Here is a 115,343-nt window from a genome sequence, read left to right on the forward strand (position 1 = left end):
TTTCATATTCGACTGGCGACAAGTCATTGCTGAAGCTGTGCCGGCGCTTTGGATTGTAAAACATCTCGATGTAATCGAAGACATCCTGCTTTGCTTCATCCCTGGTGCCGTATGTCTTTCGCCTGATTCGCTCTCGTTTCAAGAGCTGAAAGAAGCTTTCGGCTACGGCGTTGTCATGACAATTCCCGCGTCGGCTCATGCTCTGCTGCAGGTTGTGCTCGTCCAGGAAGTCGCGCCAGTCGTAGCTGCTGAACTGGCTGCCCTGATCGGAATGGACCATCACCGTATTCTTGGGCTGCCGGCGCCAGACGGCCATCAAAAGCGCGTTCATCGCCACCTCGCGATCGATGCGCGAACTCATCGACCATCCAACTACCTGCCGCGAAAACAGGTCCAGCACCACTGCCAGATAAAGCCAGCCTTCGTAGGTACGGATATACGTGATATCGGTTACCCAAACGCGATTCGGTTCTTCGACGTCGAACTGGCGCTGTAGATGATTAGGGGCCACCAGCGAAGGCGCGCCGCCGCGTTTGTATTTGCGCTTGGCATAACCAGTTTGCGAACGAATTCCGGCCGACCTCATGAGGCGGTGAACGCGATTGATGCCGCATTGCTCACCGAGTTCTCGCAGGTCATCGCTCACTTTGCGGTAGCCGTACACGCTGCCGCTTTCCAACCATGACTCCTTGATTGACGCGAGCAAACGCTTGTCTTCTTTTGCGCGGCGGCTTTCAGGATTCAGGCGCCAGGCATAGAAGCCGCTGGGATGCACCTCGAGCACCTTGCACAGCCGGCGCACCGGGAATTGGCCCTGTAACTCAGCAATTAAGGTGTACCTTACCCGGACGTCTTGGCAAAGTACACCGCGGCCTTTTTCAATATGTCACGCTCCTCCGTGACGCGCTTGAGCTCAGCCTTCAGACGCCGCATCTCGTCAGACTGGGCCTCGATAGCCTTGCGCTCTGCCTCAGGCACGCCATAGCGCTTCGTCCAGGCGTACAGGCTGTGAATGCTTACCCCGAGCCGCTCTGCCACTTCGCTAACAGGATGCCCACGCTGGGCTACCTGCTTGACTGCTGCTATCTTGAATTCTTCTGTGTACCGCTTGCCACTCATACATTCTCCTTGGGTCCGATATTATGGCTCAGGAGTGTCTACAATTGTCGTGGCGATTCANCTGCTATCTTGAATTCTTCTGTGTACCGCTTGCCACTCATACATTCTCCTTGGGTCCGATATTATGGCTCAGGAGTGTCTACAATTGTCGTGGCGATTCACCGTCTGATATAGCGGCGTCAACAGCAGCTTGAACATTAATTCTGCATTCATCAGCCACATTATTTTCGTACAGAATCCTCCGCATAAATTCCGTGGGCGCCTCGTTTGTGGGCGATGTACCCCTCGGCCGGCTCGCCGACTTAACAATCCTTTGCACTAAATCCTCAACAGAGATAGCTTGCTCATTTGGTTCCAGCTGAATATTAAACACTTACATCCCTGCGCTATACGTTAAAAAGATTCTGGACGGGCGGCGCGGAGGTACGCTACCGAATTCCCGGTAGGCGCGCGCTTTGCATTGGTTGCCATGCCGTCAAGCTGCGACCACTACGCGCAGAACCGGCGAAGCACGCACGAAGTCGATTCGCGCCTGCTCCAACATCCAAGTCTCAATCTTAACGTGCCACATTCGCAGCAGGTCGAGCGGACGGCGGCGATAGTGCTTCTCGGCTATAGCGCTTGGCTTGTGCCCCATAATTTGCGCTACCACGCCCGCCGGAGTCTCGGTCCATTCTGCGAGCGAACCAAAAGAACGACGCAGGCCATGCAATGTGAGGTCGGGCAGCCCAGCAGCGGTCAACGCACGTTTGTGCCCTGGCGTCGGCTCTGCAAGCTGGCCGTTTGCAGACGTGGGACTGGAGAACACCCATTCATTACGGCGTGGCAGCGCGGCCAGCAGCTGTGCGACATAGGGGCACAGCGGAACTGTACGCTCCCCTTCAACTTTGTCGCGAATCGTCATGCTTAGCCATTCAAAATCTACATCAAGCCATCGCAGCGCAGCAAGTTCTCGGCGGCGTGCGCCAGTGAGTAAAAGAGCTTGCAAGTAAGCTGATTGCACTGCGTTCGTCATCTGGCGCACAGCCTGAAACCACGGTGCAAGCTGTTCGCGTTGCAGACTGTCGCCCTCCTTTGCGTTTTTGCTCGGCATTTCGTCACGTACCTGTTGCGCCTTGCAAGCGCCAGCGGGAACCAGCCCGGCATACTCCGATTGTGAGTCGCACCAGTTGATGAACACGGATAGCAGACGGAACGACAACGCGGCCTGCGTCGGCCGGGTTTTAGCTTCCTTAGAAAGCCACGCGCCGATATGCTTGCCGGTCAGGTCAGACAGGCGCACGTCAAGCAATGACGCTAACGGGCCTGGCTCCGTCACCCCTTTTCCGCGGACCTTCTGAACACCGCCGACACGCACGACATTTTCGTGGTCGCGAATGTGCCATTCGCTCCAACGTTTGCGACGTGATTCGACATATAACGGCCAAACCGTGCCCAGTGTCACCGTTTCGCGCTTGTCCTGAAGCTCCTTAGCGTCAGCTTCGGCTCGCCTGTCGTCTCGCTCCTTTTCCTCGGCTGCGAGGCCAGCGGCCTTTACCTGGCGCGGGTCTTTCCCGTGGTCGATAAGGACTTTCAAACGGCGCGCTTCAGCTTGCGCTTCTGGAATGGTCCACGTGCCGGGGGCTCCGATAGTGATGCGCATAGCCGCACCGTTGAGCTTCGCTTGGAACATATACGACTTGGCCCCGTTCGCTGTTACCCGAAGCCCAAGACCGGGGGCCTCGCTGTCCCACAGGAAGGATTGGCTCTTGCCTTCCTCGCACTGGAAGCCGCTCACCCGCCCCGCCGTGAATTTTACTTTTGCCATCGCTGAGCACTCCCCCATGCAACCTATGTAACCGATATGTAACCCGGCAGGGAGTATATCAATCAGCGAAAGGTAACGCAAATCAACACTGAAAAAATCGTAAGCCTATGATTAATATAGGAATACAACAAAATACATACGTGAATCAACAGAGATAAATGCGCTTTTATCAGGATTGTGATTCCTGTTGTCGTGGGTTCGAGCCCCATCAGCCACCCCACAGAATGTTAAAGAAAGCCCGGTTGCGCATAACGCCAACCGGGCTTTTTTGTTTGCAGCGTCAACTCTGCGTCAGCGTGAAAAAAATCCCGGTCAGCTGCTGACCGGGATGTTGTGATGGTGACTGCATCGGCGCTTAAAACTGTTCCCACTCCTCCGCCTGCACCACCTGCGCCGGGCGGGACGCTGCAGGCTTCGGTGCTGCGGGTTTGGCCAGTGCGACACGGGGCGTGGCCGGCTGCACCAAGGCCGGACGCGGTGCCAGCTCGCTGGCCTGCTGCCCCACCTTGAACACGCTGACGACGTCGGACAGGATCGCGGCCTGCTCCTGCATCGAATTGGCGGCGGCGGCCGCTTCTTCGACCAACGCCGCGTTCTGCTGCGTCACTTCGTCCATTTGCGCGATGGCCGAATTGACTTGCTCGATGCCCATGGTCTGTTCCGCGCTGGCCGAGGCGATTTCGCTCATGATGTCGGTCACGCGCGTGATCGACTGCACGATCTCGGTCATGGTGGTGCCGGCATCGTCAACCAGCTTGCCGCCGGTCGCCACCTGGCTCACCGAGTCTTCGATCAGCACCTTGATCTCCTTGGCGGCAGAGGCGGAGCGGTGGGCCAGGTTGCGCACCTCGCTGGCCACGACCGCGAAGCCGCGGCCCTGTTCGCCGGCACGGGCAGCTTCCACGGCAGCGTTCAGCGCCAGGATATTGGTCTGGAATGCAATACCGTCGATGACGCCGATGATGTCGGCGATTTTCTGCGACGACTGGTTGATCGACGCCATCGTTTCCACGACCCGGCCGACCACCGCACCGCCCTTGACCGCCACTTCCGACGCCGAGACGGCCAGCTGGTTGGCCTGGCGCGCGTTGTCGGCGTTCTGCTTGACCGTGCTGGTCAGCTCTTCCATCGAGGAGGCCGTCTCCTCGAGCGAGCTGGCCTGCTCTTCGGTGCGCGACGACAGGTCGAGGTTGCCGGCCGCAATCTGCGACGAGGCGGTGGCGATGGTGTCGGTACCGGTCCTGACGCGTCCCACGATGTCAGCGAGCTGGTCGCGCATCTGTTTCATCGAGAACATCAGGCTGCTGCGGTCACCGGACTGCACCAGGATATCGGCATTCAGATCGCCCGAGGCGATATGCTGAGCCACGTCCATCGCATAGATGGGCTCGCCGCCCAGCTGGCGCAGGATGCTGCGCGTGATCGCGAAGCCGGCGACGACCGACACCAGGATGCCGACCAGCGAGATGGCGATGATCAATGTCCTGCTGTGCTGATAGCCGGCATGGGCCTCGCGCGCCGTGTCGTCGTTGATCTTCGTTTCGTAATCGCGGAAGTCGATCAGCGCGTTGATCCACTTGTCGAGCGCGGGTCCGGTCTGCTCCATGAGCACGTCCGGGCCGCTGGGATCGTTGGCGAAGCCGAGGTCGGCTGCTTTTTTTACCAACGGCAAAGCCGACATTTTCAGTTGCGCGATCCGGCTCAGGTGATCCCGTTCGTCCGCGCTGGTATCGGCATCGCGCTGAAACAGCGCTTCCAGGTCGGCGATTGCCTTGTCGTAAGCCACCAGGCTTTTATCGAACGATTCCTTCTGTACCGTCATCCGCGGCACATCGGTCAGTACGATCAGGTTGCGCATCGCTGCAGAGGATTTCTGCGCTTCGCCGATTGCCCTGGAAATGAGATTCGATTCCTGCCCGTTGAAATCGACGGTCGCGATCAGCGAATCGTTGAGAGAACCCAGACTGGAGATGCCAATGGCGGAGATGACGGACGATACCACCAGCGCGATGCCGAAACCGAGCGCCAGCCGGGTACCGACCTTGAGAGTGTGAAACGACATGGATTTTTCCTCACCTTCGCAAATTTATAAAATTAATTAAAGATTATTGCTATTATTGATAGTTGAATTAATGTGTCTATGGATAAATTATACTGATAGTCAGGAATTACATGTGGTGCGAACATTAACGTGTTCATGTACTACAACATTTCTTCAGAAATATTTCCATTGGGAACTAGGTAACGTACAATGTCCAGGTATCGCCCAGCGCACGCGGTGTCACCATTTCTATCATCATGTCCGAAGATAAATCACCCTCTGAAATTTCCACCTACAGCAAGGAAACGCCTGTAGGACGCCCCGACCGCGACGGCCGTGCCGGCGTGTTCGTTCCCTCCGAGATGTTCGATTCCGCAGCCAATGCAGCCATCCGCAGCGGATCGGGCATCGTCGGCTTCGGCAACCCGGACGGGTCGCTGACAGTGTATTTCGAAGCGAACCGCTTCGACGAAAGCGGCTTGCACAAATGGGAGAACAAGGCGCGCAAGGCCTACGACCGCATGGTGATGGCCGCGCCCACGGTGTCCAAGGCCAAGATCGACGCACGCTGCCTGGAACAGGTCGGCATCATCGACGGCACCGGCATCATGCTCAAGCAGCCGGACCGCCTGACCCAGTGGCTGCAGCTGTGCGACAAGCTCGACACCGCGCCGGCGTCGCCGGTCACGCTCTGGAAAAAGCGCTAGCGTCCGCTCCAAGCTGTTGTCCTACAGAACGTCGGACAGTTGGCTGATCCCCTCCCCAGTACGGCTGGCTTAAGATTTCACCATCGAATCCAACCTTCCCGGGAGTCTGTCATGGCACGCTACGCACGCATCGCATACGGCGCAATCGCACTGAGTCTGGTGTGCGCATCGACCATCGTTCTGGTGGAAGAAAACACCTTGCAGCACACGCAGATGTCCGTGTACACGCTGCGCTGAACGAGCAGATCACGGGGAAAAAAATCCCGCTGCGCCGATCGGCACAGCGGGATTTTTCATGGGTTGCAGGGCGCTTAGCGACGCCAGCCGCCGCGGCCGCCGTAGTAACCGCGTCCGCCGGAGAAGTGCGTAAAGCCAAAGTTCAGGCCGATCGAGACCGGTGGGTAATAGTATGACGGTGCTGGCGGGTAGTACACCGGCGCCGGCTGGTAATACACGGGGGCCGGCTGGTAGATCACCGTCGAGGGCTCGGTGATATACGTGGTGGTGACCGGCTGCTCGCTGTACACGACGCGTGAACTCGGTTGCGGCGGCAATTCCTCGGTCGTATAGACCGGCGCCGACGATTGCCCGTACACGCGGTCCGATGGCGTCACCGACACGGTGCGCCACTGATACGGATCGTTGACCACGCGCGCGCTGCTGTAATAAGGTTGCTGGGTTGCGCATCCCGTCAGCGCCGCCACCACGCCGACCACTGCTAAGATCGATTTCATCGCCAATTCTCCTTGTCCAGGATCACACTATATAAGATCGTGCAGCGCGCGCGCAGCGCCATTACAGCTTGTTACACCGGTGTGTGCCATCGGCATAAAAAAAGGAGCCGCGCGGGCTCCCTTTTGTCAGCAAGAATCTATCAGTCCAGCTTCCAGGCGTAATCGACCTTGGTCCAGGTTTCGGCCGGTGCGCCGTCCTTGGTGCCGGGCTTGAATTTGCAGGCGGACAGGGCCTTGATGGCAGCCTTGTCGAGGTTTTTGAAACCGCTGGTCTTCTCGACCTTGGAATCGGCCACCGAACCGTCGGGCTTGACCAGGAACGACATCGACGTCGTGCCCTGCTCTTCGTTCATCAGCGACGCCTTCGGATACTCGGCCTTGCAGTTCTTGGAATCGAAGCTGGCTGGCACTTCGGCGGCAAACACGTTTGGCGCGCTTGCGACCAGAACCGCTGCAACCAGACCCAACATACGTTTATTCGTCATCATGATTTTTCCCCTATGGATAATGGTGGCGTTCAGGTGTTACAGCTTCCAGCTATAGTCGACCTTGGCCCAGGTCTGGGCGACGGCGCCGTCCTTGGTACCGGGTTTGAATTTGCAGGCCGACAGCGCTTTCAGGGCGGCTTTATCGAGGTTCTTGAAGCCGCTCGATTTGTCCAGTTTGGAATCGACAACGGTACCGTCTGCGCCCACCAGGAACGACATCTTGACGTCGCCCTGCTCTTCGTTGATCAGCGAGGCTTTTGGATATTCAGCCTTGCAGTTCTTGGCGTCGAGGGTTGCCGGAACTTCGACCGCCATGGCGGCGGCGGAGGTAGCGGACAGCAGGAAGGCAGCGATTACGGTCGAAAACTTGGTCATTTAATTTCTCTCAATTATTTTTAACAACAGGTGTGGTTCCCGGTCCGCCTTGGCGTTTCCACCATCACGCAACAACGTGACAGCGGTCCGGGCAATACTTGGATTCCTTAAAACTCTTCCCACTCGTCAGCGCTGGCGGTGCTGGCAGCATTGACGACTTTCTTCGGTTTGGCTGCCGGTGCAGGTGCTGGCTTGGTGGCCAGTTTCTTTACCGGAGCGCGGGGTGCGGCGGCGATCGGCGTCACGATGGCCTTGACTGCAGGCTTTACCGGCGCCGCCTTCACGAAGACCGGAGCCATCTCGCGCTCCTCCCCTTCCACCAGCTTGAAGATGCTGACGACACGCGACAACTCGTCGGCCTGGTCTTGCAAGCTCTTGGCTGCGGCGGCGGATTGCTCCACCAGCGCGGCGTTCTGCTGGGTCATGCTGTCCATCTCGATGATCGACAGGTTGACCTGTTCGATGCCGGCGCTCTGCTCCTGGCTGGCGTTGGCGATCTCGCTCATGATGTCGGTTACGCGGCGCACGGAGGACACCACTTCGTCCATGGTCACGCCGGCCTGGCCGACCAGCTTGGTGCCGGCGCCGACTTTTTCCACCGAGTCATCGATGAGCATCTTGATTTCTTTGGCGGCACCAGCGGAGCGCTGAGCCAGGTTGCGTACCTCGGACGCCACCACGGCAAAGCCACGGCCCTGTTCGCCGGCACGGGCGGCTTCCACGGCAGCATTGAGCGCCAGGATGTTGGTCTGGAAGGCGATGCCGTCGATCACGCCGATGATGTCCACGATCTTCTTGGCCGAGGCATCGATCGAGCTCATGGTATCGACCACTTCCGACACCACCTTGCCGCCCTTGAGCGCCACATCCGATGCGGCCGAGGCCAGCTGATTGGCTTCACGAGCGTTGTCGGCATTCTGCTTCACGGTCGAGGTCAGCTCTTCCATGGCGGTCGCGGTTTTTTCCAGCGAGCTGGCCTGCATTTCGGTGCGGGCCGACAGGTCGGAGTTGCCGGCGGCGATCTCGCGGGTGGCGGTGCCGATGGTCTTGGTGCCGGTACGGACCTGGCCCACGATGTCGACCAGGCTGTCGCGCATTTCGCGCATTTCGTACAGCAGGCTGGTCTTGTCATTGCCGGTGGTGTTGATCGACACGGCCAGGTCGCCGCTGGCGATGCTGCTGGCGATGGCCGAGGTGTAGCCGGGTTCGGCGCCCAGCTGCTTGAGCAGGCCACGGGTGATGACCACGGCGGCAGCCACCGAAATTGCCACGGCCAGCAAGCCCATGATGATCATGAAGGTACGGCCGCTGGCGAAGCCCTTGGCAGCTTCCACCTGCATTTCAGCATTCAGCTTGTCTTCGAGTGCGCCGAGCTGATCCAGTGCGGCCATCCATTTCACCTGCGCCGGACGGATTTCCTTGATCAGGACGCGCGTCGCCGCTTCGGCCTGACCGCCCACCCACATATCGGTGGCCTTGGCGATGGCCGGCATGGCGACCGCTTCCTGCTCCTTGATGGCAGCGAGCAGCGCTTTTTCTTCCGGCAGCGCTTCAGTCGCGAACTGGGCGCTCAACTTGTTCTGTGCCTCGGTATAGGCGGCGGCCAGCGTCTTGACGTTGTTGAGATCCTTGGCCATATCGTCCGGATCGCTCAGCAGGGTCAGGATGCGCAGCGTGCTGACGCGGGTGGCAACGTTGGTGCGCATCTCGGTCACCAGGCGGGTGACGACGTTGTTGACGCTGATGACGTGGTCGAGGCGGTCCTGGATTTGTGCCATGCGGAAGATGCCGACCGTGGTGACCGCGATCAGGAACACCAGGACCAGGGCGAATCCGAGGCCCAGGCGCATGCCAACTTTCATTTTTGCTAAATTCATTTCGTCTCTTCGTAAGTGACACTGTTAATAAGAATTTGCCTTGGGACGGCCCGTCGAGCTTGGGGACAACGCCAATCCGAACATTTCTGCAATGCAAGTAAACATGACATTAGCAAACAATGACTGCGAATGCAAAATTTGGCGCTCCACCAGCGTCGGATTGTCTCTTTTGCGTCGCAATACACATACGAAAGACGGTGGACAGATGTGTACGGAAATGAATTATAAATCCATGTTTTTCCACACGGCAAGTAAATAATAACGGTCTTCGCGGAAACATAATTTCTTAGTGGAAATTCCAACACTTTGAAATTCTGCTTGCAAGTTACACTGAAAATCGGTGCAAAAATGCGGGGAACGCGGCGCCGAGCGGCGCCGGTAGGGGAACGGGATGAAGGATGACGCTAAGGGGCGAGTGCCGGCCTGGCCGGCCGTCAGACCGCCGTCAGGCGTACTGCAGCCTGGCGCAGCAAGGTGGCGTCGCCGGCTGCCAATTGTTTCGCGTCCGACAAAGTTTGCCGGAACGATTTCGCGCCGGGCAAGCCCTGCATCAGCCCTAGCATGTGGCGCGTGATCGAATTCATCTTGAGGCCGTGAACGCCGTACTGGGCCAGCTGTGCCGCGATGTAGGGAATCATCGCCTCGATCACTTCGGCGCGCGACTTCGGTTCGGTCGTGGCGCCGTAATAGCGCTGGTCGAAGCTGGCCATCAGGAACGGGTTGTGGTACGCCTCGCGGCCCAGCATCACGCCATCGACATGGCGCAGGTGCTCGTCGATCTCGGCTTCGGTCTTGATGCCGCCATTGATGATGATTTCAAAGTCGGGGAAGTCGCGCTTGAGGCGGTACGCCACGTCGTACTTGAGCGGCGGAATTTCGCGGTTTTCCTTCGGCGACAGCCCCTTCAGGATGGCAGTGCGCGCATGGACGATGAACGTGGTGCAGCCGGCCTCGGCCACGGTACCGACGAAATCGCGCACGAAATCGTAGCTTTCGTGCTTGTCGATACCGATCCGGTGCTTGACGGTGACGTCGATATCGACCGCGTCGCGCATCGCCTTCACGCAGTCGGCCACCAGTTGCGGCTCCGCCATCAGGCAGGCGCCGAACGCGCCCTTCTGCACGCGCTCGGACGGGCAGCCGCAATTGAGGTTGATCTCGTCGTAGCCCCACTGCTGCCCCAGCCTGGCGCTGGTCGCCAGGTCGGCCGGGTCGCTGCCGCCCAGCTGCAGCGCCACCGGGTGCTCTTCCTCGTTGAAGCGCAGATGACGCTCGACGTCGCCATACACGAGCGCACCGGTGGTGACCATTTCCGTGTACAGCCAGGTGTGCTCGGTGATGTGGCGGTGGAACACGCGGCAGTGACGGTCGGTCCAGTCCATCATCGGTGCCACCGACAGGCGGCGGCCAGGCACGGGGGCGGAGGCGGCGTCGGTTGTTTGCGAAGTGTCGATGGTCATGGCGGCAACTGCTGGTCGGTAGGGGGTCGTCATTATACCGCCAAGCTGCCGTATCAGTCCGAATCCGGCTCGGGCGGTTCGGGCCTGAAATAGATCCGGGCCGCGCAGCCAAACGCGATCAGGCGAGCGCCGCTGCGTGGACGCAGCGCTGCGCCGTACCGGTCCGCCGCACCGGTCCGCAATCACTAGGCCGCGTCGCTGCCCTGCTTCTTCTTGCGCACCACCGCCAGCTTGGGGCCGAACAGGGCTGCCACGCGCTCGAGGCGCTCGGCGGCGTCGCCGGTGACGGTGCCGGTGGCGCCGACCACCTGGCGCACGATGGCCAGCGCGGTGGCGCGCGCGTCCGGGTCGTCCGGCAGCAGCAGCGGCAGGTCGCGGATGGCCGCTTCCTCGGCCACCTGCAGCATCAGGTATTGTTCGCGCACGATGGTCTTGAAGTGCGTGACGCTGAGCTCTTCGTCGCTGGCGGTGCGCAGCCGCAGCTGGCGGATGGTGGCAAACGCGCGCTCGTCGGCCGCGCTCAGTTCCGGGCTGCGGTAGATGTACAGCAGGCTGCGGATGATCGCTTCCGTGGTGCCGCCTTCGGCGGTCTTGCCGGCGGCGGCAGTGCGGTAGGCGTCGAGCGCCGCCTCGCGCGCCAGGTCGCGGCCGATGCGGCGCGGCGCCCCGTTCTCTGCGCGCAAGCCCACCAGCGCCTGCAGCACGGGCGAACCGTAGACGGTCAGAAAGAAGTGCTCGGTGGCCTGGTCGCGCACGTCGCGGTACAGGTCGAGCGCCGCGACGATCTGTTTCGACATGGCGTCCTGCAGCTGCAGGAAGACATTGTCCTTGGCCACGGGGCGGCGCTGGGCGCGCACCTTGGCAGCCAGCGCCGGAATGCCGTCGAGCAGCTTGTTCTTGTTGGAGAACGCCGTGTAGCGCAGCCGCATCGGGTGCAGCTCGCGCAGCTGCCTGGCGCTGTGCTCGGTCACCAGGCTCTTGACGACCGGGCTGGCAAAGGTACGGTACAGGCCCTGGTTGATTTCCGACACGCGCGCCACGGTGGCAAAGCGGCGCTCGTCCGCTTCATCGTTGCCGCCCAGTGCGCGCAGCGATTCCAGCGGACGGCGTTCGAAGCGCATCACGTAGTCGCCGCCCATCATGTCGCCGGCAGCGAGTTCTTCCTGCAGCATTTCCTCGTCTTTTTCCAGGAACACCGCTTCGTACAGGCCGGGCGGCATGATGTCGATCATGTCCATCGCGGCCGTGAATTCTTCGTGCTCCTTGTTGGCCACCGACGCCGAGACGAAGATGCCGAGGTGGCCGATACTCTGGTGCATCGAATAGATGATGGTCTGGCCGCCGGCCACCAGCGCGTCGTCGTCCTCGTACAGGTCGAGCACCCAGCCCAGCGCCTGCTGCGGCGGCGTGATGTCGTCGCCCCACGAGCAGAACACCACGATCGGCGACTTGATGTTGCGCAGGTCGATGCGGTGGCCGTCGCTGTCGAGCAGCGACGCTTCGCTCAGGCGGTTGCCGACGAACAGCGAGTCGGCGATGTACTGCATCTCGCCGGCATTGAGCAGCACCGGGTTGCCCCACCATTTCTCGAACTCGAGGAAGCGCGGCGCCTCGGTATCGATCTTCGAATACACATTGTAGTTCTTGGTCCACAGCGTGTTGGACGGATTCATTTTTTCAAAGTTGGCGACCAGCTGGGCGCCGTCGAAGATGCCATTGCCGAGGTCGCCGGCGAGCGAGGTCATCCAGGTGCCGCCGAGCGCGCCGCCCAGGTAGCGCAACGGGTTCTTGCCGCGCACGCCGGCCCAGTACGACAGCGGCGCACCGGCCAGCACCAGCGGCCCGACCAGGTCCGGTTTCAGGGCGGCGGTCATCATGATCTGCCAGCCGGCCTGGCAGTTGCCGATCAGGGCCGGCTTGCCGTCGGCCTGCGGGTGGCGCTCGGCCACGTGCGCGATGAAGGCCGCTTCGGCGCGGCACACGTCCTCGATGGTCTGGCCCGGCACCGGCACCGGCGTGAAACCGACGAAATAGCACGGGTGACCGGCTTTCAGGACCACGCCGATCTCGCTGTCGTGCTTCATGCCGCCGATGCCGGGACCGTGGCCGGCACGCGGATCGAACACGATGAACGGGCGCTTGGTCGGGTCGGGTTCGATGCCGTCGGGCGGGGCGATGTAGCACAGGCCGTAGTTGACCGGACGCGCAAGCGTGCTGCCGTCCATGATGATCTCGAACGGAAAGCTCAGCACGTGCGGCGCCGTCTTGGCGGCGCGCGCATTGCTTTCGGTGCCGCGCTGGCGCAGCACATCGAGGAACAGGATCGAGCGCTGGCAGGCGTCCACCCAGTAGTCGAGCCCCTGCTGGGCAAGGTGGAACGGGTTACCGGGCCAGCGCATCGGGTTGGGCCACGGACTGTACTTTTCTTCACTCACGACATCCTCCATGCATGGTCATGTTGCCATGCACAAAAGTACCGCAGCGCCGTGGAAAAGGCAAACGAATCCGGTTCATAGAATGCCAGCCGAAGCCAGCATTTATTGATTGAGACATGACCTGGATCAATAAAAAAAAAAAGCCGCCCCAAGGGGCGGCTTTCAGAGCGGGCACGCGCAGACTTACGCTTCGCGCGAGGCTTTCTTGCGCTCGTGTTCTTTCAGGAAGCGCTTGCGCAGACGGATCGATTTCGGGGTAATTTCGACCAGTTCGTCGTCGTCGATGAATTCGACCGCGTATTCGAGCGACATCTGGATCGGCGGCACCAGGCGCACGGCTTCGTCGGTACCCGACGAACGCACGTTGGTCAGCTGCTTGCCCTTGATCGGGTTGACGACCAGGTCGTTGTCGCGCGAGTGGATGCCGATGATCATGCCTTCGTACACGGGGTCGTTGTGGACCACGAACATGCGGCCGCGGTCCTGCAGTTTCCAGATCGCGTAGGCCACGGCAGCGCCGTCGTCCTGCGAGATCAGCACGCCGTTGCGGCGGCCGCCCAGTTCGCCCTTGCCGGTATCGACCGGTGCATAGGCGTCGAACACGTGGCTCATCAGGCCGGTACCACGGGTCAGGGTCATGAACTCGCCCTGGAAGCCGATCAAGCCACGGGCCGGGATGCGGTATTCCAGACGCACACGGCCTTTGCCGTCCGATTCCATGTTCTGCAGGTCGCCGCGACGACGGCCCAGTTCTTCCATCACGCCGCCCTGGTTGGCTTCCTCGACGTCCACCGACAGTTGCTCGTACGGCTCATGGCGCACGCCATCGACCATCTTGAACACCACGCGTGGACGCGACACGGCCAGCTCGAAACCTTCGCGACGCATGTTTTCGATCAGGATGGTCAGGTGCAGTTCGCCGCGGCCCGATACCTCGAACGTGGTGTCGTCTTCGGTCGGCGCCACGCGCAGCGCAACGTTGGCCTTCAGTTCTTTTTCCAGGCGGTCGCGCAGCTGGCGCGAGGTCACGAACTTGCCTTCGCGGCCAGCCAGCGGCGAGTTGTTGACCATGAAGTTCATGGTCAGGGTCGGCTCGTCGACGGTCAGCATCGGCAGCGCTTCCGGGGTGTCCGGTGCGCACACGGTCGAACCGATGCCGATTTCCTCGATACCGTTGATCAGCACGATGTCGCCGGCAACAGCGTCGTCCACCAGCACGCGCTCGAGGCCTTTGAAGTTCAGCACCTGGTTGATGCGGCCCTTGATCGGGGTGCTGTCAGGGCCGTTCAGGACGATCACGTCTTGGCCGGTCTTGACGCGACCGCGGTTGATGCGGCCGATACCGATCTTGCCCACGTACGACGAGTAGTCGAGCGAGGTGATCTGCATCTGCAGCGGACCGTCCGGATTGTCGTCGCGTACCGGCACGTGTTCCAGGATGGCGTCGAACAGCGGCTTCATGTCGCCCGAGCGCACGTCTTCGGTCAGGCCGGCGTAGCCGTTCAGGCCCGAGGCGTAGACGATCGGGAAGTCCAGCTGCTCGTCGGTGGCGCCGAGCTTGTCGAACAGTTCGAAGGTCTGGTTGATGGCCCAGTCGGCGCGTGCGCCCGGACGGTCCACCTTGTTGACGACCACGATCGGCTTCAGGCCCAGCGCCAGTGCCTTGCGGGTCACGAAGCGGGTCTGCGGCATCGGGCCTTCCTGCGCATCGACCAGCAGCAGCACCGAGTCGACCATCGACAGCACGCGCTCGACTTCGCCGCCGAAGTCGGCGTGGCCCGGGGTGTCGACGATGTTGATGTGGGTGCCTTCGTACTCGACTGCGCAATTCTTGGACAGAATCGTGATGCCGCGCTCTTTTTCGAGGTCGTTCGAGTCCATGACACGGGTATCGACCGCTTGGTTCTCGCGGAAGGTGCCGGACTGGCGCAGCAGTTGGTCAACCAGGGTGGTTTTACCGTGGTCAACGTGGGCGATGATTGCAATGTTGCGAATTGCGCGTTTAGTAGTGGACATAGTCGTATATTTGCGGAAAAACTGCGGGTGCGTACAAGAAGCTGTACGGAAAGCCGGCTAGTATAGCATGTTGCGCTGCAACTCTATCGCCGGCCGGCTGCTTATTTTCGAAGTGGCCGTGGTGTTGCGTTATTGCGCCGTGAACGCAATCAGCCGCTCCGGCGCCAGGATGGCGTAGTCGCCGAGCATGGCCGTTCCCAGCAGCTTGTCGTCGAGATACACGCGCACCCGGCCCGGCTGCGCCGGCACGGCCACCGTTTCCTTGCCCAGCGCCAGGCGCTGGCCGTTCAGGAAGCGCTGGGCCAGCGCGTCAGTGAGCTGCACGGCCGGGAAGCTGGCCAGCAGCGCATCGACCGGGGCCAGCAGGCTCAACGGTTCCGGATGGGCGACCAGGGCGTCGAGCGCGATCATATTTTCCATGGTCAACGGTCCCACCTGCGTGCGGCGCAGCGCGTTCAGGTGGGCGCCGCAGCCGAGGGCAGCGCCAATGTCCTGGCCCAGTACGCGGATGTACGTGCCCTTGCTGCAGGTGACGGACAGGGTCAGCATCGGCGCCTGGTAGGCCACCAGTTCCAGCTTGTGGATGACGACGTGGCGTGCTTCGCGTTCGAGCGTGATGCCGGCACGCGCATATTCGTACAGCGGCTTGCCGTCGCGTTTCAGGGCCGAATACATGGGCGGCACTTGCGCGATCGGGCCGCGGAACTGCTCCAGCACCGCGTGAATCTGTGCCAGCGTGACGTTGACGTCGCGCGTCTCGAGCACTTCGCCCTCGGTGTCGCCGGTGTCGGTGGTCTGGCCCAGGTGGACCACGGTCTGGTAGGTTTTATCGGCTTCCAATAAATCCTGCGAAAACTTGGTCGCTTCGCCAAAGCACAGTGGCAGCAGGCCGGTGGCAAACGGGTCGAGGGTGCCGGTGTGGCCGGCCTTTTTGGCGTTGAGCACGCGCTTGGCCTTGATCAGGGCATCGTTGCTGGAAAAACCGACCGGCTTGTCGAGCAGCAGCACGCCATCGACCAGGTCGCGCACGCGTTTGACTTTGGGCTGATTCATTCTTCCTTGCCGTCATCCGCGCTGTCATCCAATGCGCGGGTGGCATTGGCCTGGTCGATCAGCGCCGACATTGCCATGCCGCGCGCGGCCGACATGTCGTGCACGAAGTGCAGCGCTGGCAGCGTGTGGATGTGCAGGCGTTTGCCCAGCATGTTGCGCAGGTAGCCGGAGGCGGCCTGCAGGCCGGCCAGCGTGTTCTTCACCGACTCGGGGTCGTCCTTGAGCATGGTGAAATAGATCTTGGCGTGGGCGTAGTCGGGCGTCAGCTGCACTTCGGACAGCGTGATCATGCCCACGCGCGGGTCTTTCAATTCGAGGGCGATCAGTTCCGACAGGTCTTTCTGGATTTGATCGGCAACGCGCAAGCCGCGCTGCGGGATGTTTTTGCTATGTTTTGCCATGATGAGTTTCCATAAACGGCAAAGTGGACGGAAGCCTGACAGCCGCCGCCCACTTTACCTGTTGCCGCGTAGCGCCGCGATTACAGCGTACGGGCGATTTCCTGCACTTCGAACACTTCCAGGGAGTCGCCCACCTGGATGTCGTTGTAGTTCTTCAGCGACAGACCGCATTCCAGACCGGCGCGCACTTCCTTCGCATCGTCCTTGAAGCGCTTGAGCGAATCGATCTCGCCAGTCCACACCACGATGTTGTTGCGCAGCAGGCGCACCGACGACGACCGCTTGACCACGCCATCGGTGACCAGGCAACCGGCAATCGCGCCGACTTTCGAGACCAGGATGACCTGGCGGATCTCGACCTGGCCGGTGACGGTTTCGCGTTTTTCCGGCGCCAGCATGCCCGACAGTGCCGACTTGATCTCGTCGATCGCATCGTAAATGATGTTGTAGTAGCGAATGTCCACACCATTGGACTCGGCCAGCTTGCGGGCCTGGGCGTCGGCACGGGCATTGAAGCCGATGATGACGGCCTTCGAGGCCACGGCCAGGTTGACGTCCGATTCCGTGATGCCACCGACCGCTGCGTGCACGACCTGCACGCGCACTTCGGAGGTCGACAGTTTCTGCAACGACGACACCAGCGCTTCTTGCGAACCCTGCACGTCGGTCTTGATGATCAGCGGCAGGTTTTTCACTTCGCCTTCGGCCATCTGGTCGAACATGTTTTCCAGCTTCGCGGCTTGCTGCTTGGCCAGTTTCACGTCGCGGAACTTACCTTGACGGAACAGACCAATTTCACGCGCCTTGCGCTCGTCGGCCATGACCATGACTTCTTCACCGGCTTGCGGCACTTCGGTCAGGCCCTGGATTTCGACCGGGATCGACGGGCCGGCTTCGGTGATCGGCTTGCCGTTCTCGTCCAGCATGGCGCGCACGCGACCGAACGAAGAGCCTGCCAAAATCACGTCGCCGCGCTTCAGGGTACCGGACTGCACCAGGATGGTGGCGACCGGGCCCTTGCCCTTGTCCAGGCGGCCTTCGACCACCAGGCCACGGGCCGGCGCTTCGACCGGGGCTTTCAGTTCCAGCACCTCGGCCTGCAGCAGCACCTGTTCGAGCAGGTTGTCGATGCCCTGGCCGGTCTTGGCCGATACCGGCACGAATGGCGAATCGCCGCCGTATTCTTCCGGCACCACGCTCTCGGCCACCAGTTCCTGCGTCACACGGTCGACGTTGCCGCCCGGTTTGTCGATCTTGTTGATCGCCACCACCAGTGGTACGCCGGCCGCTTTCGCGTGGGCGATTGCTTCCTTGGTTTGCGGCATCACGCCGTCGTCGGCCGCCACCACCAGGATGACGATGTCGGTCGCCTTGGCACCGCGCGCACGCATGGCCGTGAAGGCTTCGTGACCCGGGGTGTCGAGGAAGGTGATCATGCCGCGTGGCGTATCGACGTGGTAAGCGCCGATGTGCTGGGTAATCCCGCCCGCTTCGCCCGAGGCGACCTTGGCGCGGCGGATGTAGTCGAGCAGCGAGGTTTTACCGTGGTCGACGTGACCCATGACGGTGACCACCGGTGCGCGCGGCTTCGATTCGAAGTGCGCGTGCTCGCCCTGGTCGGCCAGGATCGCTTCCGGATCGTCTTCCTCGGCAGCGTGGGCCTTGTGCCCCATTTCCTCGACCACGATCATCGCGGTTTCCTGGTCCAGCACCTGGTTGATCGTGCACATCTGGCCCAGCTTCATCAGTTGCTTGATGACTTCGGACGCCTTGACCGACATCTTGTGGGCCAGTTCGGCCACGGTGATGGTTTCCGGCACGTACACGTCTTTGACCACGGCTTCAGTCGGGGCCTGGAAGTTGGTTTCACGCTCTTCCGACGCTGCATGACGACGACCGCCGCCCTTGCCACCGCGCCAGCTGTCGCGGCCGGTCGATGGACCCGACGGGGCGCCACGGCCTTTGCCGCCTGGGCCGCCGCGTTTCTTGTCGTCCGACCAGGTCGAGGCCACGTTGGCCGACTTGATCGATTTCTTGTCGCCCGGCTTTTTGTCGCCTGGCTTGTCGCCCGGTTTGGCGGCGGTAGCCGTGGTGGCAGGCTTGTGCAGCGTGCCTTCAGCAACTTTCGGCTTGACCGGAGCGGGCGCCGGTTCCGGCGCCTTGATGGCGCGCCGCGGCGCGTTCATCATGGCCTTGATCTGGGCGACTTCGTCGGCCACGGCCTTGCGTGCGCGCTCGGTGGCAGCGGCCTTCTCGGCAGCTTCCTTGGCGGCCGCGTCGGCCTTTTTCTTGGCTTCTTCGGCAGCCGCTTTCTTTTGCGCTTCGGCAGCGGCGCTGGCAGCCGCATCGGCAGCGGACGCGCCGGCATGGGCGTTGGCGCTGGCAGCGTTCAGGGCCGAGGCAGCGGCACGGGCGGCCGCCTGCTCGGCGTCACGCTTGGCTTCGGCGTCGGCTTCCTTCTTCGCTTGCGCTTCGGCGGCAGCGGTGGCTTTCGCCTGCGCTTCCTTCTCGGCGTCGAGCTTGGCCAGGCGCTCCTGCTTCTCGCGCAGATCGGCTTCCTGGCGCGCGATCAGTTCGGCCTGCTTGCGCGCCTCTTCTTCGCGGCGCGCCACTTCGGCCGCATCGATCACCGGCGCCGCAGGGGCGGCAGCAGTGGTCGTGACCGGTTCGTCGCGCTGGACGAAAGTCCGCGTTTTCTTGACGGCGACCTGGATCGTGCGGGCCTTGCCATTGGCGTCGGCCTGCTTGATTTCGGTGGTTTCCTTGCGCGTCAGCGTGATTTTTTTCTTTTCCACGTCGGCTGCGGCGCCGTGGGTGCGACGCAGATGATCGAGCAGCTTATCCTTATCATCTTTCGACAATGGATCTGACGTCGAACTTTTCTCGACGCCGGCAGAACGCAGCTGCGTCAGCAGCAAGTCTGCAGGCATCTTCAGTTCGGTGGCAAATTGGGCTACGTTGTTACTCGCCATTCAGTCCTCTTTTCTATGTGTCGCGGAGATGATAAAGATACGCAAATTAAGCCTTTGCCGATTCTGCCAGGGTCCAGGCCTTCGCTTGCAGGCCCTTCGCACGGTCGTCGTACTTCGAATCGACCAGTTTCATCTCATCGTCGGTCACATCTTCAAATTCATTCGAAATCAGCGCGCGGGCGCGGTCGGACGACAAGGCCAGGATGGCGCCAAATTCGTCGTAGGCCAGGCCTGCGAATGCTTCAACAGTCTTGATACCTGCCAGGCCCAGCTTACCGGCCGTGATGCGGTCCATGCCTTCCAGACCGACCAGCGCCTCTTCCATGCCTTCCAGGCCTTCTTCCGAAGCGATTGCTTCGGTGACCAGGGCGTCGCGGGCACGGGTACGCAGTTCGTTGACGGTATCTTCGTCAAACGAGTCGATTTCCAGCATTTCGGAGATCGGCACGTAAGCGATTTCTTCCAGGCTGGCAAAGCCCTCTTCCACCAGGATGTCGGCGACTTCCTGGTCAACGTCCAGTTTCTCCATGAACAGTGCACGCACTGCCGCGGTTTCCTGGGCTGCCTTGTCGGCCGATTCCTCGGCCGTCATGATGTTGATCTTCCAGCCGGTCAGATCGGACGCCAGGCGCACGTTCTGGCCCGAACGGCCGATGGCGATGGCGAGGTTTTCCTCGTCCACGACCACGTCCATCGCGTGCTTTTCCTCGTCGACCATGATCGACGACACGTTGGCCGGGGCCAGCGCGCCAATGACGAACTGGGCCGGATCGTCGGACCACAGCACGATGTCCACGCGCTCGCCGCCGAGTTCGCCGGTCACGGCCTGCACGCGCGAACCGCGCATGCCGACGCAGGTACCGATCGGGTCGATGCGCTTGTCGGCCGTGTAGACGGCGATCTTGGCGCGCACGCCGGCGTCGCGGGCGGCCGATTTAATTTCCAGCATGCCCTGCTCGATTTCCGGCACTTCCAGCTCGAACAGCTTGGCGATGAAGTCCGGCGCGGTACGCGACAGGATCACCTGCGGGCCGCGCATATTGCGGTCCACGCGCAGGATGAAGGCGCGCACGCGGTCGCCGATGCGCAGGTTTTCTTTCGGGATCATCTGGTCGCGCGGCAGGCGCGCTTCGATCTTGCCCGATTCGACGATGGCGTCGCCGCGTTCCATGCGCTTGATGGTGCCGGTCACGAGCGAGTCGCCGCGTTCGAGGAAGTCGGCCAGGATCTGTTCGCGCTCGGCATCGCGCACGCGCTGCAGCACGACCTGCTTGGTATCCTGCGCGAAGCGGCGGCCGAACTCTACGGATTCGATCGGCTCTTCGATGTGGTCGTCCACTTCGATGTCGGGAATCTGTTCCTTGGCTTCGAAATGCAGGATTTCCTGGTCCGGCAGCTGCAGGCCCGCTTCGTCGGGTACCACGTGCCAGCGGCGGAACGACTCGAATTCGCCCGACTCGCGGTCGATCGAAACGCGGATGTCGACTTCACCCTCATACCGTTTCTTCGTGGCTTGCGCCAATGCGAATTCGAGGGCGCCGAAAACGACATCCTTATCGACGTTCTTTTCACGCGCCAGCGCGTCTACCAATAATAAAACTTCGCGACTCATGCTTTGCGTCCCTTAAAAACCACCTGCGGCACCAAGCGTGCCTTATCCATATCGGCGAGCGTAAACTCCAACAGCGCCGGACCATCATTGCTTTCGAATTCCAACGACAAATTCTCGCCCTGGGGGACTTGCAGGATCCCCTGGAACGATTTCCGGTTGTTCGTACCCGGCATTGCCGTGCGCAGCTTGACGATTGCTTCGCAACCGGCAAAGCGCACGAAGTCTTCCAGCTTGCGCACGGGGCGATCGAGCCCCGGCGACGAAATTTCGAGCCGCTCGTAATTCACGTTCTCGACCGTCAGCACATGCGACAGCTGGTGACTGACCGTGGCGCAATCTTCCACGGTAATCGGCCCTTTTTCTTCAGCGTCGGCCGCGCTGAAATCGATAAACACGCGCAGCAGTCCGCGCTCGGCCCGTTCGACATCAACCAGCTCGTAGCCCAGACCGGCGACGGTCGTTTCAATTAACTGCGGCAGCTGCAAGAAATTCTCCAGATTAAGGCTTGTTTCCGGCGTTTCAGACAACCGGCGCCAAACCCGTTCAACAAAAAAAAAATGGGCAATTGCCCATCTTCCAGTAATACCACCGGGGTCCAGCCTTGTTCGCGGTTTTATCGGGACAAGAACTTTTACCAGGCTGGTAATTATAACCTTATTCGCCCGGCGCTGCAATCCAAACGGGCCGGATCACTGCGCTACGAGCTTGCAGATAAGGTCAGGCGCGCCGATTACAAGGGTTAAAAGGTTACCTTAACCCTTGCGGCGACGCGGCATGCCATGGTCGCTGGCGCCGCCGCGCGGCTGCTGGCCGCGACGCGGTGCACCGGCGTTGCCGAAGCCGAACGTGGTTTGCAGCGGATCGGGCTGGCGCGGTCCCTTGCCGGCCGGCTTGGCCTGCTGGCCGCGTCCCTGACCGCCCTGCCCCTGGCGCTGGCCGCCGGCGCGCGCCGGTGCCGGTTCGCCGAGCGGACGACCGCCCGCATACGCGCCGATGCCTTGCGGCCGGCCGCCCGGACGCCCCGAACCCTGGGCGCCGCCGGCACGGCCATTGCCGCCTGCACGATTACCCTGGCCACCCTGGCCGGCAGCACGCCCCTGGCCGCCACCGAAACCACCCTGGCCACGGCCCTGGCCGCGTGGCGGCTTGGCAAATGGCAGCACGTTGTCGTTGCTGACATCGGCGCGGTTGAAGTTCGGTTCGTCGAGGTCATCCTCGTCGTCATCGTAATCGTAGTCGTCGGCACGGCTGCGCTGCGGGCGTTTTTCCGGACCCTTGTTCTGGGCCGGCTTGGCTTGCGGCCCCTTGCCGTTGCGCGCGGACGCGGCACCGGCTTCGGCGCCGCCTTTTTTCTCGACGCCGTAGACGGCCAGCATGTCGCGCACCTGGTTTTCTTCGAGCTCTTCCCAGCGGCCGCGTTTCAGGCTGCTCGGCAAGGTCATGGCGCCGTAGCGGGTCCGGATCAGGCGCGAGACGGTCAGGCCAATCGCCTCGAACATGCGGCGCACCTCGCGGTTACGGCCTTCGCCGATGATCACGCGGTACCACTTGTTGATGCCCTCGCCGCCGCCGTCGGCGATTTTCGAGAACTGCGCCAGGCCGTCTTCGAGTTCGACGCCGGCCAGCAGCTTCTGGCGCATGCCTTCTTCGAGCACGCCCAGCGTGCGCACCGCGTACTCGCGGTCGATGCCGTAGCGCGGGTGCATCAGGCGGTTGGCCAGGTCACCGGACGTGGTAAACAGCAGCAGACCCTCGGTGTTGAAGTCGAGGCGGCCAACGGCCAGCCACTTGCCGGCCTTCATGGTCGGCAGACGCGAAAACACCGATGGACGGCCTTCCGGATCGTCGGTCGAGACGATTTCGCCGGCCGGCTTGTGGTACACCAGCACGCGCGGCGGCTTCTTGCTCACGCGACGCTGGATCAGCTTGCCGTTGATGCGAACCGCGTCGGTCGGCAGGATGCGCTGACCGATGTGGGCCGGCTCGCCGTTGACCGACACGCGGCCGGCCACGATCAGGTCTTCCATGTCGCGGCGCGAACCGAGACCGGCTTCGGCCAGCACCTTGTGCAGTTTCGGCGCATCGTCGTCGGCCGTCAGGTCGCGGCGCGCGGCCTTTTGAGGCTGGCGCCCGCGGCCGCCGTCTTCGCTGTCGAAGGCGTCGGAGGTGACGAACGAGAAGGCGGCGTCGGCGTCGCTCGGCTTGGCGCCGTTCTGACCGCGGCCGGCACCATGCTTGTTCTTGTTCTTGCCATTCTTGCCGCTGCGGCCGTTCTGTGCCTGCTGTGGCTGCTGCGGTTGTCCCTGGCTTGCCTGCTGGCCGCCCTGGCGACCGTTGCGCTGGCCGCGCGGCTGGCGCACCGGCGCCGCGCCGTCGGCGCCTGCGGACTCGGCAACAGCGTCGGCCGCCACGGCAGCGTCCGGCGCCGGCTCGGCTTTCGGCGCCAGCGCTTCGCGCACGGCGCGCTGTTCGCGCATCTGGCGCGGGCCGCGCGGACGCTGGCCACGCCCCTGGCGCGGCTCGCCGTCGGCCGGCGCAGCGGTGCCGGCGTCGGCCTCGGTGGCAGCTGCGGCTAGCGCGACGTCAGCAGCAGGGGCGGAAGCGATAGCAGCAGCCTTGCGGCCCCGCGGCGCGCGGGCCGGCTTGGCGGCGTCGGTGGCGGCAGTGGCATGACCGGCGGCCGGCGCATCGGATGCGGCAGGAGCCGACACCGGAACGACCGACCCGGCGCCGCTGGCGACGTTATCGGCGTCGGCCACCTTGGCGGCCGCTCTGGCACGCGGCTTTTTGACCGCTGCCGGCGCTGCGGTAGCGACAGCGGCAGCGGCGTCGGGCGCTGGCGCCGTTGCAGGCGCATCGGCCCTGGTCTTGCGTTTCGGCTTGGCGGCCGGCGCGGCGTCGCCCGACGCTGCAGCAGCTGCCACATCGGTTGCAGCAGCGGGGGCGGCGCCAGCGCTTTCCGCAGCGATCTGGGCCTTGGTGCGGCGCTTGGGCTTGGCGACCGCAGCTTCGGCGGCGTCGTTGACTGTCTCTGGGGATTTAGGTGTGTTCATTATTCGTTTCTTGCTTGTGCTCGTGGACCATGTCATCGGGACGATGCACACGATCCTGCTTAACTTCCGGGCCGGCGTCAGGGCCGGTCGCGACCGCTGTTACCACCGGCGCCTCCGCCACGTCTGCGCCCGCGTCTGCTGGCGCGACACGGTCGCCGTGCGCTGCTTGTTCAAAGTTCTGCTGCAATGCTGCTTCCAGGGCCGCCATATCGCGACCGCCGCCCTGCTCTTCACTGATCTGCTGTAACGGCGGCAGCTGCGACAGCGCATGCAGGCCGAGGTCGTCGAGGAACTGGCGTGTCGTGCCCAGCAGCGAGGGCCGGCCCACCACGTCGCGGTGCCCCACCACGTCGATCCAGCCGCGGTCTTCCAGCAGCTTGATGGTCTGCGAATTCACGGCCACGCCACGGATTTCTTCGATATCGCCGCGTGTGACGGGCTGGCGATAGGCGATGATGGCCAGGGTTTCCAGCGTGGCCCGCGAATAGCGCGGCGGTTTCTCGGGACTGAGGCGATCGAGATAGCGCTTCATCGCCGGGCGGCTCTGGAACCGCCAGCCACTCGACAGGCTGACCACCTCCACGCCCTTGTCGGCCCAGTCGCGACCGAGTTCTTCCAGTAATACCTTGATCTGTTCGGCGCCGATCACGGCATCATGTTCGCCCGCCGCTTGCTCCTCGTCGACAAACAGCTTCTTCAGACTGTGGATGGTCAACGGCTCACGGGCGCACAGCAAGGCGGTCTCGAGGACTTTTTTAGCCTCAGCATTATCCATAGCAATCTTGTGGCTGCATGCGCCTAGCATGCGCAGAGTGACATCAATTACATTCAGTGAGTCGGTGAGGAAGGCGCTGCATCCATGATGCCGCCTGCCGGATTAGCCGCTGAAGCTGGTTTTTTTGTTTGGTGTTACGCGCTGTTTTGTTACGACGCCGGGGCGTTGCGCCTTGCAGGAGAGGAGCTCGGCACTGTTTTCGGGCGAAAACTGGCAAGGCCTGCCTGGGACGTTTCATCCAACCAGACGAATTGTACCTGATAAAACTGCCAAATGCGCATACGCCACGGCGAAATGTGGCGTAGCACAGTAACTTAACTTATGCCGAGGCAAGTTTCTCGGACAGGATGGCGGAAACGCCGACAAACGCCGGGTACTCGGCCGTGATGACCCAGGTCGGCACTTGCGCCAGGTACTGGTTGAAGCGCCCCTTGTACTCGAAACGCGCGCGGAAGCCCGAGCGGTCGAAGCGCTGGCCCAGCTTGGGCACAATACCGCCGCCGATGTACACGCCACCCTGGGCGCCCAGCGTCACCACCAGGTTGCCGGCGATGGTGCCCAGCATGCAGCAAAACGCTTCGATCACTTCGTCGCACAGGGCGCAGTCGCCCACCAGCGCCCGGCGCGAAATGTCGGAAGCGGCCAGCGGCTCGGCCGCCACGCCACGCATTTTGGCCAGCGCCCGGTAAATCAGTTCGATGCCGGCGCCCGACATCAGGCGCTCGGCGGACACGTGTTCGAATTCGGTCCAGGCGTATTGCAGGATCTCGACTTCGGTCTGGTTGACCGGCGCAAAACTGACGTGGCCACCCTCGCTCAGCAGCGCGGTCCAGCCATCCCGGCCCGGAATCAGGCCCGAAACGCCAAGGCCGGTGCCGGCGCCGATCAGCCCCAGCGGTGTGCCCTGCACCGCCACGCCATCGCCGACCTGGCGCTTCTGCTCGAACGACAGGAATGGCAAGGCACTGGCCAGCGCCGTGAAATCGTTGACCACCAGCAGGGTGTCGAACCCGACTTCGCGGCGCAGGGCCTCGATCGAAAACGCCCAGTGGTGATTGGTCATGCGCACCATGTCGCCGATCACCGGGTTGGCGATCGCGATGGCGCCGTTGCGGATGCGTCCCTGCCCGGTGCCGACCGCCTTGGCGACCAGCGGCGAACCGAGGTAGGCCAGCAGTGCCGCTGCCAGGGTCGGATACTCGACACACGGCAGCACGTCGATCGCCACGATCTGGCCCGGCGCGGTTTCCAGCGCAAAGCGCGCATTGGTGCCGCCAACATCAGCCAGCAGCCGTGGGCCACCGGGGAAGTCGTTGATCGGGAGCGAAGGCGAGGAGATAGCTGTCATGGCGGAAGCGAGTTGGTTGAGGCCCAAGCTTAAGGTATTTTCACCAATTCTGGCAAGAGTTTTGTAGTTTTAGTACAAACATCGGCGTAGTTTCACATGAACTCGCTAATTAACTCGTAGTATGACTACCCTGCACCGTATTACCCTGCACCGTATCAGGCCGACGCCGGCGCAGCCTTGTCGGCCAGCGCATCACGCGCGCGGAAGGCGGCGTTCCACGCGTCGAGCCCGCCGTGCAGCGGACGCGCCATGGTAAAGCCGTGCTGCTTGAGCTCCCTGGCGACCTGGGCCGCCGTGACATCGTTGGGACAGCTGCAATAGACGATCACATGGCGATTGCGGTCCACGGCGATCAGCTCGGGCGCCGGCTGGCCGCCGTTGAACAGCAAGGCACCCGGCACCGCCGGTTCGAGCAGCTGGGCGGTGGCGCTGCGCGCATCGACCAGCACCGGCGCCGCCCCCTGTTCCAGCAGCTGCTTGAGTTCGTCGATTGTCACGCGATCGATCTGCACCGACTGGCGAAACCGCTTGCGCTCGAGATACTTATAGCCGATGAACAGCGCCAGCAATATCAGCAAGACCATCAGCGCCGTGCTGCCCATGGTGCTGAGTGCGGTGAGCACGGAATCGATACTGGCGTGGAAGAACGCGCCGATGGCAATGCCGGTGCCGGCCCACAAGGTGGCGCCCAGCACGCTGTAGCAGGCGAACACGCGGGCATGCACCCCCATTGCTCCCGACAGCGGTGCGGCAATCGTATTAAAGCCCGGAATGAACTTGGAGACGATCAGCATGCGCGGGCCCCAGCGGGTAAAGCTGTCCTCGGTCTGGCTCACGCAATAATCGGGCGACAGCGAAATGCGGCACAGCAGCTTGAGGATGCGCTTGCCGTACAAGCGCCCCATGCGGAACCAGAAGCCGTCGCTGAGCATGCACGCGCACACCGCCACCGCCAGCACGGCCGGCCAGCTGAAATCGCCATCGACGGACAGCGCGCCGGCGACGATCAGGATCGGGTAGGCAGGAATCGGCAGACCGATCTGTTCGACCAGTACGATCGCAAAAACGATCAGGACGCCGTACTCCTGCAGCAGGTGGACAAAATTGGGCATCGTTCTATCTTAACGTAAAAACTGCATGATCAGCGGTGCGCAATCAGAACCGATTTTTCCGGCACAAAAACGAACATTCGCTGCCTCAAACCAATTCTTGTCGTCAAATCGTCACATTTTGAACACGTTTCGCAGATTATTTTTCACCGCATTTGCTGCTTTTTCCATATTTTCATCCGTCCATTGTTGATATTCGAAATTTTGCGATACCGCCATCTTTCCCGACGTTATCTACATGTAGCGCGACGTTCTCATCCGTCCTCCGATTTACCCCCGGCTTTTTGGGAGGGGCACAAGTACCTCCGCCCCCTAATTTAGTGCCAATAGGAATAAATGGTTACATTGACACCGATACTTGCGGGATGTTTTTATAAAAGAACCGGAAGGTGTGAATCTTCCCAGACCCAGAATGCCGGCGTGTCGCCGTGCCAAGCACGAGTGCGAGATCGGTAGATTAAACAGCAACAGCCATTTCAGTGGAGAGTTTCAGCATGATGATGGAAAGAGTAATGTCCCGTTCGGTACGCCTGATATTCTCGGGCAGCGTTGCCGCAGCCAGCCTGCTGGCCGTGCCCGCCATGGCACAAAGCAATCCGGAGCCGGCCGGCGCGTCGGTGCAGCGGGTCGAGATCACCGGGTCGAGCATCAAGCGCGCCAGCGCCGAAACTGCCTCGCCGGTGCAGATCATCAGCCGCGACGACCTGATGAAATCTGGCAAGGGAACGGTCGCGGAATACCTGCAAACCCTGACCGCCGATGGCGCCGGCTCGCTGCCGACCGGCTTCGGCAACGGCTTTGCCGCCGGCTCGACCGCGATCTCACTGCGCGGCCTGGGCGCCACCTCCACCCTGGTGCTGCTCAACGGCCGCCGCATGGCGCCGTTCGCCCGCGCCGACGACGGCCAGAAGAGCTTTACCGATATCTCGACGATCCCGATGCAGATCGTCGAAAGGATCGAGATCCTCAAGGACGGCGCCTCGTCCACCTACGGCGCCGACGCCATCGCCGGGGTAGTCAACATCATCCTGCGCAAGGACTTCACCGGCCTGCAACTGAAAGCCGACACCGGCTTCTCGCGCTACAGCGATGGCAAACAGAACAAGGCGGCCGTCACCTGGGGCAAGGGCAACCTCGACGACGACAAGTTCAATGTCGTCGTCAACGCCGAATATTTCCAGTCCGACAGTCTGAAAAACAGCGATCGCAAGGATCGCGCCTACATTGGCAAATCGGACCTGCGTGCCTATGGCTATCCGGTCGGCACCCAGTTTGCTTCCGGCTATATTGCTGGCAACAATACCGCCAGCGCGAGCCCGACCGGCTCGATCCGCAATCCGCTGACCAACGACTACGTTTCTTTGCCAGGCTGCGCCAACTTGTCGGCCACCACAGATCAGACTGGCTCCGGCGGCGGCTGCCTGTGGCATAGCGACCAGTTCCGCGACATGCAGCCGGAAATCGAAGCGGTCAACCTGTACACGCGCGGCACCTGGCAGATCAACGACGATACGCAGGCTTACGCAGAACTCGGCTACTCCAAGCGCGATACCTCGTTCACGCTGGTGCCGCCGTCGGTCACGCCGACCGTCGCCTTCCCGCCCAATGCCACGACACCACAGGGTTTCATCAACTATGGCAGCCTGCCACTGATGGCCGCCAGCCATCCGCAGAATCCGTTCGGCGCAGCCACCCGTCTGCGCTACTCGGCGTTCGACATCGGCGCCAACACCCGCAGCGCCAACAACATCTTCAAGCGCGCGGTGGTCGGCCTCAAAGGTTCGGCGATGGGCTGGGATTACGATGCCGGCCTGACCCACTCCGAGTCGGCACTGGACCTGATCTACACCAACATGCTGAACATGAAGGTGCTGCGCGCATCCCTGAGCGACCCGACTTCGCAATACTTCCCGTACTATATCGGCGACCAGGCTTCGCGCAATCCGGCCTCGTTGTATGCAGCGCTGCGCGTGAACGCCGGTTCGCATTCGACCACCAAGCTCGACATCGTCGACTTCAAGGCGTCGCGCGAGTTGCTCGACCTGCCTGGCGGCAGAATGGGCCTGGCGCTTGGCGGTGAATACCGCAAGGAGCAGCTGCGCAATCCATCGCTGTCGGGTTCGGAAGACGGTTCGATCAATTCGAGTTACGTGGCCGCTTTCGGCGACTCCAAGGTCAAGGCCGTGTTTGCCGAGATTCTGGCGCCGGTTGTGAAAACCGTGGAACTGTCGGCAGCACTGCGCTACGACAAATACGACCGTTTCAGCTCCTCGACGCCGAAAGCCGGCATCAAGTGGACCCCTGTCAAATCCTTCGCCCTGCGCGGCACCTACACCGAGGGCTTCCGTGCTCCCGGTGCAGCCGAGAGCAACGTCGGTTCTCAGTCGACCGGCTCGGCGCCGGTGCGTGATCCGGTCCGCTGCCCGGGCGGTGTGCCGGCTGCTGGCGGTGCCACCTCTACCGACTGCGCGATCACCATCGCTGCCGTCAAGGTCGGTGACCCGAACCTGAAACCGGAAGAGTCGAAAGGCAAAACGCTGGGCTTGGTATGGGATCCACTGGAAGGCACCAGCCTGGCCCTGGACGCCTGGAAGATCAAGCGCACCAACGAAATCAATTCGCTGCCGTACGACCAGGCTGCTGCACTGCCGACAGCAGTCCGGAATGACAACAACCTGGTCGTCAATGGTGTCGCCATCCCCAACACCGGTACCCTGGTGCTGACCCAGGCGCCATACCGCAATTCCAGCTACACGGAAGTGTCGGGCGTGGACCTGGACATCAAGCAGCGCCTGCGCCTGGGCCAGTATGGTCGTGCGGTGATCGGCCTGAACATGACCCACGTCGCTTCGTGGGTGCGCAGCGAGTCGGCCAACGTCCGTTACCAGTATGCGGGCACCCATGGCAATTGCGACACGTCCAACTGCGCTGGTACGCCAAAAAACAAGATCAATCTCAATGCATCGTGGGATCTGGGCGACCTCAACGTCACTGGCAACGTCAATTACCGCAGCAAGATGGACAATACGGCCTATGCAGGCGCCCTGTGTGCGAGCACGTTCACTGCGGCTTTCGGTGGCGGCAATGCACCAAACGCCAAGTGCGAAATCGCTTCGTTCACCACGCTGGATCTGTCGACCCGTTACAACATCAACAAGCAGCTGACCCTGTTCGCATCGATGAGCAACGTACTCGACAAGGTGGCGCCGCTGGATCCGCAAACCTACGGTGCCATGAGCTACAACCCGATGGACGCCTCCGGTGCCATCGGCCGCTACATGAAAGTGGGCGCGAGCTACAAGTTCTTCTGATCGCCTGAGGTTTTGGTACAACAGAGCCGGACCCGCTGCGTGGCGGTCCGGCTTTTTCTATCTTTATTCTTGGAAATAATTACTGCCCAATTTAAAATCTTATTTTTAAAATAATGAGGATAACGTTCATGTACCAGGGTTTGAGAAATGCGGGTTGGACCAGCGGCGTGCTGGTGACAATGCTGTTGGCCGGTTGCGGCGGTGGTGGCGGCAATGACGCGGCAACCCCGGCACCTGCCCCGGCGCCAGCACCCGTGACGACCGCTCCTCCGGCAGCGACGATGACGGTGCAGTCCGGCACTCTCGCACGCGTGGTAGCCGGCAACACCAGCGTCAACCTGGTGGCAGCTGCGCAGGCGGCAAACTTCACGCCGGTCGGCACCGTGTACGCCAGCGCCAGCGATGCTGCCGGCGTCCTGCAAGCGCCGGTGCAAGTGACTGCGGGCGCCAATGGCCTCTACACCTTTTCGCTCGACACCGCCACCGGCGTGACGCCGGGACGCTACAAAGGCAATGCGACCATCAAGCTGTGTACCGACCAGGCTTGCACCACGGCGCAATCGGTCGCGTCGATCAGCGTGCCGTACGACATCACGATTCTGAACTCGGACACTTCCTGGCCCGGCGACAACCTCACCGCGCTCGCGGCGATGAGTGGCGCCGGCGACTGGTCCGCCTATCAGGGTAACAACGCCCACACCGGTTACGTGCCGGTCGCCGTCAAGGCCGACCAGATCGCGCTGCGCTGGAAGCGTGGTTTGCTCAACAATCCTTCCAGTTCCAACAACCCGTCGCTGACGCCCCAGGTGACCGCCAACGGCCTGCTGTACACGACCGATAGCAACACGCTGTACGCCTACAACGAGACCGATGGCAGCCGCGCCTGGAAGTATGACTTCGGCACCAACAACTACTACAACGCGGTCGGTGCGCCTGCCGTGGCCAACGGTGCGGTGTATGTCGGCGGCGGGCTGAACGGTTCGAATTATCTGGTCGCTTTTGACGCAGCCACCGGTGCCGTGCGTTACCGCGCAAGCGTTGCGTCGTCCTCCGACCGCCTGGCGTCGCCGGTGATCCAGGATGGCGTGACTTACTACAACAGCACGTCGTCGTACAATGGCCTCTACGCCTTCAGCGCAACCGGAGAAACGCTGTTCAACACCGGTAACTCCGCGCAAACTCCGCTGGGCACGCCTGCGGTCGATGCAAATGGTGTCTACCTGAACACCGGCAATGGCATTCTCGTCTTCAAACCGAAGACCGGCGAACGACTGGCAGCGATCCTCGACAGCGACAGCAACGCCTATAGCCAGGGTGGCAGCACGCCGGTCATCGGCGCTACCGGCATCTATACCACCAGCAGCTCCTACAATTACTCGACCAACCTCACCAGCAACAGCCTGACCCGTTTCGATGTCGTCAAGCGCTACATCGACTGGCGTGTGGCAGGCAGCTATCGCATCTCGCCGGCCTACGCGAGCGGTGTACTGTATGCACTGAACGGCAACCCGTTCCGGGTGGAAGCACGGGCTGAAGCAGATGGCGCGCTGCAGTGGTCGTGGACGCCGCAGCTGAGCGCGGAGTCGTCATTCTACGGTCCTGCCGTGGTGACCAAGAACCTCCTGTTCGTCAGTACCGATCGCGTCACTTACGCGATCGATCTGACCACCCACAAATCCGTGTGGAGCTACCCGATGGCAGGCCAGCTGTCGATCAGCCAGAATGGCGTACTCTACATTCAAAATGCGGGTGTGACGGTAGCGGTCAACCTGCAGTAACTCAGCTGTCGTTTCACCTGTCGTAACGGGCCGGGCCGCCTTTCAGCGGCCCGGCTTTTTTGTCGCAAAAAAGTCACTGGCGAGCCTGCCGCAGTACCCGCCCCACGCCAAACTCCACCATTGCTTTGTCGCGTTACCACCACAGCGACGCCACACGTTCGCCGGGGGTCCTGCAGGGATGAAGAACATCTCGCAGTGCGCCGTATTTTCTGCCAAATATATGACGGACTTGGCGGCGAAATGACGCGATGACTGCTTTGCAAAAAGCACGTCAAATCTACTTTTTACAAGATTTTTAACGTTGACAGGAATTTCACGCCGATGATCTGATGGAGATGGTGCATCAGCTTGTGCTCGATGGCACGAACATCCATAAAAATGCGGGTTCATTTGGGAGAGTGAAAGATGGTTGTGACGGTCATGGCGAAAAGCATACGCGCAGGGTTTGCCGGCGGCGCATTGGGATTGGGATTGGTTGGCGCGGTGCAGGCACAGGCGCAAACGTCGGCGGCGGACGCGCCAATGCAGCGCGTCGAAGTGACGGGTTCGTCGATCAAGCGGCTGGTGTCGGAAACGGCCAACCCGCTCACCGTGTTCCGTGCCGACGACTTCGTCAAGCAGGGACTGACCACGGCGCAGGAAGTACTGGACCGTATTCCGTCGAACAGCTCGAGCTTCGGCGCCGGCAATGCCGTCGGCGGCAACAGCTCCGGCCTGCCCACGGGCGGCCAGGCCAGCGCCGACCTGCGCGGCCTGGGCGGCGACAAGACGCTGGTGCTGCTCAACGGCCGCCGCATCGCCAACCACCCGTATGACGGCGCCAGCGTGGACCTGAACATCATTCCCGTGACCGCGCTGGAGCGGGTCGAGGTACTGCGCGACGGCGCCTCGGCCATCTACGGCACCGACGCCATCGGCGGCGTGATCAACTTCATCACCAGGCGCAACGTCAAGACCACCACCATCACGGCCGAGGCGATTGCCCCGCGCAAGCCGGGCGCCGACGAAAAGCGCTTCAACCTGTCGAGCGGCTTCGGCGACCTGGACCAGGATGGCTACAATGTGTTCGGCGTGTTCGACTACCACAAGACCGATATCCTGACCTCGCAGCAGCGCGCGTTTTCCAGGACCGGCATCATCCCCTCGCGCGGCCTGAACCTGACGTCCGGCACCACCTTCCCCGGCAACTACTTCGACCCCGGCTCGGGGGCCACCGGCAACCCGGGCTTTGCCAGCGGCTGCGACGCTCCGCTGTCGGTGCCGCGCGCCAGCAACGGCACCTGCCGCCAGGACTACACGCGCCAGATCGACGACCTGCCCGAGCAGGAGCAGAAGACCTTCTTCGGCAAGGCCACCTTCAAGATCAATAACGACCACCAGGCCTCGATCGAATACCTGCACGCGGAAAACGATGTGCTGTCGCACACGGCGCCGCCGCCGCAAACCAATCTGCTGCTGCCCACCAGCAGCAAATACTACCCGGGCAATGCGGGCGGCGTGCCGGCCATGCCCGGCCTGTCGGGCCAGCCGCTGTCGGTGAACTGGCGCCCCACCGAGGCGGGCCAGCGCGAGATCGTCTCCAAGGGCCAGGCCGACCGTCTCAGCATCTCGGCCGAGGGCCTGGCCGGCGGCTGGGACTACAAGACCGGCTTCACACTGTCGGAGAGCCGCTCGGCGGAATATTTCACGGGCGGCTATGTGCGCGACGAATCGTTTGCGGCCGGCGTGCGCGACGGCATCCTCAATCCGTTCGGTCTGCAGGACGCCGCCGGCAAGGCTTACCTGGACAGCACGGCCCTGCGCGGCCAGGTCCAGAAAGGCAAGACCCGCAATACCGGCATCGATGCCAAGGCCAGCCGCGAACTGTGGCAGATGGGCGGCGGCAAGGCGGCAGTTGCCATCGGCGGTGAACTGCGCCGCGAGGAAGCCGACTTCTTCGTCAACCGCGATATCGCGGGACAGGCCGCCAGCTCGGGCCTGTCCGGTTCGCAATCGACGGACGGTGCGCGCACCATCAAGGCCATTTTCGGCGAACTGAACCTGCCACTGCTGCAGGACCTGGAAGTGCAGCTGGCCACCCGCTACGACAAGTACAGCGACGCCGGCAACACCACCAACCCGAAGCTGGGCGTGCGCTACCAGCCGACCAGGCAACTGCTGCTGCGCGGCTCGGCTTCGACCGGTTTCCGGGCGCCGACACTGTTCGAGAAAAACGCCCCGCTCTCGCGCAACGACACCAACAACTCGTACAACGATCCGATCCTGTGCCCGGGCGGCAAAATCTCCAATTCGCCGATCGCCAACCCGCTGCGCGACTGCGACCTGCAGCAGTACAAGCTGCAAGGGGGGAATGCCGCGCTGAAGCCGGAAAAATCGAAAACCTTCGCTTTCGGCGTGGTGCTCGAGCCGGTATCGCAAATCACGGTCTCGGCCGACTATTTCAATATCCGCCTCAAGGACAAGATCAACGCGCTGCCGGAGGAAGTCATCTACGGCGATTTCGCCAAGTACAGCGCGCGCTTCCTGCGCAATGCCGACGGCACGCCGAACGCCATCCTCGACCTGAAGGAAAACCTGGGCAAGGTCAACACCGACGGCGTCGACCTCAGCCTCACAGCACGTTCCGGCAACACTGCCTACGGCAACCTGACCCTGAACGTGGACGGCACCTGGGTCCACAAGTATGAGTACCAGGACGAGATCGGCGGCGCCTACACCCAGAACGTGGGCCGCTACGCCGCCAACAATCCGGTATTCCGCTGGAAGCACAATGCCGCGCTGAACTGGCGCCTGGCCAACTGGAGCGCCACGCTGGCGCAGTCGTATAAATCCGGTTACGTGGACCAGAACCTCGACATCGGCGCCGCCTTCGTCAACCGCGTGCCGTCCTACAGCCTCTGGAACCTGTCCGGCACCTACACCGGCTTCGCGGGCGTGTCGCTGACGGCCGGCGTGAAAAACCTGTTCGACAAGGAGCCGCCGTTCTCGAACCAGGGCACGCTGTTCCAGAAGGGCTACGATCCGCGCTACACGGACGCGGTCGGCCGCGCACTCTACGTGCGCGGCAGCTACACGTTCTGACGCCGGGTCGGGCCTGGCCTGGCCGGGCCTGGCTGCCTACTTCGCAGCCGCTTCGGCGGCCTGCGTGGCCAGGCGGCGCTGGCGCACGGCGGCGGCCAGTCCCTGCAGCACCTGCACGCTCGCTTCCCAGTCGATGCAGCCGTCGGTGACGGACTGGCCGTAGGTCAGCGTCTTGCCCGGCTCCAGGTCCTGGCGGCCGGCCACCAGGTGCGATTCCACCATCACGCCCACGATGCGGGTGTCGCCACCGGCCACCTGGCCGGCAATGTCGGCACACACGGGCACCTGGTTTTCCGGATTTTTCGAACTGTTGGCATGCGACGCGTCGATCATCACGCGCGGCGCCAGGCCCTGAGCTGCAATCGCCCGGCACGCGTCGTTGACGCTGGCTGCGTCGTAGTTCGGCGCCTTGCCGCCGCGCAGGATGATGTGGCAATCCTCGTTGCCGGCGGTGGACACGATGGCCGAATGGCCGCCCTTGGTCACCGACAGGAAATGGTGCGGCTGCGACGCGGCCTTGATCGCGTCGACCGCGATCTTGACGTTGCCGTCGGTGCCGTTCTTGAACCCGACCGGGCAGGACAGGCCGGACGCCAGTTCGCGGTGCACCTGCGACTCGGTGGTGCGGGCGCCGATCGCGCCCCAGCTGATCAGGTCGGCGATGTACTGGGGACTGATCACGTCCAGGTATTCGGTACCGGCCGGCAGGCCCAGCTCGTTGATGTCGCGCAGCAGCGCACGCGCCATGCGCAGGCCGTCGTTGATACGGAAGCTGCTGTCCATGAACGGATCGTTGATCAGGCCTTTCCAGCCCACGGTCGTGCGCGGCTTTTCGAAGTACACGCGCATGACGATTTCCAGGTCACCCTTGAGTTCCTGGCGCAGCTGCACCAGGCGCTGTGCGTACTCGATCGCTGCCGTGGTGTCGTGGATCGAGCATGGCCCCACCACCACCATCAGGCGATCGTCCTGGCCGTGCAGGATGCGGTGCAGCGCGACGCGCGCCTCGGCCGCCGTGCTGGCCGCCTTGTCGGTGCACGCATACTCGCGAATCAGGTGGGACGGCGGCGTCAATTCCTTCATTTCGCGGATCCGTAAATCATCGGTGCGGGGCATGCTGTTCTCCATTATTTCAGATAAGTCGGGGTAAAAAAAAACCGCCTGCAGAGGCGGTTTTTTCTGGATTTGCTGGAACTCGTTGGACTGCTACGTGCACCGGCCGCTACTCCACCGCCTCGGGTTGGAATTGCTAAAGTAAAAGTAGCCGGTAAAGAAGAAGCGGGTCATGGCGACGAATTCGTTGGGTGTCGGGTGAAAACTTAAAAACAGTAAAACGACTATACGCCGATCAATATGCGCTTGGCAAGCCCTTCCCTGCAAAAAACCCACAGCCGTCAGCTGGCCGTGCCGCCGACGGTCACGCCATCGATGCGCAGGGTCGGCTGTCCCACGCCGACCGGCACGCTCTGCCCTTCCTTGCCGCACACGCCCACGCCGGGGTCGAGCCGCATGTCGTTGCCGATCATCGTCACCCGGTTGAGCACCTCGGGGCCGTTGCCGATCAGCGTGGCGCCCTTGACCGGATAGGTGACCTTGCCGTTTTCGATCATATAGGCCTCGCTGGCCGAGAACACGAACTTGCCGTTGGTGATATCGACCTGGCCGCCGCCGAAATTTACTGCGTACAGGCCGTTTTTGACCGACGCCAGGATGTCGCCCGGATCGCGGTCGCCGCCCAGCATATAGGTGTTGGTCATGCGCGGCATGGGCAGGTGGGCAAACGATTCGCGGCGGGCGTTGCCGGTCACAGGCATCTTCATCAGGCGCGCATTCAGGGTGTCCTGCAGGTAGCCGGTCAGGATGCCGTCCTCGATCAGCGTGGTGCACTGGGTGGGATTGCCCTCGTCGTCGATATTGAGCGAGCCGCGGCGGTCGGGCAAGGTGCCGTCGTCGACCACGGTGACACCCCTGGCCGCCACGCGCTCGCCGATCATCCCTGCAAACGTCGAGGACCCCTTGCGGTTGAAGTCGGCCTCGAGGCCGTGGCCGATCGCCTCGTGCAGCAGGATGCCGGGCCAGCCCGGGCCCAGCACCACGGTCATTGGACCGGCCGGCGCCGGGCGCGCATCGAGGTTGACGATGGCCGCATCGACCGCTTCGGCTGCGTAGCGTGCCAGCAGCGCATCGCTGAAATAATCGTAGCGGTACCGCCCGCCGCCGCCGGCCGTTTCCGTCTCGCGGCGGCCATTCTGTTCGACGATCACGGTCAGCGACAGCCGCACCAGCGGCCGGATGTCGGCCGCCAGCACGCCGTCGCTGCGCGCCACCAGCACCACGTCGTATTCGCCGGCCAGGCCGGCCATCACCTGCACCACGCGCGGGTCGCGCGCACGCGCCATGGTTTCGAGGCGCTCGAGCAGCGCCACCTTGGCCGTCGCATCGAGCGAGGCGAGCGGATCGTGCGGCAGGTACAGGGCGCGGCCGTCCACCGGCGTGACAGCGCCGGCCACCTTGGTGCGGCCGCTGCCGGCGCGGGCAATCGTGCGGGTGGCGGCAGCCGCCTCGCGCAGCGCGCTGTCCGAGATATCGTCCGAATAGGAGAACGCCGTGCGCGTGCCTGCCACGGCGCGCACGCCCACGCCCTGGTCGATCGCAAAGCTGCCGGTCTTGACGATGCCTTCCTCCAGGCCCCAGCTCTCGCTCTTGGTGAACTGGAAGTACAGGTCGGCGTAATCGACCTTGTGGGTAAACATCGTGCCCAGGGTTTTCAGCAGCTTGTCCTCGTCCAGGCCGAACGGCGTGAGCAGGATGTCGCGGGCGACGGCCAGGGTGGAGAGACGGGCTTCGGCAGGTTTCATGACGATTGTCTTGCGGATCACTGTTACATGGTGCGATGCTTGAGGGCCGGCAAGCTCTCGCGCACGCCGTGCATGAAGTCCGGGTCGAGCGCGCCGGCCACCACGCCCTCGCCTTCGGCCAGCACCGACTTGACCGTGCCCCACGGGTCGATCAGCATGCTGTGGCCCCAGGTGCGGCGGCCGTTCGGGTGCATGCCGCCTTGCGCTGCCGCCAGCACGTAGCACTGGTTTTCGATGGCGCGCGCGCGCAGCAGGATTTCCCAGTGGGCCTGGCCGGTGGTGTAGGTAAATGCTGCCGGCAGCACGATCAGCGATACCGGTCCCATGGCGCGGAACAGTTCCGGAAAACGCAGGTCATAGCACACCGCCATGCCCACCTTGCCGCACGGCGCCTCGATCACGCCCAGGTGGGTGCCGGGCACGATGGTTTTCGATTCGTTGTACGACTCGGCCCCCTTGGTAAAGCCGAACAGGTGGATCTTGTCGTAGCGACCGGCCGGCTGGCCCTGCGGATCGTAGACCAGCGTGGTGTTGACGACCTTCTGCGGGTCGCTCGACGCGAGCGGCAGCGTGCCGCCGATCAGCCAGATGCCGAGCTCGCGCGCCAGGCCGGCCATGAAGTCCTGGATCGGTCCCTGGCCCAGCGGTTCGGCCACGGCCACCTTGTCGCTGTCGTGTACGCCCATGATGGCCCAGTACTCGGGCAGCAGCACCAGCTGCGCACCGCCGGCGGCGGCCTGGCGCACGAGGCGGTCGGCGGTGGCGATATTGTCCGTCACGGACGGCGAGGAAATCATCTGGATGGCGGCGACGGTATGGTGCATGGCAAGTCTCCCGGTAGTGATTATTGTGCGCTCCTGGCCGCCGGCGGTGCCACCTTGGCGGGGTCGAGCTTGGTGACGACCGGCGCCTTCCACGGCCCGGTCACCTGCATATGATAGGTCAATGCCTTCATGACGGGGGCGCTGAGGAACAATTGCGCCAAAAAGCTGCCCAGGCCGATGACCGGATTGACCGCCAGCGCGTACACGAGCGGCGCCGTGCCGAGATTGACTTCCGGGATCACCACCACGTCCAGATTGGTCAGCTCGTTGGCGATGTCGGCAGTGCCGTCCATCAGCACGGTCGCTGCCATGCCGTGCATTTTCAGGTTGTCGGTGCGCACGATGCCGTGCGCGATGGTGGCGTCGGCGGTCAGGCCGTCGAATGCCAGGCCTTCGGAAAACACGTCGTGAAAATCGAGCTTGAGCAGGCGCGGCAGCGCCTGCAGGCTCAGTACCCCGAGCAGCTTGGCGGCGCCCGGATCCTGCTTCAGGAACTGGCCTTTTTCGACATTCATGGCGATGCGGCCGGACAGGCTGGGCAGGTCCATGCCGTACGGCAGGCCATTCCAGGCGATGTCCCCCTTCAGCGACCCTTTGCCGTTACGCACGGTGCCGACAAAGCCGAAGCGGTCGAGCAGCTTGCCGGCATCCGCGATGTCGAGGTTGAACTGGAGGTCGGTGGTATGGCGGGTGCCGCGCGTGGTCCATTTGCCGGTGCCGGTCAGTTCGCCGTCGGCATTGGCCAGCGACAGCTTGCTGATGCGCCACTCGCGCGCGTCGGGCAGCTGCACGTTGTTCGCCTGCAGATCGAGCTCCCCGAGCGGCTTGTTGAACAACTCGAAACGGTCGATCTTGATATCGAGCGCCGGGATGGTGGCGGCAGCGCTGCCCTTGCCGTCGAGCAGATCGGCCACCTCGTTCGAGGCCGAGGCCGGGATCACCAGCGACGACAGGCGCGCGGTCACCTTGCCCAGGCCGTGGCCGGTCGACGGTTCGCTCCAGGTCAGGTGGCCATTGGCCTGGGTGGAATCGATGTTGGCTTGCCAGACGCCGCGATGGCGCGTGACGCCGGCCACCACGTTCTGCAGCTTGCGGGCGCCGACCAGCAGCTCGCTGGTTCGGGCGGCAATGGCGTTGGGCACCACGTACTGGCTGAAGTCGGCGTCGCCGGTTGCGGTACCGCCGGAAGTGGCGCTGCTGCCTGGATTGCTGCTGCCGCCTTCGCCAGCGACGGCCTTGCCGAAATCGAGCCAGGCGTCGGCGTTGATGGCGGGCAGGCTGATGTTGAAGGTCAGGCCGCTCTCCGGTTCCGGCGCCGGCGTATTGACGCCGATACCACCGCGCACCAGTTGCCAGGGCGACTTGCCGGCCGCGGTGACGGTCTTCTGGCGCTGGTAGTGGGCGGCAATGTCGCTGCCCAGGCCGATGCGGATATCGTCGTGCAGGGCGCCGCCGGCGTCCGGCGTCAGGCCGCTGCTGAGGACGAAACGCAGCGGCATGGTATCGAGCGCCGGCTTGGCCAGCGGCGCCGGCAAGTCCAGCGCCAGCCCGGACAGGCTGGAATCGACCGCCACCACCAGCTGGTGGTCGCGCACCGTCACCGTGCCCGTATAGCGGGCCGTGCCCGAGAAATGACCTGCCAGGCGCTGCATCACGGGCGCCTGGTAGGTCTTGCGGAAGCCCTCGGCGGTCAGCATGCCGCCGAGCTTGATGACGATGGCATTGTCGCGCTGGGTGCCGCCCGTGATCGCCACCGGGCCGTCGAGGAAGGTGCCGGACAGCTGGTTCAGGTTGACGCCGCGCTCGTTGAATTCGATCTTGCCCTGGGCCGCCTGCACCACCGGCAAGTCCTTCATCAGCACGATGTCGTTGTTATTCAGTTGCAGCGTGCCGTCCACCTTGGCGTCGAGCAGGTGGGCCAGCGGCAGGCGCAGCTTGAGTGCCAGCGTGGCGTTGCCGGTCGCCTCGGTATCCTCGGTGAACCGCCCTATCCAGTCGAGCACCGGGCTGTGGTCCACGTAGCGCAGGAATTCCTGCATCGGACCGGCCGCATTGCCATCGATTTCCAGCATCGAATCGTGCACGGTCAGATCGGGGATCACGGCCTTGACGCTGCTGAGCGCCACGCCGCCAGTGGTGGCCGTGTCGCCGTGGATTTCCATGCGGCCCCGCTCGAACACGAAGGTGCCCTTGATGTGCTCGGCCTGCGGCCATTCGGGCAGCGGCTGGCCGTCCTTGCCCAGCTCCTTGCCGCCGCGCAGGTACTGGCCCGGTGCATAGTTGAGCTTACCTTCGGTCAATTTGCCAGCCACCTTGAATTCGCCGTGCGGCGCATGCTCGCCGTGGAACGGGAAATGCGCGAGGTCGCCGCGCAGCCGCACGCTGACGTCGCTGGCGGTGCCGCCTTCGAGTGCGCCGGTCAGCCAGGCCGCCAGGTCGTGCGGGGTCTGCAGCGGCAGGTAGCGGCCGATGCGGTTGACCTGGAAACCGTCGAGCGTGCCGGTCAGATCGGCCTGGCCGGCGCCGCTGCCCGACAGCGCCATGCGGTGCGTGCCGCGCAGCGTGCCGGATAAACCATCTTGCAGGAAGTCCATGCGGTCTATGCTCAGCAGCAACTGGTCATGCGGTTCGAACGACCAGCGGGCCTTGAGGTTCAGGCGGTCGAACGGCATCGCCGCATCGGTGAAATAGCCGGGCAGCTGCAGCACCAGCTGCTCGGACGCCAGGCTGAAGCTGCCGCCCTGGTCGGTGGCGTCGATGGTGCCGGTCAGGTTGTCGAAACCGGGGATCGCCGGCACCGCCGCCGTGGCCGGGCTCTTGCCCTTCCTCGGCTGGGCCAGGCGCGCCGGCTGCGGTTTCAGGCTCAGGCTCACCAGGTCGCCCTTGACCCGGTACGATTGCAGCGCCGGAAATTTACCCTGCCATTCGGCCGAGAAATCGCGCAGCAGGCCGCTGGGCGCGGTATCGGCCAGCAGCGTGCGCTGTTGCGGCGTGAGCGGCAGACGCGCGGCGATGCCGGCCAGCGTGCGCAGGTCCAGCTGGGGCGCGCGCAGCTGGTATTTTTCCGGTTTGCCGCCGCTGGCGGCAGTGAATTTTTCCGACAGCGACGTCGGCGCCATCACCAGGCCGTCGCTGGTGGTCAGCGTCAGCTTGCTGATCTCGACGCTGTGGCCGCGGGCACCGAACGTGCCGGAGGTCCGGGCTGGCGCGGCGGCGGCCAGCAGCGGCCATTCTTCGCGCGCGGCGATGCGGCCGGTCACCTGCTGCAGGTCGAGCACCGGCAAGTCCTCGCCCAGCACGGCCGACACATTGCGCAGGCCGAGGTCGGCAGTAAAGCCGGTCAGGCGCTGATGGTCGAAGCTGAGCCAGGCGCGCAGCGCGCCGCCGCCCGACTGCAGCGCGAACGGGAAATCAAGCCAGGCTTTCCAGGCGGCGACATCGGTATCGCGCAGGTCCGCGTACAGTTCGCCCTTCCACATCGCCGTGTTCGAGACGCGGGCGCCGAACGCCGGATGGGCGAAGTCGGCGCGCACGTCGAGCGGACCGGCCAGCGCGGCCGGCGGCGTGGCCCTGAACGCCAGCTGGTGGTGCAGCCACTCGTTGTGCAGCCGTGCGGTCACGCCGGTGAGCGCCAGCGGGGGCGCACCGCGCTGGTCGTCGGTCCAGCGCACGCGGCCGTCGCGGATGACGATTTCGCGCTGGGCCAGCAGCCATTCCAGGCCACGGCCGTCGGACGGCTTGCCCGGATCGAGGTACAGGCCCGCCACGTAGAGATTGCCGTCGGCAGCGCGGCGGATATCGAGGTCGGGCTGCCGTAGCGACAGCGCGTGAAAACGGGGGGAAGCGGTCACTGCCGTCATCCAGGACAGCGTGGCGGCCACCTCGGGCAGGCGCAGCGCCGGCTGGCCCTGGCGGTCCTGCAGCACCACGTCGCCGAGCGTGAGCGTGGGACGGAAACCGCTCCACGACGCGTCGATGCGGGCAATCGTGACGCGGTTGCCGATGGCGCGGCTGGCCAGGCGCTCGATGTCGCCACGGTAGTGCTCGATATTGGGCAGCACCAGGTAGCGCAGCAGCAGGACCAGGATGGCAAAGGCGAAATAGCCGAGCAGCGCCAGCTTGAGCGTGACATCGAGGAGGTGGTGGGTCGCCACGTTGCAGACCCGATAGGCGGCGCGCAACCGGTGCCAGCGCACGGCGAGCGGCCCTTCGGCTGCGACGGTCTCCTCTTCTGTTTTCTGCATCAGGTAATTAAAAATCCGGTCTGCTGACCCTACAATGATCGATAAATCGGGTTCAAGCTGGTCGCCTGTCCCGCGATTCTACCGCATCGGCATGGCCGCACAGCGGCGCCGGCTTTCGTAAAACGATGTTTTCACAGCGCTTTTTAGGTTTTCCCCGATTTAATCTTGTCGCCAAGTATTATTGTGATTGCTACTCGGTTAACCGGTACCGCGTACATCGCGCTTTAGGAAACCCAACAGGAATATTGCCCCATGATCGCACCCACCGTTTCCCGCTTTTACCAGCGCTGGCTGGCCGCCGCCCCCGATCGCGCCGCCAAGGCCGACGCCATCGCCCAGGTCAATCTGGCCGAGATCGACCTGGCCGGCTACCTGGCGCAGGAAGCCGTGGCCGGGCCCGAAGGCGCGCCGCCGCTGCCGCTGGTACGGTCGATGCGGCGCCTGCGCAACCTGCTGGTATGCGGCCTGATCCGCCGCGACCTCGAAGGCCGTGCCGACCTCGGCGAGGTGGTGGAAGCGATGACACGCTTTGCCGACTTTGCCATCGCCCGCCACGTGGCCGAGATCGACGCCGAGCTGCGCACCGCCCACGGCGTGCCGACCGGGCGCGACTCCGGGCAGCCGCAGGCGTTGATGGTGCTGGCCATGGGCAAGCAGGGCGGACGCGAACTCAATGTCTCGTCCGACATCGACCTGATCTTCGTCTACCCCGAGGAAGGCGACACGGCCGCCGGCGCCGGCCAGCGCAGCCTGTCCAACCACGAGTACTTCATCCGCCTGGGCAAGAAACTGATTGCCGCCCTGGCCGAGATCACCGAAGATGGCTACACGTTCCGGGTCGATATGGCATTGCGGCCGAACGGCGGTTCCGGTCCGCTGGCGGCCAGCCTGTCGATGGTGGAAAACTACCTGATCGTCCAGGGCCGCGAATGGGAACGCTACGCTTGGGTCAAGGCGCGTGCAGTGACGGGCCGCGCCGACGATATCGCCGCGCTCGAGGCCATCGTGCGCCCGTTCGTGTTCCGCCGCTACCTCGACTTCGGCGTGATCGACGCGATCCGCACCATGCACGCCCAGATCCGCGCCGAGGTGAACCGCCAGGAGCGCCTGCACCCGGACCGCAGCAACAACGTCAAGCTGGGCCGCGGCGGCATCCGCGAGATCGAGTTCCTGACCCAGGTATTCCAGCTGATCCGGGGCGGGCGCGACGCCGCGCTGCGCGAACGCTCGACCCGCGCCACCTTGCGCATCGTGGCCGACAAAGGCTTGCTGTCGCACGCCATCGTCCAGCAACTGCTCGCTTCCTACACCTTCCTGCGCAACCTCGAGCACCGCCTGCAGTACCTCGACGATGCCCAGACCCATACCCTGCCCGCCAGCGAGGCCGACCGCCAGCTGGTGGCCGACATGATGGGCGTGGCCGATGTGCCGGCCCTGCTGTCGCAGCTGGACGCCCATCGCCAGTTCGTGGCCGGCCAGTTCGACCAGATGTTCGCCGACAAGTCGGGCGACAGCGACCACCAGATCGCACTGCAATCGAGCACCGACTGCGCCGATCCCGACAACTTCGAAGCGATGGTGGCGCAGTTTGCCGAACTCGGTTTTACCGACGCCGCAGGTGCCGCGCGGCGGCTGGTGGCGACCTGGCAGGCGCCGCGCCTGCAATCGCTGCCCGAGGCCAGCCGCAACCGCCTGCAGGCGCTGATCAATACGGCCGCGCCGCTGATCGTCGCCTGCGCGCGCGAGTCGGCCGGCGACCAGCATGCCACGCTGGGCCGGCTGCTCGATTTCCTGGAGGCGGTCGCGCGCCGTTCGGCCTATCTGTCGCTGCTGACCGAGTATCCGCACACGCTGGTGCGCGTGATCCGCATGGTGCACGCCAGCGGCTGGGCCGCCAAGTTCCTGAGTCAGCATCCGATCCTGCTCGACGAACTGCTCGACGAGCGGGTGCGCAACGCCGTGTTCGATCCCATCAGCCTGGCGGCCGACCTGCGGCTGCAGCTGGCTGCCGCCAGCGGCGATACCGAACGGCAAATGGACATCCTGCGCGAAGTCCACCACGCGCAGCTGTTCCACCTGCTGGCCCAGGACCTGGCCGGCGACCTGACCGTGGAACGGCTGGCCGACCACCTGTCGGCGCTGGCCGACACCATCGTCGATGCGGCCATCCAGGCGATCTGGCAAACGGTGGCCACGCGCCACCGCGAAGTGCCGCAGTTCGCGGTCATCGCCTACGGCAAGCTGGGCGGCAAGGAGCTCGGCTACGTGTCCGACCTCGACGTGATCTTCCTGTTCGACGACGCCGACCAGGATGCGCCGGCCCAGTACGCCAAGCTGGCGCAGCGCTTCATCACCTGGATGACGTCGCACACGTCGGCCGGCATCCTGTTCGACATCGATACCGCACTGCGCCCGGACGGCGCCTCCGGCATGCTGGTCTCGAGCGTGGGCGCGTTCGAAAAATACCAGACCAGTTCGGCATGGATCTGGGAGCACCAGGCGCTCACGCGCGCGCGGTTCTGTGCCGGCGATAGCGCGATCGGCCAGCGCTTCGACCAGATCCGCGATGCCGTGCTGCGCAAGCCGCGCCCGCTCGACGGTCCGCTGCGCACCGAAGTGGTGGCGATGCGCAAGCGCATGCGCGACGCCAAGCCCAACCCGACCGCCCTGTTCGACCTCAAGCAGGATGCAGGCGGCATGATCGACGTCGAATTCATGGTCCAGTACCTGGTGCTGCAATATGCGGCCCAGTACCCGGAACTGACGGTCAACATGGGCAATATCGGCCTGTTGAAAATCATGGCCGGCCTCGGCCTGCTCGACGCCGGGCTGGCAGCCAAGGTCGGCGACGCCTACCGCAAGCTGCGCAAGCTGCAGCACCAGCTGCGCCTGCAGGGACAGGACCTGGCGCGGGTCGATCCGGCGCTGGTGGCCGACGACGTCGCGCACGTGCAAACACTGTGGCAGCAACTTTTTCAGCAGCCGTTCTAGCGAGCTTTAGTGTATAAATAATATTGTTGGTTTTTTGTGAATATGGACGAGCGCCCGTTTACGTGGCCGTGCGCCGGTGCGACATTGGTCGGTCACGCCGTGCGCCTGACTGCCGGCGGCCACCGCCAGGCGGTGTCAACCACACTTACGAGGAGCTGCAATGTTCACAGAGAAAAAGCTGGTCCGTCTGCTGCGGACCATCCCATGCGTCGGCGCACTGGCGCTGAGCTTGCCCCCGGCACAAGCCCAAACAGCGCAGCAGCCTGCCGCACCGGGTCCGGTGCAGCAGGTGGTGGTTACCGGCTCACGCCTTGCCGCACCGGGCGCGGAGTCGCCATCGCCGTTGCAGGTGCTGGACGCGGCCGACATCGCCGCGTCGGGCGCTACCAATTTGCAGGAGCTACTGCAGAAAAACCCCACGCTGGGCACGCCCACGCTCAGCCGCACCAATTCCAACTTCCTCACCTCGGGCGGCGGCGTTACCACGGTCAACCTGCGCAACCTCGGCGACTCGCGCACGCTGGTGCTGGTCAACGGCCGCCGTTTCGTCTCCGGCGTGCCTGGCGATACGGCGGTCGATCTCAGCACCATCCCCACCGACTTCATCGAGCGGGTGGAACTGCTCACCGGCGGCGCCTCGGCCACCTACGGTTCGGACGCCGTGGCCGGCGTGGTCAACATCATCCTCAAGCGCAATTTCGAAGGCCTGGTGATCGACGCCCAGGCCGGCCGGAGCGCCGAGCACGACGACGACAAGCGCAAGCTCTCGCTGACCTTCGGCACCACCAGCGCAGACGGCGCCAGCAACCTGATGGGCCATTTCGGCTACACCAAACAGGGTGCCGTGTATTCGCGCGACCGGCCGTTCGCCGCTGTGGACCAGACCTCGGCCATCAGCCGCGGCCGGCCGGACCTGGCGTTTACGCCGATCCGTCCGTATTACTCGGGTTTTACCCCGGCCGGCCGCTTCATTGGCGACGGCGACACCGATTTTACGTACGACGCCAGCGGCAATGTCATTGCGGTCGACACCAACGGCGACAACGGTCCGGCCACCGGCTACAACCGCTCGGCGCTGCGCGCGATCGCCGTGCCCACCGAGCGCTACCTGTTCGCCCTGAACGGCACCCGCGCCCTGACCGACAGCGTCAGCGCTTTCTTTGAAGGCACGTATGCGGCCACCAAGACCACCACCAACATCGAAGCCTTTCCGCTCGGCGCGGACGACGTGTTCAAGGCCAGCGGCCAGGCGCCGGCCGGGGCGCTGGTCAACGGTGTGCTGGTGAAAAATCCGCTGGTGCCGCAATACCTGTAAGACCGCATCAGCGACACCGACGGCGACGGCATCCCCGATTACTATTTCACGCGCCGCCTGTCCGAGTTCGGCCCGCGCCGGGCCCAGGCCGACCGCGACACCTTCCGCCTGGCCACCGGCCTCAAGGGCAATGTGCGCGACTGGAATTACGAAGCGTTCGTCAGCTATGGCCGCACCAAGGAAGCGCAAAATTCCACCGGCCAGGTCAACGTGCCCAACCTGCGCCAGGCGCTCGACGCCGTACCGGGCAGCGCGGGTGCGGCCGTGTGCCGCGACGCCAACGCGGTGGCCGAGGGCTGCGTGCCGATCAATATCTTCGGCCCCGGCACCATCATGCCCGAGGCGCTCAAGTACGTGACCGCACCGGGCTCGCTGCTGACGTCGGTCACCCAGAAGCTGGCCGGCGCGTCGGTCAACGGCGAGCTGTGGCAACTGCCTGCCGGCAAGGTAGGGCTGGCGGCAGGCGTCGAGTGGCGCAGCGAGGAATCGAGCGCCGTACCCGACCCGCTGACCCAGGCCGGCCTCAATGCCGGCAACGCCACGCCGCCCACCTACGGCAAGTTCCAGGTGCGCGAAGTGTTCGCCGAAACCCGGGTGCCGCTGCTCAAGGACCGCCCTTACGCGCGCGAGCTGTCGTTGCTGGCCACGTTCCGCCACGGCGATTACTCCACCGTGGGCAGCACCAACAGCTGGAACGTGGGCGGCGAATGGTCGGTCACGCCCGACATCAAGTTGCGCGCCACCCGCGCCCAGTCCACCCGCGCCCCCAATATCAACGAGCTGTACCAGTCACCGACACAGGATTTTCCCACCGGCCTGGTCGATCCCTGCGAAGGCGTCACGGCCGGCATGACATCGCCGCTGGCCGTCAACTGCATGGCTGCGCCCGGCGTGCAGGCGAACATGGCTGCCAACGGCGGCGTGTTCAGCCTGCAGCAGCAGGACCGCCAGGGCATCAGCGGCTACAACGCGGGCAACCCCGACCTGAAAGCGGAAAAAGGCCGCTCGACCACGATCGGCCTGGTGCTGACCCCGCGCTCGATCGCGCCATTGTCCGGCGCCACCTTCACTGTCGATTATTTCAGGATCAGCATTGCCGACGCCATCGTCGCCACCGAACGCCAGTACGCGCTGGACCAGTGCTACAACGCCGGCAACCCGCTGTTCTGCAGCTTCATCAAGCGCCGCCCGGCGGCAGTGGGCAACCTGTCGGCCGGCTTGATCGAATACAGCGATACGGCCGTCACCAACAGCGGCGGCCTTGGCACCGAGGGCGTCGATCTGACCGCCGCCTGGGCCGGCCGCGCGGGACCTGGCCGGCTCAGCGCACGCCTGGCCTACACCCACCTGCGCAAGCTATGGACCCAGGCCACGCCCGGTCCCGAGGACCAGCGCAACAACGACGTCGGCGAGGTCACGTCCAGCCAGGTCAACGCGCCGCGCAACAAGGCCGTGCTGAACGCCGCCTACAAGTGGCGCGACTTCGGCCTGAACTGGACCGCCACCTACAACGGCCCGGTGGCGCTCGACGACCAGTTCCTCAAGAGCCTGGAGATCGCGCCGGGTGCAGTGAAGATCGGCTCGCGCACCTACAACGATTTCCAGCTCACCTACGACCTGCGCCGCTCGGTGCAGTTCTACCTGGGCCTGGATAACGCCTTCAACGCCAAGCCGCCACCGATCATCAGCGGCCTGCCCGGCAATACCACCGGCGCCGAAACCGATGCGTCGACCTACGATCCGATCGGAAGACGGTATTACCTGGGGCTGCGGGTGACCTTGTAGCGAGATGCTTGATGTGTAAATACAACGTTGCCTGCCCCAAAACTGCGCATAAGAAAGTCAACCATGTTGTATTTACACCTTTTCCCATGAAACCAGAATGCCTACTCCTATACTAATAAAGCACTGCACGGACCTAACACATGCAGGCATCTTAAAAAAACATACCCGGGAGTTGTAATGAAGAAGATTGCTTTGAAGGCCAGCGTGACCGCTGTCGCGCTCACGCTGGCGTCATCTCACGTTGTCGCTCAGGAAGACAGCACCAGGTCGATCGAAAAGGTCGTGATCACCGGTTCCAACATCAAGCGCATCGATACCGAAACCGCCACGCCGGTCCAGATCCTCAAGAAAGAAGACATCGCGCGCCTGGGCGTCAATTCGGTCAAGGAAGCGCTGGAAACGCTGACGTCGTCCACCGGTGCCCTGTCCGACATCGGCGGCTCCAACTCGTTCGCCAGTGGTGCTTCGGCAGTCTCGCTGCGCAATCTCGGTAAGCAGTCGACGCTGGTCCTGCTCAACTCGCGCCGTGTGGCGCCATATGCGCTGGCCGACTACAACGAAGTCTTCACCAACCTCGACTCGCTGCCGCTCGACGCCATCGAGCGCATCGAAGTGCTGCGCAATGGCGGCTCGTCGATTTACGGCTCCGACGCGGTGGCAGGCGTCATCAACATCATCACCCGCTCCGACTTCCAGGGGCTGCAGGCACGCGCCAGTTACGACCAGTCTTTGAAGAACGGCCAGTTCAGGACCAAGACGGCCAGCATCACCGGCGGCTTCGGCGACTGGGACAAAGACAAATACAATGTGCTGGCCAATGTCGAAGTCTTCAAGCGCGACGAAGCACTGTGGCGCGACCTCGTCGACGACATCAACCCCGACTACGGCAAACGCTTCTCGGCCGTGGCGCCAGGCAGCGGCCTGATGTTCGGCAACCGCGGCGCGCCATCGACCTTCTCCTACCCGGGCAACCTGATCGGACAGGGTCCGGTACCGGGCTGCGCCACGCTCAACGCCGCCGGCTTGTGCGTGTACGACCGTTTCAGCCGCTTCGAAGCGGTGCCGAAGGCGGACCGTGTCAACGCGCTGCTTTCCGGCAAACTGGACCTGGGCGGCGGCACCGAAGCCTTTGCCGAAGCCTTGTACTCGCACACCAAGACCAGCTACACCTCGGCGTTCGCCACGTATGGCTCGACCACTGCCAACACGGTGTGGGGCGCAGGCCAGACCTTTATCTACCAGTACCTGCCAGCGACGCACCCGCTCAATACGACAGGCGAAGACGTCGAGTTGCGCTATCGCTTTGCCGATGCACCGTCCTACAAGGAAGCGACCAGCGACCAGTACCGCGTACTGGGCGGCGTCAAGGGTAACTGGCGCAATTTCGATTGGGAATCGGCAGCAGGCGTCATGGGCAGCAAGACCAAAATGCGGAGTGCCGGCGCGCTCAGCAACAGCGGCTTCAAGCAAGAGATCGGCGATTACAACAACTTCGATCCCGATACGTTCAGCGTGCGCGATCCGAACTTCTTTAATCACGGCTACCAGATCGGCAAGGTCAATTCGCCGGAGGTACTCAACACCCTGTTCCCGGCCAACGGCTACGACGGCAAGATCACCCAGTACTTTGCCGACGCCAAGCTGACGGGCGAAGTGGGCAAGATTGCCGACCGCGCCATCAATATGGCGGCCGGCGTCGAAGTGCGCCACGAACAGTTCAAGATCATGCCTACGGACAACCTGCTGCAGGGGGATATCGTCGGCTATGGCTCGTCCACAGCCGATGCCTCGCGCACCACGGAAGCAGCATTTGCCGAAGTCAGCCTGCCGGTCACCTCCACGCTGGACGTCACTGCAGCAGCGCGTATCGATAAATTCCCCGGGTTCAAGGCACACACCTCGCCCAAGCTGGCGGCCACCTGGAAGGCAACCCAGTCGTTCCTGCTGCGCGGCACGCTGGAATCAGGCTTCCGCGCACCGAACCTGACCGAGAGCGCCCAATCGAGCAAGTTTGCGTTCGATAACGGCGTGGTTGATCCGAAACGTTGTCCACAAGCCCAGGCGCTGGGCCAGGCCTTGCGCACCCAGTCTGCAGCGCTGCCGAACAGCGACCCCAACAAGGCCTTGCTGCTGGCGCGCGCCGACACGGTCGAAGGCAACGAGTGTGCGACGGGCGTTCCAAGCGTCGTGCTCAACAACCCCAACCTCAAGCCAGAAACCACCCATATGGGGACGGTCGGCTTCGTGCTCGAGCCGATCAAAAACACCAACCTGTCGGTCGACTACTGGCGTATCGAGCGTAAGGATGAAATCGGTATCAAGTCCACCGCCGAGCTGTTGGCAGCGGAAGCCGACCAGCCGGCAGGGACGATCAAGCGCGATACACTGTCCTCCGACAAAACGTTTACCACCGCAGAACAGACAACGTATGGCGTGACCAGCGGCAGGCTTAGCGGCACTGCCGGCTCGTTCCTGAACGTGGCGCGCACCAAGACCAGCGGTATCGACGCCTCGGCCAATACGCGTTTCGATACCGGCATCGGCCGCATGGACCTGGGAGCGAACGCCACCTACCTGCTGGATTTGAAAAACTTCAGCAGCGCGCTCAACAGCTACGGCGACAACCTGGCCGGTCGCTACGGTTACTCGAAAACGGTTGCCAATGTGACCGCTGCGCTCAAGACCGGCGACTTCACCAACAGTCTGCGCCTGATCTACCAGAGCAAGACGGCGCTCAATACCGACTACTTCGACGAAACCTATACGTCCGCAGGCTGCACCAAGCTCAAGTGGTCGGCCGACGAGTGTCAGATCAAGGCTTACGGCCGCTTGGACTGGAACTTCACCTATACCGGCGTTCGCGACCTGACGCTGAGCATATTCATGCGCAATGTGACGAACCGCCGGCCGCCGCTCGATCTGCGCGCCTTTAACGAAAGTGGTGGTGGCGTCATTCCGCAAGATAATGCGGACGTCATGGGCCGCTCGGTCCGTGTGACCGCCGAGTACAAGTTCCGCTAAAAGTATACGGCGTAAAAGCCCCCGGCTCGCTGCCAGGCGAACCGGGGGCTTTTTTCATCCGCAGCACCGTTTGCGAACTTCGCAGCCATAAAAAATCCTTCCCGGCTCACGCCGGAAAGGACGCTAAAAAATGGACAGGGCCCGCTTAGAAAGCGTAACGCGCGTTGACGTAGGCGTAACGGCCCACCACGTCGTTCAGGCCCTGCACATAGGTATCGTTGTAGACGCTGTTGGAGTACACCATCGCCTTGTCGAACACGTTGTTGACGCCGACGTTCACGCTCAGCTGCTTGCTGGCCTTGAGCGAATAGTTCAGGTCCCACACCGTGTACGACGGAATCCGCGCATTGGTGATCGCTGCATCCTGCGTGTAGGTCGGATCGGTGATGTTCAGGGTGCTGGCGGTGGTGCGCGCCGTCAGGCCGATCTGGTGCACATCGAACTGGTAGGCCGTCAGGAACGAATTGTTCCAGCGCGGGTGGACCGTGCCGCCCAGACGGCTCTCGATATCCTGGCCCGGCGCGATGCTCTGGTCGTACTTGAAGGTGTAGTTGTTCACCTCGTGGAAATGCAGTTTGCCATAGCTGCCCAGCGCCAGGTCGTATTTCAGATCGAGGTCGGCACCCGAGATCTTGGTCTTGCCGACATTGATGAACGGCGCAGTGATGCTCTTGATGCGGCCCTTGTTCAGGCCCGGGTGGGTGGCTTCCAGCGCCGGATTGCGCGGGTCGCGTTCGATCAGCGCTGCGTAGCCGGGAATGCTGTCTTCGTGATCGAGAATGTATTGCGCGTCGAGCGACTGGATGGTCTGGCGCTGATCGATGCCGTACCAGTCGAGCGACGCCGACAGGTTTTTCATCGGCTGCAAGACGATGCCCAGCGAATAGTTATTGGCCTTTTCCGCCTTCAGGTCGGGATTGCCCTTCAGGTAGACCTTCGGCAAATACGAACACTGTGCGCCGACATAACCGAGCGGACCGCAACGGACGTAGTCGGCAACGGTGGTGTACGCCGTGGTGACCGAGCCGATCTCGGGCAAGGTCGGCGCCTTGAACGACGTGGTCGCCGAGCCGCGCAGCAAGACTGCATCGGTAGCACGCCAGGCCAGCGCCAGCTTCGGATTCCAGCTGTTGCCGAAATCGCTGTAATGGTCGCCGCGCAGCGCCAGCTGGGCGTCGAGCTTGGGCAGTACCGGCACCGACAGTTCACCGTAGACCGAATACAGGCTGCGCGACGCCTTGCTGCTGGTGGCGCCGTAATCGACGATATTGCCCGCCAGCGTCTGTGGATCGGCAACGTCGTCGATCGATTCATGGCTGGCCTGCGCACCCCAGGCAAAACCGACCGGCCTGCCGTCGAACGAGAACAGGTTTGCCGTGCTCATCTTCCACTCGGCAGTGCCGAGCTTGGATGTCGCCGTGTGGTGCATGGTGTACAGCATCGGCGATACCACGCTCATCGGGTTGGCCGGGTTGAACGGATCGTAGCCGCCGTTGCCCATCACGCCGTCGTTGAGCAGCTGGGTCGAGACATCGAGCAGTACCGCGTTGGTGGTGTCGTCGTTGAGCTTGCTGCGATTGAGGTTGACGGCAAATTCGCTGTCCCAGCCCTTGACGCTGCCGCGCCAGCCGGTCACCAGGCGCGCGGTGTCGTTCTTGATGGTTTCGACCTTGTGACCTGCCTCGGTGATCGCGTGGAATACCTGCAAGCGGTCGCCGGGGGTAAATCCGTTGGTGCTATCGGTCGGGCCTGGCAAGCCCAGCACACCGGGATTGGTGGTGCCATCGGTGGGCACCAGCTGGGCACTGCTGAAATTCGGATAGGCTTGCGTGTACAGCGACTTGTTGTGATTCAGACCCAGTTCGGCAAACAGCTCGTCGCCGCCGCCCAGACGCTTGGTGACGATGGTCGAAAAGCCGGCGCGCTCGATGCGCGGTGTCAGCTGTCTATTGGGCTTGGTGAAGCAGACCTGGTCCAGCGTCCCTGCAGCAATGCCGACCGTGCCCTGGCATCCAGGGATGACATACCCTGGCTCGCCATTGTCATAGTCGCGCACGTAGCCGAGGAATTCGGTTTGCGCGCGCTGGTCGGTGCCGCCGAAACGCGTGTAGTCGGGATTGGCCAGCGCGGAATGCTTGCTGCTTTGCAGAGAATTGCGCTTGAGCGCATCGACCGTCATCAGGACGTTGTAGCCATCCTTGTCGAGGTCGCCCCAGCCCTTGGTCAGGCTGGCATTAAAGGTCGAGCCATCGCCCTTGACGTTGGCGCCGACGTTGCCGGTCACTTCCATGCCCTGGTAGTTGTCGCGGGTCTTGAAGTTGATCACGCCGGCCACCGCATCCGAGCCGTAGATGGCCGAAGCGCCATCGCGCAGGATCTCGACGCTCTCGAGTGCTGCCAGCGGAATATTGTTGAGATCGACGAAACTGTTTTCTGCGCCGTTGGCGAAACCGTAGTTCGCCAGGCGACGACCGTTGAGCAGGATCAGCGTGTACTTGGCATCGAGGCCGCGCAGGGCGACCGAACTGGCGCCGCCGGCAAACGAGTTGTAGCTGTTACCGTCGAGTGCGACGCCGACCGACGGCAGCTTGCTCAGCATTTCCACCACGGTACTGGCGCCGCTTCTTTCGATATCGACACGCGAAATGATCTCAACCGGGGTGGAGCCCTCGCCGGCGATACGGGCGATATTGGAGCCGGTGATGATCACCTTCTGCGGTTCGGCCGCGCTGCTTGCCTCGGTGACGGTTTGCGCCTGGGCGGTCGACAACAGCACGGTGGCGCCCGCCAGCGCGCTCAAGGCCAGACGGACGGATAACACCCCAGGTTTTTCTTTTAAGCTCATTCAGTGACTCCCATGATTAACGGCAGTCGCGGTGCGACTGCATGACGAACACCAGCCAGTTTTTTCGGGCTGACGGTTCAGTCTCGCAGGAGCACTTTTAAAAATGAAGGGTATGACGGGTGGGATTTGTATCAAAATTTACAAAGCGCACGATATACAACAGTGAGCGTCTACTAACCTTTCCTATAGGTTAGGAACGGCGTCATTTGGGGTAAGTCGGCGGCCACCAAACAAAAAACCCTCCGGGCTTGCGCCGGGAGGGTTTTGCTTTGCACGCCGTAAATTACTTGGCGTTCATCAGCGCCACGGTGGTGTCGAGCATGCGGTTCGAGAAGCCCCACTCGTTGTCGTACCACGACGATACCTTGACCAGGCGGCCCGAGACCTTGGTCAGGGTCGAATCGAAGTTCGACGAGGCCGGGTTGTGGTTGAAGTCGACCGAGACCAGCGGTTCGGTCTGATAGGTCAGCACTTCTTTCAGCGCGCCTTCGGCAGCCGCTTTCATCAGCGCGTTGACTTCATCGACCGTGGTGTCGCGCTTGGCGATGAACGACAGGTCCACCAGCGAGACGTTGATGGTCGGCACGCGGATCGCGAAGCCGTCCAGCTTGCCATTCAGTTCCGGCAGCACCAGGCCGACAGCGGCAGCAGCGCCGGTCTTGGTCGGGATCATGCTCATGGTGGCCGAACGGGCGCGGCGCAGGTCTTCGTGCATCACGTCCGACAGGACCTGGTCGTTGGTGTATGCGTGCACGGTGGTCATCAGGCCGGTTTCCAGGCCGATGGCGTCGTTGAGTGGCTTGACCAGCGGGGCCAGGCAGTTGGTGGTGCACGAGGCGTTCGAGATCACGGTGTCCGACGCTTTCAGCACATTCTGGTTGACGCCGTACACGATGGTGGCGTCGACGTCCTTGCCGCCCGGTGCCGAGATGATGACTTTCTTGGCGCCGCCTTTCAGGTGGGCCGAGGCTTTTTCCTTGGTGGTGAAGAAGCCGGTGCACTCGAGCACCACGTCCACGCCCAGGTCGCCCCATGGGATTTCGGCCGGGTTGCGCTGCGCGAACACGCGGATCACGTCGCCGTTCACGATCATGTTATCGCCGTCCACTTCCACGGTGCCGGGGAACTTGCCGTGGGCGGTGTCGTAGCGGGTCAGGTGGGCGTTCGACTTGGCGTCGCCCAGGTCGTTGATCGCCACGATCTGGATGTCCTGCTTCTTGCCGCCTTCGTAGAAAGCGCGCAGCACATTGCGGCCGATGCGGCCGTAGCCGTTAATTGCAACTTTGATCGTCATGCTTTTGCTCCTGATAGAAAAAAAATCTGTACTTAGTAAGCAATTATAGATTAAGCAATCACCAGTTTGGCTTTCGCGACAACATTTTCCACGGTGAAGCCGAAATGCTTGAACAGCACGCCTGCCGGGGCCGACTCGCCGAAGGTGTCGATGCCGACCACTGCGCCTTCCAGGCCCACGTACTTGTACCAGAAATCGGTGACGCCGGCTTCGATGGCCACGCGCGGCACGTCCTTGGTCAATACGCTGGCCTTGTAGGCGGCGTCCTGGCGGTCGAACACGTCGGTCGACGGCATCGACACCACGCGCGCAGGGATGCCTTCGGCGTTCAGCGCGGAGGCAGCGGCAACCGCCAGCTCCACCTCGGAACCGGTGGCGATCAGCGTGACCTTGGCGTCGGCCGTTTCGTGCAGCACGTAACCGCCGCGGGCGATGGCCGCCACGGTTTCGGGCTTGCGCTCCTGGTACGGCAGGTTCTGGCGCGAGAAGATCAGCGTCGACGGACCGTTCTTGCGCTTGACTGCCTCGCCCCAGGCCACCATGGTTTCGGTGGTGTCGCATGGACGCCAGTTGTCGAGGTTGGGGATCAGGCGCATCGACGAGATATGCTCAACCGACTGGTGGGTGGGACCGTCTTCGCCGAGGCCGATCGAATCGTGGGTGAACACGAACAGCGAACGCTGCTTCATCAGCGCGGCCATGCGCAGGGCGTTGCGGCTGTAGTCCGAGAAGGTCAAGAAGGTGGCGCCAAACGGAATGTAACCGCCGTGCAGGGCGACGCCGTTCATGATGGCGGCCATGCCGAATTCGCGCACACCGTAGTTGACGTGGTTGCCTGGCTTGCCCGAACGGACGGCTACCGACTCTTTCCAGTTGGTCAGGTTCGAGCTGGTCAGGTCAGCGGAACCGCCGAGGAATTCCGGCAGCACCGGCGCCAGCGCCTGGATCGCGTTCTGGCTGGCCTTGCGGGTGGCGATGGTTTCCTTTTTCTCGACCGTGGCGGCAATCGCGGCAGCCAGGGTGGCGTCGAAGGCGGCTGGCAGGTCGCCGGCCATACGGCGGCTCAGTTCGGCAGCTTCGGCCGGGAACTGGGCGCTGTAGTCGTTAAAGAGCTTGGTCCAGTCGGCTTCGTGCGCGGCACCCTGCTGCTTGGCATCCCACGCCGTGTACACCTCAGCCGGGATCTCGAATGGCACCGAGGTCCAGCCGATGTACTCGCGTACATTGGCCACTTCCTTGTCGCCGAGTGCGGCGCCGTGCACCTTGTCGCCGCCTTGCAGGTTGGGCGAGCCCTTGCCGATGACGGTCTTGCAGCAGATCAGGGTCGGCCTGGTGGCAGTCTTGGCGGCGGCGATCGCGGCCGAGACGGTAGCGACGTCGTGACCGTCGACGCCACGGATCACGTTCCAGCCGTACGCTTCGAAACGGGCCGGGGTATCGTCGGTGAACCAGCCTTCGACCTTGCCGTCGATGGAGATGCCGTTATCGTCGTACAGGGCGATCAGCTTGGACAGGCCCAGGGTGCCGGCCAACGCGCACACCTCGTGCGAGATGCCTTCCATCAGGCAGCCATCGCCGAGGAAGGCGTAGGTGTAGTGGTCGACGACATCGAAGCCAGGCTTGTTGAATTCGCTTGCCAGCAGCCATTCGGCCAGCGCCATGCCGACTGCATTGGCCAGGCCTTGACCGAGCGGACCGGTGGTCGTTTCCACGCCGGGCGTGATATCGACTTCAGGGTGGCCAGGGGTCTTGGAATGCATCTGGCGGAAGTCGCGGATGTCATCCATGGTCACGGCGTAGCCGGACAGGTGCAGCAACGCATAGTGCAGCATCGAGCCATGGCCGTTGGACAGCAGGAAACGGTCGCGATTGACCCATTTCGGGTTGGCCGGATTATGGCGGTAATGCCCGCTCCACAGCGCAACGGCAATCTCGGCCATGCCCATCGGCATGCCTGGGTGGCCGGAATTGGCCTTCTGGACGGCGTCCATTGCCAGCGCGCGGATCGCGTTGGCCATAGGGGTGTGGGGGAGCGTAGAAGTCATCGTAGGTCAATCACGAAAGTATGGAAACTGGGCGCAAGGGGCGCAGTGACACAACGCGCACGACGCTTGCTGGGCCCATTATTTTAACAGACGATGACTGCCACCATTTAAAATTGCACTCCCATTCCACATAACACAGCTGCCATGCCGCGCTTCTTCTGCCCCCTGCCACTGGCCATCGGCCAGACCGTTTCCCTGCCAGACGCCGTGGTCCACCACGTCCAGGTGCTGCGCCTGGCCCAGGGCGACCTGATCACGCTGTTCAATGGTGAAGGCGGCGAATACACGGCCGCGCTGACCGAACTGGCGCGCCGCAGCGCCAGTGCCGAAGTGCGTGACCACACAGCACGCGAGGTCGAGCTGCCCTTCGCGCTGACGCTGGTGCAGGGTGTGCCCGAAGGCAGCAAGATGGACTGGATCGTGGAAAAAGCGGTCGAGCTGGGCGTGAGCGCCATCGTCCCGCTGACGGCGCGCCGCTCGGTGGTGCGGCTGTCTGGCGAACGGGCGGAAAAGCGCCTGGCACACTGGCAAGGCGTGGTGGTGAGCGCATCGGAGCAATGCGGGCGCAACCGGCTGGCCACGGTGGCGCCGGTACAGGACGTCCAGCGCTGGCTGGCAGTGCCGGCCGCAGGCAGTCAGCGCATCCTGCTCAGCCCCCGCGCGCAGCAATCGCTGGCGCACTGGGCGCGCAGCACCGCGCCCTGCCCAGTCGATTTGCTGGTCGGGCCCGAAGGCGGCTACAGTGACGAGGAAGAAGCGGCAGCGATGGCTGCCGGCGCCCTGCCGCTGTCGATGGGACCGCGCGTGCTGCGCACCGAGACGGCGGGACTGGCGGCGGCGGCGATGCTGGCAGCCGCCTGGGGTGGGATCTGACAGCTTTCGTGCAAAAAAGGCAGGATGACAAGTCATCCTGCCTTTTTTTATGGGGCGATGGACGGCATCGCTGCCGCCCGTTACTTTCAGTTTAGAAAGTGTAGCCCAGGCCCAGGCTGAAGAAGCGGCCGACAGCGCCCGGCTGGTGCAAGGAAGCATTGTAGGAAGTCTGCGTACCTGCGTTGCCGTAGGTGCCGACGTCGATCGGCGGCGCCTTGTCGAACACGTTCAGAATGCTGCCTTTCAGGGTCAGGTTAGGCGTGACCTTGTATTGCAGGTTCAGGTTGGTCACCGTGAACGACGCCACGCGGCAATAGCTGGCAGGCTGAATCGCGTTGGCGAAGTAGTTGCGGCCGCCGACATCGACACCGGTCGAAGCGCAATCGGTGCCACCAACCGACGGGTCGAGCGACGAGAACGAGCTGGTGTAATTCACGGTCGTCGTCACATCGAGCGGACCACGCGCCCAGTTCAGCGAGAACTGTGCACGGTTCTTCGGATTGCCGGTGGCGCCGCCCACGCCCGATGGGCCCTGGGTGCCAGCCAGCTGGTAACTGACGCCGTTCACACTCTGGGTGTAGTCGAACGTGTGCGCTGCGCTCAGGTCGGCTCGCAAGGTGCCCAGATCACTTGGCAGACGGAAGCGGTAATTAACGGACGCTTCGATACCGCTGGTCGTAGTTTTACCCGCGTTGATATAACCCGAGGTGGCGTACAGGATTGGACCGACCGGCGACAACACCGAGGCCTGCGAACCGTCGGCTTGCACAGTATCCATCTGGACCGGTGCGCCGCGCACGAAGGACGGCTGATAGTTAGGATCGCTGGTGGCAGCGCTGACAATCTGGTTGCTCAGCTCGATCTTGTAATAGTCAAACGTCACGCCCAAGCCAGGCAGCGGCGCCAATACGACACCCAGGTCATACGACTTGGATTTTTCAGGCGACAGGTTCTTGCTCGTCTGCTGCACGAACACAGGGGTGAAGCTGCAATAGATCGGTACGCTGCCAACTGCTTTGTTATCGCCGGTTGGGCACAGCACCGGATCCTTGATCGCGTTGTACGAGAAGAACGAACCCGCACTACCCGATTCGGCAGGGTTAGGTGCACGGAAACCGCGCGCGAAGTTACCACGCAGTGCAAACTCTTTCGCTGGCGTCCACTTGAAGTTCGCAGCCGGGGTGAATGAGTGACCGTAGGTATCGAAATGGTCGTAACGACCCGAGATGCTGGTTTCGAGATTCTTGATCAGCGTGGCTTGCAATTCAGCGAAAGCAGCGGTGTTGGTCTCCGAACCAAACACGAACGGCGAGGTGCTGGCGACCTGGCCGTTGGCGGTCAGTGCAGCCGGGGGGGCATCCCATTCACGCTTGTGCCAGTGCAGACCTGCTGCGAATACCAGCGGACCGGCGCCGAGTTGGGTCAGCTCGCGGCTGGCGGTCGCATCGGCGTAGTTCAGCTTTGACGTGTTGGTATTCGAGAAGCGCGGCGATACTGCATCGATCTGCGCCTGGGTGTTACCTCCCAACACATTGAACGTGCCATTGACCAGCGCGTTGTACAGGGCATTACGGTCGACGTAACCACTGTAGTCGATCTCGACCTTGGACTTGGTCAGACCGCCCGCACCGCGGATATCCCAGCCGTAAGCCGTACCGGACAGGTCCAGCGCCAGACGGGTAGCCGTCGCCGTGTTTTCCGACGTATTGCGTGGATTAGTGCCAGGAATGTAGCCATACAGGCGAGCGTTGCCTGGCAAGGTATTGACGATGCCCGCGCCAACCGGGGCGCCAGGCGCAAAGGTGGTCGAGGCAATGGCGCCGACGGCAGGCACCAGGGTGCCATCAGGACTGAGGGCATTGTTGCCCGCGAAGCTGGTGGGCGAGAAGACCGGTGGCATGCCACGGTTGTTGGTGCTGTCGCGCTTGAAGTACGAACCTTTCACACCGAGCTCCCAATCGCCAGCAAGCTTCTTGGTGACACCGGCGAGGACGTTGATGTTTTCGGTTTTAGGCTGAATGAAGGACGAGTTATCGGCCACTGCGCATTGACCTGCGCGGTATCTGACGAAGTCGCAATTCGCGTCCAAGAAACGATAGTTGGCCGGGTTATCGACGGCACCGTATGGTTTGCCGGTCGCAGGATTGGTGCCTGCCAGCGCCGCGCCACTTGGGTTGTACAGGAACGGAGAACTGGCTTGGGTCAGGTACGAATTAAGCGCAGTCGGCACACCCAAGGTCAAATCGTTACCACCACGGCTGGTCCAGTTCGGATCGTTCCAGTCGACGGCGCGGCGATCTTCGATCTTGATCGCTCCCTGGCGACGGAACTCGGCGCTGACGAAAGCATTGTAGCCGTCTGCATCGAGGTCCCCGAACCCGGTGGTGATCGACGCGCGCTTGGTGCTTCCGCCACCGTGCTGGGTCGTACCGCCTTCTGCCGATACGCTGGTACCGTTATAGCTTTTCTTCAAGATGATGTTGACCACACCAGCCACAGCATCCGAGCCGTACAGGGAAGAGGCTCCCGCCTTCAGAACTTCGATACGTTCGATGGCTTCAAATGGAATATTCGACACGTCGACGAACGAGCGCTGGGCATCGTCGCCGATGGCGTAAGGGGCTACGCGGTGACCGTCGAGCAGCACCAGGGTCGCACCCACGCTCAGGCCGCGCAGGGAAATGCCCGAAGCGCCGTTGGCGAATGCGCCAGAGAAACCGGTGCCCAGGGTACCCGCACCGTTGGCGGCCAGATCGGTCAGCAGTTCGGCAACGGATGTCTTACCGCTCCGCTGGATATCAGCGGCCGAAATCGTCTGTACAGGCGTCGCAGTTTCGGTATCGGTGCGGCTGATCAGGGAGCCGGTCACGACGACGCGTTGGACAGGTTCGGAACCGCTGGCTTGCTGAGCCATCACAGGCGTGACGGCTGCGATGGAAAATGCGCCGCTGGCAATCACTTGCAGGATCGCTACTGGCATGGGTTTGATACGCAACTTCATTAAAAAGCTCCTTCAGGACATTTGCCTAATTTGCGGGGGGTCACTGGGTAAAGTTTGTCCACACAAATACACCAACGGTTACAGATGTGACCGATCTGATACATAGAACCATATGGCTTTGCACGGTGTCAATGAATCCACGAAAACTATAGCCTTAAAACAACACATTAATTTTTTTTATCGCATTTTTCGCCATAGCTTATTCGGTATCAGTGCAAAGAATCCACAATTTAGTGCGGGAGTGCTCAGTTTTGGTGCAAAATATCTTTAATGCAGCGCAGCAAAATGTGAGGGTCCTGCCTTATCGTCTGTAACCCCGAAACCATTAACAGTGAAGGCTTTCTCTCGCGGCTCAAGCAAAGGTGGCGCGATCCGGACTGAATAAATTTTTTGCACTCGCAGCAATATCAACATCGCATCTTTCGTCCGCATAGACCTCCTGGCTACGCTGCACAGAGGTGATCAGGTGTAGCAGATTTGTAACGGGTAGCTGTTTAAAATTCACGGCAAATGGAATTTCACGCTACTCAGATAATTCAAGCGTATCCACGAGGATATAATTTTTTCTCTCACCAATCTGTCAAAGTGGCCCATTAATGCAATTTCCTCAGCCGTCGCAGACTGACCTCGCCATCCTGGAGGCAGCAGCCATCCAGGCCACCCAGGCAGGAAAGTCGGAGGATGCGGCCCGCACCTGGGCCCGCATCCTCGAACTCCATCCCGCCCATGCCTCGGCGCTGAGCGCACTGGGTAAACGCGCCTTCCGCCACGGCGATCTTCCCACCGCGCACCGCGCGTTTTCGCGGCTCGCAGCAGCGGCGCCAGACGATCCGCAAAGCTGGATCAGCCTGGCGCTAGCGTGCCAGGGCCTGCAGGATGAAAGCGGTGAGGAAGCTGCGCTGCACCGCGCGCTGGTGGCCGATCCCTCGCACATGGTGGCGCTGATCATGCGCGCCAACCTGCTGGAACGCCAGGGCAAGAACCATCAGTCGGCATCGGTGTACGGCGCCGTGGCAGCGGTGGCGCCCCCGCTCGACCAGCTCGAGCCGGGCCTGCGCGGCGCGGTCGAACACGCGATGCAATATGTCGATCACTATAACGACGGCTATGGACGTTTTCTCGACAACTACCTCGAGGAGCAGTACCGGCGACACCCGGGCGAAGACCTGCGCCGCTTCCGCGACTCGCTCGACATCATGGTCGGGCGCAAGCGCCGTTATGAATCACAGGCCATGCTGTACCACTTCCCCGGCCTGTTGCCGTATGCGTTCTTGCCGCGCGAGGAGTTCCCGTGGCTGGACGCCATCGAAGCAGGCACCGACATCATCCGCGACGAATTCCTGCGAGTCCTGGAGCGGCAACAGGGCTTCACGCCCTACCTGACCTATCCCGATGATGTGCCGCACAACCAGTTCGCGGAACTGAACAACTCGCCCGACTGGAGTGCCTTTCACCTGCTCAAGGATGGTCAGCCGGTCGCGGAAAACGTGGTGCAGTGCCCGCGCACCATGGAGCTGCTGACCCATGCGCCGCAGCCGGACCAGGCAGGCCGTACGCCGGTAGCACTGTTTTCGCTGCTCAAGCCGCGCACCCGGATTCCGCCTCATACGGGCGTGAGCAACGCGCGTTTGCTCACACACGTGCCGCTGATCGTCCCGGCCGATTGCGGCTTCCGGGTCGGTAACGAAACCCGGGCCTGGGTGCCGGGCCAGGCCTGGGTGTTCGACGACACCATCGAACACGAGGCCTGGAACAATAGCGACAAGCTACGCGTGATCATGATTTTTGACATCTGGCATCCGCATCTGTCGCCGGCAGAGCGCCAGATGATTACTGCACTGGCGGACGGTATCAACCGCTTCCGCGGCCAGCGCGACAGCTACGGCGCCTGAAACGCCGCCCCCCAAAAAAAACGGCGCCCGAGGGCGCCGTTGCTTTGAGCCGAGCCGTATCAGAAGCGCGCGGTCAGGTTCAGGTAGATGAAGCGACCCATCGAGTCATACACCTGTGGGTAGGTGTTGCCGTTGGCAAAACCAGCTGCTGCGGTCACATTGGTCGACACGATCGGAGGATCCTTGTCGAACAGATTGTTGATACCGCCGCTCACCGTGATCATTTTGCTCAAAGGATATTGAGCATTCAGGTCGAAGTAGCTGCGCGATGCCAGGTGGTCTTCGATCTTGGCCGGCGGCGTGTCGCCTTTCAGCAGCGCATTGTCGCTCAGCAGTTCCGACTTGGCCTTGCCGATGTAGCGCCAGGTTGCAGCCAGCTCCAGTTTCCAAGGGGTCGACCAGGTGGCACGGGCCTTATGACGCCATTTCGGCGTCGGCGTGCCGCAGGTGGCGCCGAAGTAACCGGTGCAGTCGTATTCGCCCAGGCCAGGAACGTTTTCGACGGTCGAGGTCTTCATCAAGGTGCCGAGCAGGTTCAGCGACAGGTTGCCCATGGCACCCATGCGCTGGTAGTACGAAGCACCGAGGTCGACGCCGCTGGTGCCAACCGAACCAATGTTGGCATTGGTGGCCACCACGTAACCGGCAGTGGTCAGCCACAGCGAACCTTGCGCATCACGCTTGACCAGCGAGCAGAAGACCGGGTTGCCGGTGTTCAGGCACTGGGTCAGCGCGATGGTTGGATCTACGGTCGAAATCGTATCTTCGATCTTGATATGGAAATAGTCGGCGGTCAGGGTCAGATCTTTGACCGGCGTCAGCACGATGCCAGCCGTGTAGGTGGTGCCACGCTCTGGCGCCAGGTTCGGATTACCGCCGGTCAGGCTCGAGTACTGGTTGGCCGAGTTGTTTTCGATATTACCGTATTGCGCTGCGGTGACACCGGTACGGGCGCACTGCGCTGCCGTCGCGGTCAGGGTGGCGCTGCCGATTGCGCCCGAGCATGGGTCGTTTGACGGACCGCCGTTACCAACCGATTGAGGGTTATACAGATTGGCAATGGTCGGCGCACGCACGGCACGCTGGTAGCTGCCACGCAGACGGACCTGATCGACCAGAGCCCAGTCCAGATCCAGACCATAGGTGTTGGCCTTGCGATTGGTGCTGTAGTCCGAATGACGGTAGGTACCATGGAAATCCAGCGATTTCACCAGCGGCACGTCCGACAGGACAGGCACACGCACTTCGCCGAAGATTTCCTTGACCGAGTAGCCGTTGGTCAGTGGTGGCGCTGCACCGCTACCGCCCGACAGGTCGCCCGACAGCGAGGCTTCATCCGGTGCAAACACCAGCTTTTCCGCGCGGTGCTCGGCGCCGAAGGAAACGCCTACGCCATTGCTGGCCCATGGGCTCTTGACCCCATAGCTGGTCAGATCGGCAGCAACGTTGCCGCCGTAGATGATCTGCTGCACGTAACCGCCGATCTGGCCGCCGGCGCTCAAGTAAGCAAGCTGCTGTGGAGTGATGGCACCGCCGAACAAGTTATACGGTACGCAATTCGGGTCTGCGCCGCTGACAGCCGATGCGCAGACTGCGTTGCCGTTGGCGTCGGCCACCACATCCATGGCGCGGCCGATACGGGTCGCCGAGAAGTAGTTCTTGTTCTGCTCGGAGTGGTTGACGCGGGCAAACTGGCCGAACACGTCATAATTCCACTCGCCGACTTCGCCTTTCACGCCCAGCACTTCGCGGAACGAGGTATCGCTGATCGAATTGATACGCGGGCCGCCTTCGACGTTGCGTTTGCCGATGGTGACGTTGGTCGACGGGTTGGCTGCGGACAGGCCGAGCGCCGATTTCCATGCTTGACTCAGCAGTGGATTGTCGAAGCGCAGCGTCGATTGCACGCCGTAGAAAATACCGCCTGGAGCAATCTGCGCATCGGTCGAGTAGTTGTGGAACGCGAATTCGGTATAAACCTTCGCCTTGTCGTTGATATTGTAGTGGCCCTGGGCGGTTACGTTGTAGTTCTTCGACGGACGCTGCAGATAATTCAGCGGACCGAAGTTGTACGCATCGGTGGCGGCGCTGTATCGACGCACGCCGCCATTGCCGTCGTTGGTAAACGAACCAAGGCTGTTGGTTACGCGACCGCTGGCCTGGGTGCCCGAACCCGAGCACGAGAAGCCGGTAGCGCCGCCGGACAATGCGCACGAGGTAAAGTCACGCTGCGATTGCAGCAGAGGATCGGTTTCCTTGTAGCTCAGGAAGATCGTCGCATTACCCTTGTTATCGGCGAAATTTCCGCCCATGAGTACGCTAAGGTCCTTGGTCTTGCCGTCGAAATTATTATTGCCTGGCACCGGATAACCGCGTTTCTCGACCACCGAGGCCACATCGTTGTGCTGATGATGGTTGTAGCCGGCCAGGTTGGCCTGCACTTCCACGCCCTCGAAGTTGTCGCGCATGATGAAGTTCACCACGCCGGCGACCGCACCCGCGCCGTACACGGCCCCAGCGCCGCCGGACAGCACTTCGACACGCTTGATCAGGCCCGCAGGAATCTCGTTCAGGTCGGGTGCTGAACTTTGTACACTACCGGCAGGCAAACGTTTGCCGTTGACCAGCACCAGAGTACGGTCCGCACCCAGGTTACGCAAGTTGACGGTAGCAGTACCGGTGGCGCCATTCGACACGGCTGCACCTTGACCCGCGAACACTTGCGGCAGGTTGTTCAGCAGATCTTCCGTATTGCGCACACCGTCGGCCTTGATGTCTTTGGAGCTGAGCACGGTAACCGGGCTGGCGCCCTCGGTCGCCAGCGTCGGAATGCGCGAACCGGTCACCTCGACCTTTTGCATTGCAGGTTCGGGCGAGGCTTCCTGCGCACTTGCCGCAACATGCATACCCAGCGCAACACCGCCAACGAACATCAGGCGGATCGAGCGAGACAAGACTGTTTCCTTGATCATTGTTTCAATTCCCATGGGAGTGTGATTATCAGACGCTTAATTCAAATAATTTAATTAAATAAAAAAGCATCCCTTTTATATACCAACCCGTTTAATAATTATCTGGATAAGACGCCTATTAAACAGATGATGAAGCCCTTCACTCTTTTAAATCTTCGGTTACATGGCGATATTCCATCCAGAAGGAATAACCACCATCTTCCTGACCCTATGGAAACATATGCCCGAAAAGATTGTCAACGCCACAGCTTGCACTTCTATGCCGTAGTTGCCACAGCTTTTAAACGATGAACCAATTTGGCGCACCGCCTCGACATGGAAGGCCGGAGACGAATGGTTACTCAATTTAACGTTGCTAATATGTGTTTTTCACGCAACACGGCTAGCATAAAAGGAAACAAAAAGCCTGCCACTTTGCCGCAACGCACCCCAAATGTTTCTGCTTTGCACTGAATACGTTCAAAATACAACAGATGGCAAGAGTTGCTCAGCCGTATTCACTTGCGAAAAAGCAAGCTAAAAAGTCAAGCAATTTGCACAGGTACTAATGGAAAGATGGGCGTGAACTGTAAAAGATGAACTGAATTTGAACTTCCAGCCAATTTAAAAAGAGACTGATCGTTACAAATTAAAGTCTTTACATGCTTCAATGAAAGACATATCTGCTTAATTTGTGCAGGTGTGCACCATATCAGTGCAGGTTGCAGATTTACAACAAGCAGCATCGCAACGGCATAATTTCATTCATTAATAAAACTTCCAGCGTGGAGCTGGCGCATTTGGCTGGACACGGACGTCATCGACGTAGCTTTACCTTTTGACAGTTCGGTCAGCTCAGCAATTGGAATGAGGAGGGGCTAACCGAAGGCAGGTTAACAATCTACGGTAAAATATCGGAATACCCCTTCATGACGCCTAAACAGCGTCCAATCATCAAAAACCGATCATGTTACGACTTAACGAAGTAAAACTCCCTCTCAATCACACCGAAGCTGAACTGCCCGCTGCCATCCTGGAACGCCTGGGCATTGCGGCAGAAGACCTGCTTAGTTTTACTGTTTTCAAGCGCAGCTACGATGCGCGCAAAAAATCGGCCATCGTCCTGATCTATTCCCTTGATGTCGAAGTCAGGGACGAGGCAGCAGTGCTCGCGCATCGTCGCCACGACAACCACCTGATGCCGTCGCCGGACATGGCTTACAAGTTTGTTGCCGACGGCGCGCAGCTGGCCGCGCACCCGGACTTCCAGCGCCCGGTGGTGATCGGCATCGGCCCTTGCGGCCTGCTGACGGCCCTGCTGCTGGCGCAGATGGGTTTGCGTCCCATCATTCTCGAACGCGGCAAGGTCGTACGTGAGCGCACGGTCGATACCTTCGGTTTCTGGCGCCAGCGCAAGCTCAATCCGGAATCGAATGTGCAGTTCGGCGAGGGCGGCGCCGGTACGTTTTCGGATGGCAAGCTGTACAGCCAGATCAAGGATCCGAAACACTACGGCCGCAAGGTACTGACCGAGTTCGTCAAGGCCGGTGCGCCCGAGGAAATCGTCTACGTGAGCAAGCCGCACATCGGCACGTTCCGCCTCGTCAAAATGGTCGAATCGATGCGCGAAACCATCGAGGCGCTTGGCGGCGAGTACCGCTTCGACAGCAAAGTCACTGACCTCGACATCGAAGAGACGGCCAGCGGCCGTCAATTACGCGGCGTGGTCCTGGAAAATGGCGAGAAGATCGTCAGCGACCACGTGGTGCTGGCAATCGGCCACAGCGCGCGCGACACCTTCCAGATGTTGTACGACCGGGGCGTATATATTGAAGCGAAACCGTTTTCGATCGGCTTCCGGGTCGAACATCCGCAATCGCTGATCGACGCCTGCCGCTTCGGTCTCAATGCCGGCCACCCGATTCTGGGCGCGGCAGACTACAAGCTCGTGCATCACGCCTCGAACGGCCGCGCCGTGTACAGTTTTTGCATGTGCCCGGGCGGCACCGTGGTGGCGGCGGCCTCCGAGCCGGGCCGTCTGGTCACCAACGGCATGAGCCAGTATTCGCGCAACGAGCGCAACGCCAACAGCGCCATCGTGGTCAGTATCTCGCCCGAAGTCGATTACCCGGGCCATCCGCTGGCCGGCATGGAATTTCAGCGCCGTCTTGAAGAAAAGGCGTTTGAACTGGGCGGCGCCACCTATGATGCGCCGGGCCAGCTGATGGGCGACTTCGTGGCCGGCCGCGCCTCGACCGACTTCGGCGCCGTGACGCCGTCGTACAAGCCGGGCGTCCACCTGACCGACCTTGCGCAAATCCTGCCCGAGTATGCGGTGACGGCGTTACGCGAAGCGTTCCCCGCGTTCGACAAGCAGATCAAGGGTTATTTCCGCCACGACGCGGTGTTGACCGGACTCGAGACGCGCACCTCGTCGCCGATACGCATCAAGCGCCGCGACGACACCCTGCAGAGCCTGAACACTGCCGGCCTGTTCCCGGCTGGCGAAGGCGCTGGCTATGCGGGCGGCATTCTGTCTGCCGGCGTGGATGGGATCAAGGTGGCGGAGGCGGTTGCGCTGTCGATGGTGGCGGCACTAGGCCTGCCCACAAAGGACAGCCAAAATTAATTAGCATGTTTCCCCGAAAATATGTCCAAAAATTTGTATTTATTTGTAAAAACGCCGTTTTTTTGGCTTGATAGCGGGAAAAGTGTTGTTTATTTCAAAGTTGTTACAGTGCTTCCATTGACCTCTCCAGGCTGCAATGGTCTGATAGCCGCCTCCGGATAATCTACGCAAGGATTAGCCGGGACGTGTAATTTTTCAGAAAAAACTACAAATCCTGGGAGTTGTAACAATGATGATGGAAACCGTGATGTCGCGTTCGCTGCGTTTGATGTTTGCAGGCAGCGCTGCCTTCGCGCTGGCACAACCAGCCATGGCGCAACAAGCCGATGCGCCGATCCAGCGCGTGGAAATTACCGGTTCGGCGATCAAGCGTATCGACGCTGAAACCGCTGTGCCGGTTACCGTCCTGAAAATGGACGACCTGAAGAAGGAAGGCATCACGACCGTTGAACAGGTCATGGCCAACCTGAGCGTCTCGCAGTCGAGCCAGGGTACCAGCCAGTCGGTCGGTTCGAGCACCGGCGGCGCCTCGTTCGCCGACCTGCGCGGCATCGGCGCCAACAAGACCCTGGTCCTGCTGAACGGCCGTCGCCTGGCCAACAATGCGTTCGACAGCTCGGCGCCCGATCTGAACATGATCCCGTTCGCCGCCATCGAGCGCGTGGAAGTGCTGCGTGACGGCGCCTCCTCGCTGTACGGCTCCGACGCGGTAGGTGGCGTGATCAACTTCATCACCAAAAAGGATTACCAGGGTGCTACCGTCACCGTGGGCGCCGACTCCAGCCAGCACGGCGGCGGCTCGTCCAACAATGCCAACATCGGCTTCGGCTTCGGTGACCTGAACAACGACGGCTACAACATCTTCGCCATGGTGGACCGCCAGGAGCAACATGCCCTCAGCGGCACCAACCGCAACTACAACAAGCGCTACGCCGGTGGCCTGTCCGGTTCGACCAGCCCTGGCAACTATTACCAGGGCGGCGACAGCGCCAATCCCGCAGCACCAGACTGCACTAACGGCACGTTCCTGATCCCCGACGGCAGCGGTGGCTGCCTGATGACGACTTCCTCGTTCGTCGATTACATTCCGAAATCGGAACGTACCACTGGCTTGATCAAGGGCACACTGAAAATCAACGAGAACCATGAGCTGGGCGTGGAACTGCTGTCCACCGAAAGCAAGGTCTCGACCAAGATCGCGCCAGTACCATTCGGCGGTCTGTATATCAACCGCCTGCGTCCGGACGGTTCCCTCAATCCTTACTACCCAGGCAACGGCGCAACTGCCGACGCACTGGGCCTGAGCCCGACCTACACCGATAGCGATGGTGCTGCAGTGGACGGCGTACAGCCCGGCTTCGTACATGCCAAATGGCGCGACCTGTTCCACGGCCCGCGCTCCGAGGAAAGCATCAACAAGCAACAGCGTGCAGTGGTTTCGCTCGCTGGCACCGTGGTCGGCTGGGACTACCAAACGGCACTGACCTACAACGAAAACAAGGTCAAGCAGAACCAGACCGGTTACAGCGATGGTGGCATCGTCACGCAAGGCGTGCTTGACGGCGTGATCAACGTTTTCGGTGACCAAGACGCAGCCGGCACCGCCCTGCTCAACAGCGCTACGCTGGCTGGTACCATTCAGAACGCCAAGGGCACCAACAAGGGCGCCGATTTCAAGGCCAGCCGCGAAGTAGGCGACTGGTTCAACACCGGCAACCAGGCCGGCCTGGCCTTGGGCGCGCAATACGAACACCAGCAATTCCGCAGTGTGGTCAACACGCCTTACGCTGAAAAAGTGGTGGCGTCGACCGGTATCGACCCGAACGGTTTCAGCGCCGGCAAGCGCACGGTGACAGCCTTCTTCTCGGAACTGAACGTGCCGCTGCTGAAGACCCTGGACGTGACCGCGGCCGTACGTTATGACAAGTACAGCGACTTCGGCCACACCACCAATCCGAAGTTCGGTTTCCGCTTCCAGCCAACCAAGGCCTTGCTGTTCCGTGGCTCGTACTCGAAGGGTTTCCGCGCGCCGTCGCTGTATGAACTGTATGCCCAGGATGCTTATACCAACTCGGCAAACACGCTGAACGATCCTATCAACTGCCCAGGCGGCAAGCCAATCGACGGTAAGTCGGCTGCAGCCAACTGCAAGCAGCAGTTCCAGGTCCTTAACGGTGGTAACGCCAGGCTGAGCCCGGAACGCTCGAAATCCGGTACCGTGGGCGTGGTCTTCGAACCAGTCAACAACCTGACGCTGAGCGTGGATTACTGGAACATCCGCCTGACCCAGCAGATCGACACGCTGAAGGACTTCGACGTGCTCGGAAATCCAGTCACGTTCGCCTCGGTCTACCACCGCAATCCACAAGGCAATCTGTCGACCGACGGCTCGCAGTGCCCTGACCCAGCGACCTGCGGCTACCTGGACCTGCACAACCAGAACCTTGGTGACGTCAATACCAATGGCCTGGACCTGGGAGCGAACTACCGTCTGCGCACCGGCAATTTTGGTAACTTCAACTTTGCGATGAACAGCACCTGGGTACACAAGTACGAGTACCAGAACTTCATCGGCGGCGCGTTCAACAACAAGCTGGGCACCTTCTCGGGCGATGGCGTGATCTTCCGTTGGCAGAACACGCTGAACATGACCTGGAGCAAGGACAAGTTCGGTGCCGGCCTGACCGCCCGCTACAAATCCGGTTATCAGGATCAAGTAACCGAAGACTTCGGCGCAAACCACGTGCCGTCGTACACCACCTTCGACGGCTACGGCTCGTGGCAGGTGATCAAGGGTCTGACCCTGACCGCCGGCGTGCGCAATATCTTCGACCGCGATCCACCACTGTCGTACCAGTCGGGCACCTTCCAGGCCGGCTACGATCCACGCTACGCCGACCCGATGGGCCGCACGTTCTACGCACGCGGTACCTACAACTTCTAATCAGCTGATTGGAATGCTAAAAAGCCCCGGCGCTCACGCCCCGGGGCTTTTTTTACAACCACCCTGCCCGCTTGAACCGCCGGTGCAAGATCCAGCAAACAAAGATCATGATGGACAGCGCCATCGGATAACCATATTTCCACTCGAGCTCGGGCATGGCCTTGAAGTTCATGCCCCACACGCCGGCAAATGCGGTGACGATGGCGAAGATGGCTGCCCAGGCCGCCAACCGCTTGTTCACTTCGCTTTCCTCGATGGCGGTCATCGACAGGTTGACCTGGATCGCCGTGGCGATGGTGTCGCGGATGGTGTCGAGCGCGGCGCTGATGCGGTGCAGGTGGTCGTGGACGTCGCGGAAATAATCCTGGGTATCGAGGCACATCGACGGCACCCGGCCGCCGTACAGGCGCCCCACCGCTTCCATCATCGGCACCACGGCGTGGCGCACGGTGGTGACCTTGCCCTTGAGTTCGTACAGGCGCTCGATGTTGTCGCGCTGCTTGCCCTGGCTGAAGATCAGCTCCTCGATCTTTTCCAGCTCCGTTTCCAGCATTTCCAGCACCGGGAAATAGCGGTCGACGATGGCATCCATCAGCGCGTACAGCACGAAGGCCGGCCCCTTGCGCAACATGTGCGGCTCGCGCTCGGCGCGCGCCCGCACGCCCAGAAAACCCTTGGTGCTGCTGCCGTCGCGAGACGACAGCACGTAGTTCTGGCCGACGAAAATATCGACCTCGCCCAGCACCACGTCGCCGTCGCGGCATTCGACGGTCTTGACCACCACGAACAGCGAATCGCCGTACTCTTCGATCTTCGGGCGCTGGTGGCCGCGGCTGGCGTCTTCCACGGCCAGCTCGTGCAGGCCGAATTCATGCTGCATGACGGCCAGCTCTTCCGCCGACGCCTCGTGCAGGGCCACCCAGACGAAGGTCTCGGGCTTTTCCATGTAGTCACTGATTTCCTCGACCGGAATATCGGCCAGCTTTTGCCCATCTTCGTAGGCGACACAATTGAGCAGCATACCTGTTCCATAAAAAATAAAAGCCCCTGGCTTTGCAGCCAAGAGCTTACCTGAAACTTATGCAAGGGTACGGCCGCGAACGTGTGGCCGAGGCCACGGCGTCAATCGTCCTTGGCGCCGTCGATGCCGAGCTCGGCGATCTTGCGGGTAATCGTGTTGCGACCGATGCCGAGGCGCACGGCGGCATCGTTCTTGCGGCCGTGGGTATGCTTGAGCGCGGTGCGGATCAGTGCCGATTCGAACTGCCGGCCCAGCACTGCCATGACTTCCTGCTGGCCGCCGCTGAGCATGGATGCCGCCTGCATTTCGAGCAGCCCCAACCATGCTTCCGGCGAGGCCGGCGCTGCCGCTGCCTGGCCGTCGGGGGCGGCGACCGGGTTGACCGTGCCGTGGTGCTGGACGGCGTTAAAGCCTTCCACCAGCGTCGGCTGGCCGGCGGTGCCGCCGGCGCCAGCCGCTTGCTCCTGGGTCAGTTCCAGCGGCAGGTCCTTGACCTCGACCGTCTGGCCCGGCGCCATGACCGTGATCCAGTTGCACAGGTTTTCCAGCTGCCGCACATTGCCCGGCAGCTCCAGGCCGCACAGGAAGGTCAGCGCGGCGTCGCTCATGCGCTTCGCTTCCACGCCCAGCTCCTTGGCGCTCTGCACCAGGAAATGGCGCACCAAAATGGGGATGTCCTCGCGCCGTTCCCTCAAACTGGGCAGGCGCAGGCGGATCACGTTCAGGCGGTGGTACAAGTCTTCGCGGAACAGGCCTTCGCGCACGCGCTGCTCGAGATTCTGGTGGGTGGCGGTAATCACGCGCACATTGGCCTTGATCGGCTGGTGGCCGCCGACGCGGTAAAAATGGCCGTCGGAAAGCACCCGCAACAAGCGCGTTTGCAGGTCGAACGGCATGTCGCCGATCTCGTCGAGGAACAGGGTGCCGTTCTCGGCCTGCTCGAAGCGGCCGCGGCGGGTGGTCTGGGCGCCGGTAAAGGCGCCGCGCTCGTGGCCGAACAGTTCGGATTCAAGCAGGTCCTTGGGAATGGCCGCCGTATTGAGGGCAATGAACGGCTGCGCCGCGCGCGGGCTGTGCTTGTGCAGCGCGCGCGCCACCAGCTCCTTGCCCGAGCCCGATTCACCGGTGATCAGCACCGTCACATTCGACTGCGACAGGCGGCCGATGGCGCGGAACACTTCCTGCATGGCCGGCGCCTGGCCGAGAATTTCGGGGGTTTCGGCCGGGCCCGATTCGACGCTGGTTTCGCGCAGGCTCTCGTCGAGCGCACGGCGTATCAGTTCGACTGCCTTGTCGATGTCGAACGGCTTGGCCAGGTATTCGAAGGCGCCGCCCTGGAATGCCGCCACGGCCGAGTCGAGGTCGGAAAACGCCGTGATGATGATGACCGGCAGGCCCGGGAAGCGCGATTTGACCAGTTGCAGCAGGTCGAGGCCGGAGTCGCCCGGCATGCGGATGTCGGACACCAGCACCTGCGGCGTCTCGACGTCGAGCGCGGCGATGGCGTCGCGCGCGTTGGCAAAACTCCTGGTGGCCAGGTTTTCCCGTGCCAGCGCTTTTTCCAGTACCCAGCGGATCGATTCGTCGTCGTCTACTATCCAGATTGGCTTCATGTGTTGTGTGTTTCCCGCGTGGATCGTCTATCGAGGGAAGTCGCACTTGCCAGCCACGGCTTATGGCAATGGCAGCAGGATGCGGAAATCCGTGTAACCAGGCCGGCTGTCGCATTCGATCACGCCCATGTGCTGCTGCACGAAGGTTTGCGCCAATGTCAGTCCCAGGCCGCTGCCGCCTTCCCTGCCCGACACCAGCGGGTAGAAAATACGGTCACGGATCTGGGGGGCGATGCCGGGCCCGTTGTCGATGATATGCAAGTCTAATGCCAGCCCGTAGCGTACCTTGGCCAGCGTGACCTGGCGCGCCACCCGGGTCTTCAATACGATCTGCGCCGTACCCTCCTCGATCTGCTGCGCCAGCGCCTGGGCCGCGTTGTGGGCGATATTAAGCACGGTCTGGATCAGCTGCTCCTTGTCGCCGCGGAACTCGGGGATCGAGGCGTCGTAATCGCGCAGGATGGTCAGCCCGGACGGAAACTCGGCCAGCATCAGGCTGCGCACGCGCTCGAGCACTTCGTGGATGTTGACGTCGCCCACGATATGGGGCCGGCGATGCGGCGCCAGCAGGCGATCGACCAGCGTTTGCAGGCGGTCCGCCTCCTTGATGATGACCTGCGTGTATTCGCGCAGCTGCCCCGCGTGCAGGGCCGGCAGTTCCATCTCGAGCAACTGCGCGGCGCCGCGGATGCCGCCCAGCGGGTTCTTGATCTCGTGCGCGAGGTTGCGGATCAGTTCCTTGTTCACCTGGCTCTGGTCGAGGATGCGCTCCTCGCGGTCGAGCTTGAGGTGCTGCAGGTGCTCGCGCAGCTCGATCAGCAGGTGACCGGCCGGCTCATCGAGCGCGGAAACGATGCTGTGCACGTGCAGCGGATCGCGCCCGGCGCGCTCGAGGGTCAGGTCCTGGCGCAGGTCGGAAAACTTGTGCTCGCGGGCCTGGGCGCAGATGCGTTCGAGCTCGTCCGGGTTGAGAAAATGCGCGCTGAGCTTCTGGCGCGACAGCGCCTTGAGCGAACTGGCCAGCAGGTTTTCGGCGGCCGCGTTGGCGTAAGCGATATGGCCGCAGCTGTCGAGCATGACGACGGCCGAGGCCAGCAATTCCAGCCCGGCCAGCATGGGCGGACGGGCGGAGGAAGCGGGAGAAACAGGGCTCATCGGGATCTGGTCGAGAAAAAGGAATTAGCGGATAGTGGCAATCTCGCGCTTGAGCGCATCGATGTTTTTTTCGGCGCGGTTCACGCTGTCGCGCAGCGCGGCCGTACGCTCCTGGTACTTGGCGTAATTGCGCTCGTCGCCACGGCGCTCCGGCGCACCATTGTTGTACTCGGCGCGCAAGGCCGCCAGCTTTTGCTGCTCGCTGGCCAACTCGTCTTCGAGGATGGCGCGGCGGTCGAGGTCGCGTGCGCGCTGCTCGGCATTGTCCACGCGCGGAAACGCGCCCGGTGCCGCCAGCGCTGGCGGCTGTCCCGCTGCGCTGGCTGCCGGCGCGCGTGCCGGACCGGTGCGCCGCGGCGGCGCGGCGATCACGGTGCCGGGCAAGTCCATCGCCTGACAATAGTTGCCGCGCTTGATGTCGGTGTACTCGACGCTGCCGCCCGGCGGCGTGCACTTGTAGATCACGCCCTGGGCGCCAGCCGTGGCGCTTGCCAGCGCCAGCAAGGCCGCCGGCAGCACGCGGTGCAAACTCAAAATCATTGGTCATTCCGTGGGTGGTGGGTCCACCCGACTATACAACAACCGAAACAACAACGCGGAGAAAGCCTGCGCCTTCTCCGCGTTTGCGCCACAGGCGCCGAAGCGCCCTGCATGCTGCCGTTACAGCGAGTAGTACATGTCGAACTCGGCAGGGTGAGTGGTCATGCGCATGCGCTGCACGTCCTGCATTTTCAGTTCGATGTAGGCATCGATCATCGAGTCGGTGAACACGCCGCCACGGGTCAGGAACTCGCGGTCCTTGTCCAGGTTTTCCAGCGCTTCTTCCAGCGAGGCGCACACGGTCGGGATCAGTGCGTCTTCTTCCGGCGGCAGGTGGTACAGGTCTTTCGACGCTGCTTCGCCCGGGTGGATCTTGTTCTGGATACCGTCCAGGCCTGCCATCAGCAGCGCGGCAAAGCACAGGTAGACGTTGGCCAGCGGATCCGGGAAACGGGTCTCGATGCGGCGGCCCTTCGGATTGGCCACGTGCGGAATGCGGATCGATGCCGAGCGGTTCTTGGCCGAGTAGGCCAGCTTGACCGGCGCTTCGAAGCCTGGCACCAGGCGCTTGTACGAGTTGGTGCCCGGGTTGGTGATCGCGTTCAGCGCCTTGGCGTGCTTGATGATGCCGCCGATGTAGAACAGCGCGGTTTCCGACAGGCCGGCGTAACCGTCGCCGGCGAACAGGTTTTTACCGTCTTTCCAGATCGACTGGTGCACGTGCATGCCCGAACCGTTGTCGCCAACGATAGGTTTCGGCATGAAGGTGGCGGTCTTGCCGTAGCTGTGGGCCACGTTCCAGACCACGTATTTCAGGTTCTGGGTCCAGTCGGCGCGCTCGACCAGGGTCGAGAACTTGGTGCCGATTTCGTTCTGGCCGGCGCCGGCCACTTCGTGGTGGTGCACTTCGACCGGGATGCCCAGCGATTCGAGGATCAGGCACATTTCCGAGCGCATGTCCTGGAAGCTGTCCACTGGCGGGACCGGGAAGTAGCCGCCCTTGACGGTCGGACGGTGGCCGCTGTTGCCGCCTTCGATTTTTTCGCCAGTGGACCACGACGCTTCGTCGGAATCGACCTTGACGAAGCAGCCCGACATGTCGATCTTCCAGCGCACGCTGTCGAAGATGAAGAATTCCGGTTCCGGACCGAAGTAGGCGGTGTCGCCCAGGCCCGACGATTTCAGGTAGGCTTCAGCGCGCTTGGCGATGGAGCGCGGATCGCGGTCATAGCCCTTGCCGTCGGCAGGCTCGATGACGTCGCATTGCATGAACAGCGTGGTCTCTTCCATGAAGGGATCGATGTTCGCGGTGTTTGGATCAGGCATCAGGATCATGTCCGATGCTTCAATACCCTTCCAGCCGGCGATCGAGGAACCGTCGAACGCGTGACCCGATTCGAACTTGTCGATGTCGAAAGCCGACACAGGCACGGTGACGTGCTGTTCTTTACCCCGGGTATCAGCGAAACGGAAATCAACGAATTTCACTTCGTTTTCCTGGACCATTTTCAGAACTTCTGCGGCTGTCATTGCCATGCGTCTCTCCTAAGATAATTTGTGGAACTGGTGCACCTACACTAAGCAGTATCCATGCCAGCCGATCCGGCACCAGCACGGCGTGACATTCTCGTCAACTTATGTCGATAGCGTCGTTGAACTCGCCTGCAATGACGTCCATCATCGTGCGTCCATGGACGCAGCACCGAGATGACGCCAATCAAGGCAGCACCATCACGGTGCAGCCAACCCGATCAGCACCAACTTGGTGCAATTTTTAAATCCGGGTTGAAAATGCCTCGCTTTGGTGCGTACCGCCTTCGGCCCACACAGGAGGCCTATAATAATCGCAAACCTCTACGGGAACATGACATGAGCAAAATTGATGAGATCCTGGCTGCAGCACGCAGCCGCAACAAGGACTGGGCGTATGCAGGCGCTGTCACGCCCGAGGAAGCGTTCGCGCTGCTGTTGCTCGACAATGCGGTCAAGCTGGTGGACGTGCGCACCAATGCCGAGCGCGACTGGGTCGGCCGGGTCAAGATCCCCGAGGCCCAACATGGTGCGGTCCAGTGGGCCACCTACCCGGGCGGCAACGCCAACCACGAATTCATCGAGCAACTGAACGCGGTGGCGCGCAAGGACCAGGTCCTGTTATTCCTGTGCCGCTCGGGCGTGCGCTCGCGTGGTGCGGCCAAACTGGCGGCCGAGCACGGCTATCAGCAGTGCTACGACATCCTCGAAGGGTTCGAAGGCGACAAGGACGAAGCGACGCACCGCAAGAACCTGAATGGCTGGTGCAAGGCAGGCTTGCCCTGGACCGGGGCGTAGTCATTGGATCCCGCCTGCGCGGGAACCGGTTCATGCCGGCAAAGCCTGCGTCTCCTCTTCCATCAGAAACTCTATGCGCTTGCGCACGAACTGGATGTGCGAGCGCAAGCCGTATAAACCGTCGGCAAACGACAGCGGGATCGAGATCTGGTTGACCAGTTCCTCGATCTCGTCGAGGCGCTTGAGCTGGGCCTCGTACACCTGCATGCGCGACGCCGGCGGCGCCGCTTCCACCGTCTGCTCCACCGTGCGCAACTGCCCGTACCATTTATACACGCGCGAGCGGATGCGCCACACGTACAGCGGCGGCACGATCTTCGACAGCGGCAGGATCAGCGCACTGAGCGCCAGCACCACCACCCACATGCGGTCGAGGAAGTTGGCAGCCCAGAACGGCATATAACGCTGCAGCAGTGGCGGACCGTTCTTGTAGAACTTGGCGGCTTCGGCATCGACCGGGATCTCGGTGTACTTGGCAGACGGGAACTGGCCCTGCTGCTGGAACCAGCCGGCGCCGTTATGGATGGTGCTGGCGCCCTGCACGAACAAATCGACCAGCGCCGGATGCAGGCTGTCGCGCGCCACCAGCGTGGCGGTGGGCGCGATCAGGCTGTAGTCGCGCGCCGGGATATTGCGCCCCAGATCGACGATGCCCTGCGGCAGCGTGACGTGGGTCAGAAACGGCAGCTTGCGCGCGTAGGCCTCCGCCTGGGTGAAGTCGAACAGCGCGATGCCCGGCGTTTGCAGCAGCATCTGGATCAGCGGCGCTTCCGGCGCCGAGGTAAACACCAGGCCGTCGATGCGCCCTTCCAGCAGCTCGACCACGGCTGGCGTATTGGCCAGCGAATAACGCTGGACGTCGCCCGTTTCCAGGCCATTGAGTTCCAGCACCTGGTGCAGCAGGCGCGGCGCACCGGCGCCCTTGGGCCCAAAGTTGATCTTCTTGCCGCGCAGCTGGTTCAACTCCGTGATCGGGGGCTGGTCCTGCGGCGCCCTCAGGAATAGCCACAGCGGCTCGACGAACAGGCTGCCCAGCGAAGTCAGATCGGCCCGTTCGGCCGCTTCCTCGTTGGTACTGCCGCTTTGCACGAAAGCGATATCGACCTTGCCGTCGCGCAGGTTGCGCAGGTTTTCGCCGGACCCGGCCGACGGAACCAGCGTCACCTTGACGCCGTGCCTGGCCAGCATGGCCGCGTATTTCTTGCCGAATTCCTCGTAGGCGCTGTTTTCCTGGCCCGTGCCAAGGCGCACCGTGCGCGGCGGCGCCGGGTCCACCAGCCAGTAGGCCAGCAGGCAGACGCCGACGATCAGCAGCACCGTCGGTGCGGCCGAGGCCAGCAAATCGCGCAGCGAAAACTGCGTGAACTTGAGTATCTTGGACATGTGGTGGCGCATCGGTTTCATGGGGTGCTACATTGCCGCGAAACAGCGCTGTATGCAAGTGAAACCGGGGCGGCAGGCAAGCAACCGGATCCCCGCCTGCGCCGTGACCGTGCACACAGGCACGGTGGCACGCGCCAGTGACCGTGCGGGCGGGCCGGCCGTTAGCCGCCGCAGGCCCGCAGCGGCGCTGGCGCCACCGGCTTGGGCAAGGTTGCCGCCACTTCGGGCGCCGTGCCCGGCACCACGGCCGCCGCTGCCGCCGGCTTGGCGACCGGATGCGGATCGATCAGCGGCATCAGGTGCGGCGCCAGCACCACCAGCAGCTGCACCGGCAGCGCGCTGGTGAAGTCGTAGTTCTTCGATTCGGGCCCGTGCACATAGGCGGTCATGCTGCCGAAGAAACGCTCGCCGATATTGAACACGAACGTGGCCGAACGGTTCACGTAGCGCGACTCGATCAGGCGCCCGCCGCCGCCGTAGACGTCGAAGCGCTGGTCGCCGGTACCGGTCTTGCCACCGACCGGCAGCGGCGTGCCGTCGGACGTGGTGAACGCCCCGCGTGCGCGCTTGGCCGTGCCGTCCGACACCACGCCGCGGATCGCTTCGGCCACCACCTGCGCCACTTCCGGCGCCAGCACCTGCTCGTTGTTGACCGGCTTGGCGCGGGTGATCATGGTTTCGTACGGCGTCTGCTTGGCGAAGTGCAGCGAGGTCACGCGCTGGGTCGTCTTGCGCACGCCGCCGTTGACGATGATGCCCATCAGTTCGGCCAGCGCAGCGGGCCGGTCGGCCGAGGCGCCCAGCGTGGTCGCGTACGATGGCACCAGCGAATCGAACGGGTAGCCCATCTTCTTCCACTGCTTGTGCACTTCCATGAAGCCCTCGACTTCCAGCAGGCCGGCAATGCGGCGGTCCTGGGCATGCTTGCGCTTGGTCTTGAGCAGCCACTGGTACACGTCCTGGCGCTCCTTCTCGCTGGCCGCGTTCATCTGCGTCAGCGTGGCGCCCGGGTTGGCGTGCAGGTAGGCCACCATCCACAGTTCCAGCGGGTGCACGCTGGCCAGGTAGCCACGGTCGGCCAGCGACCACTGGTCGATCGCGTACTGGTCGTACAGCTTGGCGACGCGCTCGTCCGACACCTCGTTTTGCGAGGACAGGTTGGCGCGCAGGAAGGACGCGAATTCCTGCTCGGTCGCTTTCGGATACACGGTGCGGTGGATCACGGCCAGGCGCACCGGCGTGCGGCGCAGGTTGGCCAGCAGGATGTTGTCGAACTCGGCCACCGGCTTGCCCTTGTACTTGGCCCAGAAGCGCGCCATGAATTCCTTGCCTTCCTTGTCGGCAAAGCGCGCCAGGTACTGGGCCCGGCGCGGATCGTCGGCATCGGCCAGCAGCGAGGCGGACGAGCCGGGCGTCTGGAACATATAGAACTTGGCGACATCGCGCATCAGGCGCACGAACACCAGGTTGGTCGAATGGCGCAGCGCCTCGGTCACGGTCAGGATCTTGTTGTTGTCTTCCTTGGAGAAGTTGCCGAAGTAATGCAGGCCGCCACCGGTAAAAAAGCCCTCGCCCGGGTTGCCCGAGTACTTGCGCTCCATGGCCGCGTGCAGCATGGGCGTGAGGCCGCGCGCGGCGCTATCGACCGGCAGCGCCTTGAAGTAGTCGATGGCCCACAGCGACAGCCGGTCCTGCGGATCGACCACCACCTTGCCCAGCTCGGCCGCCCCCATCGCTGCATATTTCTTGTGCAGCTGGTCCATGATGTCGAGGTAGCTGACCAGCGTGCGCAGCTTGGCCGTGGAGCCGAGGTCGAGCTTGGCGCCTTCGTTGATGTCGAGCGGCTGGTCGTAGTTGTCGGTCTGCAGGCGCAGGAAGTTGGTGTCCTTGCCCTTTTCCAGCAGCGTGAAGCTGTACACGACGTTGGCCGGATCGCCATTGCCCAGCATGCCCTTGCCGGTCAGGCCGGCCGCCTTGGCGCGCTCGGGGTCGCGCAGGTCGTTGAGCACTTGCGTGACGGCCGTTTGCGCCTGCGCGTCGAGCGTGCTGGTGACGTCCAGGTCCAGCCGGTCGAGGTTGTACATCCGGTTGTCGCCGAGCAGGTTGGCCAGGTGGTTGCGCATGGCGTTGGTGGCCTTGCGCGAGACAAACGTCATCGGCGGCGCCGCCTGCAGGCCGTTGCCCTTGGCCGGATGCAGCTTCTGCTTCAACGCCATGTCGCGCATGGCGGCCGTGATCACGCCATCCTTGGCCAGGATGCGCAAATGGCTGTCGGCCAGCTGGTCGAGGTCCTCGGCGCCGTCGCCGAGGTAATAGCTGGGGCGGCGCTGCGCGATCATCAGGCTCAGCGCTTCCTTGTACACCAGCGCGGTGTCGGCGTCGGGCTGCTCCAGGTTGCGCGCCATGATGCGGTTGAAGTCGTCGAAGCTGCGGCCGTACCACACCCACATGCCGTCGCCGACGCCGTTGACTTCGCCGTAGCCGGGCTTGGCCGAGAGCGGCACCGTGTTCAGGTATTCGATGACGATGCGGCGCCGCGCCTTAGTCGTGTCGGGGCCGTCCTGGTAGGCGCGCAGGCTGCCCGAGATCATCTGCTGCAGCTTGTCGGTCATGGAACCGGTGCGCCCTTCCGGCGAGTGGCGGTATTTTTCGATCTGCGTGGCCAGCGTGCTGCCGCCGGCCGCGCGGTGACCGGCGCCCAGCGCGCTCATGCTTTTTTCCAGCACGGCCTTGGCCAGCCGGTCCCATTCCACGGCCGGGTTGCGCTTGGGGTAGGTATTGTCGAGCAGCTCGCGGTTTTCGATGTACAGCAGCGTGCTGATCAGCGCCATCGGCGTCTGCTCGAACTTGTCGTAGATGCGTTCCGGGTACGACGTGGCGTACAGCTGCTGGGCGCGGCAATCGTAGATGGTCAGGCCGGTGCGGGTCTTCTCGTGATAGGTCGGAAAAATGCCGTGGCCGGCCAGCTCCAGCATCTTGGGCGACATGCGCGCCTGGGCGCTGACCTTGTACTCGCGCGCGCTCAGGCGGCCGATGTAATCGGGCAGGCTCGAGTAGCCGAGGCGTTCGTCGTACGGGCTGTCGTGCGGGAAGCGGATCGCGTTGCTGACGCCGGGCTGGACCTTGTAGGTCATCTTGCCGGCCAGGTCGGTGAACACGCGCGCCTGCAGGGCCGACGTGCGGCTTTCCTGCACCCCGAAGTACACGGCAAACGAGGCGCCGACCAGCAGCACCAGGATCAGGGCATTACGCGCGCGCTTGCGCGGCTTCGGTGGTTCTGCAACGGGCGCGTCAGGCTGGGCTGGCGGCAGGGACGCTTCGGAATCTTCTATGGACATGGAGGGGACGACGCTTGCTCAATACTCGCACGATGAAACAAACCGGTCAGCGGTTCGGTAAAAACTGCTAGTCACCATTGCACCACAAGGTGACTGCACAGACCGGCGTGACCGCAGAAAAATTGCTCTGCAGCGCAACATTTTCGCCAAAAAACAACGCCGGACTCAGGTCTCGCTGAACTCGACTTCGAGGCGTGCGAGCGCATCGCGCAGGGACTGGAACGCTTCGAGCGTCTGCGCCGGCTCGCCCTTGACGCCGAGCTCGATATGGCGGCGCGTGGTGGCGTCGCCCACGCTCGGCAGGCTGAACACCTTGACGCGCGGGTAGCGCGATTCGAGCTCCACCATCAGCGGGGTCAGCGCCGATTCGGCCGCCTCGTACACCAGCACCGACTGCTCCAGGTGCGGGGCGCGGTTGAACAGGTTCGCGTACTTGTTGTCGAGCACCCATTCGATCATGGGCCAGGCCATGACCGGGAAGCCGGGCACGAAATAATGCTGGCGCAGCGAAAAGCCGGCGATGTTGTTGTACGGATTGGGGATCAGGTCCGCGCCCTCGGCAAACTCGGCCATCTTGAGCCGGTGCAGGTTTTCCGGCGCGTTCAGGTCGGCCGGCTGGCCGGCCTCCTCGCCCATCTGCACGATGCGCTGCTCGATGTTGCGCTTGCCCTGTTCGTGCAGCACCAGCGGCAGGCCCAGCGCATCGGCCGCAGCCTGGCGCGTATGGTCGTCCGGCGTGGCGCCGATGCCGCCGCAGCAGAACACGATGTCGTCGGTGGCAAACGTGCGCTGCAAGGTAGAGACGATGCGCACCGGGTCGTCGCCGAGGATTTCGGCCCAGTCCAGCTTGAGGCCGCGCGCGGCCAGGATCTGCACGACCCTGGAAAAGTGCTGGTCGACGCGCCTGCCGGACAGGATTTCGTCGCCGATGATGATCAGTCCGATCGCCATAATGTCCTGCTTTCTCAAAGTTCAATGGGGGTGAGGTCGGTCGCTGGCGCAGCAGGCGCCTGCCCGGCGCGCATGCGCGCCAGCGCCTCCAGGCAGTAATACGCGAACCACAAGCCGGTAAAGATAAACACCAGCACGTACAGCCAGATCGATGCGGCAGCCAGGAACGGGAACAGCACCACCGCCATCACGCCGCCGAGCCAGATCGCACCGGGCAATGCGCCGGCCGCGCCGGACACCATGCCGATCACCAGCAGGCGCCAGCGGTGCGCGGCCAGGATGGCGCGCCGCTCCTCGGCGCTGGCATAGTCGGCCAGCACGTCGTACACCATCACGCGGCAGGTCAGCCAGCCCCACAGCATGGCCTGCACCAGCACCGCCAGCGGCGGAAACACGTACAGCGGCAAGGTGACGATCCACAGGCCGATAAAGATCAGCATGCCGCCGAGAGCCGTGCCGACGCTGCCCATCAGGCTGCCGCCGTGGCGCTGCACGAGCTGCGGGTAATGGCGCAGGCCCACGTGGCGGCAGATCAGCGGCATGGCGACCAGGCCGATGAAGATCAGCGCGGTCAGTATCATCAGGGGCAACAGCAGCAGCATCGCCACCAGCGGCACCACCACCGTGGTCAGCGTGCCGAGCCCGAACGAGCGCAGCCAGCTGGTGCTGGTGGCAAACAGATTGTGTTCGGCAAACAGCCTGTGCATGGCGTCGATCAGCGGCTGCAGGCCGAAGTACAGCAGCACGGCCCACACGGCCACGGCCAGCAGGAAAGGCGCCAGGCTCATCGCCAGCATCTTGCCATGCCATTGCGACAGGAAGGCGCGCCCCCAGGCGCGGGCGACAGCCCCCATCAGACCACATCCTTTCTTGCATATTCCACCAGGCGTTTCAGGGCCAGCCAGTGTTGCGACCAGAAACCTTTGCCGTATTCGCGGCCCGGCACCACGGTGCCGTCCGGCGCCGTGGTCGGCAGCTGGTCGCGGATGCCGGTAGTGACGAATTCGGGTGTAAAGTTGGCGGTCCTGAACAGGATATCCCATACCGGCAGCAGCACGGCAAAATTGCAGCCGCCCAGCGTGCCGGCGCCGTGCGACTCGTGGCCGACGCCGATCGCGTGGTGCATGCGGTGGTAGCGCGGCGACACCAGCAGGCGCTCGCCGAGCCAGCCGAAATGGATGCGCACATTCGCATGCTGCAGGCTTTGCAGGATGCGCGACACCGACACCAGCAGCACGTATTGCGACGGTTCCACGCCGATGCACAGGGCAATCACGCCCATGTAGATGTCGCGCAGGAAGTCGTCGAGCACGTGGTTGCGGTTGTCGCTCCACAGGTTCATGTTCTGCTGGCTGTGGTGCAGGCCGTGCAGCGCCCACCACCAGTTGAAATGGTGCGAGGCGCGGTGGTACCAGTAATCGAAGAAATCGAGCACGACGAAATACACGACGAAGGCGCCGAGCGGACTGATGGCGGGGAACAGCGATTCGAGATTGAACGGCTGGAAGCTCTCGAAGCGCAGCATGCCGGCCAGCCCGTCGAGCAGCGGATCGAGGGTAAAGAAGATCAGCACCGAAAACAGGCCGATCCGGTGCAGCACGGTGTAGATGAAATCGTTCCAGCGTGCGCGCGGGTCGGTGAACTTGTGCACCGGGATCAGCGCTTCCATCGGCCGCAGCACCAGAAACAGCAGCACCAGTTCGAGCACGCCGATCATCAGCCACTCGGTGCCCTCGAACGCTTCTTCGACGTATTCGCCAAAGCCGAACTGGAACACCAGCGGCTGGATGACCGTTTCGAACAACCAGCCCTGGGCGGTGCCGAACCAGTCGGAAATCATTTGCATCATGGCGGTTTGAACCAAGAAGAATAATCAGGGTGCTCGCGCAGCGTGGCAAAGCAAAAACCTTTTTGCTCCAGGCCGCTGATCAGCGGCTCCAGGTTGGCGGGCGCCCACGCATCCTTGCGCGACCAGATGCCCATGTGGGCCACGAAGATGTCGCCGCTGCGCAGCGCGCGCAAGGACTTCTGTAACAATACCGGATTCGGGTAAGCCGTGCTCGACAGCTCATCGCCGGAGAAGCCGGCCGCGGCCCAGCCCACGTGCGCATAGCCGCAGGCCTTGGCGGCGGCGACCGTGCGCGGCGACGTGCGCCCGGCCGGGGCGCGCCACAGCGGGTCCAGGTGCGCGCCGGTCAGTTCGACGAAGCGGCGATCGACGCGCTTGATTTCTTCGCAATACTGGTCCGGCGTCAGGCTGCGGATCTTGCCGGCCTCGGCGCCGAAGCCGGGCTTGACGCGGAACCGGCCGTCCTTCTCGCCCACCAGCACATCGTGGTCGAAGGTATGCGAACCGAAGGCATGGCCTTCGGCCACGCGCGCCTTCCAGTAGGCCGACCAGGCCGGGTCGAGCGAATAGTCGCCGCGCACGGTCTTTTCGTTGGCAAGGAAAAACGTGGCCTTGATGTGGTGGCGCCTGAGCGTGTCGGCAATCAGCTCGGCCTGCGACTGGCTGCCGGTATCGAAGGTCAGATAGATCGTGCCCTTGCAGACGCCGGCCGGCGCTGCAGCAGCAGCCGGTACGGTGCAAGATGCGGCGGCCAGTGCCGCCAGCGACGCAGCGATGGTTTGGCGCACCATCAGCGCTGGGCGGAGTTCATGAAGAACACGCCGTGCGGCGAGCGGCCCACCGGGATCAGCTTGATGAGCTTGCGCGTCTTGAGGTCGATCACCGCCACCTTTTTAATCCAGCGCAGCGTGACCCACATGGTCTTTCCGTCGTCGGTGATTTCCATGCAATCGGGGCCGCCGGGCACATTGATCTGGCCGACGTTTTCCAGCGTCTGCTGGTCGATGATGTTAATCGAATTCGACACCCGGTTCGACACATAGGTATAGCGGCCGTCGCCGGCCGAGCGGAAATTGTGGGCGCCCATGCCGGTCTTGATGCGCTTGACCGTCTTTTGCGCCTTCCAGTCGATCACTTCCACGTAATCGCTGCCCATGATGCCCACCAGCAGATACTTGTCGTCCGGCGTCATCGCGATGCCGGCCGGCAGCTTGCCGACCGACATGGTCCACTTGACCGCGCCGCTGGCCAGGTCGATGGCGCTGACCTGGTCGCTGCCCTGCTGGGTGATGAAGACCATGGTGCTGGCCGCATTGAACGCCATGTGGCTGGGCAGCTTGGCCAGCGGAATGCGCTTGGTCAGGGTCAGGTTGGTGCCGTTATAACGGTACAGGTCCACGCGGTCGAGCCGCAGCGAGTTCGAGACGAACCACTTCTGGTCCGGCGAAAAGCCGATCTGGTAGGGATCGAGGATATCCTTGAGGGTGCGCTGGATCTGGCCCGACTTCGGATCGAGAAAGATCAGCTCGTTGCCGACCGAGCTGGCGACGATCAGCGACTTGTTGTCGGGCGTGGCCATCAGGTGGTGTGGCTCCTTGCCGACCGGGAAAGTCGACAAGCTCTGGTACGTGGTCTGGTCCAGCAACTGCACGGTCGCGTCACGCGAGTTGAGCACCACCACCACGTTGGCCTGCGCAGTCTGGACAAAGGCCAGCGCGCACACGCTGGGAACGACAAGACGGCGGACGATACGGCGGAGATTGCGTTGGAGACTGCTGAGCATGAAGAGATCGCTTGGTAAGCGCAAATGAGAATACAGACTTTATTTTACGTGCAAACCCGGCCGTAACGCGGGGGAAAGTTCACAATTATTCCGGCGCGTGGGCCGCTGTGCCACACGGTGCCATGACGTCAACTTGTCGCTGCTGCTACAATTGATAGCTTGTTCCCAACAACAGAAGGAAAAGCTATGTCCACCATCACTACCGGCTCCGGCCTGCAATACATCGAACTGACGGTTGGCGAAGGCGCCGAAGCCAAGGCCGGTCAAAACGTCACCGTGCACTACACGGGCTGGCTGCGTAACGACGATGGCAGCAAGGGCGCCAAGTTCGATTCGAGCAAGGACCGCAACGATCCGTTCGAGTTCGCGCTGGGCGCAGGCATGGTGATCCGGGGTTGGGACGAAGGTGTGCAAGGCATGAAGGTCGGCGGCGTGCGCCAGCTGATCATCCCGGCCGACCTGGGCTACGGCTCGCGCGGCGCCGGCGGCGTGATTCCACCGAACGCGACGCTGATCTTCGACGTGGAACTGCTGGGCGTTTAAGTTATCCGCAACAGCATGACCGCGCCGCACCGGCAAGGCCGCGCTGCGGCAGGTCCGGCAGCGGCGGTGCGGTCGCGCCGCGCTGCGAACGCGGCGCCGCCAAGCTAGCGCTGCCAGTTCCGGCGCAGCGCTTCCTGCTCCGCCCTTGCATCCATCATGCCCCCGACGATGCGCTGATCGATTGCCTCGAGCACCGCGGTCGGCATTTCCGCGCCCGGCTGCGGCGCAGCCATCGGCGGCGCAGGCCGCATATTCTGCACCAGCACCGGCACCCGCCATTCCTCGCTGGTGCGGCAGGCCAGTCCCACCAGGTCTTGGCTCAGGCCCACCAGCGTGAAGGTGCGGCAATAGCCGCCCTGGTTCGACAGGAAACTCAGTCCCACCCGCACATCGCCTTTCGACGGCGCCGCACCGCCCGATTGCCGGCTCAGCGCCAGATCGAGCTTGCCTTGCGCGACCAGCATGCCATTGCGGCTGATGACGGTGGTGGGCGCGACCGGCGGCTCGCCCAGCCAGGCCGGCTGCCAGTACACCAGCACATAACGTCCCACCAGCACGCCGGCGACCAGGGCCAGGCCGAGCGCAGCCCAGACGCGCCAGCGCCAGTGCGGCGCCAGCAATTGCGTGTGCGCCTGCGTTTGCGCCTGGGCGTGGGCGTGGGCCTGGGCCTGGGCTTTGCGGGCAGCCTGCTGCACCGCCACGCGCTGGGCGCGGATGGCCGCCAGGTGCACCACCTGGGCCTGGCGCGACTGCGCGGGATTGGGTGCGATGTGAGCCTTTCGCGCGGCGTGCGACTGGTGCGGCTGCTGCGTGCGCGGCCCATGTTGTCCATGCTGCCCCTGTGGACCTTGCACAGCGCGCGACGCCGGCTGCGCCTGGTCGATAGCGACTGCGCGCTGGGCGCGCAGGTGCGCGACCCGGCGCGCCAGGCTGCTGTCGCGCCGCATGGCGTGCTCGATCGCACCGCGGGTGGTGGCGTCGAGTTGACCATCGGCATAGGCCGTCAGTGTGTCGTCTGAAAAGCTCATCGTCCTGCTCATCTTCGCTGCGCAAGTCGTGCCATCATAACCCTTTTTCAGCGCGACGCGAGTCCGTCAGGATCGCGTAAGCCCTTGCTGCACAAGGGCGCACGCGGCGCCGACCGGAGCGCGGCAAGTGCCGCAAGGCTTACTTTGAAACTCTTCACGTGCAAACCATTACATCTGACAATATTTATGCTAATCTGCGCGCTCTAATAACCAAGGAGGTAGTAATGAAAAAAGGCGAACTGATTGCTGAATTTGCGAAACGCACGGAGATGTCTGCTGCTGCCGCCAACACCGCAGTAAATACGCTGATCGCCATCGTGACCGAGCGCCTGAAAAAAGGCGACACGGTCGGCATCACCGGCTTCGGCACCTTCTCCGTTGCCAAGCGTGCAGCACGCAAAGGTCGCAATCCGGCAACCGGCGAAGCGATCAAGATCGCCGCGTCGAAAACCCCGAAATTCTCGGCGGGCGCCACCCTGAAGTCGGCTGTCAATCCGGCCAAGAAAGCCAAGTAATCGAGGTCAGCAGCCATAACAAGAACGCCGGCGCGCGACAGCGCAGCCTGCGACAAGTAACACGGCGGTTCATGCCAGGCCAACAGCCTGCCATGGCCGCCGTTGTGCATTGGGGTCCGTGTTTTTGAGGGTGCCCTCTAACGGTTTTGCCTGATGCTGCGGGTATGATGAGGCGTGACCAACCTTGCAAACCCACACCAGGAGATGACATGAGCTTACAAGCACAATTCGAACAAGCCCAGGCGGATTCGAAAAACCTGCCGGAACGTCCGGACAATATGACGCTGCTGAAAATCTATGCACTGTTCAAGCAGGCGTCGGTCGGCGACGCCACCGGCGAGCGCCCCGGCTTCACCGACATGGTCGGCCGCGCCAAGTTCGACGCCTGGGACGCCCTCAAGGGCACCAGCGCCGATGACGCCAAGCAGCAGTACATCGACCTGATCGAAGACCTGAAATAATCGCGGCGGCAGGTCCACCCGGACCTGCGGCTTTTGCTGGCGTCAGGCCGGCGCGAACACGCGCCGCATCTTGTCGGCCACCTTGCTCTCGATTTGCGCGGCAAAGGCGCTGATCGGGAAGCCCAGCGCGATATGCAGCTGCGCCTGGTTGGGCAGCAAGCTCAGTGTGCCATTCACGCCGCTGCGCTCGAAGCGCAGCACATCGCCATCCCAGCGCGACGCCAGTTCGAATTGCTCGGACAATTTGTCGGCCACCTGCTGCGCTGCCGCGCGGGCCTGTTCGGGCGCCAGGTGATGTTCCTGGACGAGGTTGATGTCCGCCATGCACTTCCCTTAAAAATAAAACAAAGGCTGCATCATGCCAGTTGCGCCGGCGTGACGCCAGTGGCCACGGTGGCATGCGGCTTTGCGGCCCGCCTTGCTGCATTTGCTTATATGTATAGTATCTAAGCGCCGTTTGTGAGAAATAAGGAATTACCTTAAAATGCAGTGCTTTGCCGAGGTTAGCCGGCTACGCCATCGCCGCCGACGCCACTGCGCACCAACATTGATAGGACTGTTATGACTCACGTTGTCACCGAATCTTGCATCAGCTGCCGTTATACGGACTGCGTCGATGTTTGCCCGGTAGATTGTTTCCGCTCTGGACCGAACTTTCTCGCCATCGACCCGGACGAGTGCATCGACTGCGCCGTCTGCGTGGCAGAGTGCCCGGTGAACGCGATTTACGCGGAAGAAGACGTGCCCGGCGACCAGCAGCAATACATCAAGCTCAACGCCGACCTGTCGCGCCACTGGCCGTCGATCACCAAGACCGTCGCCCCGCTGCCGGATGCCGACCAGTTCAAGGATGTCAAGGATAAGCTGCACCTGCTGGTACGCTAAGACGCTGGTCTGGCCAGGCAACACCGGGCAGCGCGCCGCGCGCGGTCCCGTGTTGCCTAACCACTATTGAAATCACAGGAAAAACGTATGAATAGCACTGTCACCCCTACCGGCGTCATCGAAACCGATGCCGTCATCATCGGCGCCGGCCCGGTCGGCCTGTTCCAGGTCTTCGAGCTGGGCCTGCTGGAAATCAAAGCGCACGTGATCGATTCGCTGGGCGCGGTAGGCGGACAATGCGTCGAACTGTATCCCGACAAGCCGATCTACGACATCCCGGCCGTGCCGTCGTGCACCGGCCAGGAACTGACCGACAACCTGCTCAAGCAGATCGAGCCGTTCGAACCGACCTTCCACCTGGGCCAGGAAGTGGTCAAGGTCCAGCGCCGCGACGACGGCCGCTTCGACGTGGCCACCACGGCCGGCACCGAGTTCATCACCAAGACCATCTTCATCGCAGCCGGCGTCGGCTCGTTCCAGGCCCGCACGCTGAAAGTGGACGGCATCGACGTGTTCGAAGGCTCGCAGCTGCACTACAAGGTCAAGGATCCGGCCCAGTTCGAAGGCAAGAACCTGGTCATCTGCGGCGGCGGCGACTCGGCCCTGGACTGGGCGCTGAACTTCGTCGGCAAGGCCGAATCGGTGGTGCTGCTGCACCGTCGCGAAGACTTCCGCGCGGCGCCGGCCTCGGTCGCCAAGATGAAGGCGCTGTGCGACGAGTACGAAATGCAGCTGATCATCGGCCAGGCTACCGGCTTCGAGAGCAAGGACGACAAGCTGACCGAACTGAAGGTGACCGGCCAGGACGGCGTTACCCGCCGCGTGCCGCTCGACATGCTGCTGGTGTTCTACGGCCTGTCGCCAAAGCTGGGCCCGATCGCCGAATGGGGCCTGGACATCGAGCGCCGCCAGCTCAAGGTGCAGGATACCGAGAAGTTCGAAACCAATGTCCCGGGCATCTTCGCCGTGGGCGACATCAACACCTACCCGGGCAAGAAGAAGCTGATCCTGTCGGGCTTCCACGAAGCCGCGCTGGCCGCCTTCGGCGCTGCGCCGTACATCTTCCCGGACAAGAAGATCCACATGCAGTACACCACCACCTCGCCCAAGCTGCACAAGGTGCTGGGCGTGGAAACGCCGGTGTTCGATTAACGCCTACCCTGCTAGCGTTTCGCCAGTAACGCAACAGCAGGAGTCGATGTCCTACATAAAAGCAGCGGAAACGCTGCTTTTTTTATGGGTTCGGCGGTATTATTCTTGAGACTGGGATGTTGCGCTAGATCAGCAATTTTTCCCAAAAGCAGCATCAATGCGCATGAAAGCCGGCCTGAACTGCCGCGCGCCGCCGAACCGGCGTATCATGCAGGAATTGGTGCAGCGCACCATACCGCATCATACCAATACCGGGACGACCATCATGCTCTACCAACTGCACGAAATGCAACGCTCACTGCTCACACCGCTGATGCAGTGGGCCGACGCCTCCGCCAAGATTTTCAGCAACCCCGTCTCGCCGCTGGCGCACACGCCGTTCTCGCAGCGCATCGCCGCCGGCTACGAGCTGATGTACCGCCTCGGCAAAGATTACGAAAAGCCGGCCTTCGGCATCAATGCCTCGCCCGTCAAGGGCATGGCCGATGACGAACCGGTCGGCATCATCGAGCAGGTCGCGGTCAGCAAGCCGTTCTGCCGCCTGATCCATTTCCGCAAGGATCTCGACCGCGAGCAGATCGCAACGCTGGCGCAGCCGACCGTGCTGCTGGTGGCGCCACTGTCGGGCCACCACGCCACGCTGCTGCGCGACACCGTGCGCGGCCTGCTGGTCGAGCACGACGTCTACATCACCGACTGGACCGATGCGCGCATGGTGCCGCTGTCGGCCGGCGCCTTCCATCTCGACGATTACATCTATTACGTGCAGGATTTCATCCGCCACCTGGGCCCGGACGTGCACGTGGTGTCCGTCTGCCAGCCGACGGTGCCGGTGCTGGCCGCCATTTCGCTGATGGCCACCGCCAACGATCCCAAGCTGCCCAAGACCATGACCATGATGGGCGGCCCGATCGATCCGCGCCGCTCGCCGACGGCCGTCAACAACCTGGCCACCGAGAAAAAATTCTCGTGGTTCGAAAACACCGTGATCTACCCGGTGCCGTCGAATTACCCGGGCTTCGGCCGCAATGTCTATCCGGGCTTCCTGCAGCACGCCGGTTTCATTGCCATGAACCCCGGCCGCCACGCCCAGAGCCACCGCGATTTCTACAACCATCTGGTCAAGGGCGACGAGGAAACCGCCGAGTCGCACCGCAAGTTCTACGACGAGTACAACGCCGTGCTCGACATGCCGGCCGAATACTACCTCGACACCATCAAGACCGTGTTCCAGGACTTCGCCCTGCCGCTGGGCACCTGGCAGGTGGGCGGCCAGCTGGTGCGCCCGCAAGACATCACCTCGGTGGCGCTGTTCACGGTCGAAGGGGAACTCGATGACATCTCCGGCGCCGGCCAGACCCAGGCTGCACATGACCTGTGCAGCAATATTCCGGACACCATGAAGCAGGACTTCGTGGCCCCGGGCGCCGGCCACTACGGCATCTTCTCGGGCCGCCGCTGGCGCGAGATGGTGTGCCCGAAAATCACCGATTTCATCAAGCAGCACGCCTGATTACCCTGCCCGGCCGCGCACGCGCACCGGGCATTTTTTCGGTCCAATACATCATACTGTGATATATTTGGGCATGACTGCTAAAACTCTCCGCAAATCGGACTTTGCCGCGCTGTCCGAATTCCGTTACCAGATGCGCCGCTTCGAACGCTTTTCCGAAGACGTGGTGCAGGCGCAAGGCATCACCCCGCTGCAGTACCTGCTGCTGCTGCACATCAAGGGCTATCCTGACCGCGACTGGGCCACGGTGGGCGAACTGGCCGAGCGCCTGCAGGCCAAGCACCATGGTGTGGTGGCCCTGGTCACGCGCTGCGAAGCGATGGGCCTGGTCGTGCGGCGCGTGAGCGACACCGACCGTCGCCGCGTGGAAGTGCACCTGCTGCCGCAAGGCGACACCATCCTGGCTCAGCTGGCCGAACAACACCGCGCCGAGCTGCTCTCGCTCGAAGGCGTGTTCACCATTCCCACCATCCGCCATGAGTAAGTAATGCGTAATCATGATACCCGTCGCGACTTCGACGGCCAGTCGCGCCTGCTGCTGCTGGCCGGCATTGCCGTCATCGTCGGCGCCCTCAGCACCGTCACTGCCGACCTGCTGCTGCACGCGATCCGCTTCTTCACCAACCTATTCTTCTTCCAGACACTGTCGACCGCTTTCACGTCGCCGGCCCGCCATGGGCTGGGCGCCGCGGTGATCGTGGTGCCCGTGCTCGGCGGCCTGGTGGTGGGCCTGATCGCCCGCTACGGTTCGGAAGCGATCCGCGGCCACGGCATCCCGGAAGCGATCGAAGCGATCCTGTTCAAGAAAAGCACGATGTCGCCCAAGGTGGCCGTGCTCAAGCCGCTCGCTTCGGGCATCGCCATCGGCAGCGGCGGCCCGTTCGGCGCCGAAGGGCCGATCATCATGACCGGCGGTGCGGTCGGCTCGCTGATCGGCCAGCACGTGCACCTGACGGCAGCCGAGCGCAAGGCGCTGCTGGTGGCCGGCGCCACGGCCGGCATGACGGCCGTATTCGGCACGCCGATCGCAGCCGTGTTGCTGGCGGTGGAACTGCTGCTGTTCGAGCTGCGGCCGCGCAGCCTGGCGCCGGTGGCGGTGGCCTGCGCGGTGGCCGGCTTCTTGCGCCCGTTGCTGATCGAGGCGGGCCCGCTGTTCCCGCTGCAGACGCAGGCGCTGCCGCCGTCGGCGCTGCTGTCCTGCCTGATCGCCGGCGTGCTGTGCGGCATGCTGGCGTGGCTGCTGTCGAACGCGCTGTACAAGGTGGAGGACGGTTTCCACAAGCTGCCGGTGCACTGGATGTGGTGGCCGGCGATCGGCGGCCTGGCCGTGGGTATCGGCGGCTACCTGCAGCCGCGCGCGCTCGGCGTCGGTTACGACGTCATCGCCGACCTACTCAACAACCACCTGGCCGCCACCGCGATCGCCAGCCTGTTGCTGGTGAAAGCCGTGATCTGGCTGCTGGCGCTCGGCTCCGGCACCTCGGGCGGCGTGCTGGCGCCGCTGCTGATGCTCGGCGCCGGCCTGGGCGCCCTGCTCGGCCCCTACCTGCCCGGCGGCGAGCCGGCCGTGTGGCCGCTGGTGTTCATGGCCGCCACGCTGGGCGGCATGATGCGCGCGCCGGTGATGGCGGTGGTGTTTGCGTTCGAGCTGACCCACGACGCCAACGCCCTGCTGCCGGTGCTGGCTGCCGCCACGGTGGCCTATGGGTTCACGGTGCTGACCATGGACCGCTCGATCCTGACCGAAAAGATCGCCCGCCGCGGTCACCACATCTACCGCGAATACGGCATCGACCCGCTCGAGCGCCACAGCGTGGCCGAGGTGATGAGCCACAGCCCGGACACCATCGCTGCCGACGCCCTGCTGACCGACGTGGTGCGCACCCACTTCGGCCCGGACGGGCGCCACCGCGCCTACCCGGTGGTGGACGGCGCAACCGGCGCGCTGGTGGGCATGCTTGATCACACAACCGCGCAAGCAACCGCGCGCACAGGTGCGGCCAGCCGGCCCGCCACCGTGCCAGTGCGCGTTGCCGAACTGTTCGGCGTGAACCTGCCGCTGGTGGCGCTGCCCGGCGAGACCTGCCGCGCGGTCGCCACGCGGATGGCCTTGCACGGCGCTGGCCGGCTGCCGGTGGTGGCCGACATGCAGTCGCGGCGCGTGGTCGGCATCCTCAGCAACAGCGACCTGGTCAAGCCGGCGCTCGGCCTGCACCTGGAAGAGCTGGAGCGGGAAACGATGCGCCGCGTGCGGTTTTTCGGTGCGCGGCGCGCAGATGTCGGATAATGGCGTTTTACCGTTTTTGAAACTGCCGTGTCCGAACAATCCACCGCCAGCCTGGCCGACCGCATCGAAGACGTTCTGCCGCAAACGCAATGCACGAAGTGCGGCTACGATGGCTGCCGTCCGTACGCCGAGGCGATCGCGGCCGGTGCGGCCGGCATCAACCAGTGCCCGCCCGGCGGCGCCGAGGGCATTGTCCGGCTATCCGCCGTCACCGGCCGCCCGGTGATTCCCCTCAATCCCGTCAACGGCATCGAGCGCCCGCGCGCGCTTGCCTACATCGACGAGGCGCTGTGCATCGGCTGCACGCTGTGCATCCAGGCCTGCCCGGTGGACGCCATCGTCGGCGCCGCCAAGCTGATGCACACCGTGGTGCCCGCGCTGTGCACCGGTTGCGACCTGTGCGTCCATCCGTGCCCGGTCGATTGCATCATCATGTACCCGGTCACCGAGACCACCGGCTGGGCCGCCTGGAGCCAGCCCGAGGCTGACGCCGCGCGCGAACGCCACGACTGGCGCACCGTGCGCCTGCAGCGGGAAAAACAGGAAAACGACGAGCGCCTGGCCGCCAAGGCCGCCGCCAAGATGGAAGCGGTCGACGCGCTGGCGCCGGTGGACGACGCTGAGGCGGCAGAGAAGGAGCGCAAGCGCGCGATCATCGCCGCCGCCATGGAACGCGCGCGGGCCAAGAAAGAGGCGGCGGCTGCGGAATCCGGCGCAGCGCGCCAGAACGGAACCGAGACTGAATGAATCCTGCCAAACGCCATGAAATGTTCGTGCGCTTCCGCGCCGCCAATCCCCATCCCAAGACCGAACTCGACTACACGACGCCGTTCGAACTGCTGATCGCCGTGCTGCTGTCGGCCCAGGCCACCGACGTCGGCGTCAACAAGGCCACCCGCAAGCTGTACCCGGTGGCCAACACGCCGCAAGCGATCCTCGACCTGGGCGAGGAAGAACTGAAAACCTATATCCAGACCATCGGCCTGTACAAGACCAAGGGCAAGAACGTGATCGCCACCTGCCGGATGCTGGTGGACCTGCACGGCGGGCAAGTGCCGCGCGACCGCGAGTCGCTCGAAGCCCTCCCCGGCGTCGGCCGCAAGACCGCCAACGTGGTACTGAACACGGCCTTCGGCGAGCCGACCATGGCGGTCGACACCCACATCTTCCGCGTCTCCAACCGCACCGGCCTGGCGCCGGGCAAGAATGTCGACATCGTCGAACAGAAGCTGCTCAAGTTCGTACCGAAGGAGTTTTTACAGGACGCCCACCACTGGCTGATCCTGCACGGCCGCTACACCTGCAAGGCGCGCAAGCCCGAGTGCTGGAACTGCATGCAGCGCGACCTGTGCGATTACCGCAGCAAGACGCCGGCGCCGGACGGGGTGTGAGACAAATTTACAATTTTCTCGAAATGGGACTAGAATATTCTAATCCGACTAAAATCATGTATTGCAAGAAATTAAGGGGAAGCCATGGCACTGACTGAAGAAATACAAACCGCTAGAAAAAAGGTTGTCACAGATGGCTACGAGATGTCTCTTGGTGAAATAATTAATCTTTATAAGGAAAATGAATTAATTATAGATCCAGTATTTCAGAGGCTTTTTCGTTGGGATGATGAAAGAAAGACTCGATTTATTGAATCTTTAATTCTCGGCATTCCTATCCCTCCAATTTTTGTATATCAACATGAAACTGGAGTCTGGGAACTGATCGATGGTCTTCAACGCATTTCTACGGTTCTACAACTTACTGGCGACCTGAGCGGAGACCGAGCTGAACAGTTGGGTCCTTTGATCCTAAACGGAACCAGGTTTTTGCCAAGTTTAAATGAAAAAAGGTGGAAAGATTCGACGCCCGACTCTGGAGACGGCTTAGGTCAAGCACTCCAGATTGAGATAAAAAGAGCGAGAGTACGCGTCGAAATACTTAAGTCTGATAGCGATTTTTCAGCTAAGTTCGAATTATTTCAGCGATTAAATACCGGTGGCGCTCGACTGTCTGAACAAGAAGTACGCAATAGCATTGCCGTTTCTTTAAATCGAGAATTTTATGATTGGTTGATCGCACGATCCAATGAAGACTCATTTATACATACGACTGACCAGACTACAACAGCTCTTGAGTCACAACTTGGGGTGGAACTAGCATTGAGGTTCTTTGCCTTCCGATCTGTCCCATACATATCAGGCTTAGATGTACATGAATACCTTGATGACGCTCTTCTGAAAATTGCAGGGAATGGAGATTTCGACCTTCAAGAAAATCAAGTAATTTTCCACAAAACCTTTAAATATCTCGATGAAGCTTTGGGTGATAAAGCTTTTAAACGTTGGAACGGCAACAATTTTTCCGGTATGTTTTTAATGTCGGTTTTCGAAGTATTGTCGATCGGCGTGTCTCAAAATTTGGCTGAATTAGATAAACTATCACCTCAAGAACGCATTGATTTAATTAAAGAAAAAGCGATAATGCTTTGGAGCAACCCTATCTTCACCAAAAATTCTGGAGCTGGTGTCAGAGGAACGACCAGATTGATGCGATTACTACCTCTTGCCGGAGAATTAGTAAGACCTTAGGATTTCTAGATGAACGATATTCGGACACTAACTCAGTTCCAGGACGCACTAGACAAAGAAATGGGATGGCGCGTTAAGGAGATCGGAGCATTTCGTGTAGCATCTACTGGCAACGGTCCAGAAAGAAAGTTCTTTATCCGGGCTGGAATTGCTTTAGTATATGCCCACTGGGAAGGCTTTGTAAAATCCGCATCTGAACATTATTTAAATTTCATCAGTCATCAAGGGCATAAATACAGCGAATTAAAAAGCTGCTTCGCAATATTCGGTTTAAAGTCAAAACTTCAAACGCTCGCCCTATCAAAGCAATCAATGGCAAACATATCAGCTTTTGAATTTATTATAAATGAACTAGAAAACCCAGCCAAGTTAAATCTATCTTCCGCGATAGACACCGAGTCAAATTTATCATCTAAGGTTTTTTCCAATATAGCTAAATCACTTGACATCCAAGTCACCTCATACGAGACGAAGTTTAATCTAATCGACGAAAGCTTAGTAAGTCGACGAAACCAGATCGCACATGGAGAATATCTAGAGTTAGGGGGGCGCGAATTCGGCGAATTAGTAGAAGAAATTCTTCAAATAATGCGTGATTATAAAACTGACCTCCAAAATGCGGCCTCAACCCAGAGTTATAAAAAACCCTTGCAGAATTATTACGTCTACAATTAAATCAGCACCAGATTATCGCGGTGCACGAGTTCCGTGCCTTCCACAAAGCCGAGGATGGCTTCGATCTCGCTGGACGGCTTGCGCATGATGCGGCGCGTTTCCGCGCTCGTGTAGTTCGACAGGCCGCGCGCCACCGGTACGCCGGCGCCATCGACGCAAGTGATCACGGCGCCGCGGCCAAATTCCCCTTTGACTTCCACCACGCCGATCGGCAATAGCGACTTGCCCTCGGCCGTGAGCTTTTGCACGGCGCCCGCATCGAGCACGACCTGGCCTGCCGTATGCAGATGGTCAGCCATCCACTGCTTGCGCGCGGTCAGGTGGCCGGTCTCCGCCTGCAGTTCGGTGCCGATCGCCTCGCCGCCGGCCAGCCGCTCAAGCACACGGTGCTCACGGCCGTAGGCGATCACCGTGTGGGCGCCCGACTTGGCGGCGCGCCGGGCGGCCAGGATCTTGGTCAGCATGCCGCCGCGCCCCAAGCTGCTGCCGGCGCCGCCGGCCATCGCTTCGAGCGCCGGGTCGCCGGCGCGGCCGTGCGCGATCAATACGGCAGCCGGGTCCTTGCGCGGGTCGGCGCTGTACAGGCCTTGCTGGTCGGTGAGGATGATCAGGGCGTCGGCCTCGATCAGGTTGGCCACCAGCGCGCCGAGCGTGTCGTTGTCGCCGAACTTGATTTCGTCGGTGACCACCGTGTCGTTCTCGTTAATGATCGGCACGATCCCCAGACGCAGCAAGGTGGTCAGCGTGGAGCGGGCGTTCAGGTAGCGTTCGCGGTCGGCCAGGTCGGCGTGGGTGAGCAGCACCTGGGCCGTGCCCAGGCCGTGGGTGCGGAAGCTGGTTTCGTAGATTTGCGCCAGGCCCATCTGGCCGACGGCGGCGCAGGCTTGCAGTTCGTGGATGTCGTGCGGGCGGCGTTCGAAACCGAGGCGCAGCATGCCCTCGGCAATGGCGCCGGACGACACCAGCACCACCTGCTTGCCGAGCGCGCGCAGGGCAGCGATTTGCGCTGCCCAGCGGGCAATGGCGGCGTGGTCGAGACCGCGGCCGTCGTTGGTGACCAGCGACGAGCCGACCTTGATGATGATGCGTTGGGCTTTTTGGATGACGGAATTCATGGGGGCGACACGGCTCCAGACTAGCGAAAGAAAACGACGGTACTGCGAAGCTGCCAGATGTGTTGAAAGTGCGCAGGTCGGGGCGGATGGCCCTGCATGGCAGAGAGGCGCCGGCCTTGTGGTGACAACGGCGGCGAGCATCATCAGCTGCCCGGAATAAAAAAAGGCATAAGCAGCGCATGCTGATTATGCCTTTGATATCGAATTTCGTCGAGGATCAGTCGAGGATCTTGAAGCGCGGATCGTCCGGATCGATCGACGAAATGCCGCGTGCTTCTTCGGTCATCTGCGTTTCCTCGCTGCGCTGGGCGCTGTAGCGCTGCTCTTCCAGGTGTTGCTGGATGGCGTTGACCAGGTCCTGCGTGCCATCGCGGCTCAGTGCCGAAATCTCGAACACCGGGCCCTTGAAGCCGAACTTCTTGATGAAGTCCTTCACGCGCTTGGCGCGTTCGTCTTCGGGCACCATGTCGAGCTTGTTGAGCACGAGCCAGCGCGGCTTGTCCACCAGCGCTGCATCGTATTTTTTCAGCTCGTTGACGAGGGCCTTGGCTTCCTTGACCGGATCGACATTGGTTTCGAACGGCGCCAGATCGACGATGTGCAGCAGCAGACCGGTGCGCTGCAAATGGCGCAGGAACTGGTGGCCGAGGCCCGCACCTTCGGCGGCGCCCTCGATCAGCCCCGGAATGTCGGCGATCACGAAGCTTTTCTCGTGCGAGACGCGGACCACGCCCAGGTTCGGGTGCAAGGTGGTGAACGGGTAATCGGCGATCTTCGGACGCGCATTCGACACGGCCGAAATGAAGGTGGACTTGCCGGCATTGGGCATGCCCAGCAGGCCGACGTCGGCCAGCACTTTCAGTTCCAGGCGGATTTCGCGGCGTTCGCCTTCCTTGCCTTCGGTTTTCTGGCGCGGAGCGCGGTTGGTCGAGGTCTTGAAGTGGATATTGCCCCAGCCGCCCTCGCCGCCCTTGGCCAGCAATTCCATCTGGCCGTGCTCGGTCATGTCGGCCAGGATCTCGCCCGAGACATCGTCGATGACCAGCGTGCCGACCGGGATGCGCAGATGCACATCGTCAGCGCCCTTGCCGTAGCAATCGGCGCCACGGCCCGATTCGCCGTCTTTCGCGCGGTGCACCTTGGAGTAGCGGAAATCGACCAAGGTATTGATGTTACGGTCCGCTACGGCCCAGATCGAGCCACCCTTGCCGCCGTCGCCGCCGTCAGGGCCGCCGAATGGGCGGAATTTTTCACGGCAAAACGAGGCGCAACCATTGCCGCCGTCACCACCGATCACTTCAATTTTTGCTTCGTCGATAAACTTCATGATGTACCGCCATAAAACTAAAAGGCTCTACCATGGGCAGAGCCTTTCGATTGAAGGCTTGCGCCTTACAAAGCGGACAGTGCGCGCCGCGCACCATCCGTGCAGCCATTACGCTGCTGCGACTACGGTAACGTACTGCTTCGAGCCTGCGCCCTTGACGACGAACTTGACCACGCCGTCCACCAGGGCGAACAGGGTGTGGTCCTTGCCGGTGCCAACGCCTTCGCCGGCGCGCACTGGAGTGCCGCGTTGACGAATGATGATGCCGCCTGCATTGATCGTTTGACCGCCGTAGACTTTAACGCCCAGGCGTTTTGATTCTGAGTCACGACCATTTCGCGTAGTGCCGCCGCCTTTTTTGTGTGCCATGCTAAAGCTCCTTGAATGCTAGAGGTGCCGAAACGGGATTAGCCGTTGATCGAGACGATTTGGATTTCGGTGTAGTTCTGACGATGGCCTTGATGCTTCTGGTAGTGCTTACGACGACGCATCTTGAAAATCTTCACCTTGTCGTGACGACCGTGTGCCACAACAGTAACCAGAACCTTGGCACCTTCAACCAGCGGCGCACCAAACTTGATGCTGTCGCCCGCGCCGACGGCGAGGACTTGGTCGATGGTGATTTCGGAACCAATGTCTGCAGGTATCTGTTCTACTTTGAGTTTTTCGCCAGCGACAACTTTGTATTGTTTGCCACCGGTTTTTATGACCGCGTACATGATTTGAAACCTCTTCAAATGTTAAAAAAAATCCGTCGGCGCCTTGCTGGCGCAGTCACCTGAACAGTGCTGCTGTCCTGCATGGAAACCGGGGAACCGCAGATTATACATGGGATGGGTTTTCGCGTCAAAAACTATTCACAAACCGGCGGCGGCGTGGTATGTCAGTCAATGATCGGGCCGCCAAGATAGACAAATCCACCAGCGCCCCCGGTAGCGGGGGCCATGTCGTATAATCTCGGCACCTATAATGTCAACGCACAGGTTCGTCTTGTCTGCCGCTACCCACACCGCTTCCCAGAACACCATCGCCCACTCGATCGCCGCCGACATGGACGCGGTCAACGCGGTGATCCGCCGCAAGCTGCATTCCGAGGTCAGCCTCGTCAATCAGATTGCCGAATACATCATCAGCGCCGGCGGCAAGCGCCTGCGCCCGGTGCTGGTATTGCTGGTAGCGAATGCCTATTCTTACAAGGGCAGCGCCCACCACGAGCTCGCTGCCGTGGTCGAATTCATCCACACCGCCACCCTGCTGCACGACGACGTGGTCGATGAATCGTCGCTGCGCCGGGGCCGCGCCACGGCCAATGCCCTGTTCGGCAATGCGGCGTCGGTGCTGGTGGGCGACTTTTTGTACTCGCGCGCGTTCCAGATGATGGCCGACCTGGCCAATATGCGCGTGATGCAGATCCTGTCCGAGGCGACCAACGTGATCGCCGAAGGCGAAGTGCTGCAACTGCTGAACATGCACGACCCGGATGTGAGCCAGGAACGCTATTTACAGGTGATCCGCTCGAAAACCGCCAAGCTGTTCGAGGCTGCTGCCGAGCTGGGCGCGCTGATCGCCGGCGCCACCGAGCCGCAGATCGCCGCCGCCGGCGAATACGGCCGCTCGCTGGGCACTGCCTTCCAGCTGATCGACGACGTGCTCGACTACGCCGGCGACGCTGCCGAAATCGGCAAGAACGTCGGCGACGACCTGCGCGAAGGCAAACCGACGCTGCCGCTGATCTACCTGATGGAAAACGGCACGCCAGAACAACGCGAACTGGTGCGCACTTGCATCGAGCAAGGCGACGAACAGCATTTCGACGCCGTCCTCGCGGCCGTCACCAGCAGCGGCGCGCTGGACTTCACGCGCCGCCAGGCCGAGATCGCAGCCGACCGCGCCGCCGAAGCGATTGCCGGGCTGCCCGACAGCCAGTACAAGGAATCGCTGCTGCAGCTGGCGCACTTCTCGGTCAACCGCACCCACTAATCAAACGGCGCCATCGGCGCCGTTTGATTTAATGGATCCCGATTACAGGATCTCCTGCACCAGCTCGAACGGCCGGCACAGGCGCACGCCCTTGTCGGTCACCACGAACGGCCGGTTGATCAGGATCGGATGCGCCATCATCGCGTCCAGCAGCGCCGCGTCCGGCAAAGACAAGTCAGCCAGTCCCAGCTCGGCGTACAGGTCGCCCTTGTCGCGCATGGCCTGGCGCACGGTCAGGCCGGACCTGGCGATCAGGTCCTGCAATTGCGCGCGGGTGGGCGGAGTTTTCACGTAATCGATGATCTGCGGCTCGACGCCGGTGGCGCGGATCGCCTCCAGGGTCTTGCGCGATGTGCCGCACGCGGTATTGTGGTAAATCGTGATTGCCATGGCGCTGCCTTTGAAGTCAAAGCCGGCATTATCCCCCAACCCGCCTGGCCCCGCCCGTGGCGCGCACGCATCAGCCATTGTGTCGGCGCCAGGAATATGCTGAAATATTAAAAAGTCGGGGTGTAGCTTAGCCCGGTAGAGCGCTACGTTCGGGACGTAGAGGCCGGAGGTTCGAATCCTCTCACCCCGACCAAGCAAGACCAGCATGAAGTAAAACGGCAGATGTAGCTCCCTCATCGCTGCCGGTCAGCCCCCCACTCATGATCTGTGCAAGTTGAATCACTGCCCCCTTTGCGGGCATGCCCTCCTGTCCCCAAAAGCAATTGAGCCGTCTGCCTGACGCGTCACCCCACCGCCCACCACCTGCGGCAAATGCTAGACTGCCACCAAAAGTCAACACCACACCAAGGAGACCCCATGCCACAGACGCGCGCTGACCTGCACCGAGCCGCCTCCGAACAACCGAGCTACGCCCACGGCGCCCACGATGTGCCGCTGATCGGCGTCACCATTGGCCGCTTTCTGGCCGACATCGCCGCGCGCCATGGCGGTAACGAGGCGCTGGTGGTGCCGCACCAGCAGGTGCGCTGGACCTATGCCGAACTCGATGCGCGCGTGTCGCGGCTGGCGGCGAACTTGCTGGCGCTGGGGTTGCAGCCCGGTGACCGGGTCGGCATCTGGTCGCAGAACTGCGCCGAGTGGGTGCTGGTGCAGTTTGCCACCGCGCGCGCCGGGCTGGTGCTGGTCAACATCAACCCGGCCTACCGGCGCAGCGAGCTCGAATATGTGCTGGGCAAGGTGCAGTGTGCGGCGCTGATCCTGGCGCCGGCGTTCAAGACCAGCGACTACCTGGCCATCGTCAACGCCGTGGTGCCGCAGCTGCAGCGCAGCCACCCGGGCCAGCTGCAGGCGCCAACGCTGCCGCAGCTGCGCCACGTGATCCGGCTCGGCGCGGAGCGCACGCCGGGCATGCGCAACTTCGACGATCTGCTGGCGCTGCCCGGTGCCGCGCAACAGGCGGCGCTGGCCGCAGCCGAGGCCACGCTGCAGTTCGACGATGCGGTCAATATCCAGTTCACGTCCGGCACCACGGGTGCCCCCAAGGGCGCCACGCTCACCCACCACAACATCCTCAACAACGGTTTCTTCGTCGGCGAAGCGATGCGCCTGACCGAACGCGACCGGTTGTGCATCCCGGTGCCGCTCTACCATTGCTTCGGCATGGTGCTCGGCAACCTGGCCTGCGTCACCCACGGCGCGACGATGGTGTTCCCCGGCGAAAGCTTCGAGCCGGCAGCAGTGCTGGCCACGGTGCAGGCCGAGCGCTGCACCGGACTGCACGGCGTGCCCACCATGTTCATCGGCATGCTCGACCATCCCGAGTTCAGCCGCTACGATTTATCGACGCTGCGCACCGGCATCATGGCCGGCTCGCCCTGCCCGGCCGAAGTGATGAGCCGGGTGATCGAGCGCATGCACCTGACCGACATCACCATCGCCTACGGCATGACGGAAACGTCGCCGGTCAGCTTCCAGAGTTCGGTGGACGATCCCGTGCACTTGCGCGTCTCGACCATCGGCCGCGTCCACCCGCACCTCGAAGTCAAAATCGTCGATGGCGACGGCCGCATCGTGCCGCGCGGCGTAAAAGGCGAGCTGCTCACGCGCGGCTATTCCGTCATGCTCGGCTACTGGGACGACCCGCAGCAAACCCGCGACACCATCGATGCCGCGCGCTGGCTGCACACGGGCGACCTTGCCGTCATGGACGCGCAGGGCTTTGCCAGCATCGTCGGCCGCGCCAAGGACATGGTGATCCGCGGCGGCGAAAACATCTACCCGCGCGAGATCGAGGAATTCCTGTATCGCCACCCCAAGGTGCAGGATGTCCAGTGCGTTGGCGTGCCCGACGAAAAATACGGCGAAGAATTGTGCGCCTGCATCATCGTGCGGCCCGGAATGACCGCCGACGAGGCCGAGATCCGCGCGTTTTGCCAGGACCAGATCGCCCGCTACAAGATCCCGCGCTACATCCGTTTCGTCACCGCGTTCCCGATGACGGTCACCGGCAAGATCCAGAAATACTTGCTTCGGCAACAAGTGACGAATGACCTCGGAATCGGCCAGCAATAGCCACGCCATGGTGCACTGCAAGCATGAAACCAGTTTTATGGTGTTTTTATGATGCAATAAAAACACGAAAAAATAGGTAAATCTGACACCGAAAGTGACGATTTAGACGAACACTATTGGACACAAATCAAGTATCCCCCTTATCATAAATGTTGATTTTTGAAACATTTCCTGGAGGATACATGCATACAAGTGATGCTGTTGCTGCGCCGCACAACAAGCCAGTCCGATTACCGTTCATCGACATCGCCAAAGGGCTGGGCATCCTCCTGATCGTGCTCGGGCATAACCAGATGTTCGGTTTCCGCTTTCCCGATGTCCGCGACTTTCTTACCGCATTCCGCCTGCCTTTCTTTTTCTTCATGGCCGGCGTGACTTTTTCGGTAGGAAACAAGTCGCTCGGACAAGTGGCGCTGCGCCGCGCCGACGCATGGCTCAAGCCGATGGTGGTGGTGGTGCTGGTCACCGGCCTGTTCGATACCATGCTCAACGGCGAAACCTGGGAAAGCGTGTTGCTCGGTCTGGCCTATCCGACCGGGTTCACGATCGATCCGCTGCCGCTGTGGTTCCTGGCCCACCTGTGGTTGTTGTACCTGTTCTGCACGGTGCTGCTCAAGTCCGATGCGCGCCTGTACGACACCTGGCCCAAGCGCATCTTGCTGTTGCTCGTGCTGGCGACCTGCGGCTACCTGATGATGACGACGTTTGCCAGCGGGGCCGACGTGCCGGCCTGCCGCAGCCAGAGCGAATTCAGCACCGAGCTGTTCCAGTGCGGCCTGCCATTTAGCGCCGACATCCTGCTGATGACCAGTTTTTATTTTTTGCTCGGTAATTTTTTATCGAGCCGCATCAAGTTCTTCCAAATCAACTGGGCCTGGGCGGCGCTGGCGCTGCTGGCGATGGCCGTGTTCCAGTTCGGTTTCGATTACAAGATCGACTTCAACCTGCGCCACTACGACACGCCGGTGCTGACCACGCTGCAAGCGCTGTGCGGCATCTACCTGATGCTGTGTACCTGCATGCTGCTGTCCAGGGTAAAAGTGGCGGCGGGCATCCTCTGCTACTTCGGTGCGGCCAGCCTGTTCATCCTGCTGTTCCACCTGAGCATACTGCACGCGCTGCTCCCGGTACTGCAACGCGACATCCATTCAAGCGTGATCATCGTGGTGATTTCGCTGGTGGTGGCTGCGGGCGTGCCGGCCATCCTGTGGGAGATTTGCAAGCACAGCAAGGTACTGTCGTCGCTGCTGCTGCCGCGCAAATGGCAGCGCCAGCCGGTCGTGCACACGGTCCAGGCTACCGCGTCCTGAGTTACCGCACCCGACGTACCGCGCCACCGTGACGCTGCGGTGGCGCGGGATGGTTTGCCGCTGACAGCTACAGCTGATGGCTGACGGCTGGCCGCAGCCGGCAAAATGCCCGCCCTCCCGATCGCCACACCGCAGCCGCCCACAGTGTGGGCCATCGCGCGCCTCCCGTGCGAACATGTCGCCAATGGCATGGATAGACGAGGAGCGTGGCTAGCAATGAACACCGTGTTGTTCTGGTTCCGTAACGACCTGCGCCTGCACGACCAGCCGGCCCTGCAGGCAGCGTTGGCCGGCGGCGCCCGGCACCTGCTGCCGGTCGCATTCCTGCTCGCTGACGATGAACCCACGCATTGGGGCTGGGAGCGTGTCGGCCCGCTGCGCCGGGCATGGCAGCGCAGTGCGTTGCGCGACCTGGACCGGCAGCTGACCGCGCTCGGCTGTCCGCTGCTGCTGTGCGACGGCGATCCGGCCATGGTGCTGCCGGCGCTGGCGCAGGCGGTCGATGCGACGGCACTCTACTGCGAAGAGATCGCCGCGCCCGAGGAGCGGCAGCAGGTGGCAGCGCTGCGGGCGGCCGGGTTGACCGTCCACACCACGTGGCAAAGCAGCCTGCTCGATCCGCGGCATTTGCCCTGGACGCCCGATGCGCTGCCGGCCAGCTACACGCCGTTTCGACAGGCAATCGAGCGTGCGCTGCAGATCGGAGCACCAGCAACAGCAACAGCGCCAGCGCCGTCCGCCGGGCAGCTCGCGCCAGCGCCAGCTGGCAAGAAGCGCCGGCAACGCAGCGCTGCGCTCAAGGCGCCGGCACCGGCAACAGCGCTGCTCGCGCCGTCGTTCATGCTGCCGGCACCGCTGCAGCCGCCTGCCGCCCTGTTGCCATGGCCACCCGGGGCCGCCGAGGCCATTGCGTCGCTGCCCGGCTACCGCACGGAGCTGCTCAGTGCCACCGACATGCCGACTGACGGCAGCGCGCCAGCAGCGACGACCAGCTGCGCCACCGCGCCGAATACTTTGCCGGAAATGCCAGGCGCCGACCGCACTATCCGGTCCACTGCTTCAGAAGCGCCAGGCGCTGATCGCGCCGCCTGGTCCACCGCGCCGCAAACGCCAGTTGGCGACGCGTCCACTGCCGCCGACGACGCCCTGCTGTCCGACCCGCGCTCCTCGCTGCCGGCCGGTCCGGCCGGGCTGCAGGGTGGCGAAACCGCTGCGCTGGCGCATCTGCAGCAGTACCTGCAGCGGCGCCTGCCCGACAGCTACAAGCGCACCCGCAACCAGTTGCATGGCGTGGATTTTTCCAGCAAGTGGTCGCCGTGGCTGGCCAACGGCGCGCTGTCGCCCCGGCGCATCATGGCCGAGGTGCGCGCCTATGAGGCGCAGCACGGCGCCAACGAGGGCACTTACTGGCTGTGGTTCGAACTGCTGTGGCGCGACTATTTCCGCCTGCTGCACCTGCAGTACGGCGCAGCGCTGTACCGCGCGCGCGGACTATCGACGCAGCCACTGGCTGCGCCTGCCTGCACGGCAGACCAGCGCACCGCGCAGCTGGCACGCTGGCGCCACGGCGACACCGGCCAGCCGCTGGTCGATGCAGCCATGCGCGAATTGCTGCACACCGGTTACCTGAGCAACCGCCTGCGCCAGGCGGTGGCCAGCTATCTGCTCAACGAGCTCGATGGCGACTGGCGCGCGGGCGCGGCGTGGTTCGAATCGCGGCTCATCGATTACGACGTGTACAGCAACCAGGGCAACTGGCTATACATCGCCGGGCGCGGCACCGACCCGCGCGGCGGGCGCCACTTCAACCTCGACAAGCAAACGGTCGAGCACGATGCGGACGGCGCCTACCGCGCGCTGTGGGCACGCGACCAGCCGGCCTGCACGCTAGTCGAGAAAATCTGAATATTCGCGCTGGGCATAACCCTGCAGCCTGGTCCATGGCGCAGCCGTGGCACCGGGGCGGGCCGTGACGTCCACCCGGCGATAAAAAGTGCCGGCCTTGTCGCCGCTTTCGATCGTCAGCGGAATCTGGCGCTGCTCGTCCCACAGCACGCGCTGGTAGACGCCGTTGTCCTCGCGTTCGCGCCAGCGGGCACCGGGCACGGTGCTGGCGCGGCCGGTCACGGTCATGGTTTTCAGCAGGCGCGGGTCGAGCAAATAAAACGCGCGGTCCCACGAGCCGTCGAAATTGACGTTCTCGAACTCGGTGGCGGGAATCGCGACCACCGCCTTGTCGCGGGCATCGACCAGCTCCAGGCGCGGCGTCTTGCCGGCGTTGACCAGGTGGCGCGGCATGGCAATGTGGTCGAGCCCGTGGTGGTGATCGCCCGCGTCGTCCCGAAGCCGGGCGGCGCTGGCCGGCAGCACCCGCGCGGTCCACACGTGACCGGGGCGGCGCAGCATGGTTTCCTCGTAGCGCGATTCGCGCGTAACGCCGTCAGGCGTCAGGGTTTTGCTGTAGTAGCTGATGGTGACATCGAGGTCGGGCGCGGCAGCGACGCCAGGCGGGGCGCTGGCCACGGCGTGCACGGTGCCGGCCAGGCTCACGGTAGCAATCAGGAGCGAAAAACGCGAAGGGCGCGAGAGGTGCATGCGGTGTTCTCTATCGGTTCAGACGAGGGGCGGAACATCCGCCATGCCGCAGGTCGGGGCATGGCGGATTCGATGGCAGCGCCGGTTTAAAACCCGAACGCCGTCTTCAGCAGGCCGAACACCCTGGTGTTGTCGAGCGTGCCCTTGAACGGCTTGGCGCCGGCGCCGGTGGCGAACAGTTTGACGTCGCCGCCGCCGTGGGTTTCGCTGGCCAGCCGCACACCGGTTTCCTGCAGATAGTTGTCCGCCATCACGGTCGTGCTGTCGAGGTTGTCGCGCAGGTTCGGGCGGTTCGGACCGTTGCCGAAGACCAGCGTGGTATAGGTCTTGCCGTCCGCATCCCTGGCCGGCTGGCCATCGCGGTAGCCGCGGTTGATGTCGAGGATGGGATTGCCGCGCTTGCCGTAACCGTTGAAGGCCAGCGTGTGGTCGTGGTCGGCGGTGACCACGATCAGGGTGTTGGCCAGGGTCGGATCGGTCAGTTTGGCTTTTGCCAGCGCGGCCTTGACGGCGTCGTCGAAGGCGATGGTATCGGTCAGCGCGCGCTTGGCGTTGGTGCCGTGCAGCGCGTGGTCGATGCGGCCGCCCTCGACCATCAGGAAGTAGCCATTGGCATTCTGCGACAGCAGGTCCATGGCCTTGACCGTCATCTCGGCCAGGCTCGGTTGCGTGGCGCCCTCGCCCAGCGGCGGCGTGGCGGTGCGATCGAGCTCGTATTCGAGGTGGCTGCGGCTGCTGTACAGGCCGATGAATTTCTTGCCGCTGGCAGCATTCATCTCGGTCTTGTTGGCCGCGACCGTGTAGCCCTTGGCGGCCAGTTCGGCCAGCAGGTTGCGGCCGTCGGCGCGGCCGGCGGTGTTGGTTGCGCCGTAAGGCGTGAAGTGGTTGCGCCCGCCCCCCATCAATACATCGACACCATCGCCGAGCGCCGTATTGAAGCCGGCGCCGCCGGGCACCAGCTGCGCGGCGATCTGGTACTGCGCGTTGCGGTTGCAGATGTGCGACCAGGCCGTGGCCGGCGTGGCGTGGGTCAGCTCGGTGGTGGTGACCGTGCCCACGGCCTTGCCCTTGGCCTTGGCCAGTTCCAGGATGGTGGTCGCTGGCGTGCCGTTGCCGGCAGCGCAGTTGTTGACGCCAAGGTTGCCGTTGACGTCGCGGCCAGGGTTGGTGGCAACGGTTTCGGTCGACATCGAGATCACCTCGTTGTTCATCTTCACGCCGGTCATGTAGGCGGCCATCGACGGTGCGCTGTCGGTGGTCTGGGCGTCGGCCGAGAAGGTCTTGATGCGCGCGGTACGCTCGAGCGTGTCCATGGTCAGGCTGCCGTCTTCACCGTATTTGTAGATGCGGGCGGCAGTGATGGTGGTGGGGCCCATGCCGTCGCCGAGGAAGAAGATGATGTTCTTGGCTTCGCCGGCAGCGTATGCTGGAGCGGCGAAGGACGTGGCGAGGCCCAGGGCCAGGCTGGCCGCGATCAGGGTAGGTTTCATGAACTGGTATCCGTGTGAAAAGTTACAGGCCGACGGCGGTCTTGACCAGGCTAAACACCTTGGTGTTGTCGATGGTGCCGGTAAAGTTCTCGGCGCCCTTGCCGATGGCGGCCAGGAACACGTCGGTGCCGCCGTGGGTCTCGCTGCCGGCAGCCACGCGCACCACGGCTTCCTGGTGGTAGGTGTTGGCGCCCGTGACGCTCTCGTCCAGGCTGGCCATGCTGCTGCGGTTGCCCTGGGTGCGGTTTTCGCCGTTGCCGAAGCCAATGATCGAATACGGGGCGCCGTCGAGGTCCTTGTCCACGGCGCCGGTCACGTAGTTCTTTACCACGCCCAGCACGCCGGCATTGGCGGCCGTGGTCTTGCCCGTGCGCTTGGCGTAACCGTTCAGCACCAGCGTGTGGTCATGGTCGGCGGTGACCACCACCAGCGTGTTTTTCAGGTCCGGGTCGGCGACGCGGGCCTTGGCCAGCACGGCCTTGATGGCGTTGTCGAAGGCCACCATGTCGTGCAAGGCTTTCTTGGCCGTGGTGTCGTGCAAGGCGTGGTCGATGCGGCCGCCCTCGACCATCAGGAAATAGCCCTTGCTGTTCTTGGCCAGCACATCCATCGCCTTGGTCGCCATCTCGGCCAGGCTCGGTTCCTTGGCCGGGTCGCGGTCGAGGTCATAGCTCATGTGGCCGGACGTGAACAGCCCCAGCAGGCGCTCGGTCTTGCTGGCGTCGATGGCGTTCAGCTCGGTGACATTGCTGACGTAGGCGGCGTTCTTCGCCTTCATTTCGTTGATCAAGTTGCGGCCGTCGCTGCGCTTGCCGCCGGCAGCGACCGGCACGAAGAACTGGCTGCCGCCACCGAGCAGCACGTCGAGCCCTGAGCCGAGCGCGGTATTGAAACCGGCGCCGCCCGGCACCGAGGCAGCAGCGATGTCGTTTTCGAGATCGCGGTGGCAGATGTGGGCGTAGGTGGCGGCTGGCGTGGCGTGGGTGACGCGGGTGGTGGTGACCACGCCGGTGGCCAGGCCCTGGGCCTTGGCCTGTTCCAGCAGGGTCGGCACCGGCGCGCCGTTGGCGGCGCCGCAGTTGTTGCCGAGCTTGTTGCCGTTGGCGTCGGCCACCGGATCGACCGCCACCGTGTTGGATGACATCGACAGCACTTCGTTGTTCATCTTGACGCCGGTCATGTAGGCCGACATCGACGGCGCGCTGTCGGTCACCTGGGCGTCGTTGGAATAGGTCTTGACGAAGGCGGTCTCGGGCAACGTATCGACGGTCAGCTCGCCGTCTTCGCCGACCGCGTAGATGCGGGCGGCCGTCATGGTGGTCATGCCCATGCCGTCGCCGAGGAAGAAGATCACGTTCTTCGGTGCGGCGGCCACCGGCGTGGTGGCGCCGCCATTGTTGAGCGGGGTCGAGTCGCTGTTGCAGCCGGCCAGCAAGGCGGCGGTCAGGCCGGCCAGCAGCGGCAGGCGCAGGGGAAGCAGCAGCGGCTTGCACAGGGAGTTGCGGTTCATAGCGTAGTTCCGGCAATCGTTTTAAAGATTTGCAAGATACCAACGCGGCGTGACAAGCTGATGACAAGTTGTCACGCGCCGCAATTTCCCGCTATGGGACGATGGCCGTGAACAGGTAGACCGCGAAAATCACCAGGTGCACCGTGCCCTGCATCACCGTGGTACGGCCGGTGCCAAGCGACAGCGTGGCAACGATCAGCGACAGCAGCAGTAACACGCTGGACTTGACGTCGATCCCGAGCGACAGGGTCCAGCCCGTCATCAGCGAGACGATGGCCACGGCCGGAATGGTCAGGCCGATACTGGCCAGCGCCGAACCGAGCGCCAGGTTCAGGCTCGTCTGCAGGCGGTTGGCGCGCGCGGCGTGGAAGGCGGCAATGCCCTCGGGCAGCAGCACGACCGCTGCGATGATGATGCCGACCACGGCCTTGGGCGCGCCGAGCTTGAGCACGGTCGCTTCCAGCGTGGGCGACAGCATCTTGGCCAGCAGCACCACGCTGGCCAGGCAGGCCAGCAGCAGCGCGGCCGACAGCCAGGCCATCTTCAGCGGCGGCGGCGGTGCGTGGTTGTCTTCGTCGTTGGTCGCCGCTTCCGGCAGGAAGTAATCGCGGTGGCGCACCGTCTGCACCAGCACAAAGGTACCGTACAACACGACCGACACCAGCGCAATGAAGCCGAGCTGGCTGGCGCTGTACGACGGGCCGGGCACGGTCGTGGTGTAGTTGGGCAGGACCATGGTCAGGATCGAAATCGCCGCCAGCGTGGTCAGGGCGGCCGAGACGCCGGACAGCGTAAACGTCTGCTCGCCATGGCGCTTGGCGCCGGCC

General features: G+C 62.6%; 81 protein-coding genes and 1 tRNA gene (1 of these 82 running past the window's edge). 31 read left to right on the forward strand and 51 right to left on the reverse strand.

The features are described from left to right. From ASF61_RS00005 to ASF61_RS00020, 3 genes are all read right to left on the reverse strand, one after another. Positions 1 to 1,119 (reverse strand): IS3 family transposase gene (locus tag ASF61_RS00005; RefSeq protein ID WP_156369412.1). Its coding sequence is split into 2 segments (ribosomal slippage), with 1,120 coding nucleotides annotated over them: positions 1 to 876 and positions 876 to 1,119; the frame shifts between segments, so codons are not numbered across the junction. This gene is flagged as partial in the annotation. A gap of 475 nt (positions 1,120 to 1,594) precedes the next feature. Continuing rightward, positions 1,595 to 2,926: a site-specific integrase gene (locus ASF61_RS00015; RefSeq protein ID WP_056149760.1), complete on the reverse strand. Its 1,332-nt coding sequence runs from the start codon at positions 2,924 to 2,926 to the stop codon at positions 1,595 to 1,597. Positions 2,927 to 3,281: 355 nt separating this feature from the next. Further along, positions 3,282 to 4,988, reverse strand: a complete 1,707-nt coding sequence (locus ASF61_RS00020) for a methyl-accepting chemotaxis protein (protein WP_056149762.1) — start codon at positions 4,986 to 4,988, stop codon at positions 3,282 to 3,284. Between the two features lie 236 nt (positions 4,989 to 5,224). Here ASF61_RS00020 and ASF61_RS00025 point away from each other — a divergent pair, with 236 nt between their 5' ends. After that, positions 5,225 to 5,674 carry a hypothetical protein gene (locus ASF61_RS00025; RefSeq protein ID WP_056149764.1) on the forward strand — a complete coding sequence of 150 codons (450 nt, stop codon included), beginning with the start codon at positions 5,225 to 5,227 and terminating at the stop codon, positions 5,672 to 5,674. A 111-nt stretch (positions 5,675 to 5,785) separates the two neighbouring features. Next, complete coding sequence (locus ASF61_RS24295; RefSeq protein WP_255354525.1) at positions 5,786 to 5,911, forward strand: hypothetical protein; 126 nt, start codon at positions 5,786 to 5,788, stop codon at positions 5,909 to 5,911. 74 nt (positions 5,912 to 5,985) lie between these two features. On the opposite strand, the gene ASF61_RS00030 is transcribed toward ASF61_RS24295, so the two are convergent. The 16 genes from ASF61_RS00030 to ASF61_RS00105 all read right to left on the reverse strand — a co-directional run bounded on the left by ASF61_RS00030 (position 5,986) and on the right by ASF61_RS00105 (position 27,385). After that, positions 5,986 to 6,408: a hypothetical protein gene (locus ASF61_RS00030; protein ID WP_056149766.1), complete on the reverse strand. Its 423-nt coding sequence runs from the start codon at positions 6,406 to 6,408 to the stop codon at positions 5,986 to 5,988. 140 nt (positions 6,409 to 6,548) lie between these two features. After that, complete coding sequence (locus tag ASF61_RS00035) at positions 6,549 to 6,878, reverse strand: energy transducer TonB (protein WP_082491129.1); 330 nt, start codon at positions 6,876 to 6,878, stop codon at positions 6,549 to 6,551. Between the two features lie 54 nt (positions 6,879 to 6,932). Beyond that, a complete protein-coding gene (locus ASF61_RS00040) occupies positions 6,933 to 7,271 on the reverse strand; it encodes an energy transducer TonB (protein ID WP_056149769.1) in 339 nt (112 codons plus the stop codon). Between the two features lie 107 nt (positions 7,272 to 7,378). Further along, entirely contained in the window at positions 7,379 to 9,148 is a 1,770-nt protein-coding gene (locus tag ASF61_RS00045) for a methyl-accepting chemotaxis protein (RefSeq protein ID WP_229205655.1), read from the reverse strand. Between the two features lie 434 nt (positions 9,149 to 9,582). After that, a complete protein-coding gene (dusA, locus tag ASF61_RS00050) occupies positions 9,583 to 10,608 on the reverse strand; it encodes a tRNA dihydrouridine(20/20a) synthase DusA (protein ID WP_056149774.1) in 1,026 nt (341 codons plus the stop codon). A 185-nt stretch (positions 10,609 to 10,793) separates the two neighbouring features. Further along, positions 10,794 to 13,043, reverse strand: coding sequence for a DUF3141 domain-containing protein (locus ASF61_RS00055; protein ID WP_056151134.1), 2,250 nt, complete (start codon positions 13,041 to 13,043; stop codon positions 10,794 to 10,796). A gap of 183 nt (positions 13,044 to 13,226) precedes the next feature. Continuing rightward, complete coding sequence (gene typA / locus ASF61_RS00060) at positions 13,227 to 15,059, reverse strand: translational GTPase TypA (protein ID WP_056149776.1); 1,833 nt, start codon at positions 15,057 to 15,059, stop codon at positions 13,227 to 13,229. Positions 15,060 to 15,188: 129 nt separating this feature from the next. Then, on the reverse strand, positions 15,189 to 16,112 hold the full coding sequence (truB, locus tag ASF61_RS00065; protein ID WP_056149780.1) for a tRNA pseudouridine(55) synthase TruB: 924 nt from the start codon (positions 16,110 to 16,112) through the stop codon (positions 15,189 to 15,191). Further along, positions 16,109 to 16,513, reverse strand: a complete 405-nt coding sequence (rbfA, locus tag ASF61_RS00070; RefSeq protein WP_056149783.1) for a 30S ribosome-binding factor RbfA — start codon at positions 16,511 to 16,513, stop codon at positions 16,109 to 16,111. The genes truB and rbfA overlap by 4 nt, the downstream gene beginning before the upstream one ends. 80 nt (positions 16,514 to 16,593) lie before the next feature. Next, positions 16,594 to 19,485: a translation initiation factor IF-2 gene (gene infB, locus ASF61_RS00075; protein ID WP_056149785.1), complete on the reverse strand. Its 2,892-nt coding sequence runs from the start codon at positions 19,483 to 19,485 to the stop codon at positions 16,594 to 16,596. A gap of 46 nt (positions 19,486 to 19,531) precedes the next feature. Further along, positions 19,532 to 21,097: a transcription termination factor NusA gene (nusA, locus tag ASF61_RS00080; protein ID WP_056149788.1), complete on the reverse strand. Its 1,566-nt coding sequence runs from the start codon at positions 21,095 to 21,097 to the stop codon at positions 19,532 to 19,534. Beyond that, entirely contained in the window at positions 21,094 to 21,582 is a 489-nt protein-coding gene (rimP, locus tag ASF61_RS00085; RefSeq protein WP_056149791.1) for a ribosome maturation factor RimP, read from the reverse strand. Before rimP ends, nusA begins: the two co-directional genes overlap by 4 nt. Before the next feature lie 267 nt (positions 21,583 to 21,849). Further along, on the reverse strand, positions 21,850 to 24,150 hold the full coding sequence (locus ASF61_RS00090; RefSeq protein ID WP_056149794.1) for a pseudouridine synthase: 2,301 nt from the start codon (positions 24,148 to 24,150) through the stop codon (positions 21,850 to 21,852). Beyond that, the gene (scpB, locus tag ASF61_RS00095) at positions 24,137 to 24,925 is read right to left on the reverse strand and encodes an SMC-Scp complex subunit ScpB (protein ID WP_056149796.1); all 789 of its coding nucleotides are present in this window, start codon (positions 24,923 to 24,925) and stop codon (positions 24,137 to 24,139) included. The genes ASF61_RS00090 and scpB overlap by 14 nt, the downstream gene beginning before the upstream one ends. Before the next feature lie 319 nt (positions 24,926 to 25,244). After that, the gene (locus ASF61_RS00100) at positions 25,245 to 26,273 is read right to left on the reverse strand and encodes a glucokinase (protein WP_056151136.1); all 1,029 of its coding nucleotides are present in this window, start codon (positions 26,271 to 26,273) and stop codon (positions 25,245 to 25,247) included. Positions 26,274 to 26,428: 155 nt separating this feature from the next. After that, positions 26,429 to 27,385, reverse strand: coding sequence for a VTT domain-containing protein (locus ASF61_RS00105; protein WP_056149799.1), 957 nt, complete (start codon positions 27,383 to 27,385; stop codon positions 26,429 to 26,431). 509 nt (positions 27,386 to 27,894) lie between these two features. Between ASF61_RS00105 and ASF61_RS00110 the strand changes: the two genes are divergently transcribed. From ASF61_RS00110 to ASF61_RS00120, 3 genes are all read left to right on the forward strand, one after another. Beyond that, positions 27,895 to 30,693: a TonB-dependent receptor gene (locus ASF61_RS00110; RefSeq protein WP_056149801.1), complete on the forward strand. Its 2,799-nt coding sequence runs from the start codon at positions 27,895 to 27,897 to the stop codon at positions 30,691 to 30,693. 254 nt (positions 30,694 to 30,947) lie between these two features. Then, entirely contained in the window at positions 30,948 to 32,471 is a 1,524-nt protein-coding gene (locus tag ASF61_RS00115; protein ID WP_229205656.1) for a PQQ-binding-like beta-propeller repeat protein, read from the forward strand. A gap of 522 nt (positions 32,472 to 32,993) precedes the next feature. Then, positions 32,994 to 35,552, forward strand: coding sequence for a TonB-dependent receptor (locus ASF61_RS00120; RefSeq protein WP_307155839.1), 2,559 nt, complete (start codon positions 32,994 to 32,996; stop codon positions 35,550 to 35,552). A 36-nt stretch (positions 35,553 to 35,588) separates the two neighbouring features. Here ASF61_RS00120 and aroG read toward each other — a convergent pair whose 3' ends face one another. The 4 genes from aroG to ASF61_RS00140 form a co-directional block, all read right to left on the reverse strand. After that, positions 35,589 to 36,668, reverse strand: coding sequence for a 3-deoxy-7-phosphoheptulonate synthase AroG (aroG, locus tag ASF61_RS00125; protein WP_056151139.1), 1,080 nt, complete (start codon positions 36,666 to 36,668; stop codon positions 35,589 to 35,591). A gap of 278 nt (positions 36,669 to 36,946) precedes the next feature. Next, positions 36,947 to 38,410, reverse strand: a complete 1,464-nt coding sequence (gene tldD / locus ASF61_RS00130; protein WP_056149809.1) for a metalloprotease TldD — start codon at positions 38,408 to 38,410, stop codon at positions 36,947 to 36,949. A gap of 23 nt (positions 38,411 to 38,433) precedes the next feature. Continuing rightward, positions 38,434 to 39,234, reverse strand: a complete 801-nt coding sequence (locus tag ASF61_RS00135) for a carbon-nitrogen hydrolase family protein (protein WP_056149812.1) — start codon at positions 39,232 to 39,234, stop codon at positions 38,434 to 38,436. Positions 39,235 to 39,254: 20 nt separating this feature from the next. After that, on the reverse strand, positions 39,255 to 43,478 hold the full coding sequence (locus tag ASF61_RS00140) for a YhdP family protein (protein ID WP_056149818.1): 4,224 nt from the start codon (positions 43,476 to 43,478) through the stop codon (positions 39,255 to 39,257). Positions 43,479 to 43,730: 252 nt separating this feature from the next. On the opposite strand from ASF61_RS00140, the gene glnE reads away from it, so the two are divergent. The 4 genes from glnE (at position 43,731) to ASF61_RS00155 (ending at position 52,590) form a co-directional block, all read left to right on the forward strand. Continuing rightward, positions 43,731 to 46,469, forward strand: a complete 2,739-nt coding sequence (gene glnE, locus ASF61_RS00145; protein WP_056149820.1) for a bifunctional [glutamate--ammonia ligase]-adenylyl-L-tyrosine phosphorylase/[glutamate--ammonia-ligase] adenylyltransferase — start codon at positions 43,731 to 43,733, stop codon at positions 46,467 to 46,469. Positions 46,470 to 46,629: 160 nt separating this feature from the next. Next, positions 46,630 to 47,784 (forward strand): TonB-dependent siderophore receptor, encoded by a 1,155-nt coding sequence (locus tag ASF61_RS23820; RefSeq protein WP_229205657.1) that lies wholly within the window; start codon positions 46,630 to 46,632, stop codon positions 47,782 to 47,784. 30 nt (positions 47,785 to 47,814) lie between these two features. Next, positions 47,815 to 49,569 (forward strand): TonB-dependent receptor domain-containing protein, encoded by a 1,755-nt coding sequence (locus ASF61_RS23825; RefSeq protein ID WP_255354538.1) that lies wholly within the window; start codon positions 47,815 to 47,817, stop codon positions 49,567 to 49,569. A gap of 177 nt (positions 49,570 to 49,746) precedes the next feature. Beyond that, on the forward strand, positions 49,747 to 52,590 hold the full coding sequence (locus ASF61_RS00155) for a TonB-dependent siderophore receptor (protein ID WP_056149823.1): 2,844 nt from the start codon (positions 49,747 to 49,749) through the stop codon (positions 52,588 to 52,590). Positions 52,591 to 52,735: 145 nt separating this feature from the next. Here the strand turns inward: ASF61_RS00155 and ASF61_RS00160 are convergent, their stop codons facing one another. From ASF61_RS00160 to tkt, 3 genes are all read right to left on the reverse strand, one after another. Continuing rightward, positions 52,736 to 55,411 (reverse strand): TonB-dependent siderophore receptor, encoded by a 2,676-nt coding sequence (locus ASF61_RS00160; protein ID WP_229205658.1) that lies wholly within the window; start codon positions 55,409 to 55,411, stop codon positions 52,736 to 52,738. 307 nt (positions 55,412 to 55,718) lie between these two features. Then, complete coding sequence (gene gap, locus ASF61_RS00165) at positions 55,719 to 56,729, reverse strand: type I glyceraldehyde-3-phosphate dehydrogenase (protein WP_056149829.1); 1,011 nt, start codon at positions 56,727 to 56,729, stop codon at positions 55,719 to 55,721. 50 nt (positions 56,730 to 56,779) lie between these two features. Next, a complete protein-coding gene (gene tkt / locus ASF61_RS00170; protein WP_056149831.1) occupies positions 56,780 to 58,774 on the reverse strand; it encodes a transketolase in 1,995 nt (664 codons plus the stop codon). Positions 58,775 to 58,918: 144 nt separating this feature from the next. Between tkt and ASF61_RS00175 the strand changes: the two genes are divergently transcribed. Beyond that, a complete protein-coding gene (locus ASF61_RS00175) occupies positions 58,919 to 59,647 on the forward strand; it encodes a 16S rRNA (uracil(1498)-N(3))-methyltransferase (RefSeq protein ID WP_056149839.1) in 729 nt (242 codons plus the stop codon). A gap of 91 nt (positions 59,648 to 59,738) precedes the next feature. On the opposite strand, the gene ASF61_RS00180 is transcribed toward ASF61_RS00175, so the two are convergent. Further along, positions 59,739 to 62,648, reverse strand: a complete 2,910-nt coding sequence (locus tag ASF61_RS00180) for a TonB-dependent receptor (protein WP_056149843.1) — start codon at positions 62,646 to 62,648, stop codon at positions 59,739 to 59,741. Between the two features lie 596 nt (positions 62,649 to 63,244). On the opposite strand from ASF61_RS00180, the gene ASF61_RS00185 reads away from it, so the two are divergent. Then, positions 63,245 to 64,540 carry an aspartyl/asparaginyl beta-hydroxylase domain-containing protein gene (locus ASF61_RS00185; protein WP_056149846.1) on the forward strand — a complete coding sequence of 432 codons (1,296 nt, stop codon included), beginning with the start codon at positions 63,245 to 63,247 and terminating at the stop codon, positions 64,538 to 64,540. Between the two features lie 59 nt (positions 64,541 to 64,599). On the opposite strand, the gene ASF61_RS00190 is transcribed toward ASF61_RS00185, so the two are convergent. After that, positions 64,600 to 67,494 (reverse strand): TonB-dependent receptor domain-containing protein, encoded by a 2,895-nt coding sequence (locus ASF61_RS00190; RefSeq protein ID WP_229205659.1) that lies wholly within the window; start codon positions 67,492 to 67,494, stop codon positions 64,600 to 64,602. 964 nt (positions 67,495 to 68,458) lie between these two features. On the opposite strand from ASF61_RS00190, the gene ASF61_RS00195 reads away from it, so the two are divergent. Continuing rightward, on the forward strand, positions 68,459 to 70,120 hold the full coding sequence (locus ASF61_RS00195) for an NAD(P)/FAD-dependent oxidoreductase (RefSeq protein ID WP_056149861.1): 1,662 nt from the start codon (positions 68,459 to 68,461) through the stop codon (positions 70,118 to 70,120). Between the two features lie 247 nt (positions 70,121 to 70,367). Then, complete coding sequence (locus ASF61_RS00200; protein WP_229205660.1) at positions 70,368 to 73,064, forward strand: TonB-dependent siderophore receptor; 2,697 nt, start codon at positions 70,368 to 70,370, stop codon at positions 73,062 to 73,064. Positions 73,065 to 73,116: 52 nt separating this feature from the next. Here ASF61_RS00200 and corA read toward each other — a convergent pair whose 3' ends face one another. The 5 genes from corA to glnA all read right to left on the reverse strand — a co-directional run bounded on the left by corA (position 73,117) and on the right by glnA (position 78,929). Continuing rightward, entirely contained in the window at positions 73,117 to 74,085 is a 969-nt protein-coding gene (gene corA / locus ASF61_RS00205; RefSeq protein WP_056149869.1) for a magnesium/cobalt transporter CorA, read from the reverse strand. Between the two features lie 101 nt (positions 74,086 to 74,186). Further along, positions 74,187 to 75,698 (reverse strand): nitrogen regulation protein NR(I), encoded by a 1,512-nt coding sequence (gene ntrC, locus ASF61_RS00210; protein ID WP_056149871.1) that lies wholly within the window; start codon positions 75,696 to 75,698, stop codon positions 74,187 to 74,189. Positions 75,699 to 75,758: 60 nt separating this feature from the next. Then, on the reverse strand, positions 75,759 to 76,853 hold the full coding sequence (gene glnL / locus ASF61_RS00215; RefSeq protein WP_056149876.1) for a nitrogen regulation protein NR(II): 1,095 nt from the start codon (positions 76,851 to 76,853) through the stop codon (positions 75,759 to 75,761). Positions 76,854 to 76,877: 24 nt separating this feature from the next. After that, positions 76,878 to 77,393, reverse strand: coding sequence for a PspA/IM30 family protein (locus tag ASF61_RS00220; protein ID WP_056149879.1), 516 nt, complete (start codon positions 77,391 to 77,393; stop codon positions 76,878 to 76,880). 120 nt (positions 77,394 to 77,513) lie between these two features. After that, a complete protein-coding gene (gene glnA / locus ASF61_RS00225; RefSeq protein WP_056149882.1) occupies positions 77,514 to 78,929 on the reverse strand; it encodes a type I glutamate--ammonia ligase in 1,416 nt (471 codons plus the stop codon). Between the two features lie 333 nt (positions 78,930 to 79,262). Here glnA and ASF61_RS00230 point away from each other — a divergent pair, with 333 nt between their 5' ends. Beyond that, on the forward strand, positions 79,263 to 79,721 hold the full coding sequence (locus tag ASF61_RS00230; protein WP_056149885.1) for a rhodanese-like domain-containing protein: 459 nt from the start codon (positions 79,263 to 79,265) through the stop codon (positions 79,719 to 79,721). A 30-nt stretch (positions 79,722 to 79,751) separates the two neighbouring features. Here the strand turns inward: ASF61_RS00230 and ASF61_RS00235 are convergent, their stop codons facing one another. The 7 genes from ASF61_RS00235 to ASF61_RS00265 all read right to left on the reverse strand — a co-directional run bounded on the left by ASF61_RS00235 (position 79,752) and on the right by ASF61_RS00265 (position 89,025). After that, positions 79,752 to 81,104: a TAXI family TRAP transporter solute-binding subunit gene (locus ASF61_RS00235; protein WP_056151142.1), complete on the reverse strand. Its 1,353-nt coding sequence runs from the start codon at positions 81,102 to 81,104 to the stop codon at positions 79,752 to 79,754. Positions 81,105 to 81,265: 161 nt separating this feature from the next. Next, positions 81,266 to 84,442, reverse strand: coding sequence for a transglycosylase domain-containing protein (locus ASF61_RS00240; RefSeq protein WP_056149888.1), 3,177 nt, complete (start codon positions 84,440 to 84,442; stop codon positions 81,266 to 81,268). 165 nt (positions 84,443 to 84,607) lie between these two features. Continuing rightward, positions 84,608 to 85,393, reverse strand: a complete 786-nt coding sequence (locus ASF61_RS00245) for a molybdopterin-binding protein (protein WP_056149891.1) — start codon at positions 85,391 to 85,393, stop codon at positions 84,608 to 84,610. Between the two features lie 14 nt (positions 85,394 to 85,407). Next, on the reverse strand, positions 85,408 to 86,247 hold the full coding sequence (locus ASF61_RS00250) for an EI24 domain-containing protein (RefSeq protein ID WP_056149895.1): 840 nt from the start codon (positions 86,245 to 86,247) through the stop codon (positions 85,408 to 85,410). Then, positions 86,247 to 87,242 (reverse strand): sterol desaturase family protein, encoded by a 996-nt coding sequence (locus ASF61_RS00255; protein WP_056149898.1) that lies wholly within the window; start codon positions 87,240 to 87,242, stop codon positions 86,247 to 86,249. Before ASF61_RS00255 ends, ASF61_RS00250 begins: the two co-directional genes overlap by 1 nt. Beyond that, positions 87,239 to 88,033 carry a polysaccharide deacetylase family protein gene (locus ASF61_RS00260; protein WP_056149900.1) on the reverse strand — a complete coding sequence of 265 codons (795 nt, stop codon included), beginning with the start codon at positions 88,031 to 88,033 and terminating at the stop codon, positions 87,239 to 87,241. The genes ASF61_RS00255 and ASF61_RS00260 overlap by 4 nt, the downstream gene beginning before the upstream one ends. Continuing rightward, positions 88,033 to 89,025 carry a YncE family protein gene (locus ASF61_RS00265; RefSeq protein ID WP_156369414.1) on the reverse strand — a complete coding sequence of 331 codons (993 nt, stop codon included), beginning with the start codon at positions 89,023 to 89,025 and terminating at the stop codon, positions 88,033 to 88,035. Before ASF61_RS00265 ends, ASF61_RS00260 begins: the two co-directional genes overlap by 1 nt. A gap of 186 nt (positions 89,026 to 89,211) precedes the next feature. Between ASF61_RS00265 and ASF61_RS00270 the strand changes: the two genes are divergently transcribed. Next, positions 89,212 to 89,568, forward strand: coding sequence for an FKBP-type peptidyl-prolyl cis-trans isomerase (locus ASF61_RS00270; protein ID WP_056149903.1), 357 nt, complete (start codon positions 89,212 to 89,214; stop codon positions 89,566 to 89,568). A 104-nt stretch (positions 89,569 to 89,672) separates the two neighbouring features. Here the strand turns inward: ASF61_RS00270 and ASF61_RS00275 are convergent, their stop codons facing one another. Beyond that, the gene (locus tag ASF61_RS00275) at positions 89,673 to 90,596 is read right to left on the reverse strand and encodes a hypothetical protein (RefSeq protein ID WP_056149906.1); all 924 of its coding nucleotides are present in this window, start codon (positions 90,594 to 90,596) and stop codon (positions 89,673 to 89,675) included. A 224-nt stretch (positions 90,597 to 90,820) separates the two neighbouring features. Here ASF61_RS00275 and ASF61_RS00280 point away from each other — a divergent pair, with 224 nt between their 5' ends. After that, complete coding sequence (locus tag ASF61_RS00280; RefSeq protein ID WP_019921569.1) at positions 90,821 to 91,111, forward strand: HU family DNA-binding protein; 291 nt, start codon at positions 90,821 to 90,823, stop codon at positions 91,109 to 91,111. 209 nt (positions 91,112 to 91,320) lie between these two features. Beyond that, entirely contained in the window at positions 91,321 to 91,572 is a 252-nt protein-coding gene (locus ASF61_RS00285; protein ID WP_019921568.1) for an acyl-CoA-binding protein, read from the forward strand. A 42-nt stretch (positions 91,573 to 91,614) separates the two neighbouring features. On the opposite strand, the gene ASF61_RS00290 is transcribed toward ASF61_RS00285, so the two are convergent. Further along, positions 91,615 to 91,896 carry a polyhydroxyalkanoic acid system family protein gene (locus ASF61_RS00290; protein ID WP_056149909.1) on the reverse strand — a complete coding sequence of 94 codons (282 nt, stop codon included), beginning with the start codon at positions 91,894 to 91,896 and terminating at the stop codon, positions 91,615 to 91,617. Positions 91,897 to 92,133: 237 nt separating this feature from the next. Here ASF61_RS00290 and fdxA point away from each other — a divergent pair, with 237 nt between their 5' ends. The 9 genes from fdxA (at position 92,134) to ASF61_RS22460 (ending at position 100,666) form a co-directional block, all read left to right on the forward strand. Then, entirely contained in the window at positions 92,134 to 92,457 is a 324-nt protein-coding gene (gene fdxA, locus ASF61_RS00295) for a ferredoxin FdxA (RefSeq protein WP_056137511.1), read from the forward strand. 87 nt (positions 92,458 to 92,544) lie between these two features. Beyond that, positions 92,545 to 93,609 (forward strand): NAD(P)/FAD-dependent oxidoreductase, encoded by a 1,065-nt coding sequence (locus ASF61_RS00300; RefSeq protein ID WP_056149912.1) that lies wholly within the window; start codon positions 92,545 to 92,547, stop codon positions 93,607 to 93,609. Positions 93,610 to 93,874: 265 nt separating this feature from the next. Next, positions 93,875 to 95,122: a polyhydroxyalkanoate depolymerase gene (locus tag ASF61_RS00305; RefSeq protein WP_056151145.1), complete on the forward strand. Its 1,248-nt coding sequence runs from the start codon at positions 93,875 to 93,877 to the stop codon at positions 95,120 to 95,122. 73 nt (positions 95,123 to 95,195) lie between these two features. Continuing rightward, positions 95,196 to 95,606: a MarR family winged helix-turn-helix transcriptional regulator gene (locus tag ASF61_RS00310; protein WP_056149915.1), complete on the forward strand. Its 411-nt coding sequence runs from the start codon at positions 95,196 to 95,198 to the stop codon at positions 95,604 to 95,606. A 3-nt stretch (positions 95,607 to 95,609) separates the two neighbouring features. Beyond that, a complete protein-coding gene (locus ASF61_RS00315; protein ID WP_056149917.1) occupies positions 95,610 to 97,409 on the forward strand; it encodes a chloride channel protein in 1,800 nt (599 codons plus the stop codon). A gap of 27 nt (positions 97,410 to 97,436) precedes the next feature. After that, complete coding sequence (rsxB, locus tag ASF61_RS00320; RefSeq protein ID WP_056149920.1) at positions 97,437 to 98,156, forward strand: electron transport complex subunit RsxB; 720 nt, start codon at positions 97,437 to 97,439, stop codon at positions 98,154 to 98,156. Continuing rightward, on the forward strand, positions 98,153 to 98,800 hold the full coding sequence (gene nth / locus ASF61_RS00325; protein WP_056149922.1) for an endonuclease III: 648 nt from the start codon (positions 98,153 to 98,155) through the stop codon (positions 98,798 to 98,800). The genes rsxB and nth overlap by 4 nt, the downstream gene beginning before the upstream one ends. Positions 98,801 to 98,884: 84 nt before the next feature. After that, positions 98,885 to 99,991, forward strand: coding sequence for a DUF262 domain-containing protein (locus ASF61_RS22455; RefSeq protein ID WP_082491132.1), 1,107 nt, complete (start codon positions 98,885 to 98,887; stop codon positions 99,989 to 99,991). A 9-nt stretch (positions 99,992 to 100,000) separates the two neighbouring features. Further along, positions 100,001 to 100,666: an MAE_28990/MAE_18760 family HEPN-like nuclease gene (locus ASF61_RS22460; protein WP_082491133.1), complete on the forward strand. Its 666-nt coding sequence runs from the start codon at positions 100,001 to 100,003 to the stop codon at positions 100,664 to 100,666. Here ASF61_RS22460 and proB read toward each other — a convergent pair. The 4 genes from proB to rplU all read right to left on the reverse strand — a co-directional run bounded on the left by proB (position 100,663) and on the right by rplU (position 103,827). Continuing rightward, positions 100,663 to 101,781, reverse strand: a complete 1,119-nt coding sequence (gene proB / locus ASF61_RS00330; protein WP_056149923.1) for a glutamate 5-kinase — start codon at positions 101,779 to 101,781, stop codon at positions 100,663 to 100,665. The two genes, ASF61_RS22460 and proB, sit on opposite strands and share 4 nt — an antisense overlap. Before the next feature lie 217 nt (positions 101,782 to 101,998). Continuing rightward, entirely contained in the window at positions 101,999 to 103,108 is a 1,110-nt protein-coding gene (gene obgE / locus ASF61_RS00335) for a GTPase ObgE (RefSeq protein WP_056149926.1), read from the reverse strand. A 108-nt stretch (positions 103,109 to 103,216) separates the two neighbouring features. Continuing rightward, a complete protein-coding gene (gene rpmA / locus ASF61_RS00340) occupies positions 103,217 to 103,477 on the reverse strand; it encodes a 50S ribosomal protein L27 (protein ID WP_019921557.1) in 261 nt (86 codons plus the stop codon). 38 nt (positions 103,478 to 103,515) lie between these two features. Next, a complete protein-coding gene (rplU, locus tag ASF61_RS00345) occupies positions 103,516 to 103,827 on the reverse strand; it encodes a 50S ribosomal protein L21 (protein WP_056149930.1) in 312 nt (103 codons plus the stop codon). A 271-nt stretch (positions 103,828 to 104,098) separates the two neighbouring features. On the opposite strand from rplU, the gene ispB reads away from it, so the two are divergent. Next, on the forward strand, positions 104,099 to 105,088 hold the full coding sequence (gene ispB, locus ASF61_RS00350; protein ID WP_056149933.1) for an octaprenyl diphosphate synthase: 990 nt from the start codon (positions 104,099 to 104,101) through the stop codon (positions 105,086 to 105,088). A 42-nt stretch (positions 105,089 to 105,130) separates the two neighbouring features. On the opposite strand, the gene arsC is transcribed toward ispB, so the two are convergent. Further along, positions 105,131 to 105,478: an arsenate reductase (glutaredoxin) gene (arsC, locus tag ASF61_RS00355; protein WP_056151147.1), complete on the reverse strand. Its 348-nt coding sequence runs from the start codon at positions 105,476 to 105,478 to the stop codon at positions 105,131 to 105,133. Between the two features lie 116 nt (positions 105,479 to 105,594). Between arsC and ASF61_RS00360 the strand changes: the two genes are divergently transcribed. The 4 genes from ASF61_RS00360 (at position 105,595) to ASF61_RS23830 (ending at position 110,826) form a co-directional block, all read left to right on the forward strand. Beyond that, positions 105,595 to 105,671, forward strand: a tRNA-Pro gene (locus ASF61_RS00360). Positions 105,672 to 105,895: 224 nt separating this feature from the next. Further along, the gene (locus ASF61_RS00365; protein ID WP_056149936.1) at positions 105,896 to 107,611 is read left to right on the forward strand and encodes an AMP-binding protein; all 1,716 of its coding nucleotides are present in this window, start codon (positions 105,896 to 105,898) and stop codon (positions 107,609 to 107,611) included. Positions 107,612 to 107,793: 182 nt separating this feature from the next. Further along, positions 107,794 to 108,921 carry an acyltransferase family protein gene (locus ASF61_RS00370; RefSeq protein ID WP_056149941.1) on the forward strand — a complete coding sequence of 376 codons (1,128 nt, stop codon included), beginning with the start codon at positions 107,794 to 107,796 and terminating at the stop codon, positions 108,919 to 108,921. A gap of 216 nt (positions 108,922 to 109,137) precedes the next feature. Further along, positions 109,138 to 110,826: an FAD-binding domain-containing protein gene (locus ASF61_RS23830; RefSeq protein WP_056149944.1), complete on the forward strand. Its 1,689-nt coding sequence runs from the start codon at positions 109,138 to 109,140 to the stop codon at positions 110,824 to 110,826. Here the strand turns inward: ASF61_RS23830 and ASF61_RS00380 are convergent. The 4 genes from ASF61_RS00380 to ASF61_RS00395 form a co-directional block, all read right to left on the reverse strand. After that, complete coding sequence (locus tag ASF61_RS00380) at positions 110,809 to 111,516, reverse strand: hypothetical protein (protein WP_056149947.1); 708 nt, start codon at positions 111,514 to 111,516, stop codon at positions 110,809 to 110,811. The two genes, ASF61_RS23830 and ASF61_RS00380, sit on opposite strands and share 18 nt — an antisense overlap. A gap of 86 nt (positions 111,517 to 111,602) precedes the next feature. Next, positions 111,603 to 113,006, reverse strand: coding sequence for an alkaline phosphatase (locus ASF61_RS00385; protein ID WP_156369415.1), 1,404 nt, complete (start codon positions 113,004 to 113,006; stop codon positions 111,603 to 111,605). Between the two features lie 22 nt (positions 113,007 to 113,028). Next, a complete protein-coding gene (locus ASF61_RS00390; RefSeq protein WP_229205661.1) occupies positions 113,029 to 114,516 on the reverse strand; it encodes an alkaline phosphatase in 1,488 nt (495 codons plus the stop codon). A 91-nt stretch (positions 114,517 to 114,607) separates the two neighbouring features. Then, positions 114,608 to 115,343, reverse strand: the 3' portion of a protein-coding gene (locus ASF61_RS00395; protein WP_373994513.1) for a calcium:proton antiporter. The gene runs 359 nt beyond the window's last position; 736 of the gene's 1,095 nt are visible here — the last part of the coding sequence; the start codon falls outside the window, past its right edge; the stop codon is at positions 114,608 to 114,610.

It is taken from the genome of Duganella sp. Leaf126 (assembly GCF_001423125.1).
Taxonomy (GTDB): Bacteria; Pseudomonadota; Gammaproteobacteria; order Burkholderiales; family Burkholderiaceae_D; genus Rugamonas.

Coding starts and splice junctions, on each gene's coding strand:
- ASF61_RS00015 (WP_056149760.1), bottom strand. CDS start 2,926: ATGGCAAAAGTAAAATTCACGGCGGGGCGGGTGAGCGGCTTCCAGTGC.
- ASF61_RS00020 (WP_056149762.1), bottom strand. CDS start 4,988: ATGTCGTTTCACACTCTCAAGGTCGGTACCCGGCTGGCGCTCGGTTTC.
- ASF61_RS00025 (WP_056149764.1), top strand. CDS start 5,225: ATGTCCGAAGATAAATCACCCTCTGAAATTTCCACCTACAGCAAGGAA.
- ASF61_RS24295 (WP_255354525.1), top strand. CDS start 5,786: ATGGCACGCTACGCACGCATCGCATACGGCGCAATCGCACTGAGTCTG.
- ASF61_RS00030 (WP_056149766.1), bottom strand. CDS start 6,408: ATGAAATCGATCTTAGCAGTGGTCGGCGTGGTGGCGGCGCTGACGGGA.
- ASF61_RS00035 (WP_082491129.1), bottom strand. CDS start 6,878: ATGTTGGGTCTGGTTGCAGCGGTTCTGGTCGCAAGCGCGCCAAACGTG.
- ASF61_RS00040 (WP_056149769.1), bottom strand. CDS start 7,271: ATGACCAAGTTTTCGACCGTAATCGCTGCCTTCCTGCTGTCCGCTACC.
- ASF61_RS00045 (WP_229205655.1), bottom strand. CDS start 9,148: ATGAATTTAGCAAAAATGAAAGTTGGCATGCGCCTGGGCCTCGGATTC.
- dusA (WP_056149774.1), bottom strand. CDS start 10,608: ATGACCATCGACACTTCGCAAACAACCGACGCCGCCTCCGCCCCCGTG.
- typA (WP_056149776.1), bottom strand. CDS start 15,059: ATGTCCACTACTAAACGCGCAATTCGCAACATTGCAATCATCGCCCAC.
- truB (WP_056149780.1), bottom strand. CDS start 16,112: ATGAATCAGCCCAAAGTCAAACGCGTGCGCGACCTGGTCGATGGCGTG.
- rbfA (WP_056149783.1), bottom strand. CDS start 16,513: ATGGCAAAACATAGCAAAAACATCCCGCAGCGCGGCTTGCGCGTTGCC.
- infB (WP_056149785.1), bottom strand. CDS start 19,485: ATGGCGAGTAACAACGTAGCCCAATTTGCCACCGAACTGAAGATGCCT.
- nusA (WP_056149788.1), bottom strand. CDS start 21,097: ATGAGTCGCGAAGTTTTATTATTGGTAGACGCGCTGGCGCGTGAAAAG.
- ASF61_RS00090 (WP_056149794.1), bottom strand. CDS start 24,150: ATGAACACACCTAAATCCCCAGAGACAGTCAACGACGCCGCCGAAGCT.
- scpB (WP_056149796.1), bottom strand. CDS start 24,925: ATGGATAATGCTGAGGCTAAAAAAGTCCTCGAGACCGCCTTGCTGTGC.
- ASF61_RS00100 (WP_056151136.1), bottom strand. CDS start 26,273: ATGACAGCTATCTCCTCGCCTTCGCTCCCGATCAACGACTTCCCCGGT.
- ASF61_RS00105 (WP_056149799.1), bottom strand. CDS start 27,385: ATGCCCAATTTTGTCCACCTGCTGCAGGAGTACGGCGTCCTGATCGTT.
- ASF61_RS00110 (WP_056149801.1), top strand. CDS start 27,895: ATGTCCCGTTCGGTACGCCTGATATTCTCGGGCAGCGTTGCCGCAGCC.
- ASF61_RS00120 (WP_307155839.1), top strand. CDS start 32,994: ATGCAGCGCGTCGAAGTGACGGGTTCGTCGATCAAGCGGCTGGTGTCG.
- aroG (WP_056151139.1), bottom strand. CDS start 36,668: ATGCCCCGCACCGATGATTTACGGATCCGCGAAATGAAGGAATTGACG.
- tldD (WP_056149809.1), bottom strand. CDS start 38,410: ATGAAACCTGCCGAAGCCCGTCTCTCCACCCTGGCCGTCGCCCGCGAC.
- ASF61_RS00135 (WP_056149812.1), bottom strand. CDS start 39,234: ATGCACCATACCGTCGCCGCCATCCAGATGATTTCCTCGCCGTCCGTG.
- ASF61_RS00140 (WP_056149818.1), bottom strand. CDS start 43,478: ATGCAGAAAACAGAAGAGGAGACCGTCGCAGCCGAAGGGCCGCTCGCC.
- glnE (WP_056149820.1), top strand. CDS start 43,731: ATGATCGCACCCACCGTTTCCCGCTTTTACCAGCGCTGGCTGGCCGCC.
- ASF61_RS23820 (WP_229205657.1), top strand. CDS start 46,630: ATGTTCACAGAGAAAAAGCTGGTCCGTCTGCTGCGGACCATCCCATGC.
- ASF61_RS00155 (WP_056149823.1), top strand. CDS start 49,747: ATGAAGAAGATTGCTTTGAAGGCCAGCGTGACCGCTGTCGCGCTCACG.
- gap (WP_056149829.1), bottom strand. CDS start 56,729: ATGACGATCAAAGTTGCAATTAACGGCTACGGCCGCATCGGCCGCAAT.
- tkt (WP_056149831.1), bottom strand. CDS start 58,774: ATGACTTCTACGCTCCCCCACACCCCTATGGCCAACGCGATCCGCGCG.
- ASF61_RS00175 (WP_056149839.1), top strand. CDS start 58,919: ATGCCGCGCTTCTTCTGCCCCCTGCCACTGGCCATCGGCCAGACCGTT.
- ASF61_RS00180 (WP_056149843.1), bottom strand. CDS start 62,648: ATGAAGTTGCGTATCAAACCCATGCCAGTAGCGATCCTGCAAGTGATT.
- ASF61_RS00185 (WP_056149846.1), top strand. CDS start 63,245: ATGCAATTTCCTCAGCCGTCGCAGACTGACCTCGCCATCCTGGAGGCA.
- ASF61_RS00195 (WP_056149861.1), top strand. CDS start 68,459: ATGTTACGACTTAACGAAGTAAAACTCCCTCTCAATCACACCGAAGCT.
- ASF61_RS00200 (WP_229205660.1), top strand. CDS start 70,368: ATGTCGCGTTCGCTGCGTTTGATGTTTGCAGGCAGCGCTGCCTTCGCG.
- corA (WP_056149869.1), bottom strand. CDS start 74,085: ATGCTGCTCAATTGTGTCGCCTACGAAGATGGGCAAAAGCTGGCCGAT.
- ntrC (WP_056149871.1), bottom strand. CDS start 75,698: ATGAAGCCAATCTGGATAGTAGACGACGACGAATCGATCCGCTGGGTA.
- glnL (WP_056149876.1), bottom strand. CDS start 76,853: ATGAGCCCTGTTTCTCCCGCTTCCTCCGCCCGTCCGCCCATGCTGGCC.
- ASF61_RS00220 (WP_056149879.1), bottom strand. CDS start 77,393: ATGATTTTGAGTTTGCACCGCGTGCTGCCGGCGGCCTTGCTGGCGCTG.
- glnA (WP_056149882.1), bottom strand. CDS start 78,929: ATGGCAATGACAGCCGCAGAAGTTCTGAAAATGGTCCAGGAAAACGAA.
- ASF61_RS00230 (WP_056149885.1), top strand. CDS start 79,263: ATGAGCAAAATTGATGAGATCCTGGCTGCAGCACGCAGCCGCAACAAG.
- ASF61_RS00235 (WP_056151142.1), bottom strand. CDS start 81,104: ATGTCCAAGATACTCAAGTTCACGCAGTTTTCGCTGCGCGATTTGCTG.
- ASF61_RS00240 (WP_056149888.1), bottom strand. CDS start 84,442: ATGTCCATAGAAGATTCCGAAGCGTCCCTGCCGCCAGCCCAGCCTGAC.
- ASF61_RS00245 (WP_056149891.1), bottom strand. CDS start 85,393: ATGGCGATCGGACTGATCATCATCGGCGACGAAATCCTGTCCGGCAGG.
- ASF61_RS00250 (WP_056149895.1), bottom strand. CDS start 86,247: ATGGGGGCTGTCGCCCGCGCCTGGGGGCGCGCCTTCCTGTCGCAATGG.
- ASF61_RS00255 (WP_056149898.1), bottom strand. CDS start 87,242: ATGATGCAAATGATTTCCGACTGGTTCGGCACCGCCCAGGGCTGGTTG.
- ASF61_RS00260 (WP_056149900.1), bottom strand. CDS start 88,033: ATGGTGCGCCAAACCATCGCTGCGTCGCTGGCGGCACTGGCCGCCGCA.
- ASF61_RS00265 (WP_156369414.1), bottom strand. CDS start 89,025: ATGCTCAGCAGTCTCCAACGCAATCTCCGCCGTATCGTCCGCCGTCTT.
- ASF61_RS00270 (WP_056149903.1), top strand. CDS start 89,212: ATGTCCACCATCACTACCGGCTCCGGCCTGCAATACATCGAACTGACG.
- ASF61_RS00275 (WP_056149906.1), bottom strand. CDS start 90,596: ATGAGCTTTTCAGACGACACACTGACGGCCTATGCCGATGGTCAACTC.
- ASF61_RS00280 (WP_019921569.1), top strand. CDS start 90,821: ATGAAAAAAGGCGAACTGATTGCTGAATTTGCGAAACGCACGGAGATG.
- ASF61_RS00285 (WP_019921568.1), top strand. CDS start 91,321: ATGAGCTTACAAGCACAATTCGAACAAGCCCAGGCGGATTCGAAAAAC.
- ASF61_RS00290 (WP_056149909.1), bottom strand. CDS start 91,896: ATGGCGGACATCAACCTCGTCCAGGAACATCACCTGGCGCCCGAACAG.
- fdxA (WP_056137511.1), top strand. CDS start 92,134: ATGACTCACGTTGTCACCGAATCTTGCATCAGCTGCCGTTATACGGAC.
- ASF61_RS00300 (WP_056149912.1), top strand. CDS start 92,545: ATGAATAGCACTGTCACCCCTACCGGCGTCATCGAAACCGATGCCGTC.
- ASF61_RS00305 (WP_056151145.1), top strand. CDS start 93,875: ATGCTCTACCAACTGCACGAAATGCAACGCTCACTGCTCACACCGCTG.
- ASF61_RS00310 (WP_056149915.1), top strand. CDS start 95,196: ATGACTGCTAAAACTCTCCGCAAATCGGACTTTGCCGCGCTGTCCGAA.
- ASF61_RS00315 (WP_056149917.1), top strand. CDS start 95,610: ATGCGTAATCATGATACCCGTCGCGACTTCGACGGCCAGTCGCGCCTG.
- nth (WP_056149922.1), top strand. CDS start 98,153: ATGAATCCTGCCAAACGCCATGAAATGTTCGTGCGCTTCCGCGCCGCC.
- ASF61_RS22455 (WP_082491132.1), top strand. CDS start 98,885: ATGGCACTGACTGAAGAAATACAAACCGCTAGAAAAAAGGTTGTCACA.
- ASF61_RS22460 (WP_082491133.1), top strand. CDS start 100,001: ATGAACGATATTCGGACACTAACTCAGTTCCAGGACGCACTAGACAAA.
- proB (WP_056149923.1), bottom strand. CDS start 101,781: ATGAATTCCGTCATCCAAAAAGCCCAACGCATCATCATCAAGGTCGGC.
- obgE (WP_056149926.1), bottom strand. CDS start 103,108: ATGAAGTTTATCGACGAAGCAAAAATTGAAGTGATCGGTGGTGACGGC.
- rpmA (WP_019921557.1), bottom strand. CDS start 103,477: ATGGCACACAAAAAAGGCGGCGGCACTACGCGAAATGGTCGTGACTCA.
- rplU (WP_056149930.1), bottom strand. CDS start 103,827: ATGTACGCGGTCATAAAAACCGGTGGCAAACAATACAAAGTTGTCGCT.
- arsC (WP_056151147.1), bottom strand. CDS start 105,478: ATGGCAATCACGATTTACCACAATACCGCGTGCGGCACATCGCGCAAG.
- ASF61_RS00365 (WP_056149936.1), top strand. CDS start 105,896: ATGCCACAGACGCGCGCTGACCTGCACCGAGCCGCCTCCGAACAACCG.
- ASF61_RS00370 (WP_056149941.1), top strand. CDS start 107,794: ATGCATACAAGTGATGCTGTTGCTGCGCCGCACAACAAGCCAGTCCGA.
- ASF61_RS23830 (WP_056149944.1), top strand. CDS start 109,138: ATGAACACCGTGTTGTTCTGGTTCCGTAACGACCTGCGCCTGCACGAC.
- ASF61_RS00380 (WP_056149947.1), bottom strand. CDS start 111,516: ATGCACCTCTCGCGCCCTTCGCGTTTTTCGCTCCTGATTGCTACCGTG.
- ASF61_RS00385 (WP_156369415.1), bottom strand. CDS start 113,006: ATGAAACCTACCCTGATCGCGGCCAGCCTGGCCCTGGGCCTCGCCACG.
- ASF61_RS00390 (WP_229205661.1), bottom strand. CDS start 114,516: ATGAACCGCAACTCCCTGTGCAAGCCGCTGCTGCTTCCCCTGCGCCTG.